At 61.6% G+C, this 115,343-nt stretch carries 97 protein-coding genes, 2 tRNA genes and 4 rRNA genes (2 of these 103 cut by a window edge); 60 read left to right on the forward strand and 43 right to left on the reverse strand.

Features of this window, described 5'->3' with window-relative positions; genetic code table 11:
* From MOQ67_RS01575 to MOQ67_RS01585, 3 genes are all read left to right on the forward strand, one after another.
* On the forward strand, positions 1-231 hold the final stretch of the coding sequence (locus MOQ67_RS01575; RefSeq protein WP_017849001.1) for a PA0069 family radical SAM protein. Its footprint begins 828 nt before the window's first position; the window shows 231 of its 1,059 coding nt (coding positions 829-1,059); its start codon lies off the left edge, out of view; it ends in the stop codon at positions 229-231.
* A gap of 227 nt (positions 232-458) precedes the next feature.
* Positions 459-1,190 carry a carbonic anhydrase gene (locus MOQ67_RS01580; protein WP_017849002.1) on the forward strand — a complete coding sequence of 244 codons (732 nt, stop codon included), beginning with the start codon at positions 459-461 and terminating at the stop codon, positions 1,188-1,190.
* A gap of 85 nt (positions 1,191-1,275) precedes the next feature.
* Positions 1,276-2,823 carry a SulP family inorganic anion transporter gene (locus MOQ67_RS01585; protein ID WP_017849003.1) on the forward strand — a complete coding sequence of 516 codons (1,548 nt, stop codon included), beginning with the start codon at positions 1,276-1,278 and terminating at the stop codon, positions 2,821-2,823.
* A gap of 69 nt (positions 2,824-2,892) precedes the next feature.
* Here MOQ67_RS01585 and MOQ67_RS01590 read toward each other — a convergent pair whose 3' ends face one another.
* Positions 2,893-3,540 (reverse strand): hypothetical protein, encoded by a 648-nt coding sequence (locus tag MOQ67_RS01590; protein ID WP_046484380.1) that lies wholly within the window; start codon positions 3,538-3,540, stop codon positions 2,893-2,895.
* Positions 3,541-3,907: 367 nt separating this feature from the next.
* On the opposite strand from MOQ67_RS01590, the gene coxB reads away from it, so the two are divergent.
* The 4 genes from coxB to MOQ67_RS01610 are packed head-to-tail and all read left to right on the forward strand — an operon-like array spanning position 3,908 to position 8,225.
* The gene (gene coxB / locus MOQ67_RS01595; protein ID WP_198717366.1) at positions 3,908-5,035 is read left to right on the forward strand and encodes a cytochrome c oxidase subunit II; all 1,128 of its coding nucleotides are present in this window, start codon (positions 3,908-3,910) and stop codon (positions 5,033-5,035) included.
* A gap of 58 nt (positions 5,036-5,093) precedes the next feature.
* Complete coding sequence (gene ctaD, locus MOQ67_RS01600) at positions 5,094-6,707, forward strand: cytochrome c oxidase subunit I (RefSeq protein WP_448675807.1); 1,614 nt, start codon at positions 5,094-5,096, stop codon at positions 6,705-6,707.
* 43 nt (positions 6,708-6,750) lie between these two features.
* Positions 6,751-7,302 (forward strand): cytochrome c oxidase assembly protein, encoded by a 552-nt coding sequence (locus MOQ67_RS01605; RefSeq protein ID WP_026140285.1) that lies wholly within the window; start codon positions 6,751-6,753, stop codon positions 7,300-7,302.
* A 35-nt stretch (positions 7,303-7,337) separates the two neighbouring features.
* Positions 7,338-8,225: a cytochrome c oxidase subunit 3 gene (locus MOQ67_RS01610; protein WP_017849008.1), complete on the forward strand. Its 888-nt coding sequence runs from the start codon at positions 7,338-7,340 to the stop codon at positions 8,223-8,225.
* 6 nt (positions 8,226-8,231) lie between these two features.
* On the opposite strand, the gene MOQ67_RS01615 is transcribed toward MOQ67_RS01610, so the two are convergent.
* Complete coding sequence (locus tag MOQ67_RS01615; RefSeq protein ID WP_017849009.1) at positions 8,232-8,435, reverse strand: twin transmembrane helix small protein; 204 nt, start codon at positions 8,433-8,435, stop codon at positions 8,232-8,234.
* 32 nt (positions 8,436-8,467) lie between these two features.
* Between MOQ67_RS01615 and MOQ67_RS01620 the strand changes: the two genes are divergently transcribed.
* Genes MOQ67_RS01620 through MOQ67_RS01640 form a run of 5 tightly spaced genes read left to right on the forward strand, consistent with a single transcriptional unit; the run spans position 8,468 to position 12,400 of the window.
* A complete protein-coding gene (locus tag MOQ67_RS01620) occupies positions 8,468-9,232 on the forward strand; it encodes an SURF1 family protein (RefSeq protein WP_046484377.1) in 765 nt (254 codons plus the stop codon).
* Positions 9,198-9,791 carry a hypothetical protein gene (locus MOQ67_RS01625; RefSeq protein ID WP_026140286.1) on the forward strand — a complete coding sequence of 198 codons (594 nt, stop codon included), beginning with the start codon at positions 9,198-9,200 and terminating at the stop codon, positions 9,789-9,791. The genes MOQ67_RS01620 and MOQ67_RS01625 overlap by 35 nt, the downstream gene beginning before the upstream one ends.
* A 10-nt stretch (positions 9,792-9,801) precedes the next feature.
* Positions 9,802-10,881: a COX15/CtaA family protein gene (locus MOQ67_RS01630; RefSeq protein WP_448675808.1), complete on the forward strand. Its 1,080-nt coding sequence runs from the start codon at positions 9,802-9,804 to the stop codon at positions 10,879-10,881.
* Positions 10,869-11,768: a heme o synthase gene (gene cyoE / locus MOQ67_RS01635; RefSeq protein ID WP_046381540.1), complete on the forward strand. Its 900-nt coding sequence runs from the start codon at positions 10,869-10,871 to the stop codon at positions 11,766-11,768. The genes MOQ67_RS01630 and cyoE overlap by 13 nt, the downstream gene beginning before the upstream one ends.
* Positions 11,765-12,400, forward strand: a complete 636-nt coding sequence (locus tag MOQ67_RS01640) for an SCO family protein (protein WP_017849014.1) — start codon at positions 11,765-11,767, stop codon at positions 12,398-12,400. The genes cyoE and MOQ67_RS01640 overlap by 4 nt, the downstream gene beginning before the upstream one ends.
* Positions 12,401-12,544: 144 nt before the next feature.
* Here the strand turns inward: MOQ67_RS01640 and MOQ67_RS01645 are convergent, their stop codons facing one another.
* From MOQ67_RS01645 to MOQ67_RS01655, 3 genes are read right to left on the reverse strand one after another with little or no spacing between them, the layout of a single operon-like run.
* Positions 12,545-13,315, reverse strand: coding sequence for a MetQ/NlpA family ABC transporter substrate-binding protein (locus MOQ67_RS01645; RefSeq protein WP_017849015.1), 771 nt, complete (start codon positions 13,313-13,315; stop codon positions 12,545-12,547).
* A 51-nt stretch (positions 13,316-13,366) separates the two neighbouring features.
* A complete protein-coding gene (locus MOQ67_RS01650; RefSeq protein WP_017849016.1) occupies positions 13,367-14,041 on the reverse strand; it encodes a methionine ABC transporter permease in 675 nt (224 codons plus the stop codon).
* A complete protein-coding gene (locus MOQ67_RS01655) occupies positions 14,041-15,048 on the reverse strand; it encodes a methionine ABC transporter ATP-binding protein (protein ID WP_017849017.1) in 1,008 nt (335 codons plus the stop codon). Before MOQ67_RS01655 ends, MOQ67_RS01650 begins: the two co-directional genes overlap by 1 nt.
* Positions 15,049-15,292: 244 nt before the next feature.
* Here MOQ67_RS01655 and katE point away from each other — a divergent pair, with 244 nt between their 5' ends.
* Positions 15,293-17,455, forward strand: a complete 2,163-nt coding sequence (gene katE, locus MOQ67_RS01660) for a catalase HPII (RefSeq protein ID WP_269816430.1) — start codon at positions 15,293-15,295, stop codon at positions 17,453-17,455.
* Positions 17,456-17,572: 117 nt separating this feature from the next.
* Here katE and MOQ67_RS01665 read toward each other — a convergent pair whose 3' ends face one another.
* Genes MOQ67_RS01665 through zur form a run of 4 tightly spaced genes read right to left on the reverse strand, consistent with a single transcriptional unit; the run spans position 17,573 to position 20,378 of the window.
* The gene (locus MOQ67_RS01665; RefSeq protein ID WP_193058982.1) at positions 17,573-18,292 is read right to left on the reverse strand and encodes a PA5502 family lipoprotein; all 720 of its coding nucleotides are present in this window, start codon (positions 18,290-18,292) and stop codon (positions 17,573-17,575) included.
* Between the two features lie 37 nt (positions 18,293-18,329).
* Positions 18,330-19,118 (reverse strand): zinc ABC transporter permease subunit ZnuB, encoded by a 789-nt coding sequence (gene znuB / locus MOQ67_RS01670; protein ID WP_079442557.1) that lies wholly within the window; start codon positions 19,116-19,118, stop codon positions 18,330-18,332.
* On the reverse strand, positions 19,111-19,896 hold the full coding sequence (znuC, locus tag MOQ67_RS01675) for a zinc ABC transporter ATP-binding protein ZnuC (protein ID WP_017849021.1): 786 nt from the start codon (positions 19,894-19,896) through the stop codon (positions 19,111-19,113). Before znuC ends, znuB begins: the two co-directional genes overlap by 8 nt.
* Positions 19,896-20,378, reverse strand: coding sequence for a zinc uptake transcriptional repressor Zur (gene zur / locus MOQ67_RS01680; protein ID WP_026140288.1), 483 nt, complete (start codon positions 20,376-20,378; stop codon positions 19,896-19,898). The genes znuC and zur overlap by 1 nt, the downstream gene beginning before the upstream one ends.
* A gap of 58 nt (positions 20,379-20,436) precedes the next feature.
* Between zur and MOQ67_RS01685 the strand changes: the two genes are divergently transcribed.
* Positions 20,437-21,366 (forward strand): zinc ABC transporter substrate-binding protein, encoded by a 930-nt coding sequence (locus MOQ67_RS01685; RefSeq protein ID WP_017849023.1) that lies wholly within the window; start codon positions 20,437-20,439, stop codon positions 21,364-21,366.
* A 51-nt stretch (positions 21,367-21,417) separates the two neighbouring features.
* On the opposite strand, the gene MOQ67_RS01690 is transcribed toward MOQ67_RS01685, so the two are convergent.
* Positions 21,418-22,371, reverse strand: coding sequence for a homoserine kinase (locus tag MOQ67_RS01690; RefSeq protein ID WP_198717364.1), 954 nt, complete (start codon positions 22,369-22,371; stop codon positions 21,418-21,420).
* Between the two features lie 56 nt (positions 22,372-22,427).
* Positions 22,428-22,718 carry a DUF2782 domain-containing protein gene (locus MOQ67_RS01695; protein WP_017849025.1) on the reverse strand — a complete coding sequence of 97 codons (291 nt, stop codon included), beginning with the start codon at positions 22,716-22,718 and terminating at the stop codon, positions 22,428-22,430.
* 74 nt (positions 22,719-22,792) lie between these two features.
* On the opposite strand from MOQ67_RS01695, the gene polA reads away from it, so the two are divergent.
* Complete coding sequence (polA, locus tag MOQ67_RS01700) at positions 22,793-25,567, forward strand: DNA polymerase I (RefSeq protein ID WP_448675809.1); 2,775 nt, start codon at positions 22,793-22,795, stop codon at positions 25,565-25,567.
* Positions 25,568-25,836: 269 nt separating this feature from the next.
* On the opposite strand, the gene yihA is transcribed toward polA, so the two are convergent.
* Positions 25,837-26,478: a ribosome biogenesis GTP-binding protein YihA/YsxC gene (yihA, locus tag MOQ67_RS01705; protein WP_017849027.1), complete on the reverse strand. Its 642-nt coding sequence runs from the start codon at positions 26,476-26,478 to the stop codon at positions 25,837-25,839.
* Positions 26,479-26,670: 192 nt separating this feature from the next.
* On the opposite strand from yihA, the gene MOQ67_RS01710 reads away from it, so the two are divergent.
* The 6 genes from MOQ67_RS01710 to MOQ67_RS01735 all read left to right on the forward strand — a co-directional run bounded on the left by MOQ67_RS01710 (position 26,671) and on the right by MOQ67_RS01735 (position 32,248).
* Positions 26,671-26,970: a c-type cytochrome gene (locus tag MOQ67_RS01710; RefSeq protein ID WP_017849028.1), complete on the forward strand. Its 300-nt coding sequence runs from the start codon at positions 26,671-26,673 to the stop codon at positions 26,968-26,970.
* 37 nt (positions 26,971-27,007) lie between these two features.
* Positions 27,008-27,613 carry a c-type cytochrome gene (locus tag MOQ67_RS01715; protein WP_017849029.1) on the forward strand — a complete coding sequence of 202 codons (606 nt, stop codon included), beginning with the start codon at positions 27,008-27,010 and terminating at the stop codon, positions 27,611-27,613.
* Positions 27,614-27,780: 167 nt separating this feature from the next.
* On the forward strand, positions 27,781-28,416 hold the full coding sequence (gene dsbA / locus MOQ67_RS01720) for a thiol:disulfide interchange protein DsbA (protein ID WP_017849030.1): 636 nt from the start codon (positions 27,781-27,783) through the stop codon (positions 28,414-28,416).
* Between the two features lie 10 nt (positions 28,417-28,426).
* Entirely contained in the window at positions 28,427-29,305 is an 879-nt protein-coding gene (locus MOQ67_RS01725; RefSeq protein ID WP_046381537.1) for an endonuclease/exonuclease/phosphatase family protein, read from the forward strand.
* On the forward strand, positions 29,302-31,383 hold the full coding sequence (locus MOQ67_RS01730; protein ID WP_198717362.1) for a GGDEF domain-containing protein: 2,082 nt from the start codon (positions 29,302-29,304) through the stop codon (positions 31,381-31,383). Before MOQ67_RS01725 ends, MOQ67_RS01730 begins: the two co-directional genes overlap by 4 nt.
* Positions 31,384-31,471: 88 nt before the next feature.
* Positions 31,472-32,248 carry an N-acetylmuramoyl-L-alanine amidase gene (locus tag MOQ67_RS01735; protein ID WP_017849033.1) on the forward strand — a complete coding sequence of 259 codons (777 nt, stop codon included), beginning with the start codon at positions 31,472-31,474 and terminating at the stop codon, positions 32,246-32,248.
* A 3-nt stretch (positions 32,249-32,251) separates the two neighbouring features.
* On the opposite strand, the gene MOQ67_RS01740 is transcribed toward MOQ67_RS01735, so the two are convergent.
* The gene (locus MOQ67_RS01740; protein WP_102618542.1) at positions 32,252-34,039 is read right to left on the reverse strand and encodes a KinB sensor domain-containing domain; all 1,788 of its coding nucleotides are present in this window, start codon (positions 34,037-34,039) and stop codon (positions 32,252-32,254) included.
* A 10-nt stretch (positions 34,040-34,049) separates the two neighbouring features.
* Positions 34,050-35,396: a sigma-54-dependent response regulator transcription factor AlgB gene (gene algB / locus MOQ67_RS01745; RefSeq protein WP_017849035.1), complete on the reverse strand. Its 1,347-nt coding sequence runs from the start codon at positions 35,394-35,396 to the stop codon at positions 34,050-34,052.
* A gap of 376 nt (positions 35,397-35,772) precedes the next feature.
* Here algB and MOQ67_RS01750 point away from each other — a divergent pair, with 376 nt between their 5' ends.
* The 5 genes from MOQ67_RS01750 (at position 35,773) to MOQ67_RS01770 (ending at position 40,174) form a co-directional block, all read left to right on the forward strand.
* The gene (locus MOQ67_RS01750) at positions 35,773-36,072 is read left to right on the forward strand and encodes a hypothetical protein (RefSeq protein WP_017849036.1); all 300 of its coding nucleotides are present in this window, start codon (positions 35,773-35,775) and stop codon (positions 36,070-36,072) included.
* A gap of 79 nt (positions 36,073-36,151) precedes the next feature.
* On the forward strand, positions 36,152-36,316 hold the full coding sequence (locus MOQ67_RS01755) for a DUF1328 domain-containing protein (protein WP_003170804.1): 165 nt from the start codon (positions 36,152-36,154) through the stop codon (positions 36,314-36,316).
* A gap of 2 nt (positions 36,317-36,318) precedes the next feature.
* On the forward strand, positions 36,319-36,786 hold the full coding sequence (locus MOQ67_RS01760) for an inhibitor of vertebrate lysozyme family protein (RefSeq protein WP_198717361.1): 468 nt from the start codon (positions 36,319-36,321) through the stop codon (positions 36,784-36,786).
* 731 nt (positions 36,787-37,517) lie between these two features.
* The gene (gene gltP, locus MOQ67_RS01765; protein WP_198717360.1) at positions 37,518-38,849 is read left to right on the forward strand and encodes a glutamate/aspartate:proton symporter GltP; all 1,332 of its coding nucleotides are present in this window, start codon (positions 37,518-37,520) and stop codon (positions 38,847-38,849) included.
* Positions 38,850-38,944: 95 nt separating this feature from the next.
* Positions 38,945-40,174 carry a nucleoside recognition domain-containing protein gene (locus MOQ67_RS01770; protein ID WP_046484547.1) on the forward strand — a complete coding sequence of 410 codons (1,230 nt, stop codon included), beginning with the start codon at positions 38,945-38,947 and terminating at the stop codon, positions 40,172-40,174.
* Between the two features lie 103 nt (positions 40,175-40,277).
* On the opposite strand, the gene MOQ67_RS01775 is transcribed toward MOQ67_RS01770, so the two are convergent.
* The 20 genes from MOQ67_RS01775 to MOQ67_RS01870 form a co-directional block, all read right to left on the reverse strand.
* On the reverse strand, positions 40,278-40,889 hold the full coding sequence (locus tag MOQ67_RS01775) for an ABC-type transport auxiliary lipoprotein family protein (protein WP_198717359.1): 612 nt from the start codon (positions 40,887-40,889) through the stop codon (positions 40,278-40,280).
* Complete coding sequence (locus MOQ67_RS01780; protein ID WP_046381529.1) at positions 40,886-41,824, reverse strand: MlaD family protein; 939 nt, start codon at positions 41,822-41,824, stop codon at positions 40,886-40,888. The genes MOQ67_RS01775 and MOQ67_RS01780 overlap by 4 nt, the downstream gene beginning before the upstream one ends.
* Position 41,825: 1 nt before the next feature.
* Entirely contained in the window at positions 41,826-42,629 is an 804-nt protein-coding gene (locus MOQ67_RS01785; RefSeq protein ID WP_017849042.1) for an ABC transporter ATP-binding protein, read from the reverse strand.
* Positions 42,626-43,774 (reverse strand): ABC transporter permease, encoded by a 1,149-nt coding sequence (locus MOQ67_RS01790; protein WP_017849043.1) that lies wholly within the window; start codon positions 43,772-43,774, stop codon positions 42,626-42,628. The genes MOQ67_RS01785 and MOQ67_RS01790 overlap by 4 nt, the downstream gene beginning before the upstream one ends.
* Before the next feature lie 54 nt (positions 43,775-43,828).
* Positions 43,829-44,860: a DUF5924 family protein gene (locus MOQ67_RS01795; RefSeq protein ID WP_017849044.1), complete on the reverse strand. Its 1,032-nt coding sequence runs from the start codon at positions 44,858-44,860 to the stop codon at positions 43,829-43,831.
* Positions 44,861-44,930: 70 nt separating this feature from the next.
* On the reverse strand, positions 44,931-46,313 hold the full coding sequence (locus MOQ67_RS01800; protein ID WP_046484541.1) for a M16 family metallopeptidase: 1,383 nt from the start codon (positions 46,311-46,313) through the stop codon (positions 44,931-44,933).
* A gap of 57 nt (positions 46,314-46,370) precedes the next feature.
* A complete protein-coding gene (locus tag MOQ67_RS01805; protein WP_017849046.1) occupies positions 46,371-48,029 on the reverse strand; it encodes a Na/Pi cotransporter family protein in 1,659 nt (552 codons plus the stop codon).
* A 211-nt stretch (positions 48,030-48,240) separates the two neighbouring features.
* Entirely contained in the window at positions 48,241-49,008 is a 768-nt protein-coding gene (locus MOQ67_RS01810; RefSeq protein ID WP_017849047.1) for a TerC family protein, read from the reverse strand.
* A 64-nt stretch (positions 49,009-49,072) separates the two neighbouring features.
* Positions 49,073-50,380: a CitMHS family transporter gene (locus tag MOQ67_RS01815; protein WP_017849048.1), complete on the reverse strand. Its 1,308-nt coding sequence runs from the start codon at positions 50,378-50,380 to the stop codon at positions 49,073-49,075.
* Positions 50,381-50,691: 311 nt separating this feature from the next.
* Positions 50,692-52,653 carry a DUF7844 domain-containing protein gene (locus tag MOQ67_RS01820; RefSeq protein WP_026140291.1) on the reverse strand — a complete coding sequence of 654 codons (1,962 nt, stop codon included), beginning with the start codon at positions 52,651-52,653 and terminating at the stop codon, positions 50,692-50,694.
* Positions 52,650-52,970, reverse strand: a complete 321-nt coding sequence (locus MOQ67_RS01825) for a DUF2388 domain-containing protein (protein WP_017849050.1) — start codon at positions 52,968-52,970, stop codon at positions 52,650-52,652. The genes MOQ67_RS01820 and MOQ67_RS01825 overlap by 4 nt, the downstream gene beginning before the upstream one ends.
* A gap of 26 nt (positions 52,971-52,996) precedes the next feature.
* A complete protein-coding gene (locus tag MOQ67_RS01830) occupies positions 52,997-53,305 on the reverse strand; it encodes a DUF2388 domain-containing protein (RefSeq protein WP_026140292.1) in 309 nt (102 codons plus the stop codon).
* Between the two features lie 106 nt (positions 53,306-53,411).
* The gene (locus MOQ67_RS01835) at positions 53,412-53,732 is read right to left on the reverse strand and encodes a DUF2388 domain-containing protein (RefSeq protein ID WP_104904173.1); all 321 of its coding nucleotides are present in this window, start codon (positions 53,730-53,732) and stop codon (positions 53,412-53,414) included.
* Between the two features lie 159 nt (positions 53,733-53,891).
* Positions 53,892-54,074, reverse strand: coding sequence for a DUF1127 domain-containing protein (locus MOQ67_RS01840; RefSeq protein WP_104904172.1), 183 nt, complete (start codon positions 54,072-54,074; stop codon positions 53,892-53,894).
* 265 nt (positions 54,075-54,339) lie between these two features.
* Entirely contained in the window at positions 54,340-54,555 is a 216-nt protein-coding gene (locus tag MOQ67_RS01845; RefSeq protein WP_017849054.1) for a DUF1127 domain-containing protein, read from the reverse strand.
* A gap of 316 nt (positions 54,556-54,871) precedes the next feature.
* The gene (locus tag MOQ67_RS01850; RefSeq protein WP_017849055.1) at positions 54,872-56,365 is read right to left on the reverse strand and encodes an acetyl-CoA hydrolase/transferase family protein; all 1,494 of its coding nucleotides are present in this window, start codon (positions 56,363-56,365) and stop codon (positions 54,872-54,874) included.
* A 179-nt stretch (positions 56,366-56,544) separates the two neighbouring features.
* The gene (locus tag MOQ67_RS01855) at positions 56,545-57,981 is read right to left on the reverse strand and encodes an NAD(P)(+) transhydrogenase (Re/Si-specific) subunit beta (RefSeq protein WP_017849056.1); all 1,437 of its coding nucleotides are present in this window, start codon (positions 57,979-57,981) and stop codon (positions 56,545-56,547) included.
* Positions 57,981-58,301, reverse strand: a complete 321-nt coding sequence (locus MOQ67_RS01860) for an NAD(P) transhydrogenase subunit alpha (RefSeq protein ID WP_003187417.1) — start codon at positions 58,299-58,301, stop codon at positions 57,981-57,983. The genes MOQ67_RS01855 and MOQ67_RS01860 overlap by 1 nt, the downstream gene beginning before the upstream one ends.
* Before the next feature lie 15 nt (positions 58,302-58,316).
* Positions 58,317-59,438, reverse strand: a complete 1,122-nt coding sequence (locus MOQ67_RS01865) for a Re/Si-specific NAD(P)(+) transhydrogenase subunit alpha (protein ID WP_046381520.1) — start codon at positions 59,436-59,438, stop codon at positions 58,317-58,319.
* Positions 59,439-59,891: 453 nt separating this feature from the next.
* Positions 59,892-60,791 (reverse strand): LysR family transcriptional regulator, encoded by a 900-nt coding sequence (locus MOQ67_RS01870; RefSeq protein ID WP_057004954.1) that lies wholly within the window; start codon positions 60,789-60,791, stop codon positions 59,892-59,894.
* 156 nt (positions 60,792-60,947) lie between these two features.
* Here MOQ67_RS01870 and MOQ67_RS01875 point away from each other — a divergent pair, with 156 nt between their 5' ends.
* From MOQ67_RS01875 to MOQ67_RS01915, 9 genes are all read left to right on the forward strand, one after another.
* Positions 60,948-62,129: an acyl-CoA dehydrogenase gene (locus tag MOQ67_RS01875; protein WP_017849059.1), complete on the forward strand. Its 1,182-nt coding sequence runs from the start codon at positions 60,948-60,950 to the stop codon at positions 62,127-62,129.
* Positions 62,130-62,142: 13 nt separating this feature from the next.
* Complete coding sequence (locus MOQ67_RS01880) at positions 62,143-63,363, forward strand: CaiB/BaiF CoA transferase family protein (RefSeq protein WP_017849060.1); 1,221 nt, start codon at positions 62,143-62,145, stop codon at positions 63,361-63,363.
* Between the two features lie 639 nt (positions 63,364-64,002).
* A 16S ribosomal RNA gene (locus MOQ67_RS01885) occupies positions 64,003-65,539 on the forward strand.
* A gap of 82 nt (positions 65,540-65,621) precedes the next feature.
* Positions 65,622-65,698, forward strand: a tRNA-Ile gene (locus tag MOQ67_RS01890).
* A 27-nt stretch (positions 65,699-65,725) separates the two neighbouring features.
* Positions 65,726-65,801, forward strand: a tRNA-Ala gene (locus tag MOQ67_RS01895).
* A 247-nt stretch (positions 65,802-66,048) separates the two neighbouring features.
* A 23S ribosomal RNA gene (locus MOQ67_RS01900) occupies positions 66,049-68,940 on the forward strand.
* A gap of 156 nt (positions 68,941-69,096) precedes the next feature.
* Positions 69,097-69,212 (forward strand): 5S ribosomal RNA (gene rrf / locus MOQ67_RS01905).
* A gap of 109 nt (positions 69,213-69,321) precedes the next feature.
* Positions 69,322-69,437: ribosomal RNA gene (gene rrf, locus MOQ67_RS01910) — 5S ribosomal RNA — on the forward strand.
* The 16S, 23S and 5S rRNA genes sit together here with 2 tRNA genes alongside, the layout of an rRNA operon.
* 346 nt (positions 69,438-69,783) lie before the next feature.
* On the forward strand, positions 69,784-71,664 hold the full coding sequence (locus MOQ67_RS01915; RefSeq protein WP_079442568.1) for a methyl-accepting chemotaxis protein: 1,881 nt from the start codon (positions 69,784-69,786) through the stop codon (positions 71,662-71,664).
* Between the two features lie 39 nt (positions 71,665-71,703).
* On the opposite strand, the gene MOQ67_RS01920 is transcribed toward MOQ67_RS01915, so the two are convergent.
* The 5 genes from MOQ67_RS01920 to MOQ67_RS01940 form a co-directional block, all read right to left on the reverse strand.
* Positions 71,704-72,162 (reverse strand): SRPBCC family protein, encoded by a 459-nt coding sequence (locus tag MOQ67_RS01920; protein ID WP_104904168.1) that lies wholly within the window; start codon positions 72,160-72,162, stop codon positions 71,704-71,706.
* Between the two features lie 19 nt (positions 72,163-72,181).
* Positions 72,182-75,550, reverse strand: a complete 3,369-nt coding sequence (locus MOQ67_RS01925; protein ID WP_198718255.1) for an amino acid adenylation domain-containing protein — start codon at positions 75,548-75,550, stop codon at positions 72,182-72,184.
* Positions 75,547-76,494, reverse strand: coding sequence for a diiron oxygenase (locus tag MOQ67_RS01930; protein ID WP_046483732.1), 948 nt, complete (start codon positions 76,492-76,494; stop codon positions 75,547-75,549). The genes MOQ67_RS01925 and MOQ67_RS01930 overlap by 4 nt, the downstream gene beginning before the upstream one ends.
* Complete coding sequence (locus MOQ67_RS01935; RefSeq protein WP_046385135.1) at positions 76,491-77,249, reverse strand: DUF3050 domain-containing protein; 759 nt, start codon at positions 77,247-77,249, stop codon at positions 76,491-76,493. The genes MOQ67_RS01930 and MOQ67_RS01935 overlap by 4 nt, the downstream gene beginning before the upstream one ends.
* Positions 77,250-77,628: 379 nt before the next feature.
* The gene (locus MOQ67_RS01940) at positions 77,629-78,327 is read right to left on the reverse strand and encodes a GntR family transcriptional regulator (protein ID WP_026139846.1); all 699 of its coding nucleotides are present in this window, start codon (positions 78,325-78,327) and stop codon (positions 77,629-77,631) included.
* A 332-nt stretch (positions 78,328-78,659) separates the two neighbouring features.
* Here MOQ67_RS01940 and MOQ67_RS01945 point away from each other — a divergent pair, with 332 nt between their 5' ends.
* Genes MOQ67_RS01945 through MOQ67_RS01960 form a run of 4 tightly spaced genes read left to right on the forward strand, consistent with a single transcriptional unit; the run spans position 78,660 to position 82,307 of the window.
* On the forward strand, positions 78,660-79,553 hold the full coding sequence (locus MOQ67_RS01945; protein WP_102618795.1) for a TauD/TfdA dioxygenase family protein: 894 nt from the start codon (positions 78,660-78,662) through the stop codon (positions 79,551-79,553).
* 14 nt (positions 79,554-79,567) lie between these two features.
* Positions 79,568-80,593 carry an ABC transporter substrate-binding protein gene (locus MOQ67_RS01950; RefSeq protein ID WP_017845545.1) on the forward strand — a complete coding sequence of 342 codons (1,026 nt, stop codon included), beginning with the start codon at positions 79,568-79,570 and terminating at the stop codon, positions 80,591-80,593.
* A gap of 1 nt (position 80,594) precedes the next feature.
* Positions 80,595-81,446, forward strand: coding sequence for an ABC transporter ATP-binding protein (locus MOQ67_RS01955; RefSeq protein ID WP_198718254.1), 852 nt, complete (start codon positions 80,595-80,597; stop codon positions 81,444-81,446).
* Positions 81,447-81,458: 12 nt separating this feature from the next.
* Positions 81,459-82,307 carry an ABC transporter permease gene (locus tag MOQ67_RS01960; protein WP_017845543.1) on the forward strand — a complete coding sequence of 283 codons (849 nt, stop codon included), beginning with the start codon at positions 81,459-81,461 and terminating at the stop codon, positions 82,305-82,307.
* A gap of 64 nt (positions 82,308-82,371) precedes the next feature.
* On the opposite strand, the gene MOQ67_RS01965 is transcribed toward MOQ67_RS01960, so the two are convergent.
* Together MOQ67_RS01965 and MOQ67_RS01970 are read right to left on the reverse strand one after the other, a co-directional pair.
* Positions 82,372-83,076 carry a DUF3142 domain-containing protein gene (locus MOQ67_RS01965; protein WP_102618791.1) on the reverse strand — a complete coding sequence of 235 codons (705 nt, stop codon included), beginning with the start codon at positions 83,074-83,076 and terminating at the stop codon, positions 82,372-82,374.
* Positions 83,073-85,241: an outer membrane assembly lipoprotein YfiO gene (locus MOQ67_RS01970; protein WP_198718253.1), complete on the reverse strand. Its 2,169-nt coding sequence runs from the start codon at positions 85,239-85,241 to the stop codon at positions 83,073-83,075. Before MOQ67_RS01970 ends, MOQ67_RS01965 begins: the two co-directional genes overlap by 4 nt.
* 219 nt (positions 85,242-85,460) lie before the next feature.
* Between MOQ67_RS01970 and MOQ67_RS01975 the strand changes: the two genes are divergently transcribed.
* From MOQ67_RS01975 to MOQ67_RS01990, 4 genes are read left to right on the forward strand one after another with little or no spacing between them, the layout of a single operon-like run.
* On the forward strand, positions 85,461-86,177 hold the full coding sequence (locus tag MOQ67_RS01975) for an efflux RND transporter periplasmic adaptor subunit (RefSeq protein ID WP_262377530.1): 717 nt from the start codon (positions 85,461-85,463) through the stop codon (positions 86,175-86,177).
* A complete protein-coding gene (locus MOQ67_RS01980; RefSeq protein WP_046483747.1) occupies positions 86,174-87,493 on the forward strand; it encodes an efflux RND transporter periplasmic adaptor subunit in 1,320 nt (439 codons plus the stop codon). The genes MOQ67_RS01975 and MOQ67_RS01980 overlap by 4 nt, the downstream gene beginning before the upstream one ends.
* Complete coding sequence (locus tag MOQ67_RS01985; protein ID WP_198718252.1) at positions 87,493-89,589, forward strand: biotin/lipoyl-binding protein; 2,097 nt, start codon at positions 87,493-87,495, stop codon at positions 89,587-89,589. The genes MOQ67_RS01980 and MOQ67_RS01985 overlap by 1 nt, the downstream gene beginning before the upstream one ends.
* Before the next feature lie 15 nt (positions 89,590-89,604).
* Positions 89,605-90,120 (forward strand): GNAT family N-acetyltransferase, encoded by a 516-nt coding sequence (locus MOQ67_RS01990; RefSeq protein ID WP_046385120.1) that lies wholly within the window; start codon positions 89,605-89,607, stop codon positions 90,118-90,120.
* Here MOQ67_RS01990 and MOQ67_RS01995 read toward each other — a convergent pair.
* Both MOQ67_RS01995 and MOQ67_RS02000 read right to left on the reverse strand, forming a co-directional pair.
* Positions 90,096-90,404 (reverse strand): hypothetical protein, encoded by a 309-nt coding sequence (locus tag MOQ67_RS01995; RefSeq protein WP_102618786.1) that lies wholly within the window; start codon positions 90,402-90,404, stop codon positions 90,096-90,098. The genes MOQ67_RS01990 and MOQ67_RS01995 overlap by 25 nt on opposite strands.
* A gap of 55 nt (positions 90,405-90,459) precedes the next feature.
* Positions 90,460-91,047, reverse strand: a complete 588-nt coding sequence (locus MOQ67_RS02000; RefSeq protein ID WP_017845535.1) for a phage tail protein — start codon at positions 91,045-91,047, stop codon at positions 90,460-90,462.
* Between the two features lie 202 nt (positions 91,048-91,249).
* Between MOQ67_RS02000 and MOQ67_RS02005 the strand changes: the two genes are divergently transcribed.
* From MOQ67_RS02005 to pgaB, 17 genes are all read left to right on the forward strand, one after another.
* Positions 91,250-92,863 carry a glycosyltransferase family 39 protein gene (locus tag MOQ67_RS02005; protein ID WP_448675810.1) on the forward strand — a complete coding sequence of 538 codons (1,614 nt, stop codon included), beginning with the start codon at positions 91,250-91,252 and terminating at the stop codon, positions 92,861-92,863.
* Between the two features lie 118 nt (positions 92,864-92,981).
* Entirely contained in the window at positions 92,982-93,815 is an 834-nt protein-coding gene (locus MOQ67_RS02010) for a sulfotransferase family protein (RefSeq protein WP_017845533.1), read from the forward strand.
* 51 nt (positions 93,816-93,866) lie between these two features.
* On the forward strand, positions 93,867-100,841 hold the full coding sequence (locus tag MOQ67_RS02015; RefSeq protein WP_448675811.1) for an Ig-like domain-containing protein: 6,975 nt from the start codon (positions 93,867-93,869) through the stop codon (positions 100,839-100,841).
* Positions 100,842-100,881: 40 nt separating this feature from the next.
* Positions 100,882-102,396: a TolC family protein gene (locus MOQ67_RS02020; protein WP_026139841.1), complete on the forward strand. Its 1,515-nt coding sequence runs from the start codon at positions 100,882-100,884 to the stop codon at positions 102,394-102,396.
* Positions 102,380-102,967, forward strand: coding sequence for an adenylyl-sulfate kinase (gene cysC / locus MOQ67_RS02025; protein ID WP_046483759.1), 588 nt, complete (start codon positions 102,380-102,382; stop codon positions 102,965-102,967). Before MOQ67_RS02020 ends, cysC begins: the two co-directional genes overlap by 17 nt.
* 65 nt (positions 102,968-103,032) lie before the next feature.
* Complete coding sequence (locus MOQ67_RS02030) at positions 103,033-103,269, forward strand: DUF2789 domain-containing protein (RefSeq protein WP_017845529.1); 237 nt, start codon at positions 103,033-103,035, stop codon at positions 103,267-103,269.
* A gap of 221 nt (positions 103,270-103,490) precedes the next feature.
* Entirely contained in the window at positions 103,491-103,691 is a 201-nt protein-coding gene (locus MOQ67_RS02035; protein WP_156176533.1) for a hypothetical protein, read from the forward strand.
* Positions 103,688-104,104 carry a hypothetical protein gene (locus MOQ67_RS02040; protein ID WP_198718489.1) on the forward strand — a complete coding sequence of 139 codons (417 nt, stop codon included), beginning with the start codon at positions 103,688-103,690 and terminating at the stop codon, positions 104,102-104,104. Before MOQ67_RS02035 ends, MOQ67_RS02040 begins: the two co-directional genes overlap by 4 nt.
* A 573-nt stretch (positions 104,105-104,677) precedes the next feature.
* The gene (locus MOQ67_RS02045) at positions 104,678-105,109 is read left to right on the forward strand and encodes a MarR family winged helix-turn-helix transcriptional regulator (RefSeq protein ID WP_017845527.1); all 432 of its coding nucleotides are present in this window, start codon (positions 104,678-104,680) and stop codon (positions 105,107-105,109) included.
* Complete coding sequence (locus MOQ67_RS02050; RefSeq protein ID WP_126585962.1) at positions 105,106-107,184, forward strand: FUSC family protein; 2,079 nt, start codon at positions 105,106-105,108, stop codon at positions 107,182-107,184. Before MOQ67_RS02045 ends, MOQ67_RS02050 begins: the two co-directional genes overlap by 4 nt.
* Positions 107,181-107,390 (forward strand): DUF1656 domain-containing protein, encoded by a 210-nt coding sequence (locus tag MOQ67_RS02055; protein ID WP_017845525.1) that lies wholly within the window; start codon positions 107,181-107,183, stop codon positions 107,388-107,390. The genes MOQ67_RS02050 and MOQ67_RS02055 overlap by 4 nt, the downstream gene beginning before the upstream one ends.
* Positions 107,387-108,277: an efflux RND transporter periplasmic adaptor subunit gene (locus tag MOQ67_RS02060; protein WP_017845524.1), complete on the forward strand. Its 891-nt coding sequence runs from the start codon at positions 107,387-107,389 to the stop codon at positions 108,275-108,277. The genes MOQ67_RS02055 and MOQ67_RS02060 overlap by 4 nt, the downstream gene beginning before the upstream one ends.
* On the forward strand, positions 108,274-109,716 hold the full coding sequence (locus MOQ67_RS02065; protein WP_198718518.1) for an efflux transporter outer membrane subunit: 1,443 nt from the start codon (positions 108,274-108,276) through the stop codon (positions 109,714-109,716). The genes MOQ67_RS02060 and MOQ67_RS02065 overlap by 4 nt, the downstream gene beginning before the upstream one ends.
* A 96-nt stretch (positions 109,717-109,812) precedes the next feature.
* Positions 109,813-110,445 carry a hypothetical protein gene (locus MOQ67_RS02070; protein WP_026139839.1) on the forward strand — a complete coding sequence of 211 codons (633 nt, stop codon included), beginning with the start codon at positions 109,813-109,815 and terminating at the stop codon, positions 110,443-110,445.
* 149 nt (positions 110,446-110,594) lie between these two features.
* Entirely contained in the window at positions 110,595-112,091 is a 1,497-nt protein-coding gene (locus MOQ67_RS02075) for a YdgA family protein (protein ID WP_448675812.1), read from the forward strand.
* Between the two features lie 296 nt (positions 112,092-112,387).
* On the forward strand, positions 112,388-114,868 hold the full coding sequence (gene pgaA / locus MOQ67_RS02080) for a poly-beta-1,6 N-acetyl-D-glucosamine export porin PgaA (RefSeq protein ID WP_017845520.1): 2,481 nt from the start codon (positions 112,388-112,390) through the stop codon (positions 114,866-114,868).
* A 12-nt stretch (positions 114,869-114,880) separates the two neighbouring features.
* Positions 114,881-115,343: the beginning of a poly-beta-1,6-N-acetyl-D-glucosamine N-deacetylase PgaB gene (pgaB, locus tag MOQ67_RS02085; RefSeq protein WP_198718516.1), read on the forward strand. It continues 1,541 nt past the right edge of the window; only the first 463 of its 2,004 coding nucleotides appear in the window; the start codon lies at positions 114,881-114,883; the stop codon falls past the right edge of the window.

Consider the following 115,343-nt stretch of genomic DNA (forward strand, 5'->3'; position numbering starts at 1 on the left):
CATTACCCGCAGCGCGCGGCCCATGTGATGAGCCTGGTACGCCAGGTGCGGGGTGGGGGCGTGTATGACAGTCGCTTCGGCGTGCGTATGCGCGGAGAGGGGCCGTTTGCCGACCTGCTGGCGCAGCGCTTCAGCAAGGCAATCAAGCGCCTTGGGCTCGACCGTCGGGAAGGCTTCAATCTGGATTGCACGGCGTTCTGCCCACCGGGCAGGCAGATGGCGTTGTTGTAGACTATTGGGCAAACACGCACCGTGATCGTAGAGGTGGTCGCGTTTTGACATCACTGAAACCCGCGATCTAGAGCGGTTGATTCAGTTTGAGTTAAGTTTCGACGGCTACTTTGTTCAGCGAGTGACTGACGAGTTGGTACCCGGCTTTGCGGCGTTCTAAAACTATTCCATCGGCCCGGCGTCGAATTGACCTGAACCCTCCCCTGCATTAATCAAGAGGATGAATCATGAGTGACAAGGATAAACAGCCGTTGGCTGCGTCGGCTTCAGCCGCTCAAGTGGCGGAGTCCGCCGATGCAGCGCTAAAGCACATCGTTGACGGCTTTTTGCATTTCCATCACGACGTCTTCCCTCAGCAAGAAGAACTCTTCAAGAAACTCGCCACGGCCCAGAACCCTCGGGCGATGTTCATCACCTGCGCCGACTCGCGCATCGTGCCCGAGCTGATTACCCAGAGCTCGCCCGGCGACCTGTTCGTGACCCGTAACGTCGGCAACGTGGTGCCCCCCTACGGGCAGATGAACGGCGGCGTTTCCACGGCCATCGAATACGCGGTCCTTGCCCTGGGCGTGCAGCACATCATCGTGTGCGGGCACTCCGACTGCGGCGCGATGCGCGCGGTGCTCAACCCTGCGAGCCTGGAGAAGATGCCGACAGTCAAGGCCTGGCTGCGGCACGCCGAAGTCGCCAAGACCATGGTTCACGACAACTGCGACTGCGCCAATGAAGGCGAGAGCATGAAGATGCTGACCGAAGAAAACGTCATCGCCCAGTTGCAGCATTTGCGCACCCACCCGTCCGTGGCTTCGCGCATGGCCAATGGTCATTTGTTTATCCATGGCTGGATCTACAACATCGAGACCAGTGAAATCCGCGCCTACGATGCGGAAAAGGCGGCGTTTCGACCGCTGAACGGCACCGAACCAATCCCCTCCGCGACGCCTAAAGCGCGCTTCTAACACACTTCCCTGCCGGGTAGAGCGGTGGCTGCCATGGATGCAGCCAGGCTTTGCCGCGCCCGGCGAATGCCTCGGGAGAGTCATCATGCGTGCTGCTCAATTAAAAGCTGTGTTGCCTCGGGAGCTGCTGGCCTCCGTGGTAGTGTTTCTGGTCGCCCTGCCCTTGTGCATGGGGATCGCGATCGCTTCCGGCATGCCGCCGGCCAAGGGCCTGATCACCGGCATCATCGGGGGCCTGGTGGTGGGCTGGATGGCGGGGTCGCCGTTGCAAGTCAGCGGGCCGGCGGCGGGGTTGGCGGTGTTGGTGTTCGAACTGGTGCGCCAGCACGGCATGCCGATGCTCGGGCCGATCCTGCTGCTGGCCGGCTTGCTGCAACTGCTGGCTGGGCGTTTGCGCCTGGGCTGCTGGTTCCGTGTCACGGCGCCGGCGGTGGTCTACGGCATGCTGGCGGGGATCGGTGTGCTGATTGTGCTGTCGCAGGTCCATGTGATGCTCGACGGTGCGCCCCAGCCATCAGGGCTGGATAACCTGGCGGGCTTCCCGGCCGCGTTGGCAGCGGCGGTGCCTACCCTGGGCGGCGGCCTTGGCTGGCAGGCCGGTTTGCTGGGGCTGTCGACCATGTTGGTGATGTACCTGTGGGATAAGTTCCGCCCGCAACCGCTGCGGTTTGTGCCGGGCGCCTTGTTGGGTGTGGGCCTGGCAACGCTGGCCAGCCTGGTACTGGCGTTGCAGGTCAAGCGCGTGGAGGTGCCGGAAAACCTTGCCGACGCCATCGATTGGCTGCGTCCCAGCGACTTGCTGAACCTGGCCGATCCCCAATTGTTGATCGCCGCGTTCGCCGTGGCGTTTATAGCCAGTGCCGAAACCCTGCTTTCGGCCGCCGCAGTCGACCGCATGCACAGTGGCCAGCGTTCTGACTTCGATAAGGAATTGTCCGCGCAAGGCGTGGGCAACATGCTCTGCGGCCTGGTCGGCGCCTTGCCGATGACGGGTGTGATCGTGCGCAGCTCGGCCAACGTGCAGGCCGGCGCCACCACGCGCTTGTCGGCGATGTTCCATGGCGTGTGGCTGCTGGGGTTCGTGCTGTTGCTGTCGAGCGTGCTGCAAAGCATTCCGGTGGCGAGCCTGGCGGGCGTGCTGGTGTACACCGGGATCAAGTTGGTGGACGTCAAGGCGTTCCGCGCGTTGGGCCGCTACGGGCGGATGCCGATGTTTACCTACGCGGCCACGGCGCTGGCGATCGTCTTTACCGACCTTCTGACCGGCGTGCTGGTGGGCTTCGGGCTGACGTTGCTGAAACTGGCGTTCAAGGCTTCGCGCCTGAAAATCAGCCTGATCGACTTGCCCGGCCACGGTGAAATGGAATTGCGTTTGAGCGGCGCGGCGACTTTTCTGAAAGTGCCGGCATTAACCCGTGTGCTGTCGACGGTGCCGGCGGGAAACACCCTGCATGTACCGCTGAACAACCTCAGTTACATCGACCATTCTTGCCTGGAGTTGCTGGAGGAGTGGGGCCGGGCCAATGCGGCCAAGGGCGCAAAGCTGGTGATCGAGGCGCGGGGGTTGAAGCGTCGCTTGGAAGGTCGGGTGCGGACCACGACGGGGATCGGTTCGGCGCCGTTTACCAACTGACGGAACCGGATCAAAAATGCGGGAGGGGGCTTGCCCTCTCCCGCATGTGTTTAGCGTCAGGTCGAAGATTCAGGCCTGCTGATCCAGTTCCAACTCAATGCCCAACTTGCGCGACAGGCACGGCCAGCGCTTCCACGCTGCTTCCGTTGCCAGGCTTTTGAGCTGCTCGCGGTAGGCCTCGACCGATTCCAGCGCAAAGCTGTCTTCGCTGAGCATTTTATCTACCGCATGGTGTACGGCTTCGTCCAACTGGTTGGCAAAGGTTTCACCGATCAGTTGATGGGCAATCAGATTGGCCACGGTGGTGTCCGCTGGAATCAACGGTTGGCCGAAATGCGTGATATACAGGTCATTGACCTCTTCGACCAGGCGATGGGCCAGGTAGGCCTCGTCCAGCAGGCCGTCGAGACCGATATGGCCCGCCAGAATCGCTGGCGGTTGCAGGAAAAACTGCTCGGCAATCTTCAGTACCGGCTTGACCTGGCTTTCGATACCGGCCTCGCGGGCTACGTCGTTGGCGGCGTCCAGCAGGTCTGGGACGAGGTCGACGTAGGCAGTGACAAAGCGTGTCATGACGAGGTTACGATCACCCTCCGCCAGGGTAATGGCCGAATGCAGGTGTGGTAATTGTTTCTCGAGTTGCTGGGCCAGTTGGCCGGTGCTGGCTTCGTGTTGATGGGCACGGGAAATCTGCTCGCGCAATGCGGCGGTGTTCATGAAAGCTCCAGTGAAGCAGGCGTAGGAAAAGGGAAAGGACAAGGTAGTTCGTTTATACAAGCGTCTAAGACGCATTTGTCATAATTATTTCATGGTTATGCGCCGCTGTTATATCGAATTGCCATCGTTCGTCGGATAAACGATTCCGCCCCCGGTCTTATGGGCCCCGTCCGTCTGTTTCAGCTCATTTGCACCTGCACATTGCGGGGTGGCAGGTGCTGTCTATACTCGGTTTTGTACGCGATTAGCTGATGACGCCAGACTGCATAAGCAGGTGAGGCTAAGCGGTTGTAAGCAGTATGGAAGCCGCTCCCTTCGACGCAGGTGCACACCGGCGGGATAACAAGAACGATAAGGGGAACCCGCAATGACGCGACATCCACATGTTTGGATGGGCCTCCTGTTGTGGTCAGTATTCGGTCAGGCGCATGCCGCCTGGACAACGAATATGGCACCAGGGGCGACAGAAGTCAGTCACGCCGTGTTCGACCTGCACATGACCATTTTCTGGATCTGTGTAGTGATCGGCATTGTCGTGTTTGGCGCGATGTTCTGGTCGATGATCCTTCACCGCCGGTCTACGGGCCAGGTGGCCGCCAAGTTCCACGAAAGCACCACCGTGGAAATCCTCTGGACCGTAGTGCCCTTGCTGATCCTGGTGGCGATGGCCATTCCGGCCACCAAGACCCTGATCAACATCTACGACAGCACGGAATCGGACATCGATATCCAGATCACCGGCTATCAGTGGAAGTGGCATTACAAATACCTCGGCCAGGATGTGGAGTTCTTCAGCAACCTGGCCACTCCCGCCGAGCAGATCCACAACAAGGCCACCAAGGGCGAACATTACCTGCTGGAAGTCGACCAGCCGCTGGTGCTGCCGGTGGGCGCCAAGGTGCGTTTTCTGGTGACCGCCGCGGACGTGATCCACTCCTGGTGGGTGCCGGCCTTTGCGGTCAAGCGCGATGCCATCCCCGGTTTCATCAACGAGGCCTGGACCCGTATCGAGAAGCCCGGCATCTACCGGGGCCAGTGCGCCGAGCTGTGCGGCAAGGACCACGGCTTCATGCCCATCGTGGTCGAGGTCAAGTCCAAGGCCGATTACGACACCTGGCTCGGCGAGCGCAAGGCCGAGGCCGCCCAGCTCAGGGAGCTGACCTCCAAGGAGTGGACGCTGGACGAACTGGTCGCCCGTGGCGACAAGGTCTACCACACCAGCTGTGTGGCCTGTCACCAGGCCGAAGGCCAGGGCCTGCCGCCGATGTTCCCGGCGCTCAAGGGTTCGCCGATCGCCACCGGAAGCAAGGAAGACCACCTGCACCGCGTCTACTTCGGCAAGCCCGGCACCGCCATGGCCGCCTTCGGCAAGCAACTCTCGGAAGTGGATATCGCCGCGGTGGTGACCTACGAGCGCAACGCCTGGGGCAACAACAAAGGCGACATGGTCACGCCCAAAGACGTGCTGGCTCTGAAACAGGCGGAAAGCAAATGACTCACTTCATTGCGAATGCGCTGAACCGCCCCGCCCACTCGTTTGCAGGAGAACGGCCATGAGCGCTGTGATCGATGACCATGGCCACGCCAGTGACCATGCCCACGGCCCCGCCAGTGACCATGCCCACGGCCCCGCCAAGGGTTTGATGCGCTGGGTGCTGACCACCAACCACAAAGACATCGGCACGATGTACCTGTGGTTCGCCTTCACCATGTTCCTGCTCGGCGGCTCGTTCGCCATGGTGATCCGCGCCGAGCTGTTCCAGCCCGGCCTGCAGATCGTCGAGCCGGCGTTCTTCAATCAGATGACCACCATGCACGGCTTGATCATGGTGTTCGGCGCGGTGATGCCGGCGTTCGTCGGCCTGGCCAACTGGATGATCCCGCTGATGATCGGCGCGCCGGACATGGCCCTGCCGCGCATGAACAACTTCAGCTTCTGGCTGCTGCCGGCGGCGTTCCTGCTGCTGGTCTCGACCCTGTTCACCCCGGGCGGCGGGCCGAATTTCGGCTGGACCTTCTACGCCCCGCTCTCCACCACCTACGCCCCGGAAAGCGTGACGTTCTTCATCTTCGCCATCCACCTGATGGGCATCAGTTCGATCATGGGCGCGATCAACGTGGTCGCCACCATTCTCAACCTGCGCGCACCGGGCATGACCCTGATGAAAATGCCGCTGTTCGTGTGGACCTGGCTGATCACCGCCTTCCTGCTGATCGCGGTGATGCCGGTGCTGGCCGGCTGCGTGACGATGATGCTGATGGACATCCACTTCGGCACCAGCTTCTTCAGTGCCGCCGGCGGTGGTGATCCGGTGTTGTTCCAGCATGTGTTCTGGTTCTTCGGCCATCCCGAGGTGTACATCATGATCCTGCCGGCCTTCGGCGCCGTCAGCTCGATCATCCCGACCTTTTCGCGCAAACCGCTGTTTGGCTACACCTCGATGGTCTACGCCACGGCGAGTATCGCGTTCCTGTCGTTCATCGTGTGGGCGCACCACATGTTCGTGGTCGGCATTCCGCTGGTGGGCGAGTTGTTCTTCATGTACGCCACCCTGCTGATCGCCGTCCCGACGGGGGTGAAGGTGTTCAACTGGGTCAGCACCATGTGGCAAGGCTCGCTGACGTTCGAGACGCCGATGCTGTTTGCGGTGGCGTTCGTGATCCTGTTCACCATCGGCGGTTTCTCCGGCTTGATGCTGGCCATCGCGCCGGCAGACTTCCAGTACCACGACACCTACTTCGTGGTGGCGCACTTCCATTACGTACTGGTGCCTGGCGCAATCTTCGGCATCTTCGCCTCGGCTTACTACTGGCTGCCGAAATGGACCGGCCATATGTACGACGAAACCCTGGGCAAGCTGCACTTCTGGCTGTCTTTCGTGGGCATGAACATGGCGTTCTTCCCGATGCACTTCGTCGGGTTGGCCGGCATGCCGCGTCGGGTGCCGGACTACAACCTGCAGTTCGCCGACTTCAACATGGTCTCGTCCATCGGCGCGTTCATGTTCGGTGCCACGCAGATCTTCTTCCTGTTTATCGTGATCAAGTGCATCCGCGGCGGCCCGCCAGCACCGGCCAAGCCGTGGGACGGCGCTGAAGGCCTGGAGTGGAGCGTGCCCTCGCCCGCGCCGTACCACACCTTCACCACGCCACCGGAGGTCAAATGAACCGGCTTCCACAAATCCCCTCCCACACTGTCGGGTGATCGCCATGGCTGACTCCGTGCCACTCAAGCGCCTGGTCACCCGTCTGTTGATCCTGGTGCTGGCGATGTTCGCTTTCGGCTTTGCCCTGGTGCCGATCTACGACGTGATGTGCAAGGCGTTCGGCATCAACGGCAAGACGGCCGGGCAGTATGAGGGCGAGCAGATCGTCGATCCGTCGCGCCAGGTGCGGGTGCAGTTCCTGTCCACCAATGCCATCGACATGGTCTGGGAGTTCCATTCCAAGGCCGATGAGATCGTGGTCAACCCCGGCGCGGTCAACGAGATGCTCTTCGTGGCCTACAACCCCAGCGACAAGCCGATGACCGCCCAGGCGATCCCGAGCATTTCCCCGGCTGAAGCGGCGATGTACTTCCACAAGACCGAGTGTTTTTGCTTCACCCAGCAAGTGCTGCAACCCGGTGAGCGCATCGAAATGCCGGTGCGCTTCATTGTCGATCGCGACATGCCCAAGGATGTGAAGCATTTGACCCTGGCGTACACGCTGTTTGATATCACCGCGCGCCAACCGCCCGTGGCTGTCCATAGCGGCGGCTAGCTACTGTTTGCCCGCTCAATCAGGAGAGCGAATACATGTCGACTCATGATACGTACTACGTACCAGCGCAAAGCAAATGGCCGATAATTGCCACGGTTGGCCTGCTGATCACCGTGTATGGCCTGGGCGTGTGGTTCAACGACCTGAAGGCTGCGCGCCCGGAATCCCACGGGCCGTGGATCTTTTTCGTCGGTGGCCTGTTGCTGGCCTACATGCTGTTCGGCTGGTTCGGCGCGGTGATCAAGGAAAGCCGTGCCGGGTTGTACAGCGCGCAGATGGACCGCTCGTTCCGCTGGGGCATGACCTGGTTCATCTTTTCCGAAGTGATGTTCTTTATCGCGTTCTTCGGTGCGCTGTTTTATGTGCGGCATATGTCGGCGCCGTGGTTGGCGGGCGAAGGCTCCAAAGGCATCGCGCATATGCTGTGGCCGAATTTCGAGTTTGTCTGGCCGCTGCTCAACAACCCCGATCCCACGCTGTTTCCCGCGCCCGAAGGCACCATCAGCCCGTGGGGCCTGCCGTTGGTCAACACCATCCTGCTGGTGAGTTCCAGCGTGACCATCACCATCGCCCACCATGCGCTGCGCAAAGGTCATCGCGGTGCGCTGAAGCTCTGGCTGGCGATCACGGTGCTGCTGGGCCTGGGGTTTCTTGGGTTCCAGGCCGAGGAGTACATCCACGCCTACAAAGAGCTGGGCCTGACGTTGGGCTCCGGCGTGTACGGCGCGACCTTCTTCATGCTCACCGGTTTTCACGGGGCCCACGTGACCATCGGCACGATTATTTTGTTCGTGATGCTGATGCGTATCTTGCGCGGGCACTTCAATGCCGAGCACCAGTTCGGTTTCGAGGCGGCCAGTTGGTATTGGCACTTTGTGGATGTGGTCTGGATCGGCCTGTTTTTCTTCGTGTATGTGCTGTGAGGCGCGCTACCAAGGCGCATGTGACACCAACTGGCCGCTGAAAAAGCCCCAGGCGATCAACGCCACGGTGATCACGGCCAGTACGACACGCACGGTCAAGGCGGTGACGAGGCGGTTGGAGTGGCCCTCGTCCTTGACCAGAAAGAACAAGCCGCTGAACAGGCTCGCGACGGTCGCGATCAGCATCAGGGCAATGGCGGCTTTGAGCATGGTCTGGCTCCAGGGCTTATAGGGGAGGGGCGATGAAATCCAGTATAGCCAGTGCCATCCAGCGCTTTCGCCCCGGTATCGCGCCGACGTTGGTGGTGCTCGTGTTGCTGCCGCTGATGGTGGGCCTGGGGTTCTGGCAACTGTCGCGCGGCCATGAAAAACAGCTGATGGTGGACAGCTATGCCGAGCGCCGCGCCGCTGAGCCGGTGGGCAGTGCGCAACTCGACAGCATGGCTGATCCGGCCTTCCGTCGCGTGCATCTGCGCGGTCAATTCGACGGCGAGCACAGTGTGTTGCTCGACAACCGCATGCGTAATGGCAAGGCCGGCGTCGAGCTGCTGCAACCGTTTCACGACCAGGCCAGCGGCTTGTGGCTGCTGCTCAATCGCGGCTGGTTGCCCTGGCCAGATCGGCGCGCGCCGCCCGTCTTCAGCACGCCGGAACAGCCGGTGAATCTTGACGCCTGGGTGTATGTCGCGCCCGGCGAAACCTTCCAGTTGCACGCCGACCCGGCGACCACGCACTGGCCGCGCCTGCTCACCGCGCTGCATCCGGCCACGCTGTGGGCCGAGCTGGGGCGCAGCGGTTTTGCCTACGAACTGCGCGCCGAAGCCGGCCCCGGCACCTACGACACCACCTGGCCCATCGTTGCCATGGGCCCGGAAAAACACCTGGCCTATGCGGTGCAATGGTTCGCCATGACGTTGGCGCTGCTGAGCCTTTACCTCTACCTCGGATGGCACAACGCAAAGGAGAAGCACCATGGGAGCGGCCATGAATCCACTCAACATGTCTGATGCGCCAGCGACGCCCGACCGGCGCAAAGGCCGCTGGCAGCTGATCCTGATCCTGCTGATGGTGATCGGCCCGATGGCGCTCGCCACCTTTATGTACAAACTGCAGTTCTGGGTGCCGGACAGTCGCAGTTACCACGGCGAACTGATCGGCAACGGCCAGACCCGCGCCGATATCGGCGTGCAGGCGGACGAACAGCGCTGGCAGTTGCTCGTCACGGCGCCCAGCGCCTGCGCCGCCGAGTGTCGGCAACTGGTGTACCTGGCGCGGCAGCTGCAGATCGGCCTTGGTCGCGATGCGTCCCGGGCCAGTCATGCCCTGGCCAGTGCGCAGCCGGTCGGCGCCGATTACGAGGCCAGGCTCAAGGCCGAATACCCGCAATTGCAACGCTACCCGCTGGACTTGACGACCTTCGGCAAAGCCGCCGCCGCGCCGGGCGAGGCGCAACTGTGGATCGTCGATCCCCACGGCAACCTGGTGCTGCGCTACGACACGACGGTCAAGGGCAAGGACTTGCTAAACGACCTGCGCCACCTGCTGAAACTGTCGAACATCGGATAAGGGCATCGTCATGGCCAAACCTGGATTTCGCCTCGCGCTGTTTGCCACCTTGCTGGCGCTGATTGTCGTATTGCTCGGCGCCTATACGCGCCTGACCCACGCCGGCCTGGGTTGCCCGGATTGGCCGGGCTGCTACGGCTTTATCAGCGTGCCGCAAAGCGACGCCCAGTTGGCCCATGCCGAGTTGCATTTCCCGGACACGCCGGTGGAGGCCGACAAAGGCTGGAGCGAGATGGTCCATCGTTACTTTGCCGGCACCCTGGGCCTGCTGATCGTGCTGCTGGCGGCGCGCTCGTGGCGGCATCGGCGCGACCCCGGCCAGCCGGTGAAGTTGCCGCTGTTCCTGTTGGTGGTGGTGTTCGCCCAGGCGGCGTTCGGCATGTGGACGGTGACGCTCAAGCTCTGGCCGCAAGTGGTGACCGGGCATCTGTTGGGCGGCTTTGCGACCTTGAGCCTGTTGTTTCTGCTGACCCTGCGCCTGTCCGGCGTGCTGCCCGCGCTGATCGTGCCCAAGCGCCTGCAATATTGGGCCACCGCCGGCCTGGTGCTGGTGATCGGCCAGATCGCACTGGGCGGCTGGGTGAGTTCCAACTACGCGGCGGTGGCCTGTATCGATTTGCCCACCTGCCACGGCCAGTGGTGGCCGGCGGCGGACTTTGCCAATGGCTTCCACCTGACCCAGCACATCGGCCCCAATTACCTCGGCGGCCAGCTCGACAGCGACGCGCGCACGGCCATTCACCTGACCCACCGCATCGGCGCGCTGCTGGTCACCCTGGTATTGCTGGGCCTGGCCTGGCAGCTGCGCGCGGTGGGCATGACCCGGCTCGCGGGCCTGCTGCTGATCGCCCTGGCGGCACAGATCGGCCTGGGCCTGAGCAACGTGTATTTCCACCTGCCGCTGCCGGTGGCGGTCGATCACAACGCCGGTGGCGCAGCCTTGTTGCTGACCCTGGTACTGGTCAATTACCACGCCCGTACCAGCCTGGTCCGGGTGCGCCGCCAGATGCCGTTCGGCTGGCGCTTCAGCCCGCGTAAACACGTATCGGGCCTTATCACCCTCAAAGGAGAGATGCCATGGCGACCTTGATCGGCGCGCGTCACGGCCAGGCGATCTGGCGTGACTACCTGGAGCTGACCAAGCCGAAAGTGGTGGTGCTGATGCTCATCACCTCGCTGGTGGGCATGTTCCTCGCCACCCGCGCCGGGGTGCCGTGGGCGGTGCTGATCTTCGGCAACCTGGGGATCGCCCTGTGTGCCGGTGGCGCGGCGGTGGTCAACCATGTCGTCGATCGGCGCATCGATACGCTGATGGCGCGCACGCAAAAGCGCCCGATCGCCCAGGGGCGTGTGTCGCCCGGGGCGGCGCTGGCCTTTGCTTTGTTTCTGGCTGTTGCCGGGTTGGCGCTGCTGCTGGCGTTCACCAACCCGCTGGCGGCCTGGCTGACGCTGGCCTCGTTGCTCGGTTATGCGGTGATCTACACCGGCTTTCTCAAGCGCGCGACGCCGCAGAACATCGTCATCGGTGGCCTGGCTGGCGCGGCGCCGCCGCTGTTGGGCTGGGTTGCGGTCACCGGGCATGTCAGCGCCGAGCCGCTGCTGCTGGTGCTGATCATCTTCGCCTGGACCCCGCCGCACTTCTGGGCCCTGGCCATTCACCGCAAGGAGGAATACGCCAAGGCCGATATTCCGATGCTGCCGGTCACCCATGGCGAGCACTACACCAAGGTGCATATCCTGCTCTACACCTGCGTCCTGCTGGCGGTGAGCCTGATGCCCTACGTCATCCATATGAGCGGCCTGCTGTACCTCGGATCTGCGCTGGTGTTGGGCGCACGCTTTCTGCAATGGGCCTGGGTGCTGTACCGTGGCGCTCAGCCGCACGCGGCGATCAACACGTTCAAGTACTCTATCTGGTACCTGTTCCTCCTGTTTATCGCCCTGCTCGTAGACCACTACTTATTGTTGAACCTATGACCCGAACTCAAAAAACTGTCTTCATTCTGGTGGCCATTGTCGCGTTGATCATGGGCCTGACCGTCAACAAGGTGCTCTCGGGCAAGGGCCAGGGCGACCCGACCGCCTTGATCGATGCCGGCATCATCCTGCTGCCGCAAAGCCGCCAATTGCCGCCGGTGACCATGACCAACCAGGACGGCCAGCCGGTACTGGTCAACGAGTTGAAGGGCAAGTGGAGCCTGCTGTTCTTCGGCTACACCTTCTGCCCGGACATCTGCCCCACCACCCTCGCCCAACTGCGCCAGATCAAGAGCGAGTTGCCCAAAGAGGCTGTGGATAAGTTGCAGGTGATCCTGGTCAGCGTCGACCCGAACCGCGACACGCCGACTCAGCTCAAGCAATACCTGGGCTATTTCGACCCGCAATTCGAAGGCCTGACCGGCGCGAATGTGGACGATGTGCAGAAGGTGTCGAACGCGGTGAGCATCCCGTTCATTCCGGCGGACACGACCAAGCCGAACTACACGGTCGACCACAGCGGCAACCTCGCGCTGATCGGTCCGGATGGCACCCAGCGTGGGTTCATTCGTGCGCCGCTGAACAACCAGAAGCTGGTGGCGCAGTTGCCAGGGCTGTTGCAGCGCAAATAACAGGCAACACAAAACACAGGTGGGAGGGGGCTTGCTCCCGATGGCGGTGGGTCAGTCAACGTATGCATCGACTGAACTGCCGCTATCGGGGGCAAGCCCCCTCCCACATTGTTTGATCTGCGGTGTGTTGGGGAGCGAGTCGGATCAGAACGCTGGCTTGATCGCGCCTTTGTACTTCTCTTCGATGAACTTCTTCACTTCAGGCGTGTGCAGGGCTGCGACCAGCTTCTTCACGGCGTCCGAGTCTTTGTTGTCTTCGCGGGTCACCAAGATGTTCACGTAAGGCGAGTCGCTGCCTTCGATGACCAGAGCGTCCTTGGACGGGTCCAGTTTGGCTTCCAGCGCGTAGTTGGTGTTGATCAGCGCCAGGTCGACCTGGGTCAGCACGCGCGGCAACGTGGCGGCTTCCAGTTCGCGGAACTTGAGTTTTTTCGGGTTGGCGGTGATGTCCTTGATGGTCGACAGGATGTTGGTCGGGTCCTTCAGGGTGATCAGGTTGTGCTTGGCCAGCAGCAACAGCGCGCGGCCGCCGTTGGTGGCGTCGTTCGGGATCACGACGTTGGCGCCGTCAGGCAGGTCGGCCAGGGTCTTGTACTTGCTGGAGTAAGCGCCCAGGGGCTCGAGGTGAACCGCGCCGACGCTCACCAGGTGCGTGCCCTTGGCTTTGTTGAACTCATCCAGGTACGGCTGGTGCTGGAAGAAGTTGGCGTCCAGGCGCTTTTCGGCCACTTGTACGTTGGGCTGCACGTAGTCGGTGAAGACTTTGACCTGCAAGTCCACGCCCTCTTTGGCGAGTGCCGGCTTCACGAATTCGAGGATTTCCGCGTGGGGCACCGGCGAGGCGGCAACCGTGATGGTCTCGGCGTGGGCCGAAAACGCGGCGACGGCGGCGAAAGCAACCAGTAGTTTTTTCATCCAGCAAGCTCCTTGTTCGGGCATTTATCGGCGTTTAGCCGGCAATAGCCGTTATTTTCGAGAAAAATGCACCACCAGCTTGTCGCCGACGGTTTGCAGAATTTGCACCAGGATCAACAACAGCACCACCGTGACGACCATCACATCGGTCTGGAAGCGCTGGTAGCCGAAACGGATGGCCAGGTCGCCCAGGCCGCCGGCACCGACGACGCCGGCCATGGCGGTGTAGGACACCAGTGTAATCGCCGTCACCGTAATCGCCGCGAAAATGCCGGGGCGGGCTTCAGGCAATAAAGCATGGGTGATGATCTGGCGCGTGCTGGCCCCCATGGACTGGGTGGCTTCGATGATGCCGCGGTCCACTTCACGCAGCGCGGTTTCCACCAGGCGCGCAAAGAACGGCGTTGCGCCCACGACCAGCGGCGGAATCGCACCGGCCACGCCCAGCGAGGTGCCGGTGATCAGCACGGTGAACGGGATCATCACGATCAACAGGATGATGAACGGCAGCGAGCGCAGGATGTTCACGCTCAGCGACAGCAACGCGTACAGGCCTTTTTGCTCGAACAACTGGCGCGGGCTGCACAGAAACAGCAGCACGCCCAAGGGCAAGCCGAGCAGCACGGTGAAGAACAGCGAACCGAACAGCATGGTCATGGTGTCGCCGGTGGCGAGCCAGATTTCGGACCAGTCGATATTGGCGAAGAAACTCATCAGGACTTCCATTAGCGCAGCACCTCCATGTGGACGTCGGCGGCGGTGAAGCGGGCAAAGGCCGCTTCCATGTCACCGCCGGTGATGGCGAGGGTCAGTTGCCCGTAGGGGATGTCTTTGATGCGGTCGATGCGCCCGGCGAGGATGCTGTAGTCCACACCCGTTTCGCGGGCGATGTTACCCAGCAGCGGTGCGTAGGTCGCTTCGCCCTGGAACGTCAGGCGCACGATGCGGCCCGGTACATGGGCGAAGTCATCGCGCTGCTCGCTTTCGTCGACCTGATCGGCTTCCTGGACAAAGCGCTTGGTGGTCGGGTGCTTGGGGTGCAGGAACACGTCGGCCACCGAGCCTTGCTCGACGATCACGCCGGCATCCATCACGGCCACCTGGTCGCATACGCGGCGGATCACGTCCATTTCGTGGGTGATCAGTACGATGGTGAGCTTCAACTCGCGGTTGATCTCGGCCAGCAGTTGCAACACCGAGGCGGTGGTCTGCGGGTCAAGGGCGCTGGTGGCTTCGTCGCACAGCAGGATTTTCGGCTTGGTTGCCAGGGCGCGGGCAATGCCGACGCGCTGCTTCTGGCCGCCGGACAGTTGCGCCGGGTACTTCTTGGCGTGGTCCGACAGGCCGACGCGCGCCAGCAGTTCGGCGACGCGCTGGTCGATGGCCTTGCGCGACAATTCGCCGGCCAGTGTCAGCGGCAGCGCCACGTTGTCGGCGACGGTCTTGGAGGCCAGCAGGTTGAAGTGCTGGAAAATCATCCCGACCTGCTGGCGGAAACGGCGCAGGCCGTTGGCATCCAGGGCCGTGACTTCTTCGCCATCGACGTTGATCTGCCCGCCGCTGGGTTGCTCGAGGCGATTGATCAGGCGCAACAAGGTACTTTTTCCCGCACCGGAGTGGCCAATCAGACCAAACACCTGGCCGTTCTCGACGCGCAGGTTGGTGGGGTGAAGCGCGGGGATTTCCTTACCGGCGACGCGGTAGGTTTTATGGACGTTATGAAACTCGATCACGTAGCGAACCTTGTGGGGCGCATGGAAAAGGGATCAGCGGTTAGCCGGGCGCGCATTTTAGCCTGTCCGTATAGCGGTTCTTAGCATTTATTTCGCATTCAACCAGCGATTTGGCAATAACGCGATCAAAGGTCATAAAAAAGGAACGGTGCAAATTCGTGTCAGTCACTACTTCAGCAACTCGATTTCCCGGGTGCCGTGCCTGGGGTTTTGCTCAAACGAGCCGGGGACCGCTCTGGCCACTTTGAATAAGGAGTTTTGTCTGATGAGTACCAACAAGCCAGCCATCCCGCCGAAGAGTGAACTGGCGGGCACCGATACCCTGGACCGTGGCAACACCAACGCCAAGCTGCAGGCCCTGGAGGCATTCCGTAGCGACGCGACCGGCCAGGCGCTGCGTACCAACCAAGGCGTGAAGATTTCCGATAACCAGAACACCTTGAAAGTCGGTGCCCGCGGCCCCTCGCTGCTGGAAGACTTCATCATGCGTGAAAAAATCACGCATTTTGACCATGAACGTATCCCGGAGCGCATCGTGCATGCGCGCGGTACGGGCGCGCATGGCTATTTTCAGACCTATGAGAACCATTCGGCGCTGAGCAAGGCCGGTTTCCTGCGTAACCCCGAGCATAAAACCCCGGTATTCGTGCGTTTTTCCACCGTGCAGGGCCCGCGTGGTTCGGGCGATACGGTGCGCGACGTGCGCGGTTTTGCCGTGAAGTTCTTCACCGAGGAAGGCAACTTCGACCTGGTGGGCAACAACATGCCGGTATTTTTCATTCAGGATGCGATCAAGTTTCCTGACTTTGTGCATGCGGTAAAGCCTGAGCCGCACAATGAAATGCCTACCGGAGGCTCGGCCCACGATACGTTCTGGGATTTTGTCTCGCTGCAGCCGGAATCGGCGCACATGGTGATCTGGGCCATGTCTGACCGGGCTATTCCGAAAAGCCTGCGTGCCATGCAGGGGTTCGGTATTCACACCTTTCGCTTGATCAATACCGAAGGTAAATCGAGCTTCGTGAAATTCCACTGGCATCCAACAGTCGGCACCTGTTCCCTGGTGTGGGACGAAGCGCAAAAGCTTGCCGGTAAAGATACCGATTACCACCGTCGCGACCTGTGGGAGGCGATTGAGGGCGGTGACTACCCTGAGTGGGAGTTGGGTGTACAGATCGTTGCGCAAGAAGACGAGCATAAGTTCGACTTCGACCTGCTCGATCCGACCAAGATCATCCCCGAAGAGTTGGTGCCGATTACGCCGCTGGGCAAGATGGTGCTTAACCGCAACCCCGACAACTTCTTTGCCGAAGTCGAGCAAGTCGCCTTTTGCCCTGGCCATATCGTGCCGGGTATCGACTTCACCAACGACCCGCTGCTGCAAGGCCGCCTGTTTTCCTACACGGATACCCAGATCAGCCGACTCGGTGGGCCGAACTTTCATGAGCTGCCGATCAATCGGCCTGTAGTACCTTTCCATAATGGTCAGCGGGATGCCCAGCATCGCACTGTGATCGATAAGGGCCGGGCTGCGTATGAGCCGAACTCGATCGATGGCGGTTGGCCGAAAGAAACGCCGCCCGCGGCTCAGGAGGGTGGTTTCGAAACCTATTACGAGCGCGTCGATGCCAACAAGGTGCGCGAGCGCAGTGAGTCGTTTGGCGATCACTTCTCCCAGGCCACGCTGTTTTTTAACAGCATGAGCCACCATGAGAAAGAGCACATCATTGCGGCCTACAGTTTTGAGTTGGGCAAGGTGGAGCGCGAGGTTATCCGTGCCCGTCAGGTCAATGAGATTCTGGCCAACATCGACCTGGAACTGGCCAGGCGCGTTGCACAGAACCTGGGTCTGCCCGCACCGACCAAAGGCACGGTGCCGCCGCGCAAGGCGTCGGTGAAAGCGTCGCCGGCGTTGAGCCAGGTGAACCTGCTGTCGGGCGATATCAAAACGCGCAAAGTGGCGATTCTGGCGGCCGATGGTGTCGACGGCGCGGCAATTGCCGCATTGAAAAAAGCGCTGCAAGCCGAGGGCGCACACGCCAAGTTGCTCGGGCCGACCTCGGCGCCGGTCACCACGGCCGATGGCAAGCATCTGGCGGTGGATGCGTCGATGGCAGGCCTGCCCTCGATTGCGTTTGATGCGGTGTTCGTGCCCGGCGGTAAGGCGTCGATCAAGGCGTTGAGTGGGGACGGCGTGGCGTTGCACTACCTGCTGGAGGCCTACAAGCACCTGAAGGCGATTGCCGTGGCCAGTGACGCGCAGCCCTTGCTCGATCTGCTCAAGCTCGAGGCGGATGCGGGGTTGATCGTGGGGGCGGATGCCAAGGCGTTCAAGGCGTTCTTTAAAGCGATTGCCCAGCATCGGGTCTGGGAGCGTGAGCCGAAGGCCAAGGCGGTTCCGGCTTAAGTCATCTGCTGGTGGTTAGATCGCCATCGGGGGCAAGCCCCCTCCCACACTTTGAATGTATTCACCGTTCAAAGTGTGGGAGGGGCGGTGCGACGATTCGACTTGCCCCCGATGGCTTTATTCCGCCTTGCGCGGAATCAGCACAACCTGCGCCGGAATAGTCTTCAGGATCTGCCGGTGAATCGTCAGGTCGTAGCCCGAATCAATGCGCTTGACCCGTTTGCTCAGCAAGGTCGCCAGCCACGGGTAATCCTGGGTGCGCGGTGCCTGGATGGTCACATCGCACTGGTAATTCACCACGTCGGTGGCGATGGCATCCAGCTGATGGCGCAGCTCTTCGATGTCTGTGAGGTTCAGCGCCACGGTGGTGCTCTGCGCGGCCGGGTCGATGACCTTGGCGGCGGGCTTGGTTTCGGCGGCCTTGAGGGCGGCCTCGGCTTTGTCCAGCTCGGCTTTGCGTGCATGGGTGATGGCGCTGTTGACGCCACCGGTCAGCGCCGGAGCCTTGGGCATCAATGCGCGGGCGCGGCTGAGGGCGGTAGCGGCGGCGTTGACATCACCTTTTTGCAACACGATCTGACTGCGTTGCAGGTAGGCTTCGGCCAGTTGACGCTGGTAAGCCTCGAGCGCCGGATCGTTGGGCGACTGGGCTTGCAGCGCGGCCAGTTGGTCTTCGGCGGTGGCCAGCTCGCTGCTGGCCAGGTTTTGCTCCAGTTGCGCGATGGCGACAGCGCGTGCGTCCGGGGCCTCGGGGGCGGCGGGCGGGGTACTTTGACAAGCGCCCAGCAGCAGGGAAAATGCGGCAAGGAGCAGATAACGGGAGGTGAACGGCTTCATTCCTGCGACTCTCTATTTGCGCAAAAAGCGAGCAAGTCTACACCCCTCGACGGGGCAGGACAAAACTCAGCAGAAACAGGGCGGCCGCCGTGACCACAATCGACGGCCCTGCCGGCGTGTCCTTGAACCAGGACAGCGCCAGGCCCCCACACACTGCCAGCATCCCCAGTACGCTGGCGCCGATCGCCATCTGTTCCGGCGAGCGGGCGTGGCGCTGGGCGGCGGCTGCGGGAATGATCAGCAGTGACGTAATCAACAATACGCCGACAATCTTCATCGCGACAGCGATCACCACGGCGATCAACAACATCAAGGTCATGCGCAGCGCGGGCACGGGCAAGCCTTCCACCGTGGCCAGTTCTTCATGCACGGTGATTGCCAGCAGCGGGCGCCACAGCGTCACCAGCAGCACCAGCACGGCTGCGCTGCCGCCGAGAATCCACGCAAGGTCCGTGGGGCTGATCGCCAGCAGGTCGCCGAACAGGTAAGCCATCAGGTCGATGCGTACTTCATGCATGAAGCTCAGCACCACCAGGCCCAGGGACAGGGTGCTGGGCGCCAGGATGCCCAGCAACGTGTCGGAGGCCAGCGGCTGGCGCTGTTGCAGGGTCACCAGCAGCACCGCCAGCAGCAGGCAGCCAACGGTCACGGCGATGGTCGGGCTCACATCCAGCAGAAAGCCCAGGGCCACGCCCAGCAATGCGGCGTGGGACAAGGTGTCGCCGAAATAGGCCATGCGCCGCCAGACCACGAACGAGCCCAGCGGGCCCGCCACCAGCGCCAGAGCCAAGCCTGCCAGCAGGGCGTAGAGCAGAAAATCAGCCATGCTTGCAGCTATCTCCATGAACGTGAGTGTGGGGTGTGGCGGGATCGTCGACCACGGCGCCATGCAGGTCATGGGCGTGGTCGTGATGGTGGTGATAAATCGCCAGGCTCTGCGCGTTCTTGCCGAACAGCTCGACGAACGCCGGGTCGCCGCTGACTTGTTCCGGATGGCCGGAGCAGCACACGTGGCGGTTGAGGCACACCACTTGGTCGGTGGTGCTCATCACCAGGTGCAGGTCGTGGGAGACCATCAGCACGCCGCAGCCAAGGCGGTCGCGCAGGCGGGTGATCAAGCTGTACAACTCGGCCTGGCCGGCGACGTCGACGCCCTGCACCGGTTCGTCGAGCACCAGCAGTTCCGGCTCGCGCAACAGGGCGCGGGCCAGTAACACGCGCTGCATTTCACCGCCGGAGATGCTTTGCACCGGGCTGTCGATGACCTGTTCGGCACCGACCTCCTTGAGCGCGGCTTGCGCGCGGGCGCGGTCCACGCCCGGCACCAGGCGCAGGAAGCGCAGCACCGACAAGGGCAGCGTCGGGTCCACGAAGAGTTTTTGCGGCATATAACCGACACGCAGCTTGGGCTTGCGCCACACACTGCCGGTGTCGGGCTTGAGCAGGCCGAGTACGGCGCGCACCAGGGTGGTCTTGCCGGCGCCATTGGGGCCGATCAGCGTGACGATCTGCCCCGGTTCGACGCTCAGCGCGATGTTATCCAGCACGTTTTGCCCAGCGAACGTGACCCCGACCTGCTCCAGGCGGATTAACGCGTTGCTCATCAAGCCCCCTGGCAACCGGCGCAGAGCCCGACGACTTCGACGGTTTGCCCTTCCACCTTGAAGCCGACGTCGGCGGCGCTCTGGATGATGGCGTCGCTGATGCTGCTTTGCTCAAGCTCAATGGCGGCGTGGCACTTGCGACAGATCAGGAACTGCCCCTGGTGCGCGTGTTCCGGGTGGTTGCAGCCGACGAAGGCGTTGAGTGACGCGATGCGGTGTACCAGGCCGTTGTCCAGCAGGAAATCCAGCGCGCGGTACACCGTGGGCGGCGCGGCGCGGCGACCGTCCTGCTCGCTGAGCACGCCGAGGATGTCGTAGGCGCCCAGCGGCTTGTGGCTCTGCCAGACCAGTTCCAGCACGCGCCGACGCAGGGCGGTCAGGCGCAGACCCTGCCGTGCGCAGAGGGTGTCGGCCTCCGACAGCGCGGTATGCACGCAGTGAGAGTGGTCGTGGGGACGGCTGGCAAGCGGTGTTATAGGCATGAGCGGCGACAGATATTTGATAGAGACGTTATTATGTTACCCGTTCCTACGCCATTGAGTGGTCATCGTGTCCCGACTTTTTCCCGTTTTTGTCGTATTTGTCGCCAGTTTGCTCACCGCGGGTGCCGCTCAGGCGGAGGTCAAGGTGCTGACCAGCATCAAGCCGCTGCAGTTGATTGCCGCGGCTGTGCAGGACGGCGTGGCGGTTCCCGAGGTGTTGTTGCCGCCGGGGGCCTCGCCGCATAACTATGCGTTGCGCCCATCCGACGTGCGGCGCGTGCAGTCGGTAGACCTGCTGTATTGGATCGGCCCGGACATGGAAGGCTTCCTGCCCCGCGTCCTCAAGGGGCGCAGCCTGCCGACGGTGGCCGTGCAGGATCTTCCGGGCATGAAACTCCGCCGTTTCGCCGAAGATAGCCATTCCCACGCCGACGATGCCGACGAACATGACCACGATCATCGCCCAGGCACTTTGGATGCACATCTGTGGTTGTCGACGCTCAACGCCCGGGTGATTGCCGCACGCATGGGCGCCGACCTCAGCGCCGCGGATCCGGCCAATGCCGAGCGCTACCAGCTCAACGTGAAGGCGTTCGTGAGCCGACTGGATGCGTTGGACGCGCGCTTGAAAGCGCGGATGGCCGGCATTCACGACAAGCCTTACTTTGTGTTCCATGAAGCCTTTGATTATTTCGAAGAGGCCTACGGCCTCAAGCACGCCGGTGTGTTCAGCGTGGCCGCCGAAGTGCAGCCCGGTGCCCAGCATGTGGCGGCGATGCGTACACGTTTGCAGGAAGTCGGCAAGACCTGCGTGTTCAGTGAGCCGCCGCTGCGTCCGCGCCTGGCGGAAACGCTGGTGGCCGGTTTGCCGGTGAAATTGGCGGAGCTGGATGCGTTGGGCGGGTACACCCCGGCTTCCGCTCAAGGTTACGAACAGGTGCTGGACAAGCTGGGCAATGACTTGGCGGGCTGCCTGGAGTCGCTCTGAAAGCCCAGGCATAACGTCTGTAGGAGGGAGCAAGAAGCTCCCTCCCGCATTTTAGAGCGCGAACGGCAGCTGGATCGCGACCTGCTGGCGCTGCGCCAGCCGATGCTCGAACTCCGCCGGGTCATGAATCAACACATCCTGCCCGGCAAACGACTCCGCCGCGATCAGGCGTGACAACCAGAACCGCACGCACGCCACGCGCAACATCGTCGGCCACAACTCGGCTTCTTTCGCGGTAAACGGGCGCAACCCCGCATAAGCCCCGAGCAGTGCGCGGGCGCGCTGGCCGTCGAGTACGCCGTCGGCGTCCGAGCACCAGTCATTCAGGGCGATCGCCACGTCGTACAGCATCGGGCCCGAGCAGGCGTTGTAAAAGTCGATCAAGCCCGTCAGGTGCGTGCCTTCGAACATCGCGTTGTCGCGAAACAGATCTGCGTGAATATTCGCGCGCGGCAGGGCGAGGATCTGCGCCTTGTGGGCCTCGATCTCATCCAGTGCGTCGCGCAGCAGGCGTTGCGGCGCTGCGTCCAGGTGCGAAATCAACTGCGCGCCTTCGCTGAGCATCCACTCCAGCCCGCGATCGGTCTTGCGCTCCAGCACCTTGTCGCCCTGGGTCGCCAGGTGCAGATGGCCAAGCAGGTCGCCGACCTGGGCGCAGTGCTGGGCATTGGCGTCCTTGATGTGCTTGCCGGCCAGGCGCGGTTGCAGCAGCGCCGGTTTGCCGGCCAATTCGCGCAGGGCCACGCCGTCGGTGGTGCGCAGGGCGTAAGGCACCGGCAAGTCGGCGTCGTGGAGCACGTCGAGCAGTTCGATGAAGAACGGCATTTCCTGCACCGGGCCGCGCTCGACCAGGGTCAGGACGAACTCACCCTGTTCCAGGCTGATGAAGAAATTGGTGTTTTCGCTACCCGCGGCGATCCCCTGGAAATCAAGCAGGCGGCCGAGCCCGTAAGGGGCAAGAAAGGTTTCCAGCTCGGGCCGAGCCAGGGGGGTGAACACAGACATGGTTAAAACTGCCAGTACGGGCGCCGCGGTGTGCGGCGCCAATTGAAGTTAAGAAATCATTTCCATTCGAAGATCTTCCATGACGGGATCAGCATATCCGGTTGGTCAGAGCGGATGAAATTCGCATCGGTTCCGTCCGCGCGCACCAGGAAATACGGTGGGAAACCTTTCTTCGTTATCTTGATTGCGTACAGGAAACCGTTTTGACGGTACTCCTGAATGGTTCTGTCGCCCTCTGTGCGAATGGTAACTTCCGGATCACCCGAAGGCGCACTGTCGGCCGCCATGGCAACCATCGGAGCGAATGCAAACAAGCCGGTCAACAGCAGGCGATTGAATGAGCGCATGATAACCTTGTCCCTTTGTTGTCTGTGGTCCGGCTATTCTAGCGCCTGACCCGCCGAAAAGGTTGATCCTGCTCATGAGCCAAGCCCCCCTCGTCCTGGTGGACGGTTCTTCATATCTGTACCGCGCCTTCCACGCGCTGCCACCGCTGACCACTTCCAAAGGCCTGCCGACCGGTGCGGTCAAGGGCGTGTTGAACATGCTCAAGAGCCTGCGCAAGCAGTACCCGGACAGCCCGTTCGCGGTCGTGTTCGACGCCAAGGGTGGGACCTTTCGCGACGAAATGTACGCTGAATACAAGGCCAACCGCCCAAGCATGCCCGACGACATGCGCCTGCAGATCGAGCCCCTGCACCAGAGCGTGATCGCCCTGGGTTTCCCGCTGTTGTGCGTCGAAGGCGTCGAAGCCGATGACGTGATCGGCACCCTGGCCCGCAGCAGCGCAGCCGCGGACCGCCCGGTGGTGATCTCGACCGGCGACAAAGACATGGCGCAGTTGGTGGACGGGCACATTACCCTGGTCAACACCATGACCGGTAGCGCCATGGATGTGGAGGGCGTAAAGGAGAAATTTGGCGTCGCTCCGGAGCAGATTATCGACTATCTGGCGTTGATGGGCGATTCGTCCGACAACATTCCAGGCGTTCCGGGCATTGGTCCGAAGACCGCTTCCGGCTTGCTGGTGGGCGTCAATGGCGGCCTGAAAGAGCTGTATGAAAATCTGGATATTGTGCCGAGCCTGCCTATCCGTGGGGCCAAGACCCTGCCGGCCAAGCTGCAAGAGCATAAGGACATGGCCTTCCTCTCCTATCAACTGGCGACGATCAAGATCGACGTGCCGCTGGACGTGGGCCTGGATGATCTGCACCTGATCGAGCCGGATCGCGAAAAACTCCTGGAGCTGTACACCCTCCTGGAGTTCAAAAGCTGGTTCGAGGAAGTGCAGCGCGACGCCAAGCGCACCGGCTTGGAGGTGGCGGCTCCGGTCGCCGAGAATGCGCCGGTCGTCAGCACCGAGCTCAAGTACGAAACTATCCTCGATCAGGCGCGTTTCGATGTGTGGCTGAAGAAGCTCGGCGAGGCCAAGCTGTTCGCCTTCGATACCGAGACCACCGGCATCGATGCACAGCAAGCGCAGTTGGTTGGGTTGTCGTTCGCGGTGCAGCCCTACGAAGCGGCCTACATCCCGCTGACCCATTCCTACATGGGCGTGCCGGAGCAGCTGGACCGCGACACGGTGCTGCGCGCGCTCAAGCCGATCCTCGAAGACCCGAGCAAGCTCAAGGTGGGCCAGCACGCCAAGTTCGATATGAATATCCTCGCCAACTGTGCCATCGGTGGCGATCAGAATTGTGGCATCACGGTGCAGGGCATTGCCTACGACACCATGCTCGAATCCTACGTCCTCGACTCCACCGCCACGCGGCATGACATGGACAGCCTGGCTCAGAAATACCTGGGTCACACCACGGTGAGCTTCCAGGATATTGCGGGTAAAGGCGCCAAACAGCTGACCTTTGACCAGATCTCCCTCGAACAGGCCGGCCCTTACGCGGCTGAAGATGCCGACGTCACCCTGCGCCTGCACCAGACCTTGTTCGAAAAACTCCAGGCGATCCCCAGCCTGGTCAGCGTGCTGACCGATATCGAGATGCCGCTGGTGCCGGTACTGGCGCGTATCGAGCGCCAGGGCGCACTGGTGGATGCCAAGTTGCTCGGCGTGCAGAGTGTTGAGCTGGGCGAGAAGATGGTCGAACTGGAGCGTGAGGCATTTGCCATCGCCGGTGAGGAATTCAACCTCGGCTCGCCCAAGCAATTGGGCGCGATCCTCTACGAAAAACTCGGCCACCCGGTTCTCAACAAGACCGCCAAGGGCCAGGCGTCGACCGCCGAAGCGGTGCTTGCCGAACTGGCCGAGCAGGATTTCCCGCTGCCCAAGGTGCTGATGCAGTACCGCTCCATGAGCAAGCTGAAAAGCACCTACACCGACCGCTTGCCTGAGCAGATCAACCCGCGCACCGGGCGCATCCACACGTCGTATCACCAGGCGGTGGCGGCCACCGGGCGTTTGTCGTCGAGTGATCCGAACCTGCAGAACATTCCGATCCGCACCGCTGAAGGCCGGCGGATTCGTCAGGCGTTCGTCGCGCCAAAAGGCTACAAGCTGCTGGCGGCGGACTACTCGCAGATCGAGCTGCGGATCATGGCGCACCTGGCCAAGGACGAAGGCTTGCTGCACGCCTTCCGCAATGACCTGGACGTACACAAGGCCACCGCCGCCGAAGTATTTGGCGTGGAGCTGGGCGCGGTCACCACCGATCAGCGTCGCAGCGCCAAGGCGATCAACTTCGGCCTGATCTACGGCATGAGCGCGTTTGGCCTGGCCAAGCAGATCGGTGTCGATCGTAAACAGTCCCAGGCCTATATCGACCGTTATTTCGCCCGCTATCCGGGCGTGCTGGCCTATATGGAGCGCACCCGCGCCCAGGCGGCCGAGCAGGGTTATGTCGAGACGATCTTCGGTCGCCGCCTGTACCTGCCGGACATCAACGCGAAGAACCCGGCGCTGCGCAAAGGCGCCGAGCGCACGGCGATCAACGCGCCGATGCAGGGCACGGCGGCGGATATCATCAAGAAAGCCATGGTGGCGGTGGATAACTGGCTGACCGCGTCGGGCCTGGATGCCAAAGTCATCCTGCAGGTACACGATGAACTGGTGCTGGAGGTTCGCGAGGATCTGGTCGATCAAGTGCGTGACGAGATCCGCCAGCACATGAGCCACGCGGCGACGCTGGATGTGCCGCTGCTGGTGGAAGTGGGCGTGGGTGATAACTGGGACGAAGCGCACTGATAGCGCGGTTCTGCCGCCGCCGAGGGTGGTGGCAGAACGCTTTAGACCCGAAAACGCCGTCGCTTATTGCAAATAGTTTTTTGTACCTGCCGGAACTTAACTCATGAAATGCCACTCAGAGTTACTGAATGGGTGGTGAAGCCCTTCAATGCTCCTATGTTGTGTTAAGTGTTGGCAGATATCTGGACCCCGCCCTAGCGGTCCGGAGCTTGAACCCCGAACTTCCCCTCCCCATACGAAGTCCGGGGTTTTTTTTGCCTGCGCAAAAGTCACTCCGCGGTTTCTGCGCCCTTGTCGGCCAATTCCATCCAGTCGGCCAGCACGGTGTAGGCTTCTTCCAGGCCCAGGCGCTTTGGCGCCGAGAACAGCTGGATGGTGATGGTGTCACCCCAACCTTTGCGGATTTCCGCCTGCACCTTCAACAGCGTGTTCTTGGCGGCGCCATAGGTCAGTTTGTCGGCTTTGGTCAGCAGGATATGCATCGGCATGCCGCTGGCGACTGCCCAGTCGAGCATCAGCAGGTCGAAGTCGGTCATTGGATGACGGATGTCCATCATCAGGATCAAACCCTTCAAACTCTCCCGGCCACCCAGGTAAGCCTCGAGGTGACGCTGCCAGTGCAGCTTCAGCGGGATAGGTACTTTTGCATAACCGTAGCCCGGAAGGTCGACCAGACGCCGATCATCGTCTAGCTTGAAGAAGTTGAGCAGCTGCGTGCGGCCCGGGGTTTTCGAGGTGCGCGCCAGGCTGGCATGGGTCAAGGTGTTCAGGGCGCTGGATTTGCCCGCGTTGGAACGGCCGGCAAAGGCGACTTCAAAGCCCTCGTCATCGGGGCATTGGTCCACTTTGGCGGCGCTGAGCATGAACGTGGACTGTTGGCACAGGCCGAGGATGGGGTTCTTGAGTTGCATGAGATTTCCGATGTGGGCGGTGCCGAAAAAGGGTGCGGCAAGCGGTGTCGTTTCCGTTTCAGTAGCGCCAGTATATAATGCCGCAGATTTTGTGTGTGCTTTGTCCCAGCGAAGGATGAAGTTCACGGGAGTGATAGACCTTTATTGCGCATTAGAACGCAAAACGCTCCCAAACCCTGAAAAGGTCGATGTATGACCAGATGGTTGCTTGCTGTCGGTGTCTTGATGCCGCTTTACGGCGCTCAGGCTACACAGGAACCGGAAGCGGTGTACAACCGAGTTTGCGTGGCTTGCCATGCCGGCCAACTGCCGAACGCCCCGAAGCGGGGTGACCAGGCAGCCTGGGCGCCCAGACTGGCGCAAGGCATGGACACGCTGGTGCAACACGTGACCCAGGGTTTCAAGGCAATGCCGCCGCGTGGTTTGTGCATGGACTGCAGTACCGAGGATTACCAGGCCATCATTGAGTGGATGGTGAGTAAACCCGGTTAGATAACTCTTAAACCCTTAGCCGTAGTTGGATTAGCTGATGAACAAACTGATCGTGAGTCTGCTGTTGACCTTGGGCATCACCGGTGTTGCCCATGCTGCAGGCGACGCTGCTGCGGGTCAGGCGAAAGCCGCCGTGTGTGGTGCTTGCCATGGACCGGATGGTAATAGCCCGGCGCCGAACTTCCCTAAACTGGCCGGCCAGGGTGAGCGTTACCTGACCAAGCAGATGCACGACATCAAGGACGGCAAGCGCACGGTCCTGGAAATGACCGGCTTGCTGACCAACCTCAGCGATCAGGACCTGGCCGATATCGCGGCCTATTTTTCCAGCCAGAAAGGCAGTGTGGGAGCTGCTGATCCGAAGCAAGTGGCCCGTGGCGAAGAACTGTTCCGTGGCGGCAACCTCGACAAAGGCATGCCTTCCTGCATCGGTTGCCACTCGCCTAACGGCGTGGGCAACGCCGCTGCGGGCTTCCCGCATGTGGGTGGCCAGCATGCGCAGTACGTCGCCAAGCAACTGACGGACTTCCGTGAAGGCAATCGCACCAACGACGGCGATACCAAAATCATGCAGAGCATTGCCGCCAAGCTGAGCAACAAGGACATCGAAGCGGTTTCCCAATACATTCAGGGGCTGCACTGATCGAGGGCTGCGTTAACGCTCGATTAATCCGTTGATGCAAGCATAAAAAGGGTGGCCTAGGCCGCCCTTTTTTGTGGCCGGTGCCGTTACACTAACGAACTCATGCCCGCGCAGACCTGTCACAACAAAGGTCGCGTGAGGCGACTTTATTTGTCCAGGAGTAAAGCATGCGTAATCTGATCCTCAGCGCCGCTCTCGTCACCGCCAGCCTCTTCGGCATGACCGCACAAGCCGCCGACGTGCCGCTTGAAGCCGGTAAAACCTACGTGGAATTGGCCAACCCCGTGCCGGTTTCGGTGCCGGGCAAGATCGAAGTGGTGGAGCTGTTCTGGTACGGCTGCCCGCATTGCTACGCCTTCGAGCCAACCATCAACCCATGGGTTGAGAAACTGCCCAAGGACGTGAACTTCAAACGCATCCCTGCCATGTTCGGCGGCCCATGGGATGCCCACGGCCAACTGTTCCTGACCCTGGAAGCCATGGGTGTCGAGCACAAGGTTCACAACGCTGTCTTCGAGGCGATCCAGAAACAAGGCAAGCGCCTGACCAAGCCTGAGGACATGGCTGACTTCGTCGCGACCCAAGGTGTCGACAAGGACAAGTTCCTGGCCACCTTCAATTCCTTCGCCATCAAGGGCCAGATCGAAGCCGCCAAGAAACTCGCCGTGGCTTATGGCGTGCAAGGCGTTCCGACCATGATCGTCAACGGCAAGTACCGTTTCGACCTGGGCACCACCGGCGGTCCTGAAGCGACCCTCAATGTGGCCGACCAGTTGATCGCCAAAGAACGCGCCGCCAAGTAAGGGGCCTGCCATGCGTCGCTGGGGTACCGAACGCGTTGTCGGTCTGCATGACCCGCAGGTCAACGAAGCTCACCTGGAATCCACGGGCCTGCCGGCGGACAGCCGCCTGCGGCTGCTCAGCTTCAATATCCAGGTGGGTATCAGTACCGAGAAGTACCGGCACTACCTCACCCGTGGCTGGCAGCACTTGCTGCCCCACAACGGGCGGGCCGGCAACCTGCAGAAGATCGGCGACCTGTTGGGCGACTTCGACCTGGTCGCCCTGCAGGAAGCCGACGGCGGCAGCATTCGCTCCGGCTACATCAACCAGGTGGAACACCTGGCCCAGTTGGGTGCATTTCCCTACTGGTATCAGCAACTCAATCGCAACCTCGGGCGTCTGGCGCAGCACAGCAACGGCGTGCTCAGCCGCCTGAAGCCATCGGCCATCGAAGATCACCCATTGCCGGGCCCCAAGGGTCGTGGCGCGATCCTCGTGCGTTTTGGCGAAGGTTCGGAAGCCCTGGTGGTGGTGATGATGCACCTGGCGCTCGGGGGGCGGACCCGCAACCTGCAGTTGGCCTACGTGCGTGAGTTGATTGGCGGCTACAAGCATCAGGTGTTGATGGGGGACATGAACACCCATGCCATCGACCTGCTGCAGAATTCCCCGTTGCGTGACCTTGGGTTGCTGGCGCCGCAAGTCGAAGCCACGTTCCCCAGTTGGCGCCCGCAACGCTGTCTTGACCACATCCTGCTCAGTCCGACCCTCACGCTTGAAAGTGTGCAGGTGCTGGCGCAGCCCATCTCCGATCACCTGCCGGTCGCGGTAGAGATTCGTCTGCCGGGTTCGCTCACGGTGGATGCATTGCCCGCGTTGAGCCCCGGCCCTCGCGGACCCCTTGCATGAGCGACGAAGCCCAGCGCTGGAAAGAGAAATACCTTAAAAGCATCGATCAACAAGACAAACTCGAACGCCGCTGGGCCGCCCGCCTCGACCTGCTGCGCCGAGGCTTGGTGCGCAGTACGTTGGCCGCTGAAGGCACCGACCGCGCGGTCGATCAATGCATGAAGGAAATGCGCGACGTGGTGCGCAGCGACGACATGGATGCCGCCCTCGCCGCATTGCTGCCGCGCCTGGAAAAAGCCGTACTGGATTCGGAGCAGCGTCGCGAAACCCGGATTGACCAGATGAGCAGCGCGCTCACGGCCCTGGTTGCGCAGTTGCAGAAACTGCCGCTGCCCCGCGAGGTGGCCCGCCCGTTGAAAACCTTCGCCAAGCAGCTGGATAGCCGCGTGGGCCAGGCGCGCGAGATCCCGCTGTTGCTCAGTGAGTTGAGCAACCTGCAAGGGCAGGCGTTGAATAACCTGGAACCGGACGGCGAAACCCCACGCCCCGGTCCCGGCCTGTTGCAGCGTCTGTTTGGCGCCAAGGAAGTTGCGAGTGAGGCGCCGACCGGCGAGCCCGCGCCGCCGCCTTCTGCGCCTTCTGCGCCCGCCGCCGCCGCCAGGCCGGTGCCCGAACCCGTCGCCGAGGCGGCACCGCCGCCCCAGTCCGACGAGTTGGCCCAGGCCCTGCGGGCGTTCGCGCCGTTGCCGCAAGGCTCGGCCCCGCCGCCCTCGCCGGAACCGGTGGCAGCGGCCAAGGCGGCCACGGCGGCTGAGGTCATGAGCCCGGTCGTCGCCCCCGAAGCCGCGCCCCAGCCCGTGCCGATCGCCCGGCCCGTCGAAGTGGCGGCGCCCGCCGCGCTTCCAGCAGCGGCGCCAGAACCTGGCGCCGAAAGCGCACTCGCCGCGCTTATCGAACCACCGCCGGTTCAGGTCGATGCACCGCAACAAACCGTCATCGGCAGCCTGTCACTGCCGCCGGTGCTGGACGCGCCGGACCCGGACGAGCTGCTGGCGGACGCAATCTACGCCCTGCCCGATTCGCCGGAGCCGTCCTACAGCTCCGTGGCCAAACACATTGAAGACACCTTGCTTGGCCTGCTGGAAGACCTGTCCCTGCCCGAGCGCCACCGGCCCCAGGCCGAAGCCATGCGCGAGCGCCTGGCCCATGGTTTGAACTGGTACGAACTGCTGCCGATCCTCGATGACCTGGCCACGCTGATGCTGGCGATCACCGACAGCGGCCAGCATGAGTTCGAGGCCTACCTCAAGCAGCTCAACGAACGCCTCGAAGCGTTCCAGGGCCATCTGCAGACGGCCAGCGAAGGCTATGCCGACAGTCGCTCGGCCGCCCGTGAGCTGGACACGCAAATCCGCGAACAGGTCGACGGCCTGCAAAGCAGTGTGCAGGGCGCCGCCGACCTGGACAGCCTCAAGCAGGTATTGGAAAGCCACCTTGAAGGCCTGCTCGGCACCATGGACCAGCACCAGCAGCAGCGTGACCTGCGCGAGCAGGAAGTGGCGGAGCGCTTGAAAGGGCTCGCCGAACGCGTCGCCAATATGGAGCAGGAGGCCCAGGGTTATCGCGATCACCTCGAAGTACAGCGCCAGAAAGCGTTGGTCGATCCGCTTACCGGCTTGCCCAACCGTGCCGCGTGGAGCGAGCGCCTGGACCATGAGGTCAACCTCTGGCATCAGCGCGGCAACAGCCTGTCGCTGGCGATGCTGGACCTCGATCACTTCAAGCGTATCAACGACGGTTACGGGCACCTGGCCGGGGACAAAGTGCTGAAAATCATCGCCAGCGTGCTGCGCAAGCGCCTGCGCCCCGGCGACTTCATTGCGCGCTTCGGCGGCGAAGAGTTTGTGTTGCTGATGCCCGACTCATCCCTGGCGAATGCCCTCGCCGCCGGCGAAGCGCTGCGCGCGGCGATTGAAGTCTGCCCGTTCCACTTCAAGGGCGAGCCGGTGACGATCACGGTGTCGATGGGCGTGGCGCAGTTCCAGCCCGGCGAGCGCAGCGACCTGGCGCTCAAGCGCGCCGACGAGGCGTTGTACCGGGCCAAGGCAGCGGGACGTAACCGGGTGCAGGCGGCCTAAAAGATGTTCCATTTTGTAATTTGACGTTCGGGCCACAAACGGTACGTTACACTGTTGCATTATCGTCTTCAGCGTAACGTTATCCGCCATGAAATCCGTGTACTTCGCCTTTGTGTTCCTCCTGCTCAGCGGCTGCGCCAGCGGCCCGCGCCTGGATACCAGCCACCCTTCGGTCAACCATGACAACCGCGTGCAGTTCGTGGTCGTCCATTACACCTCGACCAACCTCGAACGCTCTCTGGCGCTGCTGACCCATGGTCAGGTCAGCAGCCATTACCTGATTGGCGACGACGCTTCGGGCACCATCTACAAGCTGGTGGATGAAAGCCAGCGCGCCTGGCATGCCGGGGAAAGCGAGTGGATGGGCCGCACCTGGCTGAACTCCAGCTCCATCGGGATCGAGATCGTCAACCCGGGGTTCCGCGACACGCCGACGGGCCGCGTGTGGTACCCGTATTCTGAAGCGCAGGTGAAATCCCTGGAGGTGTTGCTCAAGGACATCAGCACGCGCAACGGCATCGACCCCAGAAACATCATCGGTCACAGCGATATCGCGCCGCTGCGCAAGCTGGACCCGGGGCCGTTGTTCCCATGGAAGCGCCTGGCCGAGAAAGGCTTGGGCGTCTGGCCCGATGCGCAGGCAGTGGCACGCTTCCAGGCGCAGTACGCCACGGACCTGCCGAGCATCACCTGGTTCCAGGAAGCGTTGGCGCACCTGGGCTACCAGACGCCGCAGACCGGTGAGCTGGACGTCGCCACGCGCCATGTGCTCGCCGCGTTCCAGATGCACTTCCGCCCTGCGCTGTTCGATGGCACGCCGGATGCCGAGAGTGCCGCGATCCTGCGTGCCCTCGACCGGCGTTAATTGCTACAGCGGCAACGCCATGTAGAACTGCGTGCCCTGCCCCGGCCGCGAATACACGCCCATGCGGCCGCCGTGCAGTTGCACGATCTCCTTGCACAGCGCCAGCCCCAGGCCGGCGCCGCCTTTCTTGCGGCCCACCTGCACGAAGGGTTCGAAGATGCGCCCTTGTTGACCATAGGCGATACCTTCGCCGTTGTCCTCGACGCTGATGATCACCCGCTCGCCATGGCGTCGTGCCTGCAGACGGATCTGCCCGCCCTCGGCGGTATGGCGCAGGGCGTTGCCCAACAGGTTGTCGAGCACGCGTTCCAGTTGCGCCTGGTCGGCATACAGCCGAGGCAGGTCGGGCTGGGCTTCTACCAGCAGTTCGATGTGTTGTGCATTCGCCGGCTCGGCAAAGCGCGCCCGTGCATGCTCCAGCAGGTCGGTGACATCGCACGGGGCCAGGGTGAGTTTTTGCATGCCGTTCTGGTAGCGCGAAAAGTTGAGCAGGTCATTGATCAACTGCATCAGGCGCTGCATTTCTTCATTGACCGTATCCAGCAGGTCCGCTTCACGGGACTCCGCGGGAAACTTTGCGCGTTCGCGGAACAAGCCGAAGGCCATGTGCATGCCGGTCACCGGCGTGCGCAATTCGTGGGAGGCGCGCAACACGAACTCGCTGCGTACCCGTTCAAAGGCGCGCTGTTCGGTGACGTCATGCAGCACCATCACGGCACCGAGGATATGCCCCTGGGTGTGGCTCACCGGCGTCAGGCTGTAGGTCAGCAGGCGCAGTTCGCCCTCGACTTCCACTTCCAGGTCGTCCGGCGCGCGCTCCAGGCTGCCGCCACGCAGCACCAGTTGCAGCTGATCGTCCATTTCCGGGCGACCCAGCGCCTCGCCCAGGCCCTGGCCGAGACGTTCCTCGTCCCAGCCCAACTGGCGCTGTGCCACTGGATTGAGGTGCTCCAGGCGGCCTTGCCGGTCAATCATCAACAGGCCGTCGTCGATACTGTCGAGCACCGCTTGCAGGCGCTGCTGGCCGGCGAGCAACTCATCGATATTGGTTGCCTGATGCTGGCGCAAGGCTTCGGCCATGATGCCGAAGCGTCGGGTCAGCTGGTTCATTTCCGCTGCCGAAGAAATGGGCAGGGTCACTTCGAAATCGCCTTGCCCGATCTTGTCGGCGGCCTTGGCCAGTGCTTCGATCGGCCCGCCAAACCGTCGGGCGATGCCATGGGCGGTAACAAAACCGATGATCAACACTGCGAGGCCAACCAACCCCAGCAGCCCGGCGATCAACAAGGCGCGCTCGCGGGATTTATGTTCGCTGGCGCTGATGTTTTCCAAGGCCTGCTTGTGCTCGGCGATCAGGCCGTTGCGCAGGACATTGAAGGTTTCGGTGATTTTCTCTTTGCTGCCGGGCGGTGGGGACGCTTGTTGAGACTCGTCAAAAGCCGCCAGGAAGCGCTGATAGTCGGCCCGGGCCCGGCTGAAACCGCTGCTGTTCCCGTCGCGCTGTTCATGCGCAATGCCTTGGTCGAGCAGCTCGAAGTAACGCTGTTCGGACGCTTGCAGCGCCTCGGGATTGGGGCGCTGTTCGAGCATCATCATCAACTGATCGCCCAGGCTCTGGCGCAGTTTGAGTCCCAGGTCGAGGGTGATGAAGTTGCTGCGGATCGACGACTCCTGGGTCTTGGCCATCTGCATCACGCTGACCAGGCCCAGGATCAACCCCAGCAGGGCGACGGTGATCAGCGCTGAGATACTCAGGAATAACCGAGTGCGCAATGTCATCGCTAACTTCATAGGGTGCCGCTCACAGGTTGTACTGTTTGCGTTTGCGGTACAGCGTCGACGCGTCGATGCCCAGGGTGCGGGCCGCCTGATCCAGGGTGTCGCTGGTGGCAAGTACCGCGCCGATATGCGCTTTTTCCAGCTCGTCCAGGCTCAACGCTGCACCGATACGGGGGGCATTGTTGGTCGGCTGTTCGGCCATCCCGAGGTGGCTGATTTCGACTTTTTCCTGCGGGCAGATAATGCTCGCGCGCTCCACCACGTTGCGCAGCTCACGGATATTGCCCGGCCAGCGGTAGTTGAGCAGCGCTTCGCGTGCCTCATCGCTGAAGCCCCGCGCCGGTCGGGCGTATTCCTTGACGAAGCGGGCGAGGAAGCGGTCGGCCAAGGCCAGGATGTCTTCGCTGCGTTCGCGCAACGGCGGCAGGTGCAAGGTGATGACGTTGAGGCGGTACAGCAAGTCTTCGCGGAAGCGGCCGTCGCGCACCATGTCTTCGAGATTCAGGTTGGTGGCCGCGAGGATGCGTACATCGGCGCGCCGGGTGACCGGGTCGCCCACGCGCTCGTATTCCTTGTCCTGGATAAAACGCAGCAACTTGGGTTGCAGAGTGAGGGGAAAATCGCCGATCTCGTCGAGAAACAGCGTGCCGCCATCCGCCTGGTTGACCCGGCCCAAGGTGCTTTCGCTGGCGCCGGTAAAGGCTCCGCGGCTATGGCCGAACAGTTCGCTTTCCATCAGCTCCGCCGTCAGCGACGGGCAGTTGATGGTGACGCAGGATTTCTTCGAGCGCTTGCTCCAGCCATGAATGGCCCGCGCCAGCTCGCCTTTACCGGTGCCGGACTCGCCGAGGATGAGGATGTTGGCGTCAGTCCCGGCCACTTGGCGCGCAGTTTCCAGCACCGCCATCATCGCCGGGCTGTGGGAGTCGAGACCGTCTTTCGGTTGGCGCACTTCGCCTTCCAGTGCTTCCAGGCGCGCGGAGAGCTGGCGCACTTCCAGCTGTTTGGCGGTGGCCAGGCGCAGCTGGTCGGGGCTGCACGGTTTGACCAGATAATCAGCCGCGCCGGCCTGGATGGCATCCACCGCGGTGTCGACGGCGGAGTGCGCGGTCACAATCACCACGCGCATCCACGGCGCCTGGATACGCATCTGCGCCAACACATCCAGGCCGTTGTCCTCGCCCAGGCGCAGGTCGAGGAAGCACAGGTCGAACACCTGGCGTTGCATCAAGGCATCGGCCTGGGCGGCGCTGTTGGCGGTGGCTACGGTGTAGCCCTCATCTTCCAGGCAATAACGGAAGGTACGAAGGATTGCGGATTCGTCGTCCACCAAAAGAATGCGGCCTTGAAGTTCCTTGGCTGATTCCATCTGTCCCGCGCTCCTTAATATGAATGATGGTGTTTAGTCCCGGAATAATCGGGCAAGTTGCATGGTTCATTCTGATCGATAAAACGCAACGTCGTGCAGCTATCTGCCTGCATTCCTACAAAGCCTGCGCCCAATGGCGTTTTCATGCCTTCTTGCCACTTCGGCAACGCGCGATGGGTTTTCTATCCGTCGATCCGACCGCTGGCGATCGTGCATTTCGCACGGCGCCCAGGCGGCCATCGTGCAGGATGCTGGGCTTTGCTCCGGCCGCATATATCTAACTGATTGATTTAGTTGAATATTATTTTGTAAAAAAACTGGCATGCGCTCTGCAATAGCTCTCCTAACGAATAATCAAAATGCGGGAGAAAGCAGCATGACTCGCCCAAGCCTCAGCTCACTGCATGTATCGCCACTGCGCTTGCAACAAGGCCTGTTCGCCAGCCTGGCCTTGATGGTCACGTTGATTGGCGGCCAGCAGTTGCAGCATTGGCAGCAGAGTCAGCAGCAAACCCCGCATTTCGAACGTCCGGCGATGACCCAGACCCACTTTCGTTCCATTGATAGCCGTTCCGTTGGCAGCGTTTCTGCCGACGTAACCGTTCCCCAACTGCGGATGGTTGACCAGGCGTCTGCCCTGAATGAACTGCCATCCCAGGAACGTTGGGTGTTCTAGGCAATAAAAGGTCGCTTGAGTTGAGCGATTGCACGGCAGTACCGCTGTCACCCCCTATAAAAGCGTAAGGAGAATCACCATGTTGAGTTGGGCAATCACATTTCTGATCATCGCCATTGTGGCTGCAGTCCTGGGCTTCGGTGGTATCGCGGGCACCGCCACGGGTATCGCCAAGATCCTGTTTGTGGTCTTCCTGGTGATGTTCATCGCTTCGTTCTTCTTTGGTCGTCGCGGCCGAGGCTGAATATGACCCGTTTGTCCCTCAAAACCATGGCTGCCGTCCTGCTCCTGGGCGGCAGCGGCTTGGCGATGGCCGCTCACGACGGCCAGAGCCGCGCCAACGAATTGCTCGGCGCGGACCCGCAGTACCGTGAAACCTGGCAAAGCGTGGTGAAGAAAGAAGAGCGCCTGCCGGAATGGGTCATGAACCTGTCTGGCGCCGCCGAGCAAATGAATGCCGTCGAAGAAGGTGGCGACAAGTACTTGGTCGGGCCGCTCTGCGAAACCGCAGACACCTGCCGAGACAAGCGCCTGATCGTCGCCTTCAGTTACGACAAGGAAGACGCCTACGCCATGTTGGTGGAAGTCCCGGCCGGCCTGCCGGCGGACAAATCCCCGACCCGGCACGCCGATTACCGGTTTATCGGTAAGCCGGACGCAGGCATGCAAAAGCTGCTGATGGAGCAGCTTAAGAAAGATCCGAATTGGTACTAGGTTCCGTCTGATGCATTTGTCGTCTACGGGACCGGCGTCCATAGAAAGAAGCCTGTGCGCTTCTTTCTGTTTGCATCGCTCGCCAAGGGTGTGATGCATGACCAGGGGGCCGGGTTGCTCTGATCCTTCGCGATCGGCGCGACCTACGGGGACAGGGAGTGCCTGCGCAAGGGCCGGGTCAGGTGAAAAGCTGCGACGCAAGTCCACACGCTCTCGAGCTTGCTGGACTTGCGGCGCGCTTATGACGTTCACCCCCGCCTCTTATGCCGCTCATAGCCGAGAGTCTTCTTTTCGCCCGAGCCCAATCATTACTGGGTATGTCGGGGCGACCATCTATCGAGAAAATTTTGCCCGCGCCATAGGACATTTCAGTCAATGTACCGCTGAAAGTACGGGCATTTTTGCCAACGCTCCCAGGTTGTCCTGAATCTCTGAGCGAGCCTGATTTGACCGGTTCACGGCATATTCACCGGGCAAAATGTCGCATTTGAACTGACCGTTCGGACAGTTATTCTTAAAAAAAGCCATGCCGATTCGGCATAGGGTAGGCGTTTACGGCATTAGACGTCGCCTCCTTGCATGGGAATAGTTGCGCCTTTTTTCGCCTGCCAGTAAGCCATTTCGGCCATGCGGCGGTGACCTTCTACGGAGGCAGATGCACACACTTTTTCGCTTCCGGGCGTTGCAGCTGGCGCATTTGCCTTAAGTTCACTTGAAGTAAGGGTAATGACATGAAGAAGGCAAAGCTAAGCCTCGCCTGGCAGATCCTCATCGGTTTGGTGCTGGGTATCGCAATCGGTGCCGTGCTCAACCATTTCAGTGCTGAAAAGGCCTGGTGGATCAGCAATGTGCTGCAGCCAGCGGGCGATATCTTTATCCGCCTGATCAAGATGATCGTGATCCCGATTGTGATTTCTTCGCTGATCGTCGGCATTGCCGGTGTCGGTGACGCGAAAAAGCTCGGGCGCATCGGTGTCAAAACCATCCTTTACTTCGAAATCGTCACCACCATCGCCATCGTGGTCGGCCTGTTGCTGGCCAACGTGTTCCACCCCGGTGCGGGCATCGACATGAGTACCCTGGGTACCGTGGACATCTCCAAGTACCAGGCGACCGCGGCGGAAGTGCAGCATGAGCATGCGTTCGTCCAGACCATCCTCAACCTGATCCCGTCGAACATCTTTGCCGCCGTCGCGCGTGGCGAGATGCTGCCGATCATCTTCTTCTCCGTGCTGTTCGGCCTGGGCCTGTCGAGCCTCAAGCCTGAGCTGCGCGAACCGTTGGTGACGATGTTCCAGGGCGTGTCCGAGAGCATGTTCAAAGTCACCCACATGATCATGAAGTACGCGCCTATCGGTGTGTTCGCGCTGATCGCGGTGACCGTCGCCAACTTCGGCTTCGCTTCCCTGCTGCCACTGGCCAAGCTGGTGATTCTGGTTTACGTCGCCATCCTGTTCTTCGCCTTTGTGGTCCTGGGCCTGATCGCACGCCTGTTCGGCTTCTCGGTGATCAAGCTGATGCGTATCTTCAAGGATGAGCTGGTGCTGGCCTACTCCACCGCCAGTTCGGAAACCGTGCTGCCGCGTGTGATCGAGAAGATGGAAGCCTACGGCGCGCCGAAGGCCATCTGCAGCTTCGTGGTGCCGACCGGTTATTCGTTCAACCTTGATGGTTCGACCCTGTACCAGAGCATCGCGGCGATCTTTATCGCGCAGCTGTATGGCATTGATTTGTCGGTCGGCCAGCAACTGATGCTGGTGTTGACGCTGATGGTCACCTCCAAGGGCATCGCCGGTGTGCCGGGTGTGTCCTTCGTGGTGTTGCTGGCGACGCTGGGCAGCGTGGGCATTCCGTTGGAAGGCCTGGCGTTCATTGCCGGTGTCGACCGCGTCATGGACATGGCGCGTACCGCGCTCAACGTGATCGGCAACGCCCTGGCGGTACTGGTCATCTCCCGTTGGGAAGGCATGTACGACGATGCCAAGGGCGAGCGCTACTGGAACTCCCTGCCGCACTGGCGCACCAAGCAAGTGCTGCCGATCGGTGAGACCAGCCGCGGCTGAGGCCAGCCTGATGCGAACAAACCCCGGGAAATCCGGGGTTTGTCGTTTCTGCCAGCCCCGCTATCATTCGCCCCATCTTTCGGGGGATTCAACTGATGCTCAATGGCCTGTGGCTTGGCTTCTTTGTCGTGGCAATGGTGTCAGCACTGGCGCAATGGCTGGTGGGCGGTAACGCCGGGATTTTTGCGGCGATGGTGGAAAGCATTTTCGCCATGGCCAAATTGTCGGTGGAGGTCATGGTGTTGCTGTTCGGCACCCTGACGTTATGGCTGGGCTTTTTGCGCATCGCCGAAAAAGCCGGGATCGTCAATTGGTTGGCCAAGGCCCTGGGCCCCCTGTTCCGCCGGCTGATGCCGGAAGTGCCGGCCGGCCACCCGGCCATCGGCTTGATCACCCTTAACTTCGCCGCCAACGGCCTGGGCCTGGACAACGCCGCCACGCCCATCGGCCTGAAAGCCATGAAGGCGTTGCAGGAACTCAACCCGATCCCCAATACCGCGAGTAACGCGCAGATTCTGTTCCTGGTGCTCAACGCGTCCTCGCTGACGCTGTTGCCGGTGACCATCTTCATGTACCGCGCCCAGCAAGGCGCGGCCGACCCGACGCTGGTGTTCCTGCCGATCCTGCTGGCCACCAGCGCGTCGACCCTGACGGGCTTGCTCTCGGTGGCGGTGATGCAGCGCCTGCGGCTGTGGGACCCGGTGGTGCTGGCCTATTTGATCCCGGGCGCACTGCTGCTGGGCGGCTTCATGGCATTGCTGGCGACCTTGTCCGCCACGGCGCTGGCCGGGCTGTCGTCGATCCTCGGCAACCTGACGCTGTTTGGCCTGATCATGCTGTTCCTGCTGGTCGGCGCGTTGCGCAAGGTGAAGGTGTACGAGGCGTTTGTCGAAGGGGCCAAAGAGGGCTTCGACGTCGCCAAGAACCTGCTGCCATACCTGGTGGCGATGCTTTGCGCGGTGGGCGTGTTGCGTGCGTCCGGCGCGCTGGACTTTGGCCTGGAAGGCATTCGTCATGTGGTGGCCTGGACCGGCCTGGACACGCGCTTCGTCGACGCGCTGCCGACCGCGATGGTCAAGCCGTTCTCCGGCAGTGCCGCACGGGCGATGTTGATCGAGACCATGCAGACCCAGGGCGTCGACAGCTTCCCGGCGTTGGTGGCGGCGACGCTTCAGGGCAGTACCGAGACCACCTTCTATGTGTTGGCGGTGTATTTCGGCTCGGTGGGCATCCAGCGGGCAAGGCATGCGGTGGGTTGTGCATTGCTGGCGGAGTTTGCCGGTGTGGTGGCGGCGATTGCGGTGTGCTACTGGTTTTTCGGTTAAGGCTTGGATAGCTATCGGGAGCAAGCTCCCTCCCACATTCAACCGTATTCATCCTGACGAAACGCGGTCAACTGTGGGAGGGAGCTTGCTCCCGATGAGGCCCTCAGCGCTTCGGTGCAGTGTTGCCCTGCGCCACCACCCAATCCACCACCTGCTTGTTCAACTGATCCCCCGCCTGCCCAAACCCGGCCACCACCGCCGGCACTTTGTTGTCGCTGACCGGTTGGCGCACTTCAAACCGGCGGCTGGCAATGATCCGCTGATCACTGCCGCGCACCAGCCGCGCATCCAGGCGGATCACCACTTCCACCGCATTGCCGCGGTATTCGCTCTGGAACGCCTGCAATTGCCCGCCCAACTCGTAGTCGGCCTGCAGGTTGGTCTCGTCGCTGCTCAGCAGTGTCACCCGGCCATCGCGCTGGAAGCCATCCATGAAGCGGTTACGCAGCAGTACCGGCGCCGGGTCGCTCCAGCGTGAGTTGGCGTAGCTGCTGATCAGATCACCCTGGGGCACCACGGCAATGCGCGAGCTGTCGAGGAACTCGCTGGTCTGCGGCTTGGTCACGCGCAGCGACCAGGCTACCGGCGCCGCTTGGGTGGCCGCCGGGGCCGAGGCCAGGCGATAGACGTCGGACGGATCGGGCTTGGGCAGGATCGAGCACGCGCTGACCAGCGCCAGGGCCACGGGGGCGATCAGTTGGTAAGCACGCTTCATGGCGTGAACTCCTTGTTCTTGTCGCTGCCCAGCAGGTAACCGCTGGGGTTGGCTTCCAGGCGGCGGGAGATGGCGCGCAGCGAACCGAGGGTTTCGCGCAGTTCGCGCACGGCCGGCGCCAGTTCGTTGAGGCCCTGCATGCCGCTGTTCACCGAGTCCTTGTTATCGGTCAGCAAGGTATTGATGGTCGCGGTGCTTTGCTCAAGGGATTTCATCGCTTGTTCGGCGCTGCCGAAGACCTGCTTGCCTTGATCGTTGAGCAGGCCGTTGGCATTGCGCATCAGCGCAGTGGTCTGTTCCAGGGCGGCACCGGCCTGCTTGCTGACCTGCATCAGTTGCTGCATCACCACCTTGATATCACCGCGCTGCTCGGCAATCGCGCCGGTGGTTTGTTCCAGGTGGTCCAGGGTGTTGCTGATGCGCTCGACATTCTGCGCGGAGAACATTTCGTTGGCGTTGTGCAGCAGCAGGTTGATGCTGGTCATCAGGTCGTTGCTGTTGGTCAGCAACCGCGCGATTGGCGATGGCGAGGCAATGATCTCCGGCAGGTTGCCGTCCTTGCCCTTGAGTTTCGGGCTTTGCGGTGTGCCACCGCTGAGCTGGATGATCGATGTGCCGGTGATGCCGGTCAGCGCCAGTTTGGCCTGGGTGTCTTCCTTGATCGGCGTCTGCCCGGAGAGGCGGATGCGCGCGAGCACGCGGCGCGGGTCTTTGGGGTCCAGGCGCAGGCTGATGACATCGCCCACCTTGATCCCGCTGTACTGCACCGAGCTGCCCTGGGACAGGCCGCTGACCGCCTCGTTGAAAATCACTTCGTAATCCTGGAACGCGGTGTCGACGCTGGACTTGGCCAGCCACAGGCCGAACAGCATCGCGCCGACCACCACAATCACGCTGAACAGACCGATCATCACATGATGGGCTCGGGTTTCCATGTCATACCTCGTTGAGCGGTTGAGCGGCATCCAATGCCGCGCGGCCCCGGGGGCCGTGGAAATATTCGTGAATCCAGGCGTCGTCGGTTTCCGAGACGACATCGATGGCATCGGCCACCAGCACTTTCTTCTGCGCCAGCACCGCCACGCGGTCGGTGATGGTGTACAGCGTGTCCAGGTCATGGGTGACCAGGAACACACTCAGGCCCAGCGCATCGCGCAGGGTCAGGATCAGTTGGTCGAATTGCGCGGCGCCGATCGGGTCGAGCCCGGCGGTGGGTTCGTCGAGGAACAGGATGTCCGGGTCCAGCGCCAGGGCACGGGCCAGGGCTGCACGCTTGATCATGCCGCCGGACAGCGACGCCGGGTATTTGTCGGCCGCCGACAACGGCAACCCGGCCAGGGCCAGTTTGACCGCAGCCAGGTGCTCGGCGTCGGCGCGGCTCAGGCCGGCGTGTTCGATCAGCGGCAGCGCGACGTTCTCGGTCACCGTCAGCGAGGAAAACAGCGCGCCCTTCTGGAACAGTACGCCAAAGCGTCGTTCCACCAGGGAGCGCTCATGCTCCGGCAGGTTCGACAAGTCCTTGCCGAATACCCGTACCTCGCCTGCGCTGGGCCGGCGCAGGCCGACGATGCTGCGCAACAGCACCGACTTGCCGCTGCCGGAACCGCCGACCACGGCGAGGATTTCGCCCTTGTACAGATCCAGGTCGAGGTTTTCATGCACGCTCTGGCTGCCAAAGCGATTGCACAGCCCACGGACTTCGATCACCGCCTCGCTGGGCGCTCGGGGTCGGCGACTCACCAGCTCATCTCCATGAAGAACAGCGCGGCGACCGCATCCAGCACGATCACCACAAAAATCGATTGCACCACGCTGGAGGTGGTATGGGCGCCGACCGACTCGGCGCTGCCGCTGACCTTGAAGCCTTCCAGGCAACCGATGGCGGCGATCAGGAAGGCGAAGAACGGCGCTTTCACCATGCCCACCAGGAAATGCTTCACGCCAATGTCCGACTGCAGCAGCGAGAGGAACATCGCCGGCGAAATATCCAGGGTCAGCGCACACACCACCCCGCCGCCGACAATCCCCGAGAGCATCGCCAGGAACGTCAGCATCGGCAGTGACACCAGCAGTGCCAGTACCCGGGGCAATACCAGCAGCTCCATCGGGTCCAGGCCCAGGGTGCGGATTGCGTCGATTTCTTCGTTGGCCTTCATCGAGCCGATCTGTGCGGTAAAGGCACTGGCGGTGCGGCCGGCGATCAGGATCGCGGTGAGCAAGACGCCGAATTCCCGTAGGAAGGAGAACGCCACCAGGTCCACGGTGAAAATTGTCGCGCCAAAGCTCTTGAGTACCGTGGCGCCAAGGAATGCCACCACGGCGCCCACCAGAAACGTCAGCAAGGCGACGATGGGCGCGGCGTCGAGGCCGGTCTGTTCGATATGCGCAACCATCGGCGTCACGCGCCAGCGCTTGGGCCGGAAAATGCTGCGGGCGAAGGTTTCCAGGATCAGGCCGATAAAGCCCAGCAGTTGCTTGCTGTCCAGCCACACTGTGTCCACCGCGGCACCGATGCGCGCCAGCAACTGGATGCCGACGGCTTCTTCCGGCGCTTTTTCCGGTACGCAAAAATCGTTCAGGGAGCGGTAGACAGTCTTGAGCAGCGCGCGGTCGGCGGCGGACAGGCTGCAATCGGTCTGCTCGGCGGATTGCTCGATGCGGTCCGGGCCCAGCAGCTCCACCAGCAGTGAGGCGCCGGCTGTGTCGAGGGCGCCGAGGCCATTGAGGTCGATGCGGGCGCCGGCGTCGTATTGGCCGTCGAGTTTGTCCGACAGTTTCTTCAGGTTTGTGTAGTGGGCAAGCGTCCAGTCCCCCGTAATCCTGAGTAACGGGGGGGCGGTGGACGTATCGAGGTGGGCTGTGCCGGCCGAGGTACGAGTGGTCATAAGCTCCGAGCTTGTCTGGCTATCCACAATGCCTACGTAATAACACGATACAGCTTACTTTGGGTTGTCCGTTTGTGCTGTGTCAGTCACTTTGAAGCGCAGCACACCGATCACCTGCCCGTCCTCGGTCAGCACCCGGACTTGCCAGCGCCCCACGGAGTCGGCCGGGAAGTTCTGCTTGTGGGTCCAGGCGCGGTAGCCTTCCTTGCGCCCGCCGTGGATATCCAGGGCGATGCGGTCGACTTCCTGGCCGTTGAATTTCCACACATGGTAGATCCGCTCATCCAGCCCGCGCGGGGCATTGATCGCGGTATAGGCATACAGCCCGCCGCTGCGCAGTTGGGCGGCGCTGACCTCTTTGAGATCGTCGCCGGGTGTGCGGTCTTGCAACTGGGTGCTGATCGCCACTTCGGTCATCCACAAGGTGGCCGGTGGAACCCAACTGCGTAGGAACCATCCGGCGCAGCCAATTGCGGCCGTGACCCCGAGCAACATCGCCCAGCCTTTGACGCTGCGCAGCGGCAGGCTTACGGCCAGGCTCGGGATCGACAGGACCATGGCCACGCCGAGGGCCAGCTTGTAACTCTCGGCGGTGGTCAGGTGCAGGATGATCGGCAGCGCGGTGAGCAGCGCGGCGAACAGGGTCAAGGTGTGCAAGGCGAGGAACAGCGAGCGTTTGGGCGCCAGCCACTTGTAATACAGCGGGTCGGTGATCGACACCAGCGCCGCCGCGCCGAGCAGCCCGGTGAAGATCGATTGGCCGCTGTTCCAGGTGGTGGTGATGAAAAAGAACGGCAGCACGAAAAACAGACTTTCCTGGTGGATCATCTGGGTGGCGTAACGCAGCAGCGGTTCGGGGATTTCGCGCTTGAAGAGTTTGGTGAACAGCTGGGTAAAGCTGTTTTCCAGCATCAGCCACAGCCAGCTCACCAGCATAATCACCGCGATCCAGCTGGCCATGCCCTGCTGGCGGTCCACCAGGATGAAGCTGCTCACCCCCGAGATGAAACCGCCGAGTGCAATCACCCCTGGGTAGCGCTTCATCAGTTCGAGGATGCGCTGGATGTAGTGGTTCAGGTTCGGCATTCGGCGGTCACAGTCTTTGTAGGAAAAATCCCAGACAGAATAACGTCTTAGCCCTGGGTGCGGTGCCTCATTACGCGATCCGTTTGCGATAACTGCGCACGCCGATCACTCCAATCGCGATCAGCCCGAGCACACCGGCGCCGATCCAGTTCAGCATGTCGTAGCTCAGCAGCGGTTTCTCGATGCGCCAGTAGCCCGGCTGCTTGAAGAGTTGGCGCATGGCCTGGTTGGTCTGCGCCAGGCTCACGGCCTTGATGCGTTTGACCGGGTCGCTGAAGTGACCGTTGTCGTAGTCGCCCGAGGCGCTCCAGTAATAGTCGGCCAGCGCGCTGTTGCCCTGCACGGCCCAGGCCTGGCGTGCGATGGCGGCGTTTTGCAGGCGGGCGAATGCCGCCGGGTCGAGGCCGTCCTTGAGCAGTTGGGCCGTGAGGTCTTGCAACACCTGTTCGGCTTCGGCGAGGTTTTCCCGTTCGAGGTCGGCATTCAGGCTGAGGAAACCGACGCCGCCGAGCACTTCGCGTTCGCTCCACGGGCCGTAGGACAAGCCGTGCTTGAGGCGCAGTTGGCGATACAGCGCCCAGTCGAGGTAGTCCTTGAGCAGGTTGTAGGTTTCGTCATGCTGGTCGTCGAGTACCGGCTCGGGGAACAACCAGTGCAGTTTGGCGCCGTTGCCGACCCAGCCATGGATCAGGTCGCGGCGGTTGGCGGCGGCGTGCTGGATTTCCGGCAGGGCCAGATGCTCGGTGGGCTCGACCGGGACAAGTTGGCCATAAGTGCGTTCCAGATAGGCCGGCAGCAGTTTGTCGAGGTCGCCGACGATGATCAGCGTCATGTTGTTGGGGGCGTACCAGTTTTTGCGCAGTTGCTCCAACTGGTCGCGGGTCAACTGGCCGGCCTCGGCGCGTTCGGCGCACTTGAGGCCCAGTTCGACCGCCAATTGGTTGCTGGCGGTGTGGCCCAGGTCCTGGCGGTCCAGCAGGCGTTGCAGGTGCGAGTAATGGCCGCCGTCTTCGCGCTCGACCACCTGCTTGGCTGCATTGATATGGGCATCGGTCAGTTCGGTGCGGGTGAGGATCGCCCGCAGCAGGTCCAGGACCTTGCGCTGGTTTTGCGCGGGCGCCTCGATCACGAAGGTGGTGTCGGCGTTGCTGGTGTAGGCGTTCCACTCGCCGCCCAGGGCTTGCATGCGTTCTTCGAGGTCGCCTTCGCCGCCGCCGTCGATACCGCTGAACAACAAGTGTTCGAGCAGGTGCGGCAGTTCCTTGTCTTCGCAGCGGAAGTCATCCAGGCCCACGCCGACCACCAGGCGAATCGCCACATGCCCGCGTTCGGTGCCCGGCTTGAGCAGCAGTTGCAGGCCGTTGGGCAAGGTGTAGCCCTCGACGTGCAGGCGGTCAAAGGCAAAGGCGTGTGCAGAGCCCATGAGCAGGCAGGCGAGTAACAGGCGACGCATAACTGGCTTCCTGGCGAGTGAGGTCAGTGTTAACTGACTTCAGCGGCCGTCTTACGTTCAGGGCGAATGTGTGATGTCGGCAATATCTTCGGCGGACAGCGCGCCGGTGTCGGACGTTTCCAAGACTACATAAGCACTGCTGCAAAACAATGAGTTCAAGCGTTTCATGTCGGCAATCAGTTCCAAATGCAGGGAACTGGTCTCCAGGCTCTGTACGATCTTGCGTTGCAGGCGGCTGACGTGGGCATGGGCCAGGCGCCGCTCCTGGGCGCGGAAGCGGCGTTTCTCGCGCAGCAATTGGCGTGCGCTTTCCGGGTCGGCACTGAGGAATACCGACAGGCCCAGGCGCAGGTTGGCAATCAGTTGGCTGTGCAGGCCGGTGAGTTCTTCCAGGCCCACTTCGGAGAACTGGCGACGTTGGGACGTTTTCTGCTGCTGGACTTTGCGCAGCATGCGTTCGATCAGGTCGCCGGCCAGTTTCAGGTTGATCGACAGCTCGATGATCTCGGCCCAGCGGCGGTTGTCCTGTTCGCTGAGGTCTTCGCGGGGCATTTGCGCCAGGTAGAGTTTGATCGCGCTGTAGAGCGCCTCGACGTCGTCGCTGAGGCTGCGCATTTCCTGGGTGATGGCCGTCTGTTTGCCGCGCAGCACTTCGAGCATTGCGGTGAGCATGTTGTCGATCAGGTCGCCCAGGCGCAGGGTTTCCCGCACCGCGTTGGCCAGCGCCAGGCTTGGCGTGGCCAGGGCGGCGAGGTCCAGGTGGCGCGGCGTGGCCTTGCCGTTGGCCTCTTCCCGTTCGGGCAGCAACCACGCGCAGACCCGGGCCATCGGGCCGATGCTCGGTAGCAGGATCAGGCAGCGACTGACGTTGTAGAGCAGGTGGAAGCTGATGACCATGCCTTGGGCGCTGTAATCCAGGCCGTCCATCCACAACACGAGCGGGTCGAGCACCGGGATGATCAGCAACAGGCCGATCAATTTGTACAACAGGCTGCCCAGGGCCACCTGGCGTCCGGCGGCGTTCTGCATGTTGGTGCTGAGGAAGGCGAGCACGCCGCTGCCGATGTTGGCGCCGATCACCAGGCCGATGGCCACGTGCAAGCCGATCAGTCCGGCGCCGGCCAGGGTGGCGGTCAGCAGTACGGCGGCGAGGCTGGAGTAGGAAATCATCGCGAACAACGCGCCGACCAGCGCATCGAGCAGGATGTCGCCGGTCAGTGAGGCGAACAGCACCTTCACGCCCTGCGCGTGGGTAATCGGCCCGGCGGCTTCGACGATCAATTGCAGGGCGAGGATGATCAGCCCGAGGCCGATCCCGACCCGACCCAATTGCCCGGCCCGTGTCTGCTTGCGCGAGAGGAAGAAGATCACCCCGAGAAAGATCAGCAGCGGCGACAGCCAGGACAGGTCCAGGGTGAGCACCCGGGCCATCAGCGCCGTCCCGACGTCGGCGCCGAGCATGGTCGCCAGGGCAGGCATCAGCCCCATCAGGCCCTGGCCGACAAACGATGTGACCAGCATGGCGGTGGCGTTGCTGCTCTGCACCATGGCCGTCACCAGGATACCGGCGACGAACGCCAGCCAGCGCTTGGACATGTTTTGCCCGATGACGTGGCGCAGGTTGGAACCGTAGACCCGCAGGATGCCGGTACGGACGATATGCGTGCCCCAGATCAGCAGGGTCACGGCGGAAAGCAGATTGAGCAAGGTCAGCATGCTCGGCCCCCCGTGTGGGTGGGCTCCAACAGGAGCCAATGAGAATTGCCGCGTGCCGTTCTACGTCTTGTACTTAAGCTGTAGTTGGCGAAAGGGCTGTGCGCCAGCATCGCATAGCTAAAGTCGGGTTTGAAACAAAACTGTCATGAAGTCAGTTTTGTGCAGATGAAAAAATGGGGCGCGAACGCCCCATTTCAGCAGCGGATCAAGATTATTGACCCGGAATGTCCTTGCGCAGTTTCACAGGGTCCTGCTGTTTCTTCTTTTTCGCGATGGCGGTACGCATCTTGATGTTCACCGCTTCCACCGCCAGCGAGAACGCCATGGCGAAGTAGACGTAGCCTTTAGGCACATGCACGTCGAAGGATTCGGCGATCAGCACGGTACCCACCACTACCAGGAACGACAGCGCCAGCATCTTCAGCGACGGGTGCTTGTCGATGAAGTCACTGATGGTGCCGGCCGCTGCCATCATCACCAGCACCGCGACCACGATCGCCGCGATCATCACCGGCACGTGGGACACCATGCCGACGGCAGTGATCACCGAGTCGAGGGAGAACACGATGTCGATGATCGCGATCTGGATGATGGTGTAGATGAACTTGCCACCGGCGCCTTTGGGCTCTTCGTGGGTTTCGTCTTCACCTTCCAGGGCGTGGTACATCTCCTGGGAGCTTTTCCACAGCAGGAACAAACCACCGAAGAACAGGATCAGGTCGCGCCCGGAAATGCCCTGGCCGAAGACCACGAACAGGTCGTCGGTCAGGCGCATGACCCAAGTGATGGACAGCAGCAACAGGATTCGCGTGACCATGGCCAGGGCCAGGCCGAAGATCCGGGTACGCGCCTGCATATGCTTGGGCATGCGGCTGACCAGGATCGAAATCATGATGATGTTATCGATGCCCAGAACGATCTCGAGGGCCGTCAGGGTGAAGAAGGCAATCCAGATTTCCGGATTGGTCAGCCATTCCATGTGTATTCCTTTAAGCGAGTGTTAAACCGCGCCAGCTGCAGCGCCGCGCGGTGAGTCGGTACGATTATAGAGTGCTGAACAGCGGAAAAATCCCCATCAGCAACGCCGCGAACATTATGCACAGGCACACCAGCACTGCCCACTTCAGGGTGAAGCGCTGGTGATCGCCGAATTCGATACCGGCCAGGGCCACCAGCAGGTAAGTCGATGGCACCAACGGGCTGAGCAAGTGTACGGGTTGGCCGACGATGGAGGCACGGGCCATTTCCACGGCGGTGATGCCATAGTGACTGGCGGCTTCGGCCAGCACCGGCAGTACGCCATAGTAGAACGCATCGTTGGACATGAAGAAGGTGAACGGCATGCTCACCAGCGCGGTGATCACCGCCAGGTAAGGGCCCAGGGCTTCTGGAATGACCGCCAGCAGGCTCTTGGACATGGCGTCGACCATGCCGGTGCCCGACAGGATGCCGGTGAAAATCCCTGCAGCGAAGATCAACCCCACCACGGCCAGTACGCTGCCGGCATGGGCGGCGACGCGGTCTTTCTGCTGTTGCAGGCACGGGTAGTTGACGATCATCGCGATACTGAACGCCACCATGAACAGCACCGGCAGTGGCAACAGGCCGGCGATCAACGTACACATCAGCGCCAGGGTCAGCACGCCGTTGAACCAGATCAGCTTCGGACGGCGGGCATCCGGGTATTGCGACACGCTGATTTCGCTGTGGTCGATCTCGTCGCCCTGCAGGTGCAGTTCACCCAGGCGCGCACGTTCGCGCTTGCCGTACATGTAAGCGATCACCAGGATCGCGACCACGCCGGCGGCCATGGCCGGGATCATCGGGACGAAGATGTCTGACGGGTCCACGTGCAGCGCACTCGCGGCGCGAGCGGTCGGGCCGCCCCAGGGCGTCATGTTCATCACGCCACCGGCGAGGATGATCAGGCCGGCCATGATCCGTGGGCTCATACCGATGCGCTGGTACAGCGGCAGCATCGCGGCCACGCAGATCATGTAGGTGGTGGCACCGTCACCGTCAAGAGACACCACCAAGGCCAGCACGGCGGTGCCGACCGAGACTTTCAGCGGGTCGCCCTTGACCATCTTGAGGATCTTGCGCACGGCCGGGTCGAACAGGCCGGAGTCGATCATCAGGGCAAAGTAGAGGATGGCGAACATCAGCATCACGCCGGTCGGCGCGAGCTTGGTGATGCCTTCGAGCATCATCGGGCCGATCTTCGGCGCAAAACCGCCGAACAGCGCGAACAGAATCGGCACGATGATCAGGGCGATCAGCGCGGACAGGCGCTTGGTCATGATCAGGAACATGAACGTGATGACCATGGCAAAGCCAAGGAAAGTCAGCATAGGAATACTCCAGGCGTAGCGCGGCTAAGGAATGGCGAACCGGGTGGGGTCAGCGCAGAGCGAGAGGCACGAGGCTTACGGGTGGAGTGGGGGCGAACAGGCGGGAACGGGCGGACATCGGGAATCACCATTGTTGTTGTTAACAGCCGGTCTGTTGCCGGCAGTGGGGGCGATCCTAGACGCGTAAGCTTTCAGCCAGCTTTCGTTGATCAAACAGGTGAGGTGGAAATGACACACGGTCTCCAGGCCTGCGCAGATCAACATGTGGGAGGGGGCTTGCTCCCACATTCAGCTGGTGTATGCGCAAATTTTCAGGGCAGTTCGAGGCCGCCCGCTGCTTTGTGCAGTTTGCGCAGATGTTCGCCAATCTGCTTGAGGTTGGCTTCGCACGCGGCAATCTCGGCGGCGCGGGACGGGTCCAGCAGCGCCCTCACCTCTTTATCCAGTTCGCCGGTCAGGGATTGCAGCTGTTTCTGGCGCTCGGCACTTTCCGATTCCAGCCGCTTGGACTCCGAAGGTTGCGGCAAGCCGTAGCCACCGCTGCCCAGCAGTTCTGCCGGGCGGCTGAGGAAGCCGCTGTTGGCGAGGATTTGTTGCAAGGTGGCGTTGGCTTTCTCCATGCCGCCGTTCTTCAGCTCGCGGGCCCCGAGGTAGCGTTGTTTGACTTCGTCCTGGGCCAGCATCAATTGTTTGCGAAAGCTTGCCTGTTCCAGCAGCAGTAATGCGGCGCTGGTGCGCAGGTCGGCCTGCTCGAACCAGTGGCGGCGCTCTTGCGCGCTCAGGGACAGCCAGTCTTCGACCTGGGTCTGTTGGATCGGCAGGCGCTTGCGCAGCACGTCGAACATCGCTTGGTAGCGCTCGCGGAACGAGTCGAAGTGATAGCCCAGGCGCAGCGCCTCGCGCTTGTCGTTCAACACGCTGGTATCGGCCAGGCCGCGCGCCTGCAGGACCTCCAGCAGCCCGTTGGGCGTGATGTTGTCCAGACCGGTCAGTTTCGGGTTGGCGCTGCCGCTGCGTAACAGTTTCAGGCCTTCGACCGCGCAGTTGTTGGACAGGAAGAAGTAGTTGCCGTCGTAGCTCCAGTGCATTTCGGCCGCGTGTTCGACGGTGTCCTCGATCTCCCGGCGCGTCAGCTTCAGCGGCACCGAGGCGAGGCCGCGCAACTCGGTCTTGGTGTACTCGTCGATGACCTGGGCCAGCGGCAACACGAACAGCCGTGACGGGTACTTGCCCACCAGGCCGTCCCAGCTCGACAGTTGTACGTCACCGACAAAGGCGCGGTAGGACAACACCAGATGCTGATCCAGATCCAGCCGACAGTCCGGGCCGCGAGGGCGCCCCGGCGCGCAGATCACCAGGCGCAACATGCTGTGGCCCCAGCGACTGACCAGGTTCTGGTTGGCTTCGGCGAGCAGGTAATCGATTTCGTAGACCCGTTCCGGGTCGACATGGCCCAGGGGCGTCTTGGCGAAATCGTTGCCGGCGTTGAGGAAGGCGTAGGTCTTGGCGCAGGTGTCTTGCGCGGGCGGCGCCCAGCCAAAGTGTTCCTTGTAATAGCGGAACAGCGCGGGGCGGCGGCAGGCGTAGCTCGGGTCGAGGAGGAAATATTCCATATTGACCGCGACGAACTCCAGTGGGCTGCTGGTTTCGTAGAGGTCCGGGCTGCGCGCGACCTGGCGGTTGTGCTGCTCGCGCTCACCGCGGCGGCCGACGTATTGCGGCCAGCCGGCGAGGTCGAGCAGGCGCGGGTCGTCACTGAGGGTGAAGCGGCGGTCGTTCTGGCCACGGCATTGATCGGGCAGGCCGACCAGGCCGGTGATGCTGTTCTGGCGGCTGCAGCGGCGGATCAACGCGCGCTCGTCGCTGGGCCACAGGCGCGCACGGTCGTAGATGTGGGTCAGTTCATGCAGCACGGTGGCGAGCATTTCCCGGCGCACGGTGCCGTGGGGGCGGTTGGTCTTGCGGGTGGCGGCGCTGCCGTCGGTCAGGCTGGCGAGCAGGTTGCGGTTGAGGTCCAGCTCGGACACCAGGGAGGCCTGGCCGTAAGCGTTGGCGGGCATCTTGTCGGTCCAGCCGACATCGATGCGCCGGTCCAACTGTTCGATGAAGCGCGGCGGCAGTGAGCGCAGCGCTTCATCGAGCAACGCCTGGCTGGCCTGCTGTTCGGCTGGGCTCAAACCTTCGGTAATGAGCCGCAGTTGCAGGCTTGCCTGGGCTGCGCCGGCACACAACAGCACAGCCCCGGCCAGGAGCCAGGCGATGAGACGCCTCACAGCGCGAGAATGGCTTCGGCGAGGGTCTGGTCGCTGGCATCACGGGCTTCCGGCACGCGGGTGCGCAGGGTGTCGAAGGCGGCTTCGAGTTGTGCGCCACGGATCTCGCCGTTGCTGGCGACGAAGCTGGCGGCGTCATCGTGGGCTTCGCGCACGATTTTGGAGTCGCGGATGGAGGTGGTGGTGTCCGAGGTAAAATCAATGGTGCGCGCGGAGGCGCGGACGATGATGTTACTGGTGGCCTTCAAGGTCTGCGCGTGGGCGACATCGGTCAACAACAGCAGGCCGAGAGCGGCGGCGATCAGCGGGCTACGCATGGAATGACTCCGAAATACAAAGATGATTATTGGACGAGAATTGCTTGCGCCAGTTCAAGGTCGCTGGCGTTAAGTTTTGGTTGGCTGCGGCGCAGACGATCCAGCGCTGATTCCAGCCGAGCCCCCCGCCATCGGCCGTCAGTGGCAATGAATGCGGCAGCGTCATCCTGGGCGGCCAGCACCCACTTTCGGTCAAACGGCGCGGAGGTCACTTTGCTGGTGGCATAAGCGCTCACCACAGTGCTCTGGGTGGACAGATCAAAGGCCGAAGCCAATGGCGACCAGCCAGCAGCAAACATCACGGGAACCAGCAATAGGCGGTATGAAAAAGCCATGGGACTCGACAACTGAAAGCGAGCGCCAAGGCTAGCGCAATGCCCGGGCGAGAGCCAGCGTCGAGGCATCCGGGAGCGGCTGGCGCGCCCTTGTTCCGACGGGTTTTCAGATGGCCAGAATGGCCTGGGCCAGTTGTGCGTCTGTCGCAGCGCCCAGTTGCGGCGCTTGCTGGCGGATCTGCGCCAGGGCGCTTTCCAGTTTGACCCCACGAATGGCGCCTTGGCTGGCGACGAAGCTGGCGGCGTCGTCACGGGCGGCGCGCACGACCTTGTTGTCACGCAGGGAGGAGGTGGCATCGGAGCTGGCATCGGAGGTGGCTTTCAATGCGCCGACGATCGAGTCGGTCGTCACGATGAGGCTGGACGCATGGGCGTTGGCGGCGAGGGCCAACAGGGCGGCGGCACTCAGCAGGCGAAGACGGGACATGGGGTTACTCCTGTAGATGAACAAATAAGGTCGCGCGCAGCGGCCACTGTGAAACGGATGTGGATGCCATTGAGCATCAGACGCCCGTTCTACACGGTTTGCCACGTGGTGACCGGATATTAAGCCGCGGCCTGTCCATTCGAAAAGCGCCTTGACTGTCTAGTCACGCCAGAACGGCTTGGACAGCTCGACATGGCGCTCGCCGGGGCTGATACCCGCGTCGGACAGCTCTCGCGGGTCGAGTTGGGCCAGTTGGTGTCGTTCTCGGGCCTGTTGCCGCCACCTGGCGAGCGTGGCGACGGTGCGGCGTAACAACGTGGTGCGCGGGGTTGGTGGGTGCATGGGGAGCGCCTTACAGGGTCTTTTTTTTGGAAGACCATGTTGAGCGGATCGTTTCGACCGATACAGATACACCGGCGTTCAATTGTACTGCTCGATTGTTATAACAATCGAACTGTACTGGTTGGTTTGCAAGCTATCTGTTCGGGGCCGAAAACACCCGAGCCCAGACACAACAAAGCCCGCCTCCGGTGACCCGGGGCGGGCTTTGCTTAACGAATCAGGTTGCTGGCTGTGGACCCGGTGGGTCAGGGCCAGCGGGCGCTCATTAGCGCCAGAACGGCTTGCTCAGCTCTTCGTAGCGTTGTGCTTCGCTGATACCGGCGTCAGCCAGCAGACGCGAATCCAGACGAGCCAGTTGATGGCGGCTGGAGATACGGCGCTGCCACAGCATCAGGTTGGCGATAACGCGCAGAGGCAGGGAAGCCTGGGTGCTTACAGCTTTTTCTTCAAAGAACAGATCGGAACTGAGTGTACGTTCCATGATGACATCCTTCCGCTTGTGGCGGGATTAGGTAGTGGTTTAACTGATGCCAATGATCCTCCTCCCGCGCAAGACTCTCTAGATACAGTTCACCTGTATTGTGAGGGGCCAGTTAACTGTTTATAGCGGCTGTACTGTACGGAAATGGGGCAACTGTACCTGTCCGCACTGAAACAGTGCAAAAATGGCATTTTAGAAGAGAGGTGTGGGATATTTCGGTAGGAAAAGACCGGTACAGCAGTACAGTTTTTTCCAGAAAGGGGGGTGATGCAACCGAGCTGATGAAACTGTGTGCATCAGCTCGGTTGTGTATCGATCAATCCTTGAGCATGTGCCCGGTTTCTTCCAGGTTAATGTGCCAGCTCAGGGCTTCGCGCAGGACGTGTGGGGTGTGGCCACCAATCGCGCAAGCGGCGTTGAAGTATTTGTTCAACGCATCGCGATAGTCCGGATGCACGCAGTTGTCGATGATCACCCGTGCGCGCTCCCGTGGCGCCAGGCCACGCAAGTCGGCGAGGCCCACTTCGGTCACGAGGATGTCGACGTCGTGCTCGGTGTGGTCGACGTGGCTGACCATCGGCACCACGCTGGAAATCGCCCCGGCCTTGGCAATCGACTTGGTCACGAAGATTGCCAGGTGCGCGTTACGCGCGAAGTCGCCCGAGCCGCCGATCCCGTTCATCATCCGCGTCCCGCACACGTGCGTGGAGTTGACGTTGCCGTAGATGTCGAACTCCAGCGCGGTGTTGATCGCGATGATGCCCAGGCGACGAACCACTTCGGGGTGGTTGGAAATTTCCTGCGGACGCAGCACCAGTTTGTCCTTGTAGTGCTCCAGGTTGCCAAACACGTTGCTGTTGCGCCGCTCCGACAAGGTGATCGAACTGCCGGAGGCGAAGCTCAGCTTGCCAGCGTCAATCAGGTCGAACGTCGAGTCCTGCAGCACTTCCGAATACATGGTCAGGTCTTCGAACGGCGAATCGATCAAGCCACACATCACGGCGTTGGCGATGTTGCCGATCCCGGCCTGCAGCGGGCCGAGCTTGTTGGTCATGCGGCCGGCATCCACTTCCTGCTTGAGGAAGTTGATCAGGTGGCTGGCGATGCCTTGGGTGTCGGCGTCCGGCGGCGTCACTGTGGAAGGCGAGTCAGCCTTGTTGGTGATCACGATGGCGACGATCTTCTCCGGCGGAATCGGGATCGCGGTGCTGCCAATGCGGTCGTCGACTTTTACCAGCGGGATCGGCGTGCGCGTCGGCCGATAGGTCGGGATGTAGATGTCGTGCAGGCCTTCCAGGTTCGGGTTGTGCGCCATGTTGATCTCGACGATCACTTGCTTGGCGAAAATCGCGAAACTGGCCGAGTTGCCCACGGAAGTGGTCGGCACGATATGGCCTTGTTCGGTGATCGCAACGGCTTCGATCACGGCAATGTCAGGCAGCTTGAGCTGGTTGTTGCGCAGTTGTTCGACGGTTTCCGACAAATGCTGGTCGATGAACATCACCTCGCCGGCATTGATCGCCTTGCGCAGGGTGCTGTCGACCTGGAACGGCATGCGTCGCGACAGCACGCCGGCTTCGGTCAGTTGCTTGTCGAGATCGTTGCCCAGGCTGGCGCCGGTCATCAGGGTGATTTTCAGCGGCGACGTCTTGGCACGTTCGGCCAGAGCTTGAGGGACGGCCTTGGCTTCACCCGCACGGGTAAAGCCGCTCATCCCGACGGTCATGCCGTCCTCGATCAGTGCGGCGGCATCAGCCGCGCTCATGACCTTGTTCAACAGCGAAGGCAAGCGGATACGATCACGGTACATGGATTGTTATCTCGAGATACGGAGGCAAGGTGCGCAGTTTAGTGATTTCAAAAGTTTTCGGCCCGCTACCATGGTCGAATGCCGGGCAGTGATTTAGGGCCTTTGGTCGGTTTTCATGCTGCAATAAAAAACCCTAGCCTACTGCAGGCCAGGGTTTCGGGTATTGCGCTGGCGCAGTGTTACTCGACAGCCTTGACCATGTCTTCGATAACCTTCTTGGCGTCGCCGAAGACCATCATGGTTTTGTCCAGGTAGAACAGCTCGTTGTCCAGGCCGGCATAGCCGCTGGCCATCGAGCGCTTGTTGACGATGATGGTCTTGGCCTTGAACGCTTCGAGGATCGGCATGCCGGCAATCGGCGAGTTCGGATCGTTCTTGGCGGCCGGGTTGACCACGTCGTTCGCGCCGAGCACCAGTACTACGTCAGCCTGGCCGAATTCGGAGTTGATGTCTTCCATCTCGAACACCTGGTCGTAAGGCACTTCGGCCTCGGCCAGCAATACGTTCATGTGTCCGGGCATGCGGCCGGCCACCGGGTGGATCGCGTACTTCACGGTCACGCCACGGTGGGTCAGCTTCTCGGTCAGTTCCTTCAGCGCATGCTGTGCCCGCGCCACTGCCAGGCCATAGCCCGGCACGATGATCACGGTATCGGCGTTGGTCAGCAGGAACGTGGCGTCGTCGGCCGAGCCGGACTTCACCGGGCGCGCTTCTTTCGAGCCGGCCGCCGCACCGGCATCCGGCGCATTGCCGAAACCGCCGAGCAGCACGTTGAAGAAGGAGCGGTTCATCGCCTTGCACATGATGTAGGACAGGATCGCACCGCTGGAGCCCACCAGCGAGCCGGCGATGATCAGCATCGAGTTGTTCAGCGAGAAGCCGATCCCTGCCGCAGCCCAGCCGGAGTAGCTGTTGAGCATCGACACCACTACCGGCATGTCGGCGCCGCCGATCGGGATGATGATCAGCACGCCCAGCACGAACGCCAGGGCCAGCATCAGCGCGAAGGCAGAGAGGTTGCCGGTGAACATGAAGGTCAGGCCGAGCCCCAATGTAGTCAGGCCGAGCACCAGGTTCAGTTTGTGCTGGCCGCCGAACTGTACCGGTGCGCCTTGGAACAGGCGGAACTTGTACTTGCCCGACAGCTTGCCGAAGGCGATCACCGAACCGGAGAAGGTGATGGCGCCGATGGCGGCACCGAGGAACAGTTCCAGGCGGTTACCGGCCGGGATCGCATCGCCCAGGTGTTTGACGATGCCCAGCGATTGCGGTTCGACCACGGCGGCAATGGCGATAAACACCGCGGCCAGGCCGATCATGCTGTGCATGAAGGCGACCAGTTCCGGCATCTTGGTCATTTCCACGCGCTTGGCCATGATCGAGCCGGCGGTGCCGCCGATCAGCAGGCCCACGATCACGTAGCCGATGCCGGCAGTGGCAAGCTCAGCGCCCAGCTTATAGATGAGGCCCACGGTGGTGAGCACCGCCAGCGCCATGCCGAGCATGCCGAACAGGTTGCCGCGCCGCGAAGTGGTCGGATGCGACAGGCCTTTGAGGGCCTGGATGAAACAGATCGACGCGATCAGATAGAGCGTCGTGACAAGATTCATGCTCATTACTTCGGCGCCTCTTCTTTTACTTTCGGGGCTTTCTTCTTGAACATCTCAAGCATCCTGCGAGTCACCAGGAAGCCGCCGAACACGTTGACGGCCGCCAGGGCCACAGCCAGCGTGCCCATGGTCTTGCCCAGCGGAGTCACGGTCAGCGCAGCGGCCAGCATGGCGCCGACGATCACGATCGCCGAGATTGCGTTGGTCACCGCCATCAACGGCGTGTGCAGTGCGGGGGTAACGTTCCAGACCACGTGGTAACCGACATAAATCGCCAGCACAAAGATGATCAGGTTGTAGATACCGGGGGAGATAAGCTCTTCCATCGTCTGAATCCCTGCTTAGGCGTTTTTGCGGATGACTTGGCCGTCGCGGCACATCAGGCACGCGGCAACGATGTCGTCTTCGAGGTTGATTTCAAACTGCCCTTCCTTGTTGAAGACCAGCTTCAGGAAGTCCAACAGGTTGCGCGCATACAGGGCCGATGCGTCGGCGGCGACGGCACCCGCCAGGTTGGTCGGGCCGCAAATGATCACGCCGTTTTCCACCACCACCTGATCGGCGACGGTCAGCGGGCAGTTGCCGCCCTGGGCTGCGGCAAGGTCGATCACCACTGAGCCCGGCTTCATCTGGGCAACCGTGTCGGCGCTGAGCAGGGTCGGAGCCTTGCGGCCCGGGATCAGGGCGGTGGTGATGACGATGTCGGCCTGCTTGGCGCGTTCGTGGACCGCCAGGGCCTGGCGTTGCATCCAGCTGGTCGGCATCGGCCGTGCGTAACCGCCGACGCCGACGGCGCATTCACGCTCTTCGTCGGTCTCATAAGGCACGTCGACGAACTTGGCGCCGAGGGATTCGATCTGCTCCTTCACGGCCGGGCGCACGTCAGACGCTTCGATCACTGCACCCAGGCGTTTCGCCGTGGCGATGGCCTGCAGCCCCGCGACGCCAGCGCCGAGGATCAACACGCGCGCGGCTTTTACCGTACCGGCGGCAGTCATCAGCATCGGCATGAAGCGTGGGTAATGATGGGCGGCGAGCAACACGGCCTTGTAACCGGCGATGTTGGCCTGGGACGACAGCACGTCCAGGCTCTGGGCCCGCGAAGTCCGCGGCGCGGCTTCGAGCGCGAAGGCCGTGATGCCCTGCTCGGCCAGTTTGGCGATGGTTTCGTTGCTGAACGGATTGAGCATGCCCACCAGCACGGTGCCGCTTTTGATCAGCGTCAGTTCGCTGTCGCTGGGGGCAACCACTTTGAGGATCAGCTCCGCGCCAAATGCATCGCTGGCGCTGCCAATGGTTGCACCTGCCGTTTCATAGGCACTGTCGACGATGCTGGCTTTAATGCCCGCCCCGCTTTGTACAGTGACCTTATGGCCCTGGCCGATCAGCTTCTTGATGGTTTCCGGGGTGGCAGCCACCCGCGTTTCACCGGTCTGGGTTTCGAGAGGAACACCAATGTGCACGTGAAATCTCCTGCATGATCTTTTTGCTTTTGATCTTATTGTAAAAAGGCCAGCGCACCGTGAGTGGCGCATCTGGGGCGGCCGATCAGCACGATCCCGCTGAAATGACAGCGGGGCGCGGCATTTTGCAGGCGAACTTTACGACCTTACAAGGGATTATGACGGGTGACGAAAAATTAACTACAAGTCACCCTGTGACTGATTGTCGCAACGCTTTGAGAAAAAACCTTTAAATACAAGTGGTTAATGGTTTGTTTTGTTTTTTCGGTAGTTTTGCAATCGCCGTTGTGAATAGCCGGGCATTGGTCGGTAATAGTCGCTACAAGCCATGAGAATCATGGCTTGTAGCCTCATTCTCGCCGAACAGGTACAGTTTTCTTAAATGCGACATATAGATATATCTGTAGGATATTATTTTAGCTGACTACATGGTCAATAAATGGCACTTCGTCTTTAGATTACAGGGCTGTAGCGCTGGGACTGGTCGATCAGCCAGTCCCTGAAGGCGTGCAGGGATGCCGATTCGACTTTCCTGTCAGGAATCATCAGGTAATACGCCTTCGAACTGCTCAGTGCTTCAGGGCTCGCGATCACCAGTTGGTGCTCGTTCAGTTCGCGCTGGATGAGGAACGGTGGAATCAGCGCAATGCCCATGTCATGCATGGCGGCCTGGGACAACATCGAGAATAGCTCGTAGCGGGGGCCTGTCATGTCGCGAGGTATGTTCAGTTGTTGCGCGTTGAACCACTGGCGCCAGGCATAGGGCCGCGTGGTCTGCTGCAGCAGCGGCAGTTCCGCGATTTCCTGGGGGCTGAAGTGCGCGCGGCTGCCGAGTAAGCGCGGGCTGCACACCGGGACCGGGTTTTCTCCCATCAGCCGGTGGGATTCGGTACCGGACCAGTCGGCATCGCCGAAATAGATCGCGGCGTCGAATTCGGTGTCGGCAAACAGGAAGGGGCGCGTGCGGTTGGTGAGGTTGACCGTGACTTCCGGGTGCTGGCGCTGAAAGTCCTTGAGACGAGGGATCAGCCATTGGGTGCCAAAGGTCGGCACCACCGCCAGCTCGATGACGTTCGCGCCCTGCTGTCCCATGACGGACAAGGTGTCGCGTTCCACCGCGTCCAATTGCGTGGCGACCCGACGGCTATACGACAGGCCTGCTTCCGTCAGCTTGACCCCACGCCGCGAGCGTCGAAACAGCTCGACACTTAAAAACTCCTCGAGGCTGGCGATCTGTCGGCAAATGGCGCCCTGAGTGATGGAAAGCTCCTGCGCCGCCTTGGTAAAGCTCTCGTGGCGGGCTGCAGCTTCAAAGCTGACAAGGGCGGTGGTGCTGGGGATTTTTCTGCGCATGTACCTTGTTCTCACTTATAAGGCGCGTTTTCGCCCTTCTCGGCCGTTACGGAGTGAGAAATTAGCACAAGCCTATGCAAAAACCTCGTTTGCCCTCTGCGCTTGCCGAGCCTAGTCTGCATCCACGACTTCTGATTTTTTTGCGAGGACTTATTCATGGCTGGCAAGGCAAGCTTCAACTGGATCGATCCACTGCTGCTGGATCAACAGCTCACCGAAGAAGAGCGCATGGTGCGCGACAGTGCTGAGCAATTCGCCCAGGACAAGTTGGCGCCAAGGGTGCTCGAAGCCTTCCGCCATGAAAAGACCGACCCGGCGATCTTCCGTGAGATGGGCGAAACCGGCCTGTTGGGCGCGATGATTCCCGAGCAGTACGGCGGCAGTGGCCTGAATTACGTCAGCTACGGGTTGATTGCGCGTGAGGTCGAGCGAGTCGACTCCGGCTATCGCTCGATGATGAGTGTGCAGTCGTCGCTGGTCATGGTGCCGATCAATGAGTTCGGCACCGAAGCGCAAAAACAGAAATACCTGCCGAAGCTGGCGTCGGGTGAATGGATCGGTTGCTTCGGTCTGACCGAGCCTAACCACGGTTCCGACCCGGGCGCGATGATTACCCGGGCACGCAAGGTGGATGGCGGCTACAGTCTGACCGGCGCCAAGATGTGGATCACCAACAGCCCGATCGCCGATGTGTTCGTGGTGTGGGCCAAGGACGATGCCGGCGATATCCGCGGTTTTGTCCTGGAGAAAGGCTGGAAAGGTCTGAGCGCTCCGGCGATTCACGGCAAGGTCGGCCTGCGGGCTTCCATTACCGGCGAGATCGTCATGGACAACGTGTTCGTGCCTGACGAGAACATCTTCCCGGATGTGCGTGGCTTGAAAGGCCCCTTCACCTGCCTTAACTCCGCTCGTTACGGCATCTCCTGGGGCGCGCTGGGTGCTGCCGAGTTCTGCTGGCACACTGCTCGCCAGTACACCCTTGATCGTCATCAGTTCGGTCGGCCATTGGCGGCGACCCAGCTTATCCAGAAGAAGCTCGCGGACATGCAGACCGAGATCACTCTGGCCCTGCAAGGCTGCCTGCGCCTGGGGCGGATGAAGGATGAAGGCACTGCGGCGGTGGAAATTACTTCGATCATGAAGCGCAATTCCTGCGGCAAGTCGCTGGATATCGCACGCATGGCGCGGGATATGCTGGGCGGTAACGGTATCTCCGACGAGTTCGGGGTGGCGCGTCACCTGGTCAACCTGGAAGTGGTGAACACCTATGAAGGTACCCACGATGTACACGCCTTGATTCTGGGGCGCGCGCAAACCGGTCTTCAGGCGTTCTATTAATAGGAGCACGGGCATGGGCGCGCTTTCGCATCTGCGGGTACTGGATTTGTCGCGAGTACTGGCGGGCCCTTGGGCCGGGCAGATCCTCGCGGACCTTGGGGCCGAAGTGATCAAGGTCGAGCGGCCGGGCAATGGTGACGACACGCGTGCCTGGGGGCCTCCCTTCCTCAAGGACGCGTATGGCGAGAACACCAGTGAAGCGGCGTATTACTTGTCGGCCAACCGCAACAAAGAGTCGGTGACCATCGACTTCACGCAGCCGGAGGGGCAGAAGCTGGTGCGTGACCTGGCGGCCAAGTCCGACATCCTGATCGAGAACTTCAAGGTGGGCGGCCTGGCGGCGTATGGGTTGGACTATGCCTCGCTGAAGGAGGTCAACCCGGCGTTGATCTATTGCTCGATCACGGGGTTTGGCCAGACGGGGCCTTATGCGGCGCGTGCGGGCTACGACTTCATGATCCAGGGGTTGGGCGGACTCATGAGCCTGACGGGGCGGCCGGAGGGTGATGAGGGGGCGGGCCCGGTGAAAGTGGGGGTGGCGTTGACTGACATCCTTACGGGGCTCTATTCGGCGGTGGCGATCCTGGCGGCGCTGGCTCATCGCGAGCGTGATGGCGGCGGGCAACATATTGATATGGCGCTGCTGGACGTGCAGGTGGCTTGTCTGGCCAACCAGGCGATGAACTACCTGACGACAGGCGTGCCGCCAAAGCGCTTGGGCAATGCGCATCCGAATATCGTGCCTTATCAGGATTTTCCCACGGCCGATGGCGACTTCATCCTGACGGTGGGGAATGACGGGCAGTTCCGTAAGTTTGCGCAGGTGGCAGGTCAGCCGCAGTGGGCGGATGATCCGCGTTTCGCGACCAACAAGGTGCGGGTGGCCAATCGCGCGGAACTGATTCCCTTGATTCGCCAGGCGACGGTGTTCAAGACGACGGCTGAATGGGTGTCGCAACTGGAGCGAGTCGGCGTGCCGTGCGGGCCGATCAATGATCTGGCGCAGGTATTCGCGGATGCCCAGGTCAAGGCGCGCGGGCTGGCGATTGAGTTGCCTCACGCACTGGCGGGGATGGTGCCTCAGGTTGCCAGTCCCATACGGCTATCCAAGACCCCTGTGGAATACCGCAGCGCGCCTCCTTTATTGGGTGAGCATACGGTCAGGGTGTTGCAGGAAGTGCTGGGGTTGATGCCGGCGAATGTGGCTGCTTTAAAAGAAGCTGGGGTGATCTGAGTCCTCTCTTCTATATAGAGCGTCATTAAGGGCTCTATATAGAAGAAAGTTGGTTGTTTTTTAGCCAATCCGAACTATTGGATAGATAAGCGAAATTAAAGGTTGACGGCAAATCCTGGACGTCTATAATTCGCCCCACTTCCGGCGCAGTCGAAACGGAAAACTCCTTGGTAAACAAAGAGTTACGCAAGATTCGACAGCGGCCTGCTTCAGTTCATCGAGGCCTGGAAGGAGTTGGTAGAGCAGGGTTGTTTGGCTCTATTAACGTTTCGATCTTCTCGGTCGAAAGCGGAGAAAAAGAGGTGTTGACAGCAGCGTGTAACGCTGTAGAATTCGCCTCCCGCTAACGAGAGATCGGAAGCGCAAGTGGTTGAAGTTACAAAGGAAACTTTGAAAACTTCTGAAAATAATCACTTGACAGCAAATGAGGCTGCTGTAGAATGCGCGCCTCGGTTGAGACGAAAGATCTTAACCAACCGCTCTTTAACAACTGAATCAAGCAATTCGTGTGGGTGCTTGTGGAGTCAGACTGATAGTCAACAAGATTATCAGCATCACAAGTTACTCCGCGAGAAATCAAAGATGTAACCAACGATTGCTGAGCCAAGTTTAGGGTTTCTTAAAAACCCAAAGATGTTTGAACTGAAGAGTTTGATCATGGCTCAGATTGAACGCTGGCGGCAGGCCTAACACATGCAAGTCGAGCGGTAGAGAGAAGCTTGCTTCTCTTGAGAGCGGCGGACGGGTGAGTAATGCCTAGGAATCTGCCTGGTAGTGGGGGATAACGTTCGGAAACGGACGCTAATACCGCATACGTCCTACGGGAGAAAGCAGGGGACCTTCGGGCCTTGCGCTATCAGATGAGCCTAGGTCGGATTAGCTAGTTGGTGAGGTAATGGCTCACCAAGGCGACGATCCGTAACTGGTCTGAGAGGATGATCAGTCACACTGGAACTGAGACACGGTCCAGACTCCTACGGGAGGCAGCAGTGGGGAATATTGGACAATGGGCGAAAGCCTGATCCAGCCATGCCGCGTGTGTGAAGAAGGTCTTCGGATTGTAAAGCACTTTAAGTTGGGAGGAAGGGCAGTTACCTAATACGTGATTGTTTTGACGTTACCGACAGAATAAGCACCGGCTAACTCTGTGCCAGCAGCCGCGGTAATACAGAGGGTGCAAGCGTTAATCGGAATTACTGGGCGTAAAGCGCGCGTAGGTGGTTAGTTAAGTTGGATGTGAAATCCCCGGGCTCAACCTGGGAACTGCATTCAAAACTGACTGACTAGAGTATGGTAGAGGGTGGTGGAATTTCCTGTGTAGCGGTGAAATGCGTAGATATAGGAAGGAACACCAGTGGCGAAGGCGACCACCTGGACTGATACTGACACTGAGGTGCGAAAGCGTGGGGAGCAAACAGGATTAGATACCCTGGTAGTCCACGCCGTAAACGATGTCAACTAGCCGTTGGGAGCCTTGAGCTCTTAGTGGCGCAGCTAACGCATTAAGTTGACCGCCTGGGGAGTACGGCCGCAAGGTTAAAACTCAAATGAATTGACGGGGGCCCGCACAAGCGGTGGAGCATGTGGTTTAATTCGAAGCAACGCGAAGAACCTTACCAGGCCTTGACATCCAATGAACTTTCTAGAGATAGATTGGTGCCTTCGGGAACATTGAGACAGGTGCTGCATGGCTGTCGTCAGCTCGTGTCGTGAGATGTTGGGTTAAGTCCCGTAACGAGCGCAACCCTTGTCCTTAGTTACCAGCACGTAATGGTGGGCACTCTAAGGAGACTGCCGGTGACAAACCGGAGGAAGGTGGGGATGACGTCAAGTCATCATGGCCCTTACGGCCTGGGCTACACACGTGCTACAATGGTCGGTACAGAGGGTTGCCAAGCCGCGAGGTGGAGCTAATCCCAGAAAACCGATCGTAGTCCGGATCGCAGTCTGCAACTCGACTGCGTGAAGTCGGAATCGCTAGTAATCGCGAATCAGAATGTCGCGGTGAATACGTTCCCGGGCCTTGTACACACCGCCCGTCACACCATGGGAGTGGGTTGCACCAGAAGTAGCTAGTCTAACCTTCGGGGGGACGGTTACCACGGTGTGATTCATGACTGGGGTGAAGTCGTAACAAGGTAGCCGTAGGGGAACCTGCGGCTGGATCACCTCCTTAATCGACGACATCAGCTGCTCCATAAGTTCCCACACGAATTGCTTGATTCATTGAAGAAGACGATAAGAAGCAGCCCGAAATTGGGTCTGTAGCTCAGTTGGTTAGAGCGCACCCCTGATAAGGGTGAGGTCGGCAGTTCGAATCTGCCCAGACCCACCAATTTTGTGTGGGAACCTGTAGAAATACGGGGCCATAGCTCAGCTGGGAGAGCGCCTGCCTTGCACGCAGGAGGTCAACGGTTCGATCCCGTTTGGCTCCACCACTACTGCTTCTAGAAGTTAAAAGCTTAGAAATGAGCATTCCATCGTGATGATGGTGAATGTTGATTTCTAGTCTTTGATTAGATCGTTCTTTAAAAATTTGGGTATGTGATAGAAAGATAGACTGAACGTTACTTTCACTGGTAACGGATCAGGCTAAGGTAAAATTTGTGAGTTCTCTTAATTGAGAAATTCGAATTTTCGGCGAATGTCGTCTTCACAGTATAACCAGATTGCTTGGGGTTATATGGTCAAGTGAAGAAGCGCATACGGTGGATGCCTTGGCAGTCAGAGGCGATGAAAGACGTGGTAGCCTGCGAAAAGCTTCGGGGAGTCGGCAAACAGACTTTGATCCGGAGATGTCTGAATGGGGGAACCCAGCCATCATAAGATGGTTACCTTACACTGAATACATAGGTGTAAGGGGCGAACCAGGGGAACTGAAACATCTAAGTACCCTGAGGAAAAGAAATCAACCGAGATTCCCTTAGTAGTGGCGAGCGAACGGGGACTAGCCCTTAAGTGGCTTTGAGATTAGCGGAACGCTCTGGAAAGTGCGGCCATAGTGGGTGATAGCCCTGTACGCGAAAATCTCTTAGTCATGAAATCGAGTAGGACGGAGCACGAGAAACTTTGTCTGAATATGGGGGGACCATCCTCCAAGGCTAAATACTACTGACTGACCGATAGTGAACTAGTACCGTGAGGGAAAGGCGAAAAGAACCCCGGAGAGGGGAGTGAAATAGATCCTGAAACCGTATGCGTACAAGCAGTGGGAGCCTACTTTGTTAGGTGACTGCGTACCTTTTGTATAATGGGTCAGCGACTTATTTTCAGTGGCGAGCTTAACCGAATAGGGGAGGCGTAGCGAAAGCGAGTCTTAATAGGGCGTCTAGTCGCTGGGAATAGACCCGAAACCGGGCGATCTATCCATGGGCAGGTTGAAGGTTGGGTAACACTAACTGGAGGACCGAACCGACTACCGTTGAAAAGTTAGCGGATGACCTGTGGATCGGAGTGAAAGGCTAATCAAGCTCGGAGATAGCTGGTTCTCCTCGAAAGCTATTTAGGTAGCGCCTCATGTATCACTGTAGGGGGTAGAGCACTGTTTCGGCTAGGGGGTCATCCCGACTTACCAAACCGATGCAAACTCCGAATACCTACAAGTGCCGAGCATGGGAGACACACGGCGGGTGCTAACGTCCGTCGTGAAAAGGGAAACAACCCAGACCGTCAGCTAAGGTCCCAAAGTTATGGTTAAGTGGGAAACGATGTGGGAAGGCTTAGACAGCTAGGAGGTTGGCTTAGAAGCAGCCACCCTTTAAAGAAAGCGTAATAGCTCACTAGTCGAGTCGGCCTGCGCGGAAGATGTAACGGGGCTCAAACCATACACCGAAGCTACGGGTATCACGTAAGTGATGCGGTAGAGGAGCGTTCTGTAAGCCTGTGAAGGTGAGTTGAGAAGCTTGCTGGAGGTATCAGAAGTGCGAATGCTGACATGAGTAACGATAATGGGTGTGAAAAACACCCACGCCGAAAGACCAAGGTTTCCTGCGCAACGTTAATCGACGCAGGGTTAGTCGGTCCCTAAGGCGAGGCTGAAAAGCGTAGTCGATGGAAAACAGGTTAATATTCCTGTACTTCTGGTTATTGCGATGGAGGGACGGAGAAGGCTAGGCCAGCTTGGCGTTGGTTGTCCAAGTTTAAGGTGGTAGGCTGGAATCTTAGGTAAATCCGGGATTCTAAGGCCGAGAGCTGATGACGAGTTATCTTTTAGATGACGAAGTGGTTGATGCCATGCTTCCAAGAAAAGCTTCTAAGCTTCAGGTAACCAGGAACCGTACCCCAAACCGACACAGGTGGTTGGGTAGAGAATACCAAGGCGCTTGAGAGAACTCGGGTGAAGGAACTAGGCAAAATGGCACCGTAACTTCGGGAGAAGGTGCGCCGGTGAGGGTGAAGGACTTGCTCCGTAAGCTCATGCCGGTCGAAGATACCAGGCCGCTGCGACTGTTTATTAAAAACACAGCACTCTGCAAACACGAAAGTGGACGTATAGGGTGTGACGCCTGCCCGGTGCCGGAAGGTTAATTGATGGGGTTAGCTAACGCGAAGCTCTTGATCGAAGCCCCGGTAAACGGCGGCCGTAACTATAACGGTCCTAAGGTAGCGAAATTCCTTGTCGGGTAAGTTCCGACCTGCACGAATGGCGTAACGATGGCGGCGCTGTCTCCACCCGAGACTCAGTGAAATTGAAATCGCTGTGAAGATGCAGTGTATCCGCGGCTAGACGGAAAGACCCCGTGAACCTTTACTATAGCTTTGCACTGGACTTTGAATTTGCTTGTGTAGGATAGGTGGGAGGCTTTGAAGCGTGGACGCCAGTTCGCGTGGAGCCAACCTTGAAATACCACCCTGGCAACTTTGAGGTTCTAACTCAGGTCCGTTATCCGGATCGAGGACAGTGTATGGTGGGTAGTTTGACTGGGGCGGTCTCCTCCTAAAGAGTAACGGAGGAGTACGAAGGTGCGCTCAGACCGGTCGGAAATCGGTCGTAGAGTATAAAGGCAAAAGCGCGCTTGACTGCGAGACAGACACGTCGAGCAGGTACGAAAGTAGGTCTTAGTGATCCGGTGGTTCTGTATGGAAGGGCCATCGCTCAACGGATAAAAGGTACTCCGGGGATAACAGGCTGATACCGCCCAAGAGTTCATATCGACGGCGGTGTTTGGCACCTCGATGTCGGCTCATCACATCCTGGGGCTGAAGCCGGTCCCAAGGGTATGGCTGTTCGCCATTTAAAGTGGTACGCGAGCTGGGTTTAGAACGTCGTGAGACAGTTCGGTCCCTATCTGCCGTGGACGTTTGAGATTTGAGAGGGGCTGCTCCTAGTACGAGAGGACCGGAGTGGACGAACCTCTGGTGTTCCGGTTGTCACGCCAGTGGCATTGCCGGGTAGCTATGTTCGGAATAGATAACCGCTGAAAGCATCTAAGCGGGAAACTAGCCTCAAGATGAGATCTCACTGGGACCTTGAGTCCCCTGAAGGGCCGTCGAAGACTACGACGTTGATAGGTTGGGTGTGTAAGCGCTGTGAGGCGTTGAGCTAACCAATACTAATTGCCCGTGAGGCTTGACCATATAACACCCAAGCAATTTGCGAACTCGAAAGAGACCAGATTGCGGTGTGTGAAGACGAAACGAACCGAAAGTTCGACTCTTACAAAACACCGAAAGCTATCACATACCCAATTTGCTGAAGCGAGGCCAGCTGGCCACGACTCAGTACCCGAATTTCTTGACGACCATAGAGCATTGGAACCACCTGATCCCATCCCGAACTCAGTAGTGAAACGATGCATCGCCGATGGTAGTGTGGGGTTTCCCCATGTGAGAGTAGGTCATCGTCAAGATTAAATTCCAGAACCCCTGTTTGCTCGCGCAGACAGGGGTTTTGTTTTAGTAGAAGTCCACGAATTTCACTGGAGCGTTGCCAAGGCAACGGTCTGGTACACAGAATTTCTTGACGACCATAGAGCATTGGAACCACCTGATCCCATCCCGAACTCAGCAGTGAAACGATGCATCGCCGATGGTAGTGTGGGGTTTCCCCATGTGAGAGTAGGTCATCGTCAAGATTAAATTCCGAAACCCCTGTCTGCTTGCGCAGACAGGGGTTTTGTCGTTTAAGAGGTCTGCTTTGGTCGCACATCTGCTCAGCCGACTCCCTGCATCTGATCGATGCTCATCCGTCCTGGAAAACTGCAAGACTTTGCAGTTTCGGACGCCTTGCTTGTACCGCCGGTCTGTTTCCCACTCAAAAAGAGGATCTTTCTGACAAATCCTTAAGATTCCACTTCATTTGGCCGAAAGCCTGACGAGCCATGCGTGCACCGATTTGGAGCAGATCAAGCGTCTGCCCAGGCGTTACATGGAATGTTCCACCCAGCACGCTCCCCCCCTTTGGCAAAAGAAGTCGATGAAATGAATCTAAAGTTCAGTCATAAAATTCTGTTGGCCGCGTCAGGCGTCGTGGTCTTGGCCTTCGCGTTATTCACGTTGTACAACGATTACTTACAGCGCAGCACCATCAAACAGAACCTGGAGTCGTCCATCCAGCAATCCGGAGAACTCACCGCCAGCAGTGTGCAGAACTGGCTCAGTGGCCGCGTGTTGATACTCGAAAACCTGGCACAAAACATGGCTCACCAGGGCAGTGCTGCAGATCTTCCAGGCTTGGTTGATCAGCCCGCACTCACCTCGAACTTCCAGTTCACTTACGTCGGCCAAACCAACGGCGTGTTCACCCAACGTCCCGACGCAAAAATGCCCGATGGCTATGACCCGCGCCAGCGTCCTTGGTACAAGCAAGCCGTGGCGGCTGACAAACCGATGCTGACCCCGCCTTACATGGCAGCCGTGGGTGGGCAGATCGTGACCATCGCCATGCCGGTGAAAAAGAACGGCGAGTTGCTGGGCGTGGTCGGTGGTGACCTGAGCCTGCAAACGCTGGTGAAGATCATCAACTCGGTAGACTTCGGCGGCATCGGCCATGCGTTCCTGGTCAGCGGCGACGGTCAGGTCATCGTCAGCCCCGATCAGGGCCAGGTGATGAAGAACCTCAAGGACATCTACCCAGGCACCAGCGTCCGCATCGAGAAGCTTAACCAGGATGTTGTCCTCAACGGTCAGGATCGCATTCTGTCCTTCACCCCTATCGCCGGCTTGCCAGGTGCGGACTGGTACATCGGCTTGTCGATTGATAAAGACAAAGCCTACGCACCCCTGGGTAAATTCCGCACCTCCGCGCTGATTGCCATGCTGATTGCCGTGGTGGCGATTGCGGTGCTCTTGAGCTTGCTGATCCAAGTACTGCTGCGGCCGCTGACCACCATGGGCGTTGCCATGCAGGACATCGCCCAGGGTGAGGGTGACCTGACCCGCCGCCTGGACGTGACCAGCAAAGATGAGTTTGGCGAGGTAGGCAGTGCCTTCAACCAGTTCGTCGAGCGTATCCACGCCTCGATTTCAGAGGTGTCCTCGGCAACGCGCCAGGTGCATGACTTGTCCCAGCGCGTAATGGCGTCGTCCAACGCCTCGATCGTCGGTTCTGACGAGCAGAGCGCGCGCACCAACAGCGTAGCGGCGGCAATCAACGAACTGGGCGCCGCTACCCAGGAAATCGCGCGTAACGCCGCTGACGCTTCCCAGCACGCCAGTGGTGCCAGCGAGCAGGCTGACGATGGGCGCAAAGTGGTGGAGAAAACCATCCTGGCGATGTCGGAACTGTCGCAAAAGATCAGCCTGTCCTGCACCCAGATCGAAACCTTGAACGCCAGCACCGATAACATCGGCCACATTCTCGATGTGATCAAAGGCATCTCCCAGCAGACCAACCTGCTCGCGCTCAACGCCGCGATCGAGGCCGCCCGTGCCGGGGAAGCGGGTCGCGGGTTTGCCGTGGTCGCCGATGAAGTGCGCAACCTGGCTCACCGTACCCAGGAGTCGGCGGAGGAAATCCACAAAATGATTACTTCGCTGCAAGTGGGTTCGCGTGAAGCGGTGACCACCATGAACGCGAGCCAGACCTCCAGCGAAGAGAGCGTCGAAGTCGCCAACCAGGCCGGTGAGCGCCTGATCAGCGTGACGCAGCGGATTGTTGAAATCGACGGCATGAACCAGTCGGTCGCCGCCGCCACCGAGGAGCAGACCGCGGTGGTGGAAACCCTCAATGTCGACATCAACCAGATCAACCTGCTGAACCAGCAAGGCGTGGCCAACCTCAATGAAACATTGAAGGACTGTGACGCGTTGTCTCAACAGGCCAGCCGCTTGAAACAACTGGTCGACAGTTTCAAGATCTGACCTCAACGGCATAGGAGCGAGGCCTCTCGCTCCTACTGCTTAGCCGAGCATTTGTCGGACATTTTCCAGGGCGCCGTCGGCGAAGTTCTGCATAAAGTGTTCGAACCCTTCCTGCGCGGTGTCGACCGGTTCGCCGATGAGCGTCCAGGTCGCTCTGGAGCATCCGAAGCCAAGTGGCTCCACACGCATTGCCGCCCACAAGCGGGCCACGCCCAAGGTGTTGTAGACCGTGGTCCAGGTCATGAACATGGCCTCTTCGTCACGGCTGTTGAGCTGCTCCACCGCACAATGGCCATCGTGGAAATACTTCGTGCGTAAAGCGCCTACGCCGGTGCCGGTCATTTCGATGTGCGACAAGGCGGGAATGAACGCATCAAAGCCTGCAAAGTCCCCCACCAAGCCCCACAGCCTGGCGGCCTCGCAGGTGACTACGACAGAGGCCACCACTGGTGTGCCCCGGGGGTTGCGGATCAATGTATCGGGTTGCAACGGTTTCATGAGGTTGTCCTGAGGCGGTTCAGAGAAAGCCGATGGCCTTGAGGTAGTCGCAGCCTTTGCCTAACAGCGCGGGGCTTTTCTCGGGGTACGGCTTACCCATTTCTTCCACGCCCCGGCGTGCGTTGTCGTGACGGATCATCGACGTATCGCCGATGTCTTCACCCAACCCGTCCAGGTAAAAACCCAGCACGCCAAACAGCGCATTTTCGCGGCCCACCGTTCGCAGTTGCCGTTGCCACTGCGCGACACTGACCCGCTCGAATGTGTAGCCGGCGTCGCGGAATGCATCGAGGTACTGCTCCCAGCTCAGGGGTTGTGGGTTATGCAGGTTGTACACGCTGCGCCCGGTTGCGAAATGAGCGCAGTGGAACGCGATGAAGCGTGCAAAAAAGTCCACCGGCATCAGGTCGAAGTTCACCGCTAAGCGCGGAACCAGGCCCAACTGCAGCGAGCCCTTGAGCATCAGCATCAGGCGATTTTTCTGTGGTTGGCAAACACCGCTTTGGCTGTTGAAACTGATATTGCCCGGACGATAGATATTCACCCAGGCACCTTGCTCCAGCGCGCGTGCCGATAGCCGCTCGGCCACCCATTTGGACAGGTTGTAACCATTCTTGATGTAGATCGGCGGTGTCGCCGCAGCAGGCGACTCGAGGACCTGTCCCGCGGCGTCGATGGCGCTGCATGCCGAGAGTGTCGAGATGAAGTTGAAGACCTTTTTGCTGTGGGTTTCACACAGGCGCACGCATTCGAGTACCGGGTCGACGTTGTCTTTCACCAGCGACGCGTAGTCCATCACATGGTTGACCCGCGCCGCGTTATGCACCAGCACGCCAAAGTCCCTGGCGAGGCGCTCGTACACCTCGGCGGCCAGGCCCAGGCCAGGCTGGCTGACATCGGCGGCGTACACCTGCACCCGGCTCAGGTCCAGATGTTCCAGGCGGTACTCCTGCAACGCCTGGGTGAACCGTACCGTTGCCGGCTGGTTCGGCAGTTCCCGCACCAGGCATGCCACTTCGGTCGCACCGCCGGCCAGCAAGGCTTCGACAATGTGGACCCCGATAAAACTGTTGGCCCCCGTCACGATCACTTTGCGACGATCACCGGCGCGGTCCTCGGGCAGCACCTCAAAAGCCGGTTCCCGCTGCGCGTCTTGAACCGCCTGGCCGACGGGTGCGGCAGCGCGCGGGCCGTCCTCCAGCAGCGCCGCGAGCGTGCGAATGGTCGGCATTTCAAAAAAGCTGTTCAGGGGCAGGCTGCGACCAAATTGTTCGCGAACCCGCAGCAGCAGGCTCGATAGCAAAATGGAGTGGCCGCCGACGTTAAAGAAGCTGTCATCGATGGACAACGTGCCCGTAGGAAGCTGCAACAACTCATGCCACAGCCCCAACAGCTCAACCTGCAGCGGCGTTTGCGCGGCCTTTGCGGTGTGATTCGAAGGGCGCTGCACCGGCAGTTGCAACAAGGCCTGGCGATCGACTTTACCGTTGCTCGCGTAAGGCAGGCCGGCGAGTTCGATCCACCGCTCGGGTTGCATGTAATCAGGCAGCCACTGCCGTGCATGCTGCTTGAGGTCGTCCATCGTGGCACCCGGTTCCGGCTGGGCGACCACACCGCGAATCCTGCGATCATCGTCGATCACCACGGCCACCTGGCGGAACAGGCGGCTGGCACGCAGGCACTGTTCGATCTCCTGGGGTTCGACTCGAAACCCCCGAATCTTCACTTGCTCGTCCCGACGCCCGCCCAGCTCGATGCCGTCGCCGGTCCACTTTGCGTAATCACCGCTGCGGTAGGCGCACACGGGTTGTCCTCCCGGCAGTACCAGTTCGACAAAAGGGTCGTCGTGCAGTTGTGTTGCGTTCAAGTACCCCAGGCTCACGCCCGGCCCGACGATGTACAGCTCGCCCATCACCTGTTCGTCCACCGGCTGTAAATGCTCATCGAGTATCAGCACCTGGCTGTTGGCGATGGGACGGCCGGCGTTGCGATTGCTGTCCCCGGGCCGCAACGTGCGATGGGTGACCAGCACCGTGGCTTCGGTGGGGCCATAGAGGTTGTGCAACTGGCATTGGCCGGCCAGTCGTTCGATCACATAGGGTTCACAGGCATCGCCGCCGGTCAGCAGGTGCGTCAGGCCCAGCGGTTGGTCCAGCGGCAGGATGCTCAGCAGCGCCGGTGGCAGGAAGGCATGGGTGAGCCGCTGCTGGCGGATCAGTTCTACCAGCTGCTGCGGGTCGCGTCGTTGCGCCTCGCTTGGGACAATCAACTCGGCGCCGGCAATCAGGCTGGGGAAGATATCCATCAGCGAGGCGTCGAAGCTCAACGAAGCGAACTGCAGTACCCGACTCTGCTCGTCCAGCCCCATGCAGCCGCCGAACCAGGCGGTGAAATGGGCCAGGTTGCTCTGGCTCAGCAACACGCCTTTGGGGCGGCCGGTAGTGCCCGAGGTGAAGAGCACCATGCACGGCGCATCGGGGGAGGGGCGATGCTGCAGCAACGGTGACGTGTCGTGCTGATCGAGCGCACTGACATCCAATGAAACGAAGTGCTCGCGCAGTGGGTGGCCGCCATCATCCAGCAACAGCCTGGCTCCCGCGCTGTCCAGCATGGCCTGTTGGCGTTGCGCCGGATGATCCGGTGCCAGCGGCAGGTAAACCGCGCCGCAGCCCAGCACCGCAAGAATGCTGGCATACAACGCCGTTGTTTTTTCCAGGCACACCCCGACCACCGGTGGTACCTCCAGGCCTTCCAGCAGTGGGCCGAGGCGTTGCTGGATCGCCCGTGCTTGAGCGTGCAATTGCCGGTAGGTCAGTACACGGCCGGCAATGTTCAGCGCCGGTCGTGCGGCGAAGGTGAGCAGGCTGGCCTGCAGTCGTTCGATCATCGGCACCTGCGCTGCCTGCAGCAATTGCACATCGGCGGTGTGATTGAACCGATGCACGAACGCCAGTGCCTCCAGCTTTTGCAAGCTGTGTTCGGGCCAGGCATTGGTGCCGGCCGCGGCGGGGCAATACTCCGGGTCGCGGGCGAAGCCGCTGACCAGCACGGCGACCCATTCCACCAGCGCGCTTGTCGCTTGCAGGCGCAGTCGCTGGCCATTGCCGCTGGGCGCTTCGGCAAGGTCCAGCACGGCCAGCAAGCGCTGGCCGGCGGCATAAGCGCGTAACTGCAGCCGCGGCAACCCATGCTCCGTCAGCGGGCCGACGCCCAGGCGCAGGCTGATGCGTGGAGTGGCGGCCAGGTGTGCGGGCAGTGACTCGCTACCGTCCTCGATCACCAGGTCGGCAGCGTCATGCCCCGACAGATGACCATACTGTTCCAGCTCCAGCCTCACCGCATCCAGGGCACGGCTGATACCCAACCATCCAATTGTCAGGCGCCTCATGCCGCTCTCCCGGCCACCGGCAGATAGTCGGCCAATGCCAGGGCCACGCTCGGTGTCTGCAGCAAACCGCTGTGTTGCAGAAAGCCCATGATGTTGCCGATCAGCGGGTGGTGGCGGGTGATGGGGAACTCCAGTGCCGCCATGTCGGCCCGCAGCGCATGGCGAACGTCAGCGCTGACGTCCAACTGATCGATCAGTTGCAGGTCGAAGGATTTTTGCAGCTCGTTGGTCAGGTAATGCGCCAGAAAGATGGGCAAGACCGGCGCAATGCTATCGCGGTCAGCCGGGCTTGCCGCCTGCCAATAGAGGCGCACCAGGCGTGTCCAGAACTGCCCATGGCGCCCTTCGTCGAACAGGTGATCGGCCATCAAGCCACGGATGGAGGCCTTGACGCTGTCATCCCTGGAAAACGCCGCCACGTCATGGGTCACGGTGTTTTCGGCAATGGCCACGGCAATCAATTCCACCGCATCGCGCAGGTGCGCCGGGGCTTGCGCCTGCGCCGCCGGCAGGGCGCGGCTCAGTTCGATCTGCCCGGGCAGATCCAGCGGTGATATACCGGTCATCTTCACGGTCTGTTGCAGGAAGTCCAGCGCGACCAGGGCGTGATAGTCCTCGTCCACCACGACGGTCATCGCGTCATAGCGACACACAAGGGGGAAGGGCAGGGCGAAACGGTTCTTGGCGATGTTGCGCGCGGTCCTGTCGACGATCTCGGTTTCGAAAATCACCACGTCATTGATGAATTTGTAGAAGCTTTGCAACAGCACGAAGTCGCGCCACTGCGGGCAATGTTCAAGAAAGGTCGCGCTGAGCACCAGGGGCTGGCGGCACAGCGGGTAGATCAGTTTGTCGTCGTTTTCCAGCAGGCGGCGAGGGCGTGTGCGGATGGTGGCGCGGCGTTCCCAGTCTTCGGCGATGGAGCGGTAGGCGCTGATGTTCATGGGCGCACCTGTTGCAGCAAGGTGTGTACGTCGTCCCAGAGCTTGATGCGGTTTTCCACGGCGTTGACCGCGGTTTCAGCCGCCTGTTGCTGGCGCTCGGGTGCGTTGTCGGTAAGGCCCTGGAGCATCCTCTGCGCCCCTGGCTCATGGTCTTGGGTGTCCAGCTCGATGTGGCGGTTGAGGTACTCGCCCAAGGTTGGCGCCTGGCTTCTGATGATCTCACTGCCCTGCAACAGCCGTTCGAACATGCTCGGGATAATGCTTTCGCGGCCGTGCAGGAAGGCGGCGGCCACACAATGGGTGGGCGCATTCAACGCGATGTGCAACGTGCTGGCGACGAAGCGGGCCACGCCGGGCAGCACATCGACCTGGCCCAGGGCGGCATTGGCCTCGACGCCCCGACGTTGCAGCGTGATGAACGTATCGATAGCGTGGGTACTGGCGCCCACTTCGAGCATGGCTTCGCGGTACAGCTCGAAGTGGCTGCAATGACCGCGCCGGGGGTGTTCGTCCGACTCCTCGCCCAGCACGATTTCGTTGATCAGGCGGGCGGCTTGCGGGTCGGTCGGCGGGAGCCAGGGTAATTGCGTACAGGTCAGGTCCCGTTGCAGGCGTTTGGTGAGGCTCATGAAGTCCCAAACGGCAAATACATGGTTTTCCATAAAGATTTGTAACTTGCCAAGTGAAGTTATTTCTTCAAATAACGGATGGCTGCATAACTGCAGTTTTTTTTGTTTAAGTAAACCTTGATACATAGTTGATGCCTATAAGTTGTTGCGACTGCTCTGAAAACAGTGCTGGGCTTTTGCAGCCCAAAAGCGGACAGATAACGTTTAGCCAAGCAGCGCGCGCAGCGCTGCCCAAACAAGGGTTCGTGCAGGCTGTTGAGGTGCTTGGTTTATTGAAGAAAGATAATAAGCCGATTAAACGTTTGGGCGAGCTTATAAATGTATTAGATGTTTTTTCGAAAAGATTCCGGTTGTGGGTAAGTTGTATTATTAAACGTGGGAAGTTTCTCGAGCATTAGCAGGCATTACGCAGTCGAATAGTTTTAACCAGGGCGTCTTGATGCGGGTTCTGCCAACAGCGAAGGCCGCCCCGCAATGCTTGATCGGTGAAGCAGGCTGGGAAAGTTCAGTTGCCGGTCGCCTCAAGGCCCTTGAGGTAAGTGCTGATGACCTCCATGCCTCGCATCAAGTGATTGCGCAACGTCAGGATACTTTCGTCGACCTTCTTCTGCGCCACCAGGCTCAGCAGTTCGCGGTGATCTTCCTGGGACGTCTCGCCGAGCCCCATCGCCTCAAGGTTGAAACGCAGGAAGCGCTCCTCTTCATTCAAACCGTGTTCGACTAGCGTGAGTAGCCGCCGGTTGGGGGCCTTGCCATACAGCGCCATGTGGAACAGGCGGTTGAGCCGGCCGATCTCGGTATAGTCTTTCTCTTGTTCCAGCGCCGTGATGAAGGCATCGGCCTGGGCAATGTCGTCTGCGCTGAGCAACGGAATCGACAAGCGCAGCGCTTCGGACTCCAGCAGCATGCGCAGGGCGTAGGTCTCGGCCGAATTGTCTTCGATCAGCGGTGCAACCACCGCCCCCTTGTGCGTCACGACGTGCAGCAACGACTGGGCTTCCAGCTGCCGAAGGGCTTCACGCACGGGCATGCGACTGACGCCGAACAGGCTGGCCAGCTCCTGCTGGCGCATGGCGGTACCACAAGGCAATCGGCCATCGAGGATGGCGTTGCGCAAGGTTTCTTCGATTACGGAACGAGCAAGATGGGCGGGAATAGGCCCGCTGACCTTGATACTGCTCAAAGGGCTCGGCTTTTGCGTCACGGCTACGCTAGCCTCCTCATAGAATGGCAATGGCTTATTGGATCCAATGCACACTAGAGATTGCCTACAGGCTTGTCAAACGAGCAAGGTTTTCGGCTTGTAAGCGGCTAAACACGCCACTCTGGGTGCCCACATCGAGCTTTTGCGGTGTCTTACACGGAGGTGTCGGATTGCCCTGCATTGAACACTTCACCGCCATCGTTTGTTCCATTCCCGCCGCCCAACGCAGGGTTTCGTCGGTGCATTCCTGTCTATGCATATTCTCTAACGGTATTTAAAATACAGTTCTTATATCTATAAAGTCACTCTCCTGTCCGATCGGGAGTGAATTCATGTCAGCCACCTCCACTGTTCCAGCAGCGATCCCTAACGCCCAAACCTTCGAGATTCGTCCACTCCCCGGCAGCGTGGGGGCCGAGATCATCGGCCTGGATTTGTCCCGCCCGGTCAATGACGAGGATTTCGCCCGCATTCACCGCGCGCACCTGGATCACCATGTGGTGGTCTTTCGCGACCAGCGCATCACCCCCGACCAGCAGATCGCCTTCAGCCGCCGCTTTGGCGTGCTGCAGATCCATGTGCTCAAGCAGTTCCTGCTGGCCAACCACCCGGAAATCCTGATCGTCTCCAACATCATCGAAAACGGCCAAGCCATCGGCCTGGGCGATGCGGGCAAGTTCTGGCATTCGGACCTTTCCTATAAAGAACTGCCCAGCCTGGGCTCGATGCTGCATGCCCGGGAACTGCCAGCCGAAGGCGGCGACACCCTGTTTGCCGACATGCACAAGGCCTGGGACCACTTGCCCGAGCACCTGCGCAACGCCGTACACGGCCGCAGCGCTGCGCATTCCTACACCGCGCGTTACAGCGAAACCAAATTCGAAGGCAACTGGCGCCCGACACTGAGCCCCGAGCAGCTCGCCCAGGTCGCCGAAGTGGTCCACCCGATTGTGCGGACCCACCCGGAAAACGGCCGCAAGGCGCTGTTCGTCAGTGAAGGTTTTACCACCCGCATCGTCGGCCTGCCGGAAGACGAAAGCCGCGACCTGCTGGCCCAGCTCTACGCCCACAGCGTGCTGCCGGACAATATCTACCGCCACCACTGGCAGCCCCACGACTTGGTGTTCTGGGACAACCGCTCGCTGATCCACCTGGCTACCGGTTGCCCGAGCCATCTGCGCCGCAAGCTGTACCGCACCACCATCCAGGGCGACGCGCCTTTCTGATTCGGAGCATGACCATGTCCAGAAACATTCCATTTGCGCGGCTGGCCGCCACGTTCGGCCTGGGTATCAGCCTGTTGGCCGGCAGCCTCGTCGCCCCGACGGTGGCGCAGGCTGAAGGTGAGATTCGCATCGCCGAGCAGTTCGGCATCGTCTACCTGTTGCTCAACGTGGTGCGCGACCAGCACCTCATCGAAAAATACGGTAAGCAGGAAGGCCTCGATATCCAGGTCGACTGGACCCAACTCTCCGGCGGCGCGGCCGTGAATGATGCGTTGCTCTCCGGTTCCATCGACATTGCCGGTGCCGGCGTCGGGCCGCTGCTGACCATCTGGGACCGTACCCGCGGCAAGCAGAACGTCAAGGCCGTCGCCTCCCTCGGTAACTTTCCCTACTACTTGGTGAGCAACAATCCCAAGGTCAAGACCATCGCCGATTTCACCGATAACGACCGCATCGCGGTACCGGCGGTGGGTGTGTCGGTGCAGTCGCGCTTCCTGCAATACGCAGCTGCCAAGCAGTGGGGCGACAAGCAATTCAATCGCCTCGATCAGTACACCGTCGCCGTCCCGCACCCCGACGCCACGGCCGCGCTGATCGCCGGCGGTACCGAGCTGACCGGGCACTTTTCCAACCCGCCGTTCCAGGACCAGGCCCTGGCGAACCCCAATGTGCATGTGGTGCTCAACACTTATGACCTGCTGGGCCCGAACTCGCCGACGGTGTTGTTCGCCACTGAAAAATTCCGTAACGACAACCCGAAAACCTACAAGGCATTCGTCGATGCGCTGACCGAAGCCGCGCAGTTCGCCCAGCACGACAAAGGCGCCGCCGCCGACACTTACATCCGCGTGACCAAGGCCAAGATCGACCGTGCCGAGCTGCTGAAAATCATCGACAACCCGCAATTCGAATTCAGTGTCACGCCGAAAAACACTTACCCGCTGGCGGAGTTCCTCTACCGCGTCGGCGCAATCAAGAACAAGCCGGAATCGTGGAAGGACTACTTCTTCCAGGACGCCAAGCCGCTGCAAGGAAGCTGAGATGAACGCGCCCCTGCAAGGCCACACGGCCAGCAACCTGCCCACCGCCGCCGCGCTGCTGGCGGTGGATAACGTCAGCCTCGAATACCGCACCCCCGAGCGCGTGGTGCGGGCCACGCACCAAGTCAGTTTCGACATCGACCCGGCCGACCGCTACGTGTTGCTCGGCCCGTCGGGTTGCGGCAAATCCACCTTGCTCAAGTCCATCGCCGGGTTTATCCAGCCTTGCGAAGGGGAGATCCGCCTGCTGGGGCAGAAGGTCGAACAGCCCGGTCCAGACCGCATCGTGGTGTTCCAGGAATTCGACCAGTTGCCGCCGTGGAAAACCGTCAAACAAAACGTCATGTTCCCGCTGCTGGCGTCGAACACCCTCAAGCGGCGGGACGCCGAAGAACGCGCGTTGCACTACCTCGACAAAGTCGGCCTCGGCGCCTTTGCCGACGCCTATCCGCACACTCTCTCCGGCGGCATGAAAGCCCGCGTGGCCATCGCCCGCGCCCTGGCGATGCAGCCGAAAATCCTGTTGATGGACGAACCCTTCGCCGCCCTCGATGCGCTGACCCGACGCAAGATGCAGGAAGAGTTGCTGCGGCTCTGGGAAGAGGTGCGTTTCACCTTGCTGTTCGTCACCCACTCCATCGAAGAGGCGCTGGTGGTGGGCAATCGCATCCTGTTGCTGTCGCCCCATCCCGGGCGCGTGCGCGCGGAAATCCACAGCCATCAATACGATCTGCACAGCCTTGGCGGTGCGCAATTCCAGGCCTCGGCGCGAAGGATTCATCGCCTGCTGTTCGATGAAGCCCCCGAAGCCGAACGTGAGTTGGGCATCGCCGATATCCGCATCGCTTACTGAAGGGGCCCTCCCATGCGCCAGGAATATGAAGTCACCCTCGAACCGCTGCTCAGCGTCCCCGTGGAACGCGAGCTGCCCCTGCGCCAACGCGTGTGGCAACAAGGCTGGTTGCGCAAAGGGTTGATCCTGATCGTGCTCGCGTTCCTCTGGGAAGCGGTTGCGCGCTACCAGAACAATGACCTATTGCTGCCGAGTTTCTTGCAGACGTTTCACGCGCTCTACGACGGGCTTCTGAGTGGCGAGCTGCTGAGCAAAGTCAGCATTTCGTTGGTGGTGCTGATCAAGGGTTACCTGATCGGCATTGTGCTGGCATTTGCCCTGACCACACTGGCGGTGTCGACCCAACTGGGCCGCGACCTGCTCAGCACCCTGACCTCGATGTTCAACCCGCTGCCGGCGATTGCACTGTTGCCGCTGGCGCTCTTGTGGTTTGGCCTGGGCCAGAACAGCCTGATTTTCGTGCTGGTGCATTCGGTGTTGTGGGCGTTGGCGCTCAACACTTATTCGGGGTTTCTCGGCGTGTCCGAAACCCTGCGCATGGCCGGTCGCAACTACGGGTTGAAGGGCATGCGCTTCGTGCTGTTCATCCTGATCCCGGCGGCACTGCCGTCGATCCTCGCCGGCCTGAAAATCGGCTGGGCATTCGCCTGGCGCACGCTGATTGCCGCCGAGCTGGTGTTCGGCGCCACCAGCGGCAAAGGTGGCCTGGGCTGGTACATCTTCCAGAACCGCAATGAGCTGTACACCGATAAGGTTTTTGCCGGGCTGGCGGTGGTGATCCTGATCGGCTTGTTGGTGGAGAACCTGGTGTTCGATACCTTCGAGCGATTGACCGTCAAGCGGTGGGGGATGCAGCGCTGAGGCTGGCTTGATCAATGAGTGAGCAGGCTTGCTCCCACTGGGGACGTTTCCCCGTCAAGCGCCTTCAAGGATTGCGCAAAAACACCACATACCCGCGAAACCACTCACTCCCCTTCAAATACCCCGGCGCCGTCCATTCCCCGCCCTGGATCAAGCCGATCTTGAACGGCAGCCCCAGCCGATTCATCCGTGGCAGATACGCGGCGTAATCCGGGATGCTCTGGCGCCCCTGATACGTCTGCACCACCACCTCATCCACCACGCCGTTGAGCCGGGCGATGGCGGTTGGGTCGGCGTTGCTGCTCCAGTCCATCAGGCCGGTGATGCTCAGGCGCAGGTCGGCGGGCAGGCGCTGGCGCAGGTCGCGCAGGAAGTCGGCGTATTCGTGCAGGTACTGGGTGCGGGCGTCGAAGTCGATCTGGATGCCGATCACCGGGTTGCCGGCGTCGCGCCAGCGTTGTACCTGGCCGAGCAGTTGGGTGTAGACGCGGTCCGGCCAGCGCAGGGTGTGGGCGCGGTAGACCAGCCAGATGTCGCCCTGGGTGATGCGCGGCACGCTTATGCCCTGGGCGATCAATTGCACGCCGCGTTGGGGCGCGCGGCGGGTGGCGTTGATCTGGCCCTGGAGGATGTACAGGGTTTTTGCCTGCTTGAGCACCGGCTGCGGCGTGACCCCGCTCCACAGCCAGAAGGCGTCATAGTCGCGGGCGTCGACCGCGCCGAAAGCCGGGCTTGCCAGCAACAGCAAGCCGAGCCACAGCGGTTTCACCAGTAGTACTGCAGGGATTTGCCCCACTGTGTGTCGGCAAAGCCCGTCTTGAGTTGACGGAACCAGGCCTTGCGCACGGCCGGTGCGACGTCTTCGCCGCCGCAGCTGTTATAACCGGCGGGCGCGTAGCAGTTGATGGCGCGGAACAGCGCGTAGGCCTTGTCGGTTTTCGGCGCCTTGGGGTTGCCGATCACCTGTTGGTAGCCGTCGAGCCGCGAGAAGGTGTCACCCTTGAAGTCCGATGGCGTACTGCCCAGGCTGCCGGCGGCGCGTGCCTGTTCAAGGGGCATGCCGTCGAGGTTGTTGCGCAGGATGAACTCGCCGAAGCAGTTCAGGCCGTGGGGATTTTTTGCGTCGTTCTGCAAGGTCGCGGCGGTTTGCGCAATGCTCGGGCAGGCGTAGCCGGATTCAGCTTTTTCGCCGTTCCACTGGAACAGTTTCAACGTCTGGCTGGCGCTGTAGACATAACCCAGGCTGGTGCCCAGCTTGTCGTCCGGGGCCGACGCCGGCAGTTGCTTGAGGTCGTCGTCGAAGGTGGCGAACTGGCCGCGCAGCAGGTCTTTATAGAGCAGCACGAATTGGGCGGTCTGGCGCTCCAGCGGGTCATGGGCCTGGGCGATCTGTTGGCGCAGCAAGTCCGGCCCGGCGATGTGGCGCAGCAGGATGTAGCGCACCTGTTTGGCGCTGATCGGCGAATCGGCGGCGAACACCTTGGCCAACTGGCCGCTGCGTTCGTAATTCATCGCCAGTGCCAGCTCCAACTGGTCGCGTTGCAGCGGTTGCTTGGCCAGCGGCAGCAGTTGCAGCCACAGGGTTTCGGCGGCTTTCCAGTCTTGCTTGGCTTCCAGGGCCAGGCCGCGCAGGGTCTGTTGGCTGAAGGCGAAGTAATCCGGGTTCGACGGCACGTCCTGGGGCAGGTGTTTCAACGCGTTGTCGGGTTGATGCTCGACGTACAGGGCATACGCCGCTTGCAGGTAGTCGAACAGCGCCGGCGTGTCGGCAAACACGGCTTTTTGCTGATCGAGATCGGCGCGGCTGAGGGCCGGCGGCGTGTGAGCGCGCATCCGCATCAGGTCGCTGACGAGCAGGATCATCGGGTTCTGGACTGCCTTGCCGTTGACCATCAGCAGCTTGACGTCGGCTTCGGCCACCAGCTCATCCACGGACACATTGCGCTGGGCGTCGGTGGCCTGGGTCAGTTGCCAGGCATAGGCCTCGGCGAGCTTGGCTTGATCGTCCGCCAACCAATACACCCGGCGCAGCAGGCCACGGGCGGAGGCGACGTAATCACCCTGTGGATAAGTCTTCAGGTAACCGAGGAAGCCTTCTTCGGCGTCGCTCAGGGCGGACTTATCCACATGCTCGAGTTGCGGCATGCCGTATTCGTCGAAGGCGTCGGCCTGCGCCTGGTTCAGTGACGTCCGCGCGGTCATGTACAGCGCGGTTTCCTTCAGCCAGGGCACATTGCTGGTGCTGGCGCCGGCGAAACCGCGCTCGGCGTCGCTGAAACGACCGCTATAGAAGTCGGCGGCGGCCTGCAGATAAGTGCGGAACAATTGGCCTTCGCTGGATTGGATCTGCTGTGCATCCAGCACTTGGCCTTCCCAAGAACAGGCCGTGAGCATTTGCAAACGCGCCTTCACCAGTAGCTCGCGTTCGGCTGCCGGCATGTCGGCCTTGAGCACCTGGCGGATAAACGCGGTGGCGCTGTCATCGTCGTTGCTGCGGCAGCGGCTGCCTTCGCCATTCAGGAAGTCAGCCCCCGCGGCTTTGTATTCGTCGCGCTTGATGCCCAAAGGCTGGAGCAGGGTGTCGAGTTCGGCGCTGGGCGAGGTGTGCGATGTGTTATCCGCTTCGGCCGGCGCGGCGGCGATCGGCACCAGGCGGTACACCGGGAACGGCACCGGACCGAAGCCTTGGGACAGGTCGTCTTCGCTCAAGGCGTTCGGCGCCAGGGGTGCGGCTTTTTTGTCGGCCAGCAACAGGCGCAGGTTGGTTCGGCTGTCATTGCCGGGGCTCAGGAACGGCAGGTTGTTGCAGGTGTCCAAGCTGTCCCGCGAGACCCTCCAGTCGGGGTAGCACGAGTCGTCGGAGCTGGCGAGTGCCGGCAGGGAGAGACCGGCGAGCAGGGCCAGTGCCAGGGGTGACAGAAAACCGATGTGCATGACGTGTCCTTGATCCTGAGTCCTTGGAGGTCGGCAATCATAACGTGATCCGGCGAAGGCTTCGGCAAAGGCCTACAAAAAATGCTGATTTGTCTGACTGGGGGTAGTGGCAATTTAACTCCGCTGCCCTAGACTGCGCACATCGTCAGGGAGGTCGAATGTATGAAGCAGTTATGTAGATCGGTACTGGGATTTTCCTGCTTGGTGAGCCTGGCGCCGATGGTCATGGCGGACGATCCGCTGTTGGACCACGCGCCCGCAGCGGCCGTCAGCGCCGACAGCGAAGCCCGTGGTGTATTGCGCGCCCGTGACCAGGCGATGCTTGCCAGTGAATTGTCGGGGCGGATTGTCGAACTGCCGTTCAGCGAGGGCGAGTCGTTCAAGAAAGGCGACACCCTGGCGCGTTTCGATTGCTCGGCCTACCAGGCCCAACTCAATGCCGCCTCGGCCGCCAGCCGTGGCGCCGGCGAAGAACTGGCCCACAACAAACAACTGGCGGCGCTGAATTCGGTCGGCCGGTTCGAAGTGGCCCGCGCCGAAGCCAAACTCACCGAAACCCAGGCCCAGTCCCAGGTCTATCAGGTGCAGGTCAAGCGCTGCAGCGTGCTGGCGCCGTATGACGGCCAGGTGGTGCAGCGCAAAGTCCAACGTTATGAAAGCGTCTCGGCCGGCGCGCCGCTGCTGGAAATCGTCGACAACCGCAGCCTGGAGATCCACCTGCTGGTGCCGTCGCGCTGGATGGGCAAACTCAAGCCCGGGCAGACGTTCAGCTTCACCCCCGACGAAACCGGCCAGGCATTCAACGCCACCGTCAAACGCCTTGGCGCGCGCATCGACGAAGGCAGCCAGACCCTGTTGCTGGTCGCGACCTTGCCCAATGCCAATGGGTTGATGGCCGGCATGAGCGGCACCGCGCACTTTGCACAACTGCAATGAACGCACCGATGACGGGCAATGCCGAGCGGGTATTCGCGCAGTTTCTCGAGTTGGAACGCCAGACCCGCGCCGCCCAGAGCATTGAGCAATTGGCCTACAGCCTGGTCAATGATGGGCAACCGCTGTTCGGCTATCGCCATGCGGCGCTGTTGATCGCCGGCAAGGTGCGGGCGGTGACGGCGGTGAGCAGCGTCGACCCGAACGCGCCGTTCGTGGCCTTCGTCGAGCAGGCCGTGGCCCAATTGCACAAACACGGGCTGGGCCAGGCCGCCCGGGAAGTGCCGGCCGCGCAATTGAGCGCGCAACTGCAGGCCGACTGGCAGAGCCTGTCCGCCGGCCATGTGTTCTGGTTGCCCTTGATCGACCCGCAAGGCCGCGTGTTCGGCGGTGTGTGGCTGGCGCGGGATACGCCCTGGAACCCGGCCGAGCAAGTGCTGCTGGCGCAGTTGGGCGACACCTACAGCCACGCTTGGCGTGCGCTGCAACCGCGCCAGCCGTGGCGCCTGCGCCTGACCCGCAAACGCCAGGTGCTGGTGGTGGTCGCGTTACTGCTGATGCTGCTGATTCCGGTGCGCCAATCGGTACTGGCGCCCGCCGAAGTGGTGCCGTTGGCCGGCCAGGTGGTAGCGGCGCCGCTGGACGGGGTGATCGCCGAGTTCCTGGTCAAGCCCAACCAGACGGTGAAAACCGGCGACCTGCTGCTGCGCTTCGAAAGCACCACCCTCACGGCCCAGGCCGATGTGGCCGCGCGTGCCCTGGGCGTGGCCGAAGCGGAGCTCAAGGCCAATTCCCAGCGCGCCTTTGCCGATGCCGAATCGAGTTCGCGTATCGACCTGCTCGCGGCCCGGGTCGAGCAAAAACGCGCCGAGCGCGACTACGCCCGCGAACTGCTCAAGCGCAGCGAAGTACGCGCCGAGCGTGACGGTATCGCGGTGTTTGCCGACGCCGAACGCTGGACCGGCAAACCGGTGCAGACCGGCGAGCGTCTGCTGCAGATTGCCGATCCCGGCCAGGCAGAGTTGCGCATCGAACTGGCGGTGGGCGATGCCATCGCATTGGCGCCCGACGCCCAGGTTGCGCTGTTCCTCGACAGCGACCCGTTGCAGCGCCACCTCGCCACCTTGCAACGCGCCGCCTATGAGGCGCAGCCCACACCCGGCGGGCAACTCGCCTATCGCCTCGATGCGCGCTTCGATGAGGCACCGCCACGCATCGGCCTGCGCGGCACGGCGAAGCTCTTCGGTGAGCGCGCGCCCCTGGCCCTGTACCTGTTGCGTCGGCCATTGGCCGGCTTGCGCCAGAGCGTTGGCCTCTGATGAACCTGCCCCCGCTGCGCGAAGACCTGCAACTGTCCAGCGCCGGCGCGGCCCTGGACGGCTCGCCGCGCTGGACCCTGGCCGACCCGGTGCGCGGGCGTTACTTCAAGCTCGGCGCCACCGCCATTCGGCTGCTGCGCCACTGGTCCCTGGGCGACCCGCAACACGTCCTGCGAGCCGCCAACCGTGAGCCGGGCCTGCCCCTGGGCGCCAGCGAAGTGGATGAGCTGCTGAGCTTCCTGCGCGCCCATGACCTGATCGCCGCGCTGGACCCGCAGCAACGTGCCAGTTACGCCTACAAGGCCGCCGCCCGTAAGCAAAGCCTGTGGCAAATCCTGCTGCACCAATATTTGTTCTTCCGCATCCCGCTGTGGCGCCCGGACGCGTTCCTCAACCGCGCCTGGCCGTGGCTGGCGCGCTTCGGGCCGGGGCTGTTGCGCTACGGTTTGCCGCTGACCCTGGGCCTGGGCGTGTTTCTGGTGGCGCGGGACTGGCAGCGCTTTCTGGCGACGTTCCCGCACCTGTTCAGCCTCGGCGGTGCCCTGGCGTTTGGCGTGGCGCTGTTCTTCGCCAAGCTGTGCCATGAATTCGGCCATGCCTTCATGGCCAAGCGCGCCGGGTGCCGCGTGCAAAGCATGGGCGTGGCGTTCATGGTGTTGCTGCCGATGTTCTACACCGATGTAAGTGATGCCTGGCGGGTCAATGATCGGCGTGCGCGATTGCTGATCGGCGCCGGTGGGGTGATGGCCGAGTTGCTGCTGGCCTGCGTGGCCTTGCTGGCCTGGTCGCTGCTGCCGGACGGCGCGGCGCGCACGGCGGCGTTCATGTTGGCCAGTGCGACGTGGCTGACCACCCTGGCGATCAACCTCAACCCGTTCATGCGTTTCGATGGTTATTTTTTGATCAGCGACCTGTGGGGCGTCGACAACCTGCAAGGTCGCGCCTTCGCCCTTTGCCGCTGGCGCCTGCGCGAGTGGTTGTTCGGCTATGGCGAACCGGCGCCGGAACCCTGGGCGCCGAACATGCAACGGCGCCTGCTGTGGTGGGGTTACCTGGCCTGGTTGTGGCGGGCGGCGCTGTTCCTGGGGATCGCCCTGGCGGTGTATCACCTGTTCTTCAAGCTGCTGGGGATCTTCCTGATGCTGGTGGAACTGGTGTGGTTCATCGGCCTGCCGATCTTCAAGGAGTGGCGCGAATGGTGGAGTCGCCGCAGCCAGGCCCATGCGCCGCGGGTGCTGCTCAGCGGCCTGGGCCTGCTGTTGATCGTGCTGGCCCTGGTGGTGCCGTGGCGCAGTGCCGTGGAGTTACCGAGCATGCTCGAGGCCGGGCGCGCCAGTGCCTTGCACGCGCCGGTGGCGGCGCGGGTGAAACAGTTGCGGGTGGTGGATGGGCAAGTTGTGACCCAGGGCCAGGTGCTGATCGAATTGGAATCGCCGGATTTGGATGCGCGGCAAAGCATCGTGCGCCGCGAAGTGGAGATCCTGCAGTTGCAGATGCGTCGCCAGGCCGGACGCAGTGAAACCGCGGCCGACGCCGGGATCAATGATCAGCGCCTGTCCCAGGCCCTGGCCGAATACCGCGGGCTTGCCGCCCAGCGCGAACGCCTGCTGTTGCGTGCGCCCCATGCCGGCACCGTGCGCGACGTGCTGCCGCAGTTGAGCGTGGGCCGCTGGCTGTCGCCTAAAGACGCGCTGGCGCGAGTGGTCGAGGAGGGCGCGCGTCTGCGCGGGTATCTGGCGGAAGCCGAGCTGTGGCGGGTGACGCCGGGGGCGAGCGGGCGCTTTATCGCCGATGACCCGATGCGCGCCGCCATCCCGGTGGTGCTGACCGATATCGATGCCAACGGCGTGGCCTATCTGGACCAGGAAGCCCTGACCTCCGACCACCACGGGCCGATTGCCGTGCGCCGCGACGAAAACCAGCGCCCGGCGCCGGTGCAGGCGCAGTACGGCGTGCGGTTGCGCAGTGCGCAACCGATCGCCACCCCCCATCAACCGCTGCGCGGCGTGGTGGTGTTGCAAGGGCGCAGCGAGTCGGTGCTGGGCGTGGCCTGGCGTCGAGCGGCGGCCTTGGGCGTGCGGGAAAGCGGATTCTGACAGGAGTGCAAAGGCATGTTGAACAAGGATGGCGCTTTGGCGCAGGGCCTGGTGGTGCGCCCGTCACGGCCCACCGACGGGCCATTTCTGCAAAGCCTCTACCGCTCGGCGCGTGCCGATTTGCAGTGGATCGACGGTGAGCAGGGGCTGGTCGAGGCGGTGATCGCGCAACAGTTTCAAGTGCAGGAAAACGGCATGGGCGAGCATTTTCCCGGGGCCTTGCATTATGTGATCGAAAAACTCGACACGCCCATTGGCGCCCTGAGTGCCGATTTCGGCCCGAATGAAATCCGTGTGCTGTACCTGGCGTTTATCCCCGCTGCCCGAGGCCAGGGTTTTGGCCGCGCAGTACTGCACGGCGTGCAACGGGCCGCGCAGCAGGTGTGTTGCCCGGTGGCCACGGTGGTGTGGGCGAGCAACCCCCATGCGCGCCAGCATTACCTGGCGCTGGGGTTTCGGTTGGAGGAAGAGACGCCCGCCGCGCAGCGGCTGGTGTGGTACCCGTCTCAGTTGAACACGATGCAGAAATAACCGCGGGCGTTGTCGCGGCCCATGGCGGGTTCGCGGGACACAAACACCTGCTCCAGGCAGGTCTGCGCCAGCGGCAAACGGCAGAGGCCGTCGACGAAATCCGTCGGCTCCAGGCTGTCGAGCAACACGCTGAAGGCCGTGCGCGGGCTGCCCGGTACGCTGGCTTTGGGCGCATCAGTCACCTGTTGGATCTGGATCGGCAGCGCCGACCCGTCCGGCAGGTACAACACACTCGTGTGCGCAAGCAGAGGGCGAAAGTGCTCGGGGGTGACCAGGTTCAACATACATCAGCTCCGTGTCAGAGAGGCCGAGGCCCAAGTGCCTCGGCCCGGGTGCGGGTCAGTCGCGTGACGGGAAGACCCCGTTCAGGGCAATGCTGAAGTTGATCACCAGGAACGGGTTCATCGTGTCCATGGGCAACCCTTGGCCGGCCAAGGCCAGCGTGCCGGTCAAGCTCGTGCTGACGCCTTTGAGCGGTACCGGGCTGGCGCCCTGCTGGTCGGAAAAGATCGAGGCACTGCCCGGCCCGCCGCCGGAGGCGCCGATAAACGCATTGGCGGCGGTCGGCGCTGTAAGCGGGTTGCTGGCGGTGTCGGCCAGTTGCACCGCCGCGCTGACTGCCAGCGCCGCCGTGCTATGGGTGTGCGTGGGTAGGTTGGCCTGGGTGGCCATCACGCTTTCGACGCCGTCGACGTCGCCGATTAACCGCTGCGACAGGCCCGGGCCATTGCCTTGGCCGATGGGCAGGCGACCTTGCAGGTCAGGCAGCTTGAAGGTTTGCGTGCCGTCCCCGCCATATGTCGTGCCGATCAGCGCGTACAGCGCCTGGTATTGGCTGATGGGCAGGAGCTGGCCGGCGCAGAAGGCCCAGTTTCTTGGGGCGAAATTAAAGGCGAAAGGTTGGATAGTGCCGATGAATACTTCCATGAATCGTTCATCCTTGTGTGAGCTGTTCAAGGGGATATAAAGCCAGTCGATCTGGCTTCATCGCAGAGCGTAGACGCAGGTTTTGAGCGCTGCCTGCCGGTTGCGAAACAACGGGCGAATCCGGGGCTTTTGTCCTAGAGTGGCGCTTGTTTGCGCATGCGCAGGTTTGGCCCTGGAAATGGGCAGTGGCGGGGGAATCGGGGTGCGACGGTCTGTGGTAGAGCAAGACGACAACGTTGGGGTAATTTCTGCTGTCAATCGCCTCGCAAAGGCCCGTGAAGGTGGCGATTGGTTGCGTCAGTTATGGTGGGTGCCGATTCTGGCGCTGGCGCTGGCGGTGCGTTTTTATGGCCTGACGGCCGCGGCGATCTGGGGCGACGAAGGCTCAAGCCTGTTGCTCAGCCAATATGCGGCGACCGACCTGTGGTTTCACGCCGCCCACGATGTGCATCCGCCGTTGTATTTCTTCTTGCTGCGCGGCTGGATCGAGCTGTTCGGCGACGGCATCTGGTCGATTCGCAGCATGAGTGCGATTCCCGGTGTGGTCGTGGTGGGCCTGGGCATCTGCCTTGCGCGGCAGTTGTCCACCCTTCGTGCCGCCGTGCTGGCGGGTGTGCTGCTGGCGCTGTTTCCCAGCGCGGTGCGCTACAGCCAGGAAGTGCGGATGTACTCGCTGCTCGGCGTGTGGCTGCTGGGCGCGACGCTGGCGTTGGTGTATTGGGTGCGCCAACCCGAGCGCACGCGCTACCTGCTGGGGTATGGGCTGCTGATGGCCGCCGGTTTCTATACCCATTACTTCACCGCGTTGTGTGTGTTGGTGCATTGGGCCTGGCTGGGCCTGTTGAGTGCGTCCCAGCCCCCCGGCCGGCGCTTGATCACGCGTCCGGCCTGGTGGGTGGCCAACGTCGCGATCGTGCTGGTGTACCTGCCTTGGCTGCCGAACCTGGTGAGCCTGGTGCAGCATGTCGAGCAGCTCAAGGTCGGCGGCGACATCGGCTGGGAAGAGCCGATCAACCAGTTCTCCGTGCCGTCGATGATCTGGCAGTTCATGTTGCAGGACGAAGGTCTTGGCTTATCGCCTGTGCTGTTCTGGTCATTCCCCCTGCTGCTGGTGGCCGTGGTCGGCGTCTGCGCCTGGCGCGATCAGACGCGCTACCGGCCGGCCGGTCTGTTGGCGCTGTTTTTCTTGCTGCCGTTGCTGCTGGTGTACGGGGTGTCGTTTATCTCGTCGGTGTTTATCGAGCGTTACCTCACCGTCTATGCCCTGGCTTTGCCGATCATCCTGGCGCTGGCCATCGACCGCCTGCCCGGACGTCTTTCATGGCTGGGCGCGGCATTGTTCGTGCTGTGCGTCGGTGTGGAACTGCTGGGGGTGAAGAACAATGCCACCGTGGATGTGGATGATCAGTTCAACGTGCCGGTGGAGTTCGTCAATCGCAACTACCAGGAAGGTGACCGCATCGTCCTCAGCGACATGCTGTGGTACCTCAGCTACGTGTATTACGACCGGACCGAAGCCCAATTGCAGCTTTACACCCCGCCCAAACCGGATGGCACGCCGACGCGGCCGAACGCCTATGGTTTTGGCACGCTGGTGGATCAGGACGGCGGGCGTATTTACCTCGACCGTTTGTCGGCATTACCGGCCGATACCCAGCGTGTCTGGCTGATCAGCAGCAACGAAGCACCGGACGATTTTGCGCCGCTGCCGGACGGATGGCGTGAAAAAATGCAGCAGGACGGGGGCGGTGCCAGGGCGCGATTATTCGTGCTATGCCTCGGCCCAGAGCCTTCGCAGCCAGAGGCTTGTCGCTAATATCCATTTGGAATGAAGGGAATATCAAAACAGTGGCATTTGACCACTAGTGATCTCTTTAATCATCAGTTACGATTCGTATACAAATGGATTTTTGTCCTACAAAAGTGGTGAAGGGATGCAGTATCACTTTATCTCCGGTTTGCCCCGCTCCGGTTCGACGCTGCTGTCTGCGATCCTCTTGCAGAACCCGCGCTTCCACGCTGGCATGAGCAGCCCCGTGGGCACTCTGTTCAACGGCGTGCTGGGGCAATGCAGTGCCGGCAGCGAGTTCGGCTCGGTCATCGATGCCAATACCCGGCGCCGCTTGCTGCGTGGGTTGTTCGATGCCTATTACGCCGACCGCGCCCCTGTGCCGGTGGTGTTCGACACTAATCGCCAATGGTGCGCCCGCATGCCGGCGCTGCACGACCTGTTCCCCCAGGCCAAGGTGATCGCCTGCGTGCGTAACGTGGCGTGGATCATGGACAGCCTCGAGCGTGTGTACCGCGCCAACCCCTTCGAAAACACCAAGCTGTTCAACGACGACGTCGAGCGCAACACCGTCTACAGCCGTGTCGAAACCCTTGGCCAGCGCAATCGCCTGGTGGGGTACGCCTGGTCGGCGCTCAAAGAGGCGTACTACGGTGAACACGCCGACTCGATGCTGGTGGTCGACTACGACTTGCTCTCCCAGGCCCCTGAGCGGGTCATGCGGCTGGTCTACGAATTTATCGGCGAGCCCTGGTTCGAGCACGATTTCGAGCACCTGAGCTACGACGCGCCTGACTTCGACGACGCCCTCGGCGTGAGCGGTTTGCATCGGGTCAAGCCGAAGGTGGAACTGCAGCCCCGGCGGACCATCCTGCCGCCCGATCTCTTCGAGCAGTTCGCGCATATGTCTTTTTGGCGTGATGGCACTTCCAGCGCCGCCAATGTGATCCGTACCAAAGCCGATGCCGCAATCAGTTGATCGCGGCTTTTTTCATTGCGCAAATCAGCATTCGACCGACGGGTGAGCAGCATGTGGTGGAACAACCTTAAGGCACGGCCAGCAACAACCAATGCCAGCACCCTGGCGACGCCGATGATTATGTCCCTGGAACCGCGCATGCTGTTCGACGGCGCAGTGGCCGCCACCGTGGCCGATGCGGCCCAGGCCGACAGCCACGCCACCGCAGATGCTGCGGCCAAGGCGCTGACGACCACCGAACACGCCGCCACCGGTAGCGAAAGCCACCCGCAGTCCGACGCGCCCGCCACCCCCGCACCGGTTGCCGTGCCGGGGCAGAGCGTGGTGTTTGTCGATGCCCGCGTGAAGGATTCCGCCGAGCTGCTCAACGGCGTTGCCCCCGGCACCCAAGTGGTGCAACTGGACGCGAGCAAGGACGGCCTGCAGCAGATCGCCGATTACCTGGGCAGCCATCAGGGCGTCAGCTCGGTGCAGATCATCGCCCACGGCAATGCCGGTGATCTGTGGCTGGGCAGTACCTATTTGTCCGCCGACAACGTCGCGGCCCGCAGCGAAGTGCTGGCGCAGATCGGCCAGGACATGAACGTGGGCGGCGATATCCTGATCTACGCTTGCAACACCGCCGCCAGCGACAAGGGCATCAACTTTGTCGACTCGCTGGCGCAACTGACCGGGCGCGATGTTGCCGCGTCCACCAACCGCACCGGCCTGGGCGGCGACTGGACCCTGGAAATCGCCACCGGCTCCATCGAAAGTCATACGGCGTTGTCGTACCAGGCGATGTCGGCATACCAATACGGCCTGGCGAACATCACGGTGACCAGCGCCGCAGACAGCGGTGCCGGCACACTGCGCCAGGCCCTGACCGATGTGGGTGTCGGCGAGACCGTCACCTTCAGTACCCCGGGCATGACGGTCAATCTGGACACGCAGTTGGTCATCGCTAAAAACCTGACCATCGACGGCGACCTGAACAACGATGGTGTTGCCGATGTGACCATCAGCGGGCAGTACAAGACCCAGGTGTTGAAGGTTGACAGCGGTGTCACCGCGACCCTGGACGGCCTGGTCATTACCAAGGGCTTGGCGGCTGGCGACGGCAGCAATGGCGGTAGCGGTATTAGCGCGGCCAATTTGCTCGGGGCGGGGATCAGTAACTTCGGTAACCTGACCCTCAATAACGTCAGCGTGACAGAGAACGCAGCCTCGGGTGGCGGTGGTGGCGGTGGTGTGACCAATGGCAATTTCGGCGGTGCCGGTGGTGGCGGCGGCGCGGTGGGCGGAGGCAACGGCGGGCGTGGTGGCAATACCGGCAACGGGAGCGGTGTCTACGCCGGAACTGCGGGCACCGCCAACCAGGGTGGGAAGGGTGGGGGCTACAGCACCATGGGCGGCAACGGCGGCTCGAGCAGCGGTGGTGCCGGCTCGACCGGCATCTACGGTTATACCAACGGTTCCGCTGGCGGCACAGCGACCTCCGGCGGCTTGTCGATCGGCGGCGGTGGGGGTGGTTCCGGCTGGAACGGTGCCGGTGGCAAGGGCGGCGGAGCGGCTGGCGGTATCTACAACGCCAGCGGCGCCACCCTGACCATCGTCGGCACCAGCTCGATTACCGGTAACATCGGTGCCGGCGGCGGCGGCGGTGGTGGTTCGGCGGCCGGCAGCGGCACTACTCTGAATGGCGGTGACGGTGGCCTGGGTGTCGGTGCCATCTGGAACAAAGGCACGGTATTGATCACGGCGGCCAACTTCGCGGCGCTGGGCGGTTCGGCCAATACCGGTGCCAGTGGTAACGGTGGCTTGGCCACCAACGCCTCGGCGGGCAGCAAACCCACAGCAGTCAACGGTCTGTTCAACGATATCGGCGGAACGGCGAACACCGCTTACAGTCCGGCCCCTGTCGCGACCATCGTGGTCAGCAACACCGCGCAGCACATCGGCAGCACTTCGCAGGTGACCATTACCTTCAACCAGGCCGTGACCGGCTTTACCAGCGCCGATCTGACGATTAGCAACGGTACCCTGGGCACCCTGACTACCAGCGACAACATCACCTACACCGCGACCTTTACGCCGAGCGCGAGCGTGACCAGCGCCACCAACCAGATTGTCCTCGACAATACCGGCGTCACCGCCACGTCGACGGGGACACCGGGGACCGGCACCACTTCGTCCAACACCTTCAGCATCGATACCGTGCGCCCAACCGCGACCGTTACGGTCGTTGCGCCGACGTTGAGCACCACGGTCAACTCGACGGTGAACATTACCTTCAGCGAAGCGGTGAGCGGTTTCAGCCTTACTGACATGTCGGCGTCCAACGGCACCCTGAGCAACCTGACCACCAGTGACAATATCCACTGGACCGCGACCCTGACACCGAGCGCCAGCAACAGCAGCAGCGGCAATGTCGTTACCCTGGACAACACCCTCTATACCGATACCGCGACCAACGCCGGTACCGGCACGACCACGTCCAACACCTATGCGATCGACACGGTGCTGCCGACCTCGACCATTGTGGTGTCCGATACCGCACTGAGTATCAGCGGTAACACGTCCCTGGTGACCATCACCTTCAGCGAGGCGGTCACCGGGCTCACCGCCGGCGCCTTCACGGTCGCCGACGGCATCCTGAGCAACTTGGGCAGCAACGACGGTGGTCTCACGTGGACCGCAACCCTGACTGCGAGCCCCGGGGTTACCCATACCGGCGATGTCATCACCCTGAACAACACCGCGGTCAGTGATGGCGCGGGCAACGCCGGCAGTGGCACCACCAATTCCAACACCTATGCGGTCGACACCGCGCGGCCGAACGCGACTGTCGTGTTCGCCAACACCAACCTGGGCATCGGCCAGACCTCGCTGGTGACCATCACCTTCAGCGAAGCCGTGACCGGGTTCACCAACGCCGACCTGATAGTGTCCAATGGCACCCTGAGCGCGGTCAGCAGCAACGACGGTGGTACCACCTGGACCGCCACCTTTACCCCGACGGCGAGTATCGTCAGCGCGAGCAACCACATCACCCTGGACAACACCGGGGTCCAGGACGTGGCGGGCAACACCGGCAGTGGCACTACCACGTCGAACAACGTGGCCATCGACGGCGTGCGTCCAACCGCGACCCTGGTGGTTGCGAGCAACTCCCTGAGCATTGGCCAGACCTCGCTGGTGACCATTACCTTCTCGGAAGCCGTGGTCGGTTTCTCCAATGTCGACCTGACGGTGTCCAATGGCACCCTGAGTGCGGTGAGCAGCAACGACGGTGGCATCACCTGGACCGCGACCTTCACGCCGAGTGCAAACCTCACCGACACCACCAACGTCATCACCCTGGACAATACCGGCTATAGCGACACCAGCGGCAATGTCGGCACCGGGACCAGCGACTCCAACAACTACGTCATCGACACCGTGCGCCCCACCGCGACCATCGTGGTCGCCGACCCGGCGCTGACCGCTGGCGAAACGTCGCTGGTGACGATCACCTTCAGCGAAGCCGTGACCGGCTTCACCCTCGCCGACCTGACGGCAAGCCACGGCAGCCTGAGCAGCCTGAGCAGCGCCGACGGCGGCATCACCTGGACCGCGACCTTCACCCCAGGGACGAACACCAACAGCGCGAGCAACGTGATCGCCCTGGCCAACACCGGCATTGCCGACCTGGCCGGCAACGCAGGCGCGGGCACCACCAACTCGGCGAATTACACCGTCGATACGGTGTTGCCTTCGGCGACCATCGTGGTGGCCAACCCGACGCTGAAAATCGGTGACTCCTCCCAAGTGATGATTACGTTCAACGAGGCCGTGACCGGTTTCAGCAATGCCGACCTGACGATCACCAATGGCACCTTGAGCGCGGTCAGCAGCAGCGACGGCGGCATTACCTGGGGCGCGACGTTCACCCCGAGCAGCGCGATCAGCGACGCCACCAACCTGATCACCCTGGACAACAGCGGCGTCCAGGCGGCGGTGTCGGGTAATGTCGGCGTCGGTACCAGCAATTCCAATAACTACGCCATCGACACCCAACGTCCGACCGCGACGGTGGTGGTGAACAACGACCACCTGGGGATCGGCGGCTCGTCGCTGGTGACCATCACTTTCAGCGAAGCTGTGACCGGGTTCAGCCTGGCCGATCTGACCACCGACAATGGCACCCTGAGCAGCCTGAGCACCAGCGACAACATCACCTATACCGCGACGTTGACGCCTGTGGCAGGCGTCACCCAGAACAACAATCACATTGTCCTGGATAACACCGGTGTGACCGATGGCGTCGGTAACGTCGGGTCTGGCACCACGTCGTCCAACGCTTATATGATCGACAGCCAGCGGCCAACGGCGACCATCGTGATGGCCGACCCTGTGTTGAGTGCCGGCGAAACTTCCTTGGTCACGGTCACGTTCTCGGAAGCCGTCAGCGGTTTTGACAACAGCGACCTGAGCGTCCCCAACGGCACCCTCTCGACAGTCAGCAGCGCGGATGGCGGCGTGACCTGGACGGCGACTTTCACACCGACCGGCAACGTCCGCGACACCACCAACCTGATCAGCCTGAACAACGCTGGCTACACCGACCTGGCCGGCAACGCCGGCAGCGGTGTCACCAACTCGGGTAACTTCACCATCGACACGGTGCAGCCGAGCGCAACCATCGTCGTCGCCGACAATGCCCTGAACATCGGCGACACCTCGCTGGTCACCATTACCTTCTCCGAAGCGGTCAGCGGTTTTACCAACGCCGACCTGACGATCGCCAACGGCACGCTGACCGCTGTCAGCAGCAACGACGGCGGCGTGACCTGGACGGCGACTTTCACGCCGAGCAGCGCGATCAGCGACACCAGCAACGTGATCACCCTGGACAACAGCGGTGTGCAAAACGGCTCCGGCAACAGCGGCAGCGGCACCACCGATTCGAACAACTACGCCGTCGACACCGTGCGCCCAACGGCCACCATCGTGGTCGCGAATCCGGCCCTCGGCGTGGGTGGCAGCTCAGCGGTGGTGATCACCTTCTCGGAGGCGGTGACCGGGTTCAGCAACGCCGATCTGACGGTCAACAACGGCACCTTGAGCGCCGTGAGCAGCGCGGACGGCGGCGTGACCTGGACCGCGACGTTCACCCCGACGTCCGGCGTCACCGACACCAGCAACGTGATCACCCTGGACAACACCGGCATCGCCGACCTGGCGGGCAACAGCGGCAGCGGCACCACCGACTCCAACAACTACGCCATCGACAGCCAGCGGCCAACGGCGACCATCGTGATGGCCGACCCTGTGTTGAGTGCCGGCCAAACTTCCTTGGTCACGGTCACGTTCTCGGAAGCCGTCAGCGGTTTTGACAACAGTGACCTGAACGTCGCCCATGGCACCCTGAGCGCGGTCAGCAGCAGCGACGGCGGCATCACCTGGACGGCTCTCTTCACACCGGCGGCGGGTATCCGCGCCGCCAGCAACGTGATCACCCTGGCCAATACCGGCATTGCCGACCTGACCGGCAACGCCGGTACGGGAACGACCGACTCGGCCAACTACAGCATCGACACCGTGCTGCCGACGGCGACCATCGTGGTCGGCGACACCGCCCTCAAGGCCGGCGAGACCGCCCCGGTGACCATCACCTTCTCCGAGGCTGTCAGCGGTTTCACCCTGGCCGACCTGAGCGTGGCCAACGGCGTGCTGAGCAACCTGGCCTCCAGCGACGGCGGCGTGACCTGGACCGCGACCCTGACGCCGACGGCCGACGTGACCGACACCAGCAACCTGATCAGCCTGGACAACAGCGGCGTACAGACCGCCGCCGGCAACGCGGGCAGCGGCAGCACCGATTCGAACAACTATGCGATCGACACCCAGCGCCCGACCGCGACCATTTCGGTGGCCAACGGCACCCTGGGCATCGGCCAGACCACCACCGTCACCATCGGCTTCAGCGAGGCCGTCAGCGGTTTCGATCTGTCTGACCTGAGCGTGGCCAATGGCGTGCTGTCCAACCTGGCCAGCAACGATGGCGGCAAAACCTGGACCGCCACCCTGACCCCGACGGCGGCGATTACCGATGCGACCAACGTGATCGTGCTGGACGCCGGCCAGGTCAACGATGCTGCCGGTAACGCCGGCAGCGGCATTGCGATTTCGAACAATTTTGTGATCGATGGCGAACGCCCGACGGCGACTATCACCATTGCCAACCCGAATCTGACCGTCGGCCAGACCACCACCGTCACGTTTACCTTCAGTGAAAAAGTCAGCGGCTTCGCGCTGGATGACCTCAGCGTGGCCAACGGCACCTTGTCCAACCTGGCCAGCAACGACGGCGGCAAAACCTGGACCGCGACCCTCACACCGACGGCCAACCTCAACGACCCGAGCAACTTCATCACCCTCGACACCGGCCTGGTGAATGACATGACGGGCAACGCCGGCAGCGGTTATGCCAATTCCAACAACTACGCGATCAACACCATTGCCCTGACCGGCGACCCGCTGTTCCGCGTCACCGAGCCGGCACCGCCACCCGGCGCGCCGGATGTGCCGCTGCAACCGATCGTGTTTGGCCGGCCCGCGGGCGACCTGGGTTCACCCATTGGCTTCCCGCCGTTGTTCGAACAGCGCGAGATGGGCGCGGGCTTGCCGCCTATCGGTAACATCTTCATTCGCAACGGTGCCTTGGCGCCCAGCTTCATTGCCCAGGTGTTCAACAGCGACAGTGGCGCGAACGGCGGCGCGCAGGGCTTCCTCGGCTTTGGCGGCGGCGATGGCGGGGTGTTTGGCTCAAGCACCTTGTCGGGGTTGTTCAATCGTGAGAGCGGCGGCGGGGACAGTGGCCTCAAGGCGTTCGACAGCCGAGCGATCCAGGGCGGCGGTGACGCGGCCCAAGGCCTGCGGGGCGTGTTCGGCGCCCCGACCCTGGGCCAGCAATTGCAGCAGATCAAAGACGTGGAACAGCGTCAGGTGATTGACCTGGCGAAGGCATTGCAACAGGTCGGCATCAGCGAAATGCAGGCCTGACACACTTAAATCAAGGCGCAGTAACAGGGGCAGTCCAAGGATGAATACAGTTCATAAGTTGTTCGGCGCCAGCGTGCTGGCGCTGGCGATCGGCGGTTGTGCGGTCACCAGCGAGCCGATTGAGCGCAGTGTCAGTGAGCAGCGAGCCCGCAGCGACCTGCACGGTATGTACAAGGATCAGGAGCCATTGAACGGCCCGTTGACACTGCACCAGGCCATGGCCCGGGCGGTTAAATACAACCTCGAAGGGCGCTTGAAGATCATGGAGGAGGCGCTGGCCAAGCGCCAACTCGACCTCGCCAGTTTCGACATGCTGCCGCGCATGGCGTTGTCCGCCGGTTACGCCGGGCGCAACAACACCAACGCCTCCAGCAGCCAGAGTGTTCTCACCGGCACCCAGTCCCTGGAACCGTCGACATCCCAGGACCGCGACCGTCGCGTGGCCGACCTGACCATGGTGTGGAACGTCCTCGACTTTGGCGTCAGCTACATCAGTGCCAAACAGCAAGGCGACCAACGCCTGATCGTCCAGGAGCGGCGCCGCAAGGTGATCAACACCATCGTCCAGGACGTGCGCTCGGCCTATTGGCGGGCGGTCGCGGCCGAACGCCTGCTGACCCAGATCGACAGCCTGATGGCGCGGGTCGACCAGGCCCAGAGCAACAGCCAAAGCATGAGCGAGCAGCGTATCGGCGACCCGATCCAGGCCCTGGGCTACCAGCGCTCGCTGATCGAAGCCACGCGCCAATTGCAGGAACAGCGCCGCGCGCTCTCCCTCGCCAAGACCGAACTGTCGACCCTGATCAACCTGCCCATGGGCACCGACCTCAAGCTGGCCACGCCGGACGACTACGCCGTGCCGCAGCTCAAGGTCAACTTCGCCAGCCTGGAACAGGAAGCCCTGGCCAACCGCCCTGAACTGCGCGAGCAGGACTACCAGACCCGCATCAGCGCCGCCGAAACCCGCAAGGCCATGCTGCGCCTGCTGCCGGGCCTGGAATTCTCAGCCGGTGGGCATTACGACAGCAACTCGTTCCTGGTGGACAACCGCTGGGCCGACTACGGCGCCAAGGTCACCTGGAACCTGTTCAACGTGCTTTCCGCCCCGGCCGCCATCGACGTCGCCAAGGCCGGCGAAGAGGTTGCCACCGCGCGGCGCCAGGCCATGTCCATCGCGGTGCTGGCGCAACTCTACGTCGCCAACGCGAACTTCCAGGACGCCGTGCGCCAGTTCAAGACCAACGAACAGCTGGCCGACATCGACGGGCAGATCCTCACCCAACTGCGCAACCGTCACCAAGCCGCAGGCCTGGGCGAACTGGACCTGATCCAGGGCGAACTCAATACCCTGCAAGCCGACCTGCGCCGCGACCTGGCCTACGCCGACCTGCGCAACGCCTACGGCCAGATCTTCGCCAGCGCCGGGCTCGACCCGTTGCCGGAGCAGGTCGATTCCGACCGCGTGCAGTCCATCGCCACCGCGCTGGCCGGCCGCGAATCGGCATGGGCCGCCGGCAACATCGCCGCCCCGGTGCCCCGTGCCGCCGTCAAGTAACCTAGTGGCACCGACCGCGAGCATCACGCGTGCCCAGCGTGAGGCTCGCAACGGTCATCGCGGCGTCGCGATCCTGCTGACCGGCCTGCCGGCGTCGGGTAAATCGACCCTGGCCCAAGGGCTGCAGGCGGCGTTGTTCGAACAAGGCCGACACAGCATCGTGCTCGACGGCGATGCCTTGCGCGGCGGCTTGAACAAAGACCTGGGGTTTGCCGACGGCGACCGCCTGGAAAACATCCGCCGCGCCGCCGAACTGGCGGCGTTGCTGGTGGACAACGGGCAAATCGTGATCCTGGCGCTGATCGCGCCGTTGGTCGAATTACGCGCGGTACTCGCCGAACGCCTGGGCGCGGATTATCGGGAAGTGTGGTGCAACGCCGCACTGGACATCTGCGAACGCCGCGACCCCAAAGGCCACTACGCCCGCGCCCGACGCGGCGAACTGCCGGGGTTCACCGGCATCGGCTCACCCTACGAACCACCGCCGCAAGCCGCCCTGGTCCTGGAGACCGGCCAGCTATCCGTGCAGCAATGCGTCGCACAACTGCAGGTATGGTTGCAAACCCTGTAGCGCAAGCTCGCGCCTGCCGTGGGTGAGGGCTAGACTCGGATAAACCCATCTATCCGGAGCTCATCATGCAATCGCCTGAACACAGCTTGCCCTCCCTGTTCAAACAACTCGGCCTGGCCGACGACCCCGCCGGCATCGAGCAATTCGTCACCGCGCACTCACCGCTCAAGGCGGACCTGGAACTGGCCGATGCGTTTTTCTGGACGGATAGCCAGAAAGCGTTTTTGCGTGAGGAAATTCTGGAGGATGCGGATTGGGCTGAAGTGGTGGATGAGTTGAACCTGATGTTGCGGCGTAATTGAGAGGTGTAAAAAAATCTTTGATGAAATGCCGTAATGTAAAAAAAATTAGTGTGCGGTAAAAAAACTGGGCTGTAAGCGGCCCAGTTAATTTTTTCTGGAAAGCTTCGCACCATGGCAATCGACCTGCGCGCTGGGGTGGGTGATACACGAGGTTGGGAATGATGGTGGGCAGAGTGAGGAACCCTTATCAACAGGGGCTGACTCCTTCTTCTGAACACAACATGAAACGACTGATCCCCCGCACTGAAATTGAACAATATGACCTCAAAAAAATCGAGAGTCCCTATTTTGCCGGCAGCAAAGTAAGGGAGTTTTTCCGTGCGCCTTATGCGTTGCAGGGACTGAGTGAACTTCTTGGTGAATGCAATATTTCCCCTGTTTGTTGTTCTGGGGAAAAAAGATCAAAGGACGCAGGAAAATGACGCGCAAGCATTTTTTTTGGTTTTGGGGAGCCATGGATGCCCTTTATCTGATTCGCTATGCAGTGGCCAGCGCAATACAGGCAAGGATTCCTTTTTTAAGCGATCTTGAAAGTGCGTTATGGGTGCTGCGTGATCATAGCGTTGTGCAGTTATACATGTTCGGCTTTGCCATGCTGCTGCAAGTTTCCATCGTGATCTCGTGCCTGCTGTTCTTTCTTGGACGTGAACAGGTGAGGTGGATTACTTACCTTCAAACACCCTTGCGATTGGCTTTTATTGTGCCTTCTGTTTCGCTGTTGCTAGTGGGTGCTCAGCTTGTTCCTAACTACAACGTGGTGTTAATGGCTGCGTTAGTTGTTGTATCCGAGGCAGTGAAAGTCTGGAGCGTCTGGCGGTGGAGCAAAAGGTGCTGATATTTTCCGGCAGAGCCACTTAGGAGACTGAGCGGTCAATAAGCCGGTTGCACAGCAATCCTGAAGCCGACACCGATCCAAATGTGGGAGGGGGCTTGCCCCCGATAGCGGCAGATCAGTCAACCGTGTATTGCCTTCACTCCGCTATCGGGGGCAAGCCCCCTCCCACATGGGTCATGCGGCGTTGCGGCTATTGTTGAAGATCCAACCCTCACACTGAAAGTCGCTTTACTTACCCCCGCCACGCCTGAATGGCAGGCCGCACAGATATCCTGAAGCGACACCGATCCAAATGTGGGAGGGGGCTTGCCCCCGATAGCGGCAGATCAGTCAACCATGTATTGCCTGAACCTCCGCTATCGGGGGCAAGCCCCCTCCCACATGGGTCATGCGGCGTTGCGGCTATCGTTGAAGATCCAACCTTCGTGCTGAAAGCCGCTTTACTTACCCACGCCACGCATCCGCTAAATTTGTTTCAAAACTTGACGCATCTAGCGCCATCCACCATATTGATAGTTAGCAAACTAACTGTATGTGAACGATCCAGTGCCCAAGACCCTCGAACAACTCCAGATGAACCTCAGCAGCAGCATGGTGGTGGGCGCCCGTAATTGGCGCAAAATCTGCCAGAACACGCTGGTGAGCTACGGTATTTCCGAAGCCTGCGCCGTGCCGTTGCTGATGATCGGCCGCCTGGGCGACGGGGTGCATCAAGTCAAAGTGGCCCAGGCTTCGGGGATGGAAAGCCCGTCGCTGGTGCGCCTGCTCGACCAACTGTGCAGCGGCGGCTATGTGTGCCGCAGCGAAGACACCCACGACCGCCGCGCCAAGGCCTTGAGCCTCACCGCGCGGGGCCGTGAGCTGGTACAGGCGGTGGAGGCGCAACTGGTGCGCCTGCGCCGCGACGTGCTGGCCGATATTGCGCCTGCGGACATGGAGGTTGCGCTGCGCGTGTTGCGCGCCTTTGAAGTCGCGCATCAATACCCTGTGGTTGCAGCATCTTGAGAGGATTTTTTACCGGCATGCCGCCGGCCAGGGACTGGTTCTACGGGGTACGCACGTTCGCGGCGTCGATGATCGCGTTGTACATCGCCATGCTCATGCAAATGCCGCGTCCGTACTGGGCGATGGCCACGGTGTACATCGTCTCCAGCCCGTTTGTCGGGCCGACCAGTTCCAAGGCGCTGTACCGTGCAATCGGCACCTTCATGGGCGCGGCGGCGGCGGTGGTGTTCGTGCCGATGTTTGTGCAATCGCCCTACCTGCTGGTGGTGGTGATTGCATTGTGGACGGGCACCCTGCTGTTTCTCTCCATGCACCTGCGCACCGCGAACAACTACGCCTTGATGCTGGCCGGCTACACCTTGCCGCTGATCGCCTTGCCGGTGGTGGATAACCCGCTGACGGTGTGGGACGTGGCTGAAGCGCGCACCGAGGAAATCTTTCTTGGCATCGCGGTGGCGGCGGTGGTCGGCGCAATGTTCTGGCCGCGGCGCCTGATGCCGGTGTTCGATGGCTCGGTGGCCAAGTGGTTCAGCGACGCCCAGGTCTACAGCCAGCGCTTTATGAGCCGCAACGTGGCGCGCGACGAAGTCAGCGCCTTGCGCGGCGGCATGGTCGCCACCTTCAACACGCTGGAATTGATGATCGGCCAGTTGCCCCACGAAGGCGCCCGGCCGCAGACGGTACGCAACACCAAGGAACTGCGCGGGCGGATGATCCACCTGCTGCCGGTGGTGGATGCGCTCGACGATGCGCTATACGCCATCGAACACCGTGCGCCGGAGTTTCTCGAAACGCTCGCGCCGCTGTTGGAGGCCACGGATCAGTGGCTGCAAAGCACCACCGAGTCGGCCCCGTTGGAACGCTGGCGCACCCTGCGTGACCAACTCGACGCGCTGCAACCGGAAGGCGAAGCGCTGGACGACCGCCACACGCTGCTGTTCTCCAACGCGCTGTATCGCCTGGGTGAGTGGATCGACCTGTGGCAAGACTGCCGCAGCCTGCAGGCCGCGATCCAATGCGAGAGCCAGGACACCTGGCGCGCCGTTTACCGCCACTGGCGCCTGGGCCGCCTGACGCCTTTTCTCGACCGTGGCCTGATGTTCTACTCGGCGTTTTCCACCGTCACCGCGATCATCGTCGCCTCGGTGCTGTGGATTCTGCTGGGCTGGACCGACGGCGGCAGCGCCGTGATCCTGGCAGCCGTCGCCTGTAGCTTCTTTGCGTCGATGGACGACCCGGCGCCGCAGATCTACCGGTTCTTTTTCTGGACCGCCATGTCGGTGCTGTTCGCCAGCCTGTATCTGTTCCTGGTGCTGCCCAACCTGCACGATTTCCCCATGCTGGTGCTGGCGTTCGCGGTGCCATTTATCTGCATCGGCACACTCACGGTCCAACCGCGTTTCTACCTGGGCATGCTGCTGACGTTGGTGAACACCTCGTCGTTCATCAGCATCCAGGGCGCCTATGACGCCGACTTCCTCAACTTCGCCAACGTCAACCTGGCCGGGCCCGTGGGCCTGCTGTTTGCCTTTGTGTGGACGCTGATCGCGCGGCCCTTCGGTGCCGAGTTGGCCGCCAAGCGCCTGACCCGGTTCACCTGGCACGACATCGTCGGCCTGACCGAACCGGCGAACCTGGCCGAACAACGGTACCTGGCCGCGCAAATGCTCGACCGCTTGATGCAGCACCTGCCGCGCCTGGCCATCATCGGCCATGACACCGGCGTCGCCCTGCGCGATTTGCGCGTGGCGCTGAACCTGCTCGACCTGCTGGCCTACTCGCCACGGATCTACGGCGTACCGCGGGTGTTGCTCGGCCAAGTGGTGGAAGGCGTCGGCGCTTACTACAAGGCCTGCCTCAAGGCGGGCCGACGCTTGCCCTCGCCGAGCGGCCTGCTGATGACCCTCGACCGCACGCGCCGCGCCCTCAACGGCCAAGGCCTGCAAGACGAAGACGACACCCGCCTGCATCTGTTGCATGCCCTGGTGGGTCTGCGCCTGGCGCTGTTGCCCGGCGTGGAATTGATTGGCGGCACCGAGACCGAGGCGCCGCTGCCTGATGGAGCGCCTTTATGATCGGTGATCTGGATGTCAGCGGGGTGTTCCTGCCCACGCTGCTGGTGCTGATGGGCATTGCGTACCTGTTGTTTCTGCTGGTGCATGGGTTGTTGACCCGTCTGCACTTTTATCGCCTGGTCTGGCACCGGGCATTGTTCAACGTGGGGCTCTACGCGCTGTTGCTGGGCGCGGTGGACTCACTCAGTCGATACCTGATGACATGAAAAAACCTTTTTTGACCATCGGCCGTGTCGTCCTGACGTTGTTGATCGTGAGCTTCGCGGTCGTCGTCGTATGGCGCATGGTCATGTACTACATGTTTGCGCCCTGGACCCGTGACGGCCACATCCGTGCCGATATCGTGCAGATCGCCCCGGACGTGTCCGGGCTGATCCAGCGCGTCGACGTGCGCGACAACCAACTGGTGAGCAAAGGCCAGGTGCTGTTCGCCGTCGACCAGGACCGCTTCAAGCTGGCCCTGCGCCAGGCCCAGGCCGCCGTGGCCGACCGCCAGGAAACCCTGGCCCAGGCCCAGCGCGAGTACAAGCGTAACCGTGGCCTGGGCAACCTGGTGCCGAGCGAGCAACTGGAAGAAAGCCAGTCCCGCGTCGCCCGTGCCCAGTCGGCCCTGGCCGAAGCGCAAGTGACGGTGGACTCGGCGCAACTCAACCTCGACCGTTCGGTGATCCGCAGCCCGGTGGACGGCTACGTCAACGACCGTGCGCCGCGCACGCAGGAGTTCGTCACCGCCGGGCGCCCGGTGCTGTCGGTGGTGGACAGCAACTCCTTCCATATCGACGGCTACTTCGAAGAGACCAAGCTCGACGGCATCCACGTCGGCATGGGCGTCGATATCCGTGTGATTGGCGACGGCGCCCGCCTGCACGGCCATGTGCAGAGCATCGTCGCCGGTATCGAGGACCGTGACCGCAGCAGCGGCGCCAACCTGCTGCCCAACGTCAACCCGGCGTTCAGCTGGGTGCGCCTGGCCCAGCGGATTCCGGTGCGTATCGCGTTTGACGAGGTGCCGGCGGACTTTCGCATGATCGCCGGGCGCACCGCGACGGTGTCGATCATCGGCGACAAGCCCAAGGACGGAGCCCAGCCATGAAGCAGATTTTGGCAACCGCGGCGCTGGGTGTGCTGTTGTCAGCCTGCCAGGTGGTCGGCCCGGATTATCGACTGCCGGACAAGGCCGCCATGAACCGTGGCGACCTGCAAGGGCAACTGGCGGGCGAGGGCGCCAACGTGGTCTCGGCGCCGGTGCCGGCGGACTGGTGGAAGCTGTACAACGACCCGCGCCTGGATGAACTGGTGCGCCAGGCCATGGCTTCCAACACCGACCTGCGCGTCGCCGCCGCCAACTTGCAGCGGGCGCGCTATCAGGTGCAGGAGGCTGAATCCGTCGGCGGCTGGAGTGCCGGCGCCAAGGCCGAAGCCCAGCGCCTGCAAGAGTCCGGCGAAGCGTTTTTACTCTCGGAAAAAGTCCCGGTGGGCAACATCGGCAGCGTGGGGATCACCACCTCGTATCAATTCGATCTGTTCGGCACCTTGCAGCGCGGCATCGAAAGCGCCCAGGCCAGCGCCGACGCAACCCAGGCCGCGGCTGATATTGCGCGGATCACCCTGGTCGCCGATGTGGTGCGTTCGTACACGCAAGTCTGCGCGGCCAACGAAGAGCTGGCGATCGCCAACGAATCCCTCGACCTGCAAGCCCAGAGCACGACGTTGACCCAGCGCCTGCGCGACGCCGGGCGCGGCGATGAAACCCAGGTCACCCGCTCGCAGACCCAGTACAAATCCTTGCGCGCCGACATGCCGCGCTACGAAGCTGCGCGCCAGGCCGGGCTGTTCCGCCTGTCGATGCTGCTGGCCAAGCCGGTGGCGCAACTGCCGGCGGGCACCGGTACGTGCGCCGAACTCCCGCACATCGCCCAACTGCTGCCGGTGGGCGATGGCGCGACGCTGCTCAAGCGTCGCCCCGATGTGCGCCAGGCGGAACGCCACCTGGCCGCGGCCACTGCGCGCATCGGCGTGGCCACGGGCGCGCTGTACCCGGACATCAGCATCGGCGCCTCGATCAGCACGGTCGGGTTGCTCGAAAATCTCGGCACGCCGGCCACCAACCGCTGGGGCTTTGGCCCGATGATCAGTTGGACCGTGCCGACCAACGGCGCCCGCGCGCGCATCCACGAAGCCGAAGCGGCGACCCAGGGCGCCCTCGCGCACTTCGACGGGGTGGTGCTCAACGCCATCCGCGAAACCCAGACCGGACTGGCGCAGTACACCGCGCAGTTACAGCGCCGCGATGCCCTGGCCGAAGCCGACGCATCGGCCAAGGAAGCCGCAGACCAGACCCACCGCTTCTTCCAGGCCGGCCGCGCATCGTTCCTCGCCGACCTGCAAGCCACGCGCACCTACACCGATGTGCGCGCGCAACTGGCGGCGGCCAACACCCAGGTTGCCATGAGCCAGATCGATCTGTTCCTGGCCCTGGGCGGCGGCTGGGAAAGCGGACGAACGCAAGCCTCACAGCCCGGCAAACCCTGAGCAGCTAGCTATGCTTTGACAAGCGGGCCGCCATGCTTTTTGACCGGCAGGGGGCCCGCCTGACACAGCTCGCGTTTGCTCATGGGGATTCCAATAATGAAAAACCCTTATGCTCCCGCTTTCTGGTGCGTGTGCTTCGCACTGGTGTTGTTATCGGCGGCCTACTTCTACGGCGTCATGCTCGCTCACCGAATCGACACGGCCATGGTGTTTCTCGACAGCGCTTGCCTGGTGATCGGTACCTTGTCCATCGGCGTCGTCGCCTGGGCGTCCTACCAAAACCAAAAGGTGAAGAAAAAACTCCTCGAACAAGGCAAGACCCGCGTCGCGATCTGGGACACCAAGGTCGCCCTGCGCCGGGTCGAAACCGTGTTCGACCGCTATTTCTGGGGCAGCTATTGGCAGCCCGGGCGCACCTTCCAGGAAGTCATGGGCGACCTGACCGGCACGCCCCTGGAAAAAAGCCTCGAGACCCTGAAAAAACAATGCGTGCTGCTGGATCGGCAGGTCGCCGACGGTAGGCATTGGCTGAATAATGCGCGGGAATTGTCCGATGTGGCCACGCAGATGGCCCGCGAACGCTACCAACTGGACTTCTGCGACCCCAAGGTCGATACCCCCGGTAATGCCGTGATACACCGTGAATTCGAGGTGTTGGTGTACACCTGGACCGCCCGGTTGAAGAGTTTCGACCACCAGTTGGACGAGATCGAAACGGAATACTCCTGAACTTGCGTGGAACTGATCCCTCTGAAAGTCTGGGCCGTTCGCGGCCGCCAGTGCTAATCTTCCCCCCGTTTTTCGGCGGGCTTGAGCCAACCTCACTCGGGGTTCAAGGAAGACAGCCCACTTCTCACAGGATTTGATCAGGTCACCTCATGAATAAGCCAGCAGTCGTTCTTTTGGGTTTTGTTGTCGCCGTTGGCGTCGTCAGTGCAGGCGGCGCCTGGTACACCGGTAAGCAACTGGAACCGGTGCTGCAAACCGCGATCCAGAACGCCAACAAGGAACTGAAGACCTCCATGGCCGGCGTCGACGGCACGATGGCCCTTGAGCTGGTGTCCCTGGAGCGTGGCGTGTTCAGCAGCACCGCCCATTACCGTCTGAAAGCACAAGGTGCGGTCTTCGGCGAAGACAGCCCGAACCCTGAATTGCTGTTCGTCGACCATATCGAACACGGCCCGCTGCCGTTGTCGCGCCTGGTCACGCTGAAATGGCTGCCGGTCATGGCCACCAGTCACTATGCGCTGGAAAAGAACGCCACCACCGAGAAGTGGTTTGCCGCCGCCAAAGACGTGTCGCCGCTCAAGGGCGTGGCCAACATCGGCTACAGCCTCTCGGTTAACGGCAACGTCGAATTGCTGCCCCTGGCGTTCAAGGACGACAAGTCGTCGGTGAGCTTCTCCGGTGCCAACCTGAACTTCGACAGCAGCGCCGAAGGCAAGAAGGTCAAGGCCGACGGTTACATGAACAGCCTCAAGGTCGCGGTCGTCGACGCCAATGGCTCGCCGTTCGAAGCCGAACTGGCCGGGCTGACAGTGGCCAGCAACCTGGAAAAATCCACGTTCGGTTTCTACACCGGGCAGAACACCGTGGAACTGACCGACACCAAGCTCACCATGGGCCCGCAGAAGGCCATGCTGACCCTCAAGGGCTTCGAGCAGAAAGACACCAGCGACACCAAGGACAACAACCTGGCCGGGCGCGTCGATTACAAGATCGACGAGATCGGTTACCAGGGCAAACCCGTGGGTTCGGCCGCCATGGCCCTGAGCATGAAGAACGTCGACGTGCCGTCGATGCTGGTGCTGACCAAGCTCTATCAGGACAAGATGGCACCCGTGCAGGCCGCCGCTGCCGCCGGTGAACCGGTACCCGAGCTGCAACTGAGCGACGCCGAGCAGGCCCTGGCCGATACCAACGTCAACCAACTGCTGGCCGCCAAGCCGCAAGTGGCGGTGGAAAACCTGTCGCTGAAAACCACCGGTGGCGAAAGCAAATTCAGCCTGGTCGTGGACCTGGCCAAGCCAAGCAGCATGGAACTGCCGCCGCTGGAGCTGGGCAAGCAGATCATCGCGTTGCTCGATGCCAACCTGAGCCTGTCCAAGCCAATGATCGCCGACGTTGCCGCCCTGCAAGCGCAGCTCGGTGGTGTGACCGACCCTGAAGCCATCGAACAGCAATCCCAGATGGCCAGCGAGATGATCAGCGGCATGGCCGTCGGTACGCAACTGGCGACCCTGGTTGGCAGCGACGTGGTGTCCAAGCTGCACTACGCCAACAACGAAGTGACGTTCAACGGCCAGAAGATGACGGTTGAACAATTCCTCTCCTTCGTCATGTCCAAAGTCGGTGCGATGGGCGGCGCGCAGTAATAATTGCTGCACCGTTAAAAAAAATCTGCGGGGGCGGAGTTGCGGGTGATACGGGTCAAATAGTCGCCATGGCGATTGGCTGATACCCCGTTATCTCCGGCAAGTCCGCCCCCGTATTCATTTTTTAGTGTGTCGGGCAATTCTGAACAATTGTTCTGAATTGGACTTTTTCCTATTTTCTTGAGGGATAGTTTCCACAGGAAAGCTAGGCCGGGTCCCGAGACGCCGGCACCCTGCAGCAAATTGCTCAGGACCACCTATCGTTACAGCTTTCCGTGTGTAAGGAAGCTCGCGATATGTTGCCAAACCCTCCACTCAGTGCATCAGGCCGGTTGCGACTGCTCATCGGGGTCGCCTTGTGCAGTCAGTTGCTGATGCCCACCTTCGCCGTGGCCGACCCGGCCTATGACGCCCTGATCATCCAGGCGCGCAACGGCAACTTCACTCCCGCGCTGACCCAACTGCGCCAGTTGCCTGCCGAACGGCAGACAGCGGGCCAGGTCAGCGACCATCTGGTGATCGCCGGGTGGGCCGGCCAGGACGCCGAAGTGCTGAAGGTGTATGAGGCCCAGGGCAAGAATCGCAACCTGAACACCCAGGCGCTCGCCACGGTGGCACGCACTTATCGCAACCAACAGCAGTGGGCCAAGGCCGAGGCGGTGTATCGCCAGGCATTGCTGCGTGAACCGAACAATACCGACTTACAACTGGGCCTGGCGTTGACCCAGGCCGACGGCGGCCAAGCCAGCGAGGCCGTGCAGCGCACCCGCGCATTGGTCGCGGCCAAGCCCGACGACCCCAGCCGGCGCATGGCCCTGGGCTACGCGTTGACTCGCGCCGACTTGAACTACGATGCCCTGTTCGAGTTCGACCAAGCGTTTATCCGCGCCGGCGACAAGCCTGAAGTGGCCCGCGAATACATCGTCGCCCTGCAAAAGGCCCGACTGCCGGAGCCGGCATTGCGTCTGGCGGCCCAGCGTCCGGGCTTGGTGGACGCCGTCACCCAGCGCCGCCTCGAAGGCGACCTGGCCGCCGAGCGGGTACGCATGGCCGAGTTCGCTACGCGCACTGAAAAAGAACGCTTTGTCATCGCTGACCGCGCGCTCGAAGCCTACGACAAACTGCTCACCCGCTGGACCCCGGACGCCAGCGCCCAAGACGACGTGGTGGTCTGGCGCATCGACCGCCTCGGCGCGCTCAAGGCGCGGGGCCGCACTGCCGAGGTGATCAGCGAATACGAAATCCTCAAGGCCGAAGGTGTGCAACTGCCGACCTACGCCGTGCGCTGGGTGGCTGCCGCCTACCTCGACCAGCGCCAGCCGGAAAAGTCTGTGCCGCTGTATCGCCAGGCGGTGACGGCTGCAGACGCTGACCCCGGTGATCATGTTAAAGACAGCTCGGCCTTGTTCTACGCCTTGTTGGAAAGCGACCAGGTGCCAGAGGCGCGCGCGGTCGCCAATAACCTGGCCAGCACCGAGAAACCTAGGGTTGAACTCAAGGGGCTGCCCATCGGCAACCCTAACGACGAGTGGATGGACGCCCAACAGTTGGCGGCTCAGGCCGGAACCTACGGCGATGACCTGAACGCCAGTGAAAAAAACCTCGAAGACCTGGGGAATAAAGCCCCAGGCAGCATCGGTGTGCGTTTGGCGCAGGCGGAGATGTACCGTGCCCGTGAGTGGCCAAGACGCGCTGAAGACTCACTCAAGGAAACGGAAAACCAAAGCCCGCGTGACGTTGGCGTGGAGATGTCTCAAGGCTTCACTGCGCTGGACCTGCAGGAGTGGCGCCAACTCGACCTGCTCACCGACGACGTCGTCGCCCGCGCCCCGGAAAACCGTCAGGTACAGCGCCTCAGTCGCCTGCGCGATGTACACGACATGGCCGAAGTGCGCGTGGAGGCCTACACCGGTAAAAGCTACGGTGGCAGCAATGACGCAGAATCCGGCGCGATAACGGGTAGCCGTGACTGGGGCATTGAAAGCGTGATCTATACCCCGCCCATCGACGAAGACTGGCGCTTGTTCGCCGGCGCCGGTTACGCCACCGCCGACTTTACCGAAGGCACTGGCCATCACCGTTGGCAGCGCGTGGGCGTGGAACGGCGTACCCGTGACATGACCCTTGAAGCCGAGGTCTCCAACCACTCCTACGGCTTTGGCTCCAAGCAAGGCGCGCGCGTATCGATTGCCCGCGACATCAACGACCACTGGCAATACGGCGGCAGCCTCGACTACCTCGCGGCGACCACGCCGTTGCGGGCGCTCAATACCGACGTCACGGCCAACGGCGGCAGCGGGTTCATCCGCTGGCGTGCCAATGAAAGCCGCGAGTGGAAACTCGCCGTGAGCCCGTCCCATTTCAGCGACGGCAATGACCGCCTCGAAGCCATGCTCACCGGCCGTGAAGGCGTCTACAGCTCGCCCAAGGTGCAAGTGGAGTTGGGCCTGGAAGTCAGTGCCAGCCGTAACAGCAAAGAAGACACGCTGTACTTCAACCCGAAGTCGGACGTCGGCGTGATGCCCACCGTCACCGTCAACCATGTGCTCTATCACCGCTACGAGACCCAGTGGAGTCAGCAGTTCCAGCTCGGTGCGGGGGCTTACCGTCAGCAGGATTACTCCACGGGCGGTGTCGGCTTGATCGGCTACGGCCAACGCTTTCGCTGGAACGACGTGCTGGAAGCCGGCGCCAACCTGAGCCTGGTCAGCCGAACTTACGACGGTGATCGCGAACGCGATCTGCGCCTGCTCGTCGACCTCACTTACCGTTTCTAGAAGAGCCTGACCATGACCCTCCTCAGCCGTTGCTTGTTGGTCCTGGGTGTATTGCTGGCCGCCGCCTGCGCCCAGCAACCCGCGCCATTCACTCCACCCGCCGAGCGCCAGATACTGGCCAACGAAGCGCCGTGGCCGAAAAACCATTTCCTGGGCATCGCCTACCACGACGTCAATGATTCCGACCCCGACCAGGCGGTGGTGGCGGTACGCACCGAGCGTTTGATCGAGCAGTTGGCCTGGCTGCGGGAGAACGGTTATCAGGCGGTCAGCGTGGACCAAGTCCTCGCCGCCCGCCGGGGTGGGCCGCCGCTGCCGCCCAAAGCCGTAATGCTCAGTTTCGACGACGGTTATTCCAGTTTCTACACCCGCGTGATGCCGATTCTGCGCGCTTACAACTGGCCGGCATTGCTGGCGCCGGTGGGCACCTGGATCGATACGCCGTTGACTCAGCCGGTGGACTTCGCGGGGACGC

This window comes from Pseudomonas sp. LY-1 (assembly GCF_053502595.1).

Bases quoted from the DNA above. Each gene is read 5' to 3' on its own strand.
- MOQ67_RS01580 (WP_017849002.1), top strand. From the start codon at position 459: ATGAGTGACAAGGATAAACAGCCGTTGGCTGCGTCGGCTTCAGCCGCT.
- MOQ67_RS01585 (WP_017849003.1), top strand. From the start codon at position 1,276: ATGCGTGCTGCTCAATTAAAAGCTGTGTTGCCTCGGGAGCTGCTGGCC.
- MOQ67_RS01590 (WP_046484380.1), bottom strand. From the start codon at position 3,540: ATGAACACCGCCGCATTGCGCGAGCAGATTTCCCGTGCCCATCAACAC.
- coxB (WP_198717366.1), top strand. From the start codon at position 3,908: ATGACGCGACATCCACATGTTTGGATGGGCCTCCTGTTGTGGTCAGTA.
- ctaD (WP_448675807.1), top strand. From the start codon at position 5,094: ATGAGCGCTGTGATCGATGACCATGGCCACGCCAGTGACCATGCCCAC.
- MOQ67_RS01605 (WP_026140285.1), top strand. From the start codon at position 6,751: ATGGCTGACTCCGTGCCACTCAAGCGCCTGGTCACCCGTCTGTTGATC.
- MOQ67_RS01610 (WP_017849008.1), top strand. From the start codon at position 7,338: ATGTCGACTCATGATACGTACTACGTACCAGCGCAAAGCAAATGGCCG.
- MOQ67_RS01615 (WP_017849009.1), bottom strand. From the start codon at position 8,435: ATGCTCAAAGCCGCCATTGCCCTGATGCTGATCGCGACCGTCGCGAGC.
- MOQ67_RS01620 (WP_046484377.1), top strand. From the start codon at position 8,468: ATGAAATCCAGTATAGCCAGTGCCATCCAGCGCTTTCGCCCCGGTATC.
- MOQ67_RS01625 (WP_026140286.1), top strand. From the start codon at position 9,198: ATGGGAGCGGCCATGAATCCACTCAACATGTCTGATGCGCCAGCGACG.
- MOQ67_RS01630 (WP_448675808.1), top strand. From the start codon at position 9,802: ATGGCCAAACCTGGATTTCGCCTCGCGCTGTTTGCCACCTTGCTGGCG.
- cyoE (WP_046381540.1), top strand. From the start codon at position 10,869: ATGGCGACCTTGATCGGCGCGCGTCACGGCCAGGCGATCTGGCGTGAC.
- MOQ67_RS01640 (WP_017849014.1), top strand. From the start codon at position 11,765: ATGACCCGAACTCAAAAAACTGTCTTCATTCTGGTGGCCATTGTCGCG.
- MOQ67_RS01645 (WP_017849015.1), bottom strand. From the start codon at position 13,315: ATGAAAAAACTACTGGTTGCTTTCGCCGCCGTCGCCGCGTTTTCGGCC.
- MOQ67_RS01650 (WP_017849016.1), bottom strand. From the start codon at position 14,041: ATGGAAGTCCTGATGAGTTTCTTCGCCAATATCGACTGGTCCGAAATC.
- MOQ67_RS01665 (WP_193058982.1), bottom strand. From the start codon at position 18,292: ATGAAGCCGTTCACCTCCCGTTATCTGCTCCTTGCCGCATTTTCCCTG.
- znuB (WP_079442557.1), bottom strand. From the start codon at position 19,118: ATGGCTGATTTTCTGCTCTACGCCCTGCTGGCAGGCTTGGCTCTGGCG.
- znuC (WP_017849021.1), bottom strand. From the start codon at position 19,896: ATGAGCAACGCGTTAATCCGCCTGGAGCAGGTCGGGGTCACGTTCGCT.
- zur (WP_026140288.1), bottom strand. From the start codon at position 20,378: ATGCCTATAACACCGCTTGCCAGCCGTCCCCACGACCACTCTCACTGC.
- MOQ67_RS01690 (WP_198717364.1), bottom strand. From the start codon at position 22,371: ATGTCTGTGTTCACCCCCCTGGCTCGGCCCGAGCTGGAAACCTTTCTT.
- MOQ67_RS01695 (WP_017849025.1), bottom strand. From the start codon at position 22,718: ATGCGCTCATTCAATCGCCTGCTGTTGACCGGCTTGTTTGCATTCGCT.
- polA (WP_448675809.1), top strand. From the start codon at position 22,793: ATGAGCCAAGCCCCCCTCGTCCTGGTGGACGGTTCTTCATATCTGTAC.
- yihA (WP_017849027.1), bottom strand. From the start codon at position 26,478: ATGCAACTCAAGAACCCCATCCTCGGCCTGTGCCAACAGTCCACGTTC.
- MOQ67_RS01710 (WP_017849028.1), top strand. From the start codon at position 26,671: ATGACCAGATGGTTGCTTGCTGTCGGTGTCTTGATGCCGCTTTACGGC.
- MOQ67_RS01715 (WP_017849029.1), top strand. From the start codon at position 27,008: ATGAACAAACTGATCGTGAGTCTGCTGTTGACCTTGGGCATCACCGGT.
- dsbA (WP_017849030.1), top strand. From the start codon at position 27,781: ATGCGTAATCTGATCCTCAGCGCCGCTCTCGTCACCGCCAGCCTCTTC.
- MOQ67_RS01725 (WP_046381537.1), top strand. From the start codon at position 28,427: ATGCGTCGCTGGGGTACCGAACGCGTTGTCGGTCTGCATGACCCGCAG.
- MOQ67_RS01730 (WP_198717362.1), top strand. From the start codon at position 29,302: ATGAGCGACGAAGCCCAGCGCTGGAAAGAGAAATACCTTAAAAGCATC.
- MOQ67_RS01735 (WP_017849033.1), top strand. From the start codon at position 31,472: ATGAAATCCGTGTACTTCGCCTTTGTGTTCCTCCTGCTCAGCGGCTGC.
- MOQ67_RS01740 (WP_102618542.1), bottom strand. From the start codon at position 34,039: ATGAAGTTAGCGATGACATTGCGCACTCGGTTATTCCTGAGTATCTCA.
- algB (WP_017849035.1), bottom strand. From the start codon at position 35,396: ATGGAATCAGCCAAGGAACTTCAAGGCCGCATTCTTTTGGTGGACGAC.
- MOQ67_RS01750 (WP_017849036.1), top strand. From the start codon at position 35,773: ATGACTCGCCCAAGCCTCAGCTCACTGCATGTATCGCCACTGCGCTTG.
- MOQ67_RS01755 (WP_003170804.1), top strand. From the start codon at position 36,152: ATGTTGAGTTGGGCAATCACATTTCTGATCATCGCCATTGTGGCTGCA.
- MOQ67_RS01760 (WP_198717361.1), top strand. From the start codon at position 36,319: ATGACCCGTTTGTCCCTCAAAACCATGGCTGCCGTCCTGCTCCTGGGC.
- gltP (WP_198717360.1), top strand. From the start codon at position 37,518: ATGAAGAAGGCAAAGCTAAGCCTCGCCTGGCAGATCCTCATCGGTTTG.
- MOQ67_RS01770 (WP_046484547.1), top strand. From the start codon at position 38,945: ATGCTCAATGGCCTGTGGCTTGGCTTCTTTGTCGTGGCAATGGTGTCA.
- MOQ67_RS01775 (WP_198717359.1), bottom strand. From the start codon at position 40,889: ATGAAGCGTGCTTACCAACTGATCGCCCCCGTGGCCCTGGCGCTGGTC.
- MOQ67_RS01780 (WP_046381529.1), bottom strand. From the start codon at position 41,824: ATGGAAACCCGAGCCCATCATGTGATGATCGGTCTGTTCAGCGTGATT.
- MOQ67_RS01790 (WP_017849043.1), bottom strand. From the start codon at position 43,774: ATGACCACTCGTACCTCGGCCGGCACAGCCCACCTCGATACGTCCACC.
- MOQ67_RS01795 (WP_017849044.1), bottom strand. From the start codon at position 44,860: ATGCCGAACCTGAACCACTACATCCAGCGCATCCTCGAACTGATGAAG.
- MOQ67_RS01800 (WP_046484541.1), bottom strand. From the start codon at position 46,313: ATGCGTCGCCTGTTACTCGCCTGCCTGCTCATGGGCTCTGCACACGCC.
- MOQ67_RS01805 (WP_017849046.1), bottom strand. From the start codon at position 48,029: ATGCTGACCTTGCTCAATCTGCTTTCCGCCGTGACCCTGCTGATCTGG.
- MOQ67_RS01810 (WP_017849047.1), bottom strand. From the start codon at position 49,008: ATGGAATGGCTGACCAATCCGGAAATCTGGATTGCCTTCTTCACCCTG.
- MOQ67_RS01815 (WP_017849048.1), bottom strand. From the start codon at position 50,380: ATGCTGACTTTCCTTGGCTTTGCCATGGTCATCACGTTCATGTTCCTG.
- MOQ67_RS01825 (WP_017849050.1), bottom strand. From the start codon at position 52,970: ATGCGTAGCCCGCTGATCGCCGCCGCTCTCGGCCTGCTGTTGTTGACC.
- MOQ67_RS01830 (WP_026140292.1), bottom strand. From the start codon at position 53,305: ATGGCTTTTTCATACCGCCTATTGCTGGTTCCCGTGATGTTTGCTGCT.
- MOQ67_RS01835 (WP_104904173.1), bottom strand. From the start codon at position 53,732: ATGTCCCGTCTTCGCCTGCTGAGTGCCGCCGCCCTGTTGGCCCTCGCC.
- MOQ67_RS01840 (WP_104904172.1), bottom strand. From the start codon at position 54,074: ATGCACCCACCAACCCCGCGCACCACGTTGTTACGCCGCACCGTCGCC.
- MOQ67_RS01845 (WP_017849054.1), bottom strand. From the start codon at position 54,555: ATGGAACGTACACTCAGTTCCGATCTGTTCTTTGAAGAAAAAGCTGTA.
- MOQ67_RS01850 (WP_017849055.1), bottom strand. From the start codon at position 56,365: ATGTACCGTGATCGTATCCGCTTGCCTTCGCTGTTGAACAAGGTCATG.
- MOQ67_RS01855 (WP_017849056.1), bottom strand. From the start codon at position 57,981: ATGAGCATGAATCTTGTCACGACGCTCTATCTGATCGCGTCGATCTGT.
- MOQ67_RS01860 (WP_003187417.1), bottom strand. From the start codon at position 58,301: ATGGAAGAGCTTATCTCCCCCGGTATCTACAACCTGATCATCTTTGTG.
- MOQ67_RS01870 (WP_057004954.1), bottom strand. From the start codon at position 60,791: ATGCGCAGAAAAATCCCCAGCACCACCGCCCTTGTCAGCTTTGAAGCT.
- MOQ67_RS01875 (WP_017849059.1), top strand. From the start codon at position 60,948: ATGGCTGGCAAGGCAAGCTTCAACTGGATCGATCCACTGCTGCTGGAT.
- MOQ67_RS01880 (WP_017849060.1), top strand. From the start codon at position 62,143: ATGGGCGCGCTTTCGCATCTGCGGGTACTGGATTTGTCGCGAGTACTG.
- MOQ67_RS01915 (WP_079442568.1), top strand. From the start codon at position 69,784: ATGAATCTAAAGTTCAGTCATAAAATTCTGTTGGCCGCGTCAGGCGTC.
- MOQ67_RS01920 (WP_104904168.1), bottom strand. From the start codon at position 72,162: ATGAAACCGTTGCAACCCGATACATTGATCCGCAACCCCCGGGGCACA.
- MOQ67_RS01925 (WP_198718255.1), bottom strand. From the start codon at position 75,550: ATGAGGCGCCTGACAATTGGATGGTTGGGTATCAGCCGTGCCCTGGAT.
- MOQ67_RS01930 (WP_046483732.1), bottom strand. From the start codon at position 76,494: ATGAACATCAGCGCCTACCGCTCCATCGCCGAAGACTGGGAACGCCGC.
- MOQ67_RS01935 (WP_046385135.1), bottom strand. From the start codon at position 77,249: ATGTATCAAGGTTTACTTAAACAAAAAAAACTGCAGTTATGCAGCCAT.
- MOQ67_RS01945 (WP_102618795.1), top strand. From the start codon at position 78,660: ATGTCAGCCACCTCCACTGTTCCAGCAGCGATCCCTAACGCCCAAACC.
- MOQ67_RS01950 (WP_017845545.1), top strand. From the start codon at position 79,568: ATGTCCAGAAACATTCCATTTGCGCGGCTGGCCGCCACGTTCGGCCTG.
- MOQ67_RS01955 (WP_198718254.1), top strand. From the start codon at position 80,595: ATGAACGCGCCCCTGCAAGGCCACACGGCCAGCAACCTGCCCACCGCC.
- MOQ67_RS01960 (WP_017845543.1), top strand. From the start codon at position 81,459: ATGCGCCAGGAATATGAAGTCACCCTCGAACCGCTGCTCAGCGTCCCC.
- MOQ67_RS01970 (WP_198718253.1), bottom strand. From the start codon at position 85,241: ATGCACATCGGTTTTCTGTCACCCCTGGCACTGGCCCTGCTCGCCGGT.
- MOQ67_RS01975 (WP_262377530.1), top strand. From the start codon at position 85,461: ATGGTCATGGCGGACGATCCGCTGTTGGACCACGCGCCCGCAGCGGCC.
- MOQ67_RS01980 (WP_046483747.1), top strand. From the start codon at position 86,174: ATGAACGCACCGATGACGGGCAATGCCGAGCGGGTATTCGCGCAGTTT.
- MOQ67_RS01985 (WP_198718252.1), top strand. From the start codon at position 87,493: ATGAACCTGCCCCCGCTGCGCGAAGACCTGCAACTGTCCAGCGCCGGC.
- MOQ67_RS01990 (WP_046385120.1), top strand. From the start codon at position 89,605: ATGTTGAACAAGGATGGCGCTTTGGCGCAGGGCCTGGTGGTGCGCCCG.
- MOQ67_RS01995 (WP_102618786.1), bottom strand. From the start codon at position 90,404: ATGTTGAACCTGGTCACCCCCGAGCACTTTCGCCCTCTGCTTGCGCAC.
- MOQ67_RS02000 (WP_017845535.1), bottom strand. From the start codon at position 91,047: ATGGAAGTATTCATCGGCACTATCCAACCTTTCGCCTTTAATTTCGCC.
- MOQ67_RS02010 (WP_017845533.1), top strand. From the start codon at position 92,982: ATGCAGTATCACTTTATCTCCGGTTTGCCCCGCTCCGGTTCGACGCTG.
- MOQ67_RS02015 (WP_448675811.1), top strand. From the start codon at position 93,867: ATGTGGTGGAACAACCTTAAGGCACGGCCAGCAACAACCAATGCCAGC.
- MOQ67_RS02020 (WP_026139841.1), top strand. From the start codon at position 100,882: ATGAATACAGTTCATAAGTTGTTCGGCGCCAGCGTGCTGGCGCTGGCG.
- MOQ67_RS02030 (WP_017845529.1), top strand. From the start codon at position 103,033: ATGCAATCGCCTGAACACAGCTTGCCCTCCCTGTTCAAACAACTCGGC.
- MOQ67_RS02035 (WP_156176533.1), top strand. From the start codon at position 103,491: ATGAAACGACTGATCCCCCGCACTGAAATTGAACAATATGACCTCAAA.
- MOQ67_RS02040 (WP_198718489.1), top strand. From the start codon at position 103,688: ATGACGCGCAAGCATTTTTTTTGGTTTTGGGGAGCCATGGATGCCCTT.
- MOQ67_RS02045 (WP_017845527.1), top strand. From the start codon at position 104,678: ATGAACCTCAGCAGCAGCATGGTGGTGGGCGCCCGTAATTGGCGCAAA.
- MOQ67_RS02055 (WP_017845525.1), top strand. From the start codon at position 107,181: ATGATCGGTGATCTGGATGTCAGCGGGGTGTTCCTGCCCACGCTGCTG.
- MOQ67_RS02060 (WP_017845524.1), top strand. From the start codon at position 107,387: ATGAAAAAACCTTTTTTGACCATCGGCCGTGTCGTCCTGACGTTGTTG.
- MOQ67_RS02065 (WP_198718518.1), top strand. From the start codon at position 108,274: ATGAAGCAGATTTTGGCAACCGCGGCGCTGGGTGTGCTGTTGTCAGCC.
- MOQ67_RS02070 (WP_026139839.1), top strand. From the start codon at position 109,813: ATGAAAAACCCTTATGCTCCCGCTTTCTGGTGCGTGTGCTTCGCACTG.
- MOQ67_RS02075 (WP_448675812.1), top strand. From the start codon at position 110,595: ATGAATAAGCCAGCAGTCGTTCTTTTGGGTTTTGTTGTCGCCGTTGGC.
- pgaA (WP_017845520.1), top strand. From the start codon at position 112,388: ATGTTGCCAAACCCTCCACTCAGTGCATCAGGCCGGTTGCGACTGCTC.